This is a genomic window from Lebetimonas sp. JS032, assembly GCF_000523315.1.
In the GTDB taxonomy this organism is placed as follows: domain Bacteria; phylum Campylobacterota; class Campylobacteria; order Campylobacterales; family Nautiliaceae; genus Lebetimonas.
Genome location: NZ_ATHS01000001.1, coordinates 210,001 through 323,859 on the forward strand (window position 1 = coordinate 210,001; position 113,859 = coordinate 323,859).

Sequence of the window (113,859 nt, forward strand, 5' to 3'; positions counted from 1 at the left end):
TTTATACCAATAACGACTTAAATTATTTTCATAATTACTGTTTTTATTACTTGAAAATGGTTGATATTTATCATCTTTTAAAGCAAGCGATTGTGTAAAACGAATATATTTTATTAAATTATCGACAGCAAGATTAAATTTATCCGGAGTTAAATTAAAAGAAACAGAAGATATAATAATTCCTATTATAATTATGACAATCAGAAGTTCAATAAGGGTAAAAGAAGGAGTTAAACTCCTGTTATTTAATTTCTTCGGCTTTTTCAACCTGGTAAAGAATATCATCCCACGGATGTCTGTACATTGGCATTTGTAATCTTTTTTCATCAAGGACATGACCGATAAATCCGATACTTCTTCCAAGAATAAAGAATGCATTCAAAGTCCCGCTTTCAATAAATTCGTTAATTTCTTCTTCAGTATATCCTAATGCTCTCCACATGTCAACCATTAAGATACCGATCGTTCCGTCAACATTTAAAATTAAGTTTTCTTTTTTGGAAGTTGTTTCTTTTTCTACTTCCAAAGCAAAATCAAGAAGCGGTGTTGCAGGGAAAAATTCGGCTGCATATTTTTTAAGACCTTCCACTCTTTTATCAGGGTTTCTTACAGATTTAATTCTATGCCCAATTCCTGGAATTGGAATACCCTGTTTTTTCATATAATTTACAAATTCTTTAGGATTCATTGAATTGTCATATGCATATTTGAAATATTTTGCTGCTCCGTCAATTGCACCACCAAATCTTGGTCCAATTGTAAGAAGACCTGTTACAAGTGATTCAACAACGCTTTTTCCAGCCCTTGCTGTAACTTTGGCATTATGCGCACCACTTACGGCAGGACCGTGGTCTGCTACTGTTTTAATGACAGTTTCTATAAAATTAGTGGCCCATTTAGGATATCTTTTTTTGAACCAAAGAAGTGAAATAACATCACCTATGCTGTAACCTGTATCAGGAGTAGCCACAGAACTAATAGGAATACCTGCATAAACAGCTTCTTCTCCCCTATCGTCACTGATTGTACAAACAAAATTTCTTGGTTTTCTAATTTTTCCTGCAGCAAGAGCTTTTGAATAATCTTCAGGAACAGGCGGAACATTAGGTTCTTTAATTTCTTCAATAACACCTTTTCCTTTTAATTCTTCATATACACCTTTTATTACAAGAGGTAAATCGTTAAAGTTATCTGGAACGTGAATTCCAGCCTCTTTCATTGCTCTGTTTTTAGCTTCAGCAGTTTCAGCCTGGGCATTTGCACTGGCTCCGGCATGTCCAAATTGTACCCCACTGCTGAAATATTTTGCAATAGTACCTATACACCATCCGATAACCGGTTTAGTAATTTTGCCTTCTTTTATTGCTTCGATTACTTTATATTCTTCTCTCCCACCTACTTCACCAAGTAATATCATATATTTAACTTGAGGATTTTTTTCCATTCTAAGTAAATGGTCGATAAACACGCTTCCTACGAATCTGTCACCACCTATAGCAACACCTTCGGCAATTCCGTCTGCATTTAGAGCTATAATATTTGAAAGTTCATTAAATAAACCACCACTTCTTGTTACTAGTCCGGCACTTCCAGGTCTGTGAAGTTTAGATTTTACAATATTTTCAATGGTTCCACCGATATTTGCAACTTTAAAAGCTCCAGGAACAATAGCACCTACAGTCGCAGGCCCTATTATTATTACACCTTTTTCTCTTGCTTTTTTATTCATAAGCCTTGCAAGTCTTTCCGGAATTCCCTCTGCAGTAATCATTATTACCCTGAATTGATTCATATCAAGAGCTTCATTTGTTACATCATAAGCAGTTCTAAATGAACCAAAATTAAGCAAAACATCTGCATTTGAATGATTTTTCACAGCTTCAGCAGTAGTTCTGTAAACAGGAATCATTACTTCATCTGTTCCAAAAAAGAATTTCTCAAATTTATTAGAACTTGTTGGAGCCACAATAGCCGCAACAGACGGTTTTTCCCTTTTAATTACATAATCATAATCAAGCATTCTTTGAATTGCTGATTTATTGTTATTCCAAAATATTGCCTGTGTATCCCTTGTAAATAGTGCATTACTCATTATTCAGCTCCTTTTTTGTCATCTTCAAGTGCCATTCTAACAATATCTGTAATATGTGTTTCAGGTCCGAAAACTTTAATTGGAAGTCCAAGTTTTTCAGCCGCCGCTTTTATATCTTTAAGACCTTTTTCATAATTCGGTCCGCCTCTTCTTACATAAATTCTGACACCTACATCTTTCATTTTATCTGCATATTTGTTAAATGCCTGGATAATACCTGTAAATGTTTTGGCTACATCTGTAAAGTTTGCAATAGCTCCACCAATTATTAAAATTTTATCTCTACCCTGAGGATCTTTTTCTCTTGTCATTAAATCAAGAACAGTCTCAGTATAAAATCTTGTTTCATCAGTAGTAGGACCACCTGAATATTCACCGTAATTTGCTAATTCATTAACTCCACCGGCCAAATCTGCAATAGTATCCGCATAAACCACTGAAGCTCCTCCGCCTGCAACAAGTGTCCAAATTCTTCCCATCGGATTTAAAATAGTAAGTTTTAATGAAGCACCGCTTTTTGCATCTGCTTCGGCTATTGCTTTTTCCTCAGGAGATTTTTCAGGCATACCAAATGGCGTAGGAAATTCAATATTCCCCCATTTATCTTTCATTAAAAATCCAGCTGTATCGTCCAATCTTGCGACTAAATCTAAAATATAAATATTATTTCCTTGCAATACTAACGGATTTATTTCTAAATACGCAAAGTTTAAATCTCTAAAGAATTTATAAAACTGCTCAGCAAAAGTTACAAATCTTTCTTTGTTTTCTTCCGGAATGTCAGCCGGAATATTTGCCCTTATTAAATGCTCTAAATTTGCTTCATCCATATCTATCGGGATTTTAATTTCAGTAACTTTATCCCAGTTTTCTTCTACTTCCATTCCTCCGTGGGCACTTAAATACAACACATCATGGTAGGCATCTAACGTGGTAGCAGCTATATAATATTCTTCATCTTCAGTGTGCGGTGTAAAAGGTTCAACTATAAAATGGGTAAGTCTTCCTTTTTGCCCACTAAGCAAAGTTACATCGTGAGAAGCTTTTTCATCTATCCATTTAGCCGCATCTTCAAGGGTAACATCTCCCGGTTTATTAACTTTAAATAAAACTAAATTGTTTTTGCCTCTCTTACCAAAAAGCATATCAGGTTTTGCAACTAAAGGTTTTTCATTTAACCATGAATATTCTTCTTTTTTGGCCAATTCTCTTAACTCGTCTCCACTGGTAACCAATACACTTTCAAACGGATAATATAATCCGCTGAAATACTTTTCCCAATTTTGTTTAAAAAGTTTTTTTCCGTCATATTCACGAATAGGTTTTTGAGCCATTAATACTCCTTGAATTTTATTTTAAAAATTGTATCATTTATAAAAAATATTTGTGTTTAAATAATATATATTGAAATATTTTTCTTAAATAGTGTTTAATTTTGAAACATTTATTTTTAAAATTATCTTATTTTTGTGAAAAATCGAAACGCTGTTTTTATTTTTACTGTAAATCAATTTATATTTATCACCTTTTTTAATACCGTAAAACTCCAAAATTTCAGATAATTTTTCATTATTGCAGCTCATACTATATATTTTTTCTTTTTTTAAAATTTCAGCCAGATTTTTGGGGAAATAAAAGCTGTAGCTTAATTTTTTTGCTGGCGTATATTTATTAAAAAACAAAGATATATCAAGCATTATTAAAGATGTAAATAAAACAACAAATAATATTTTATAAAATGTTCTGAATCGTGGAAGTCTGACTTTATAAGATTTTAAAAAAACATTTACCATATTGACAACAAATCCTAACGTATATGGTGCATAATCGTCTATTTTTATTTTCTGTCTGAAAGATAAAATCAGAGAAACAAAAAAAGCCGTTGCGGAAATAAAATATATTAAATCTTTTTTATAAAAAATATTTTTATATAATGCATACAAAAAATAGACAAATATAAAAGGCGAAAAAATTAAAAAATATGTACCGAATAGATCTAAAAAATAACCTTTCGGTCTGCCGTGTATTTTATATTCAAAGTAATTTGCATTAAAAGCCAATAAAATCAGACTAAAAATAAGCAGTTTTGTATCTCTTTTATAAATAGAATAAAAAATGAGCGCCAGATATAATGAAATTAAACTTTTGTCAACAAAAACATACAAAATCAACAGGATATAAGAAAAATTTCTGAATTTTTCATAACTGTAAATGAATAACAGACTTAAAAAAATCAAATACACAGATTTATTGACTATCACAGAAGATATTATCATTCCCGGAATTAACATAAAAATATAAGTTGTATAAATTATTTCTCTTTTTGTTTTCAATTTTAATTTTGCTATATTATAAAAAATAACAACACTCAAAAATCCTGTAAATAATGAAGGAAAACGCAACGCATAATCGTTTTTCCCAAATAAATCAGAAGAGAGATGTAAAATGTTTTTTAAAAAAGGAAAATGATTAATACTGTCTATTTCAACAAAAGAAAATGATAAAAATTCAACGCTGTATAAAAACAAAAAAAGATAAAAAATTATAATGGGCAGAAATTTCATAATTTAAGAAAATTGTTGATTATTTCTTTTCCGTGTTCACTCATAATCGATTCCGGATGATACTGAACTCCGAAAATTGGTTTATTTTTTACCCTCAGAGACATTACTTCATTATCATCAAGAGAATAAGACGTAGGTATAATAAATTCCGGCAGAGTTTTTTCATCCACCACAAGTGAATGGTATCTCGTAACCCTAAATTTTTCGGGAATATTCTCATATATATCATCATATAAAGTTATTTCAATATCGCTTGTTTTTCCATGCATTAGATTTTTAGCCCTTATTATTTTTGCTCCAAACGCATATGCAATTGACTGATGCCCGAGACATACACCAAGAATCGGTTTATCTATTTTCTTTATAACTTCCACACTGACTCCGGCTTCTTTTGGAGTCGAAGGGCCCGGGGAAATGATTATTTTTTCCGGATTTAATTTTTTAATTTCTTCTATATTCATTTCATCGTTTCTGATTATCTTCAAATTGGCCCCTAATTCCAGACAATACTGAACTATATTGTAAGTAAAAGAATCATAATTATCAATCATTAATATCATTAACAGCCTTTTTTAAGAAATTTTATCAAAATTTATCGTTATATTTTTCATTTATCTTTTTTTTAAATTCATTAATTTCTTTTTGTAAATTTTCAAAATTTTTAATAAGTTTTTTTCCGTAATCTGTCAAATATGTTCCTCCTCCGCCTTTTCCTCCACTTTGTTTTTCCACTACTTCTTTTTTAGATAAAGAATTAATGATATCTATTGCATCCCAAGCCGCCTTATAACTCATTTTCATCTCTTTTGCGGCTTTTGAAATAGAACCGTATTTATCAATTAATTTTAATAATCTTATCCTCCCTTTTCCCAAAAAACTTTTATTTTTTTTATCTATCCAGTAATTTATTTTTATTTCCATTTTTTTACTTTTTTAAAAATTATAACAAATTTGATAAAATTTCTTAAAAAAGGCTGTTAATGAAAGAAAAATTATTTAGTGAGAGTTTTTTAACGCTTGAAACAACTCCGCCTAAATTACCGACAATTGATCCTATGATAGAAAAATTAAAACATACAGAGGCATATAAATATGTAGACGGATTTACCACAACAGACTGCCCTTTAAGCAGACTAAAATACAATTCAATTATAGCAGCTTTTAAAATTCAGCAAACTTTTAATAAAAAAGTTATTGCAACAATGAGCATGAGAGACAGAAACATTATAGCGCTTCAAAGCGATTTACTTGGGGCAAACGATTTAAATGTTACAAATATTTTGGCACTAACAGGCGACCCGGCCAAAATGTCGGATCAACCCAACGCAAAAGCGGTTGTGGAAGGAAGCAGTATAAAACTTCTTGAAATAATAAGGGCATTTAACAGCGGAATGGATTATGCGGGTAAAGAATTTAAAATAAAGCCAAAACCTGTAAATCCTTTTGCAGTAAGCAATTCATATGCAAAAAATTTCATTTCAATAGAAAAAAAAATTTATAAAAAAGTTAAACATTATGCTTTGGGAATAATTACCCAGCCTGTTTATGACATGGAAATTGCTAATAAATTACTTGAAATAAGAGATAAAATAAGAAATGAATTTAATGATGAAAGAGCAAAATTTGATATCGTTTTCGGTTTTTTTCCTATAACAAAATTAAAAACTGCCCAGTTTTTGCATTCTCATGTTCCAGGCATTTATGTGCCTGATTCTTGGATAGAAAAATTAATAAAAGCACATAACATCAGCGAAGATGAAGAATATAAAGTTGGACTGGAACTCAGCAGAAATTTATTTAAAAATTTAAGGAAAAAACATCCAAAAATTCATATTATGACCGCAAACAGGTTTGAGATAGTAAAAGAGCTTTTTTAAAAAGCTCTTGAATATGACAACACATAAATATTTGAATAAGAATCCCCATTATCATCAAATTTATCTCTTTCAAATGAAACTTTAATATTATTAACTTTTTTGAAATTGTAATTTATATCTATTCCATAACCATTTTTATATTCGTCTCCGGTATTATAAACAACAAAACCATCATTTGCGATTTTATAGGCAAATTTACCAAATGTAGTTTTTAATGTTGTTGTCCAAGGACCTTTAAAATTTTGTAATTTCAAATCAAAGTTATTGTAATTTTTTTTAGGTGCAATACCATCTTTTGAAATATGAATATTATTATATTTTCCTTCCACGTAAAAACTACCAATATTTGAATAGTAATTACCAAAATTAAACCCTACTTTTGGAGTAATTTGTTTAACATTAAAATCTTTATAATCAGAAAAATAATAATCAACTCCAATATTATATTGTAAATATTTGTAATAATCAATTCCTCCAAAAAGTACTTTATTATAATGATATTTATCATACTGTTTCACCCAAAAATTATGCACTCCTGCATTAAATAACCAATTACTTTTATAATAAAAATTAATTTTTAATGTTAAATCTTTTTGTAACCAGTCTGGAATATTGTTTTTATAATCAATATTTAAATATTCCCCATCAATTTCAAATTTCACAGGCCATTTATAATAGCTATAATAAATTCCTCCTAATTTTGCTTTATCTTTTGATGTAGAACCGCTATAATTAATATAATTTCCATATGGCATAACAACAGATGAATTATATGCAAAACTTAAAACTGCAACACTTGATAAAAAAAGTATTTTTTTCATTTTTGCTCCTTTATTTTATTTTATAACCTAAATTTTTTTTATTTATAATATCAATACCTTTTTTTCTCAGGTTTGAAATTATAACTTTTATTGAATCAATATTTTCTATATAATCACAATTTTCAATCAATTCAATTTTTGAAATGTATCTGTTTTTATTGCTTAATAAAAAATCAATAATTTCTGTTTCAGCTTTTGTTAACTCTATTAAAATGTTTTTATGATATAAATGTTTTGTTTTAAAATTATAAATAAACTTTCCAAATTTTATTACCTCTTTTTTTGAAATTTTATTTCTTAAATATTTAAGTCTTAAAATAATTTTTTCATATTCACTGTATAAATAACAAAAATCACCAATATACAGAGCTTTTTTATAATATAATTCATCACATACATAATTTAAAAAAATTATATATCCATTATAAAAATTTTTTATTTTTTCAATTTCCCTGTAATTTGAAAAATCAGCTAAAATAACATCATAATGTTTAAAATTTACCTCATTGAAAAATGTTTCATTATCATAAACTTGTTTAAAATTAAATTCATTTGTTTCAAAAAAAGAATAATTCAATATATTCATTTTAAATATTTTTTTGCAATTATATTATTGGGATCTAAAATAATTACATTTTTAAATATCTCTTTTGCTTTTTGTTTATCCAACATTTCATATATTAACCCAAGTTGTGTTAAAAACAATACATTTGTTGGATAGAGTGTTAACATTTTATTTGCAACAGACAAAGATGATTTAAAATCTTTCTTATAATATAAAGCATTTGCCAAATAATAATTTGCATAAAAGTTATAATAATCTTTTTTTATTATAAGCTCTGAATATTCAATTGTTTTATCATATTTTCCCATATATAAATAAACTCTTGCTAAACCTAAAAGCGGTTCAATAGAATAAGGTAATATTAATGAGGCTTTTGTATAATGCTTTATTGAATTATTATAATTTTTATTTAAAAAAAAGAGATATCCTAGTCTTAAATTTAAAGTGTATCCATTAGGATATTTTTTATATAAAGGAATTAATACTTTTATAGCATCTTTATAATCCCCCATTTTTTCATAATTATAAGATTTATAATAAATATCTTTTATATTTAAAGCAAATAGATTTAAACTAACTATTATTAACATAATCCATTTTTTCATAAACTCTCCTTAACTCAAAATTTTTACTCTTAATCTTTTCAAAACCTTTTTCATAAAATGAAAAATAAACTTCACCAAAAGAAGACTTTACACACAAATTTTCTTTAAAATAACTATCTTTTTTTAAGAAAAATTTAAAATTAAATGGTAACAAAAATTCAATTAAAATTAATTTAAATTTATTAAGCCTTATGTCTATCGGTAATATATCTTCATAATTTATATTTTTATTAATAAGAGGAATTTTTGGAACTAATTTAAAAATTTCCTTAAGATATGAATCTTTTCCATCATACACATAAAAATAAAACAGTTTACCCTGCATATAAAAAAACAGTTTGTTTTTACCATCAAACAGGTAAAATTCCCCTTTGTCATTCATTTTTACAGTAAATTCAATTATATTTCCGTTATTATCTTTAAATTTGTAGATATCATCTAAAATAAAATTAAACCTTAATTTCATAGACTTATCTAAAATCGTAGCTTCTATTTCATCATCTTTTTTAGGCAGAGAATAAAAATAGAGTTTGTTATTTTTTATATAATCAAAAAATTTAAAAGGTAATGTTTCACTTCCTAAAACTCCGTACTTTTGAACCTGAATATGTATGTGAGGTTCTGGGGAATAACCGCTGTTTCCACATTTTCCTATAATATCTCCAACTTTCACATAATCTCCGACATTAACTTTTGCAGAATACTGCATTAAATGGGATATTTCTACAAAAAAACCTAAATCACTTTTTATAATTACATAATTCCCCCAATTATTAACCCTATCTACCTCTCCAATGATGTTGTCTTTTAAATCATCTCTTTTGGCAACAACATATCCATTAACAGGAGATAAAACATCTTGAGAAAAAGCAAAATAATCTTCTAAAAAAAGACCATCATTTCTATAGGATTTTCCGTTTTTTTTAATTACAAAATCATATGCGTATTTCCATTTCCCTTTATGGGTCCATTCCCCATCAAATGCCTGATAAACGCTCCATTTTCCTGAAAATGGCAAATGAATTTTAATATCGTTGCCTCCAAACCTGAATGTAGAACTCAAAAAAGAAATTAAAGATTTTTCAGGTGTCCCTTTTATTGAATAATTAAAATAAACATACCCTACACTATATAAAAGCAAAATCACCATTATTGTTATAAAATTAAAAGGAAGTGTATAAACCGGAAGTGAATATAACTGAAAAAATACTTGCATAGCATCAACAACAACAACTGAAACAATAACAGACAAAATTGCAATAAGATAATTTTTAAATGTTGGAAGTAAAAAAACACCCCCTATAGCCATTGCAATTAATATAAAATTAAAATTATATGCAGAATTTAATGCTTCATATTTATTTACAAAAAAAGAATGGAAAATAACTCCTGCATAAAAACCGATTATTGAAAGAAAAAATAAAATTCTAGAATAAATTAAAATTAATAAACTTATAACTACACCAGCCGCTTCAAAAGGTAAAAAAAATATTGTCCCCATAGAAATGAAATATTCTTTTAAAAAAGGAAAATTAACATCAAAAACAGGCGTATGGTTTAAAATATTATTAACAAGTGTTGTATATTTAAAGCTCGCTAAATAAAAAAACATACTCACTATTGCAAAAGGAAAAGAAAGAATAGGAAGTGAATATTTTATAAAAATTCTATTTAAAGAAAAAGAAATTAAAAAAGTCAGTATTGATAATATAAACGTCAATAAAATAGTGGCAATACTTACATCAAAATAAAATCCAACCCCCATTCCAACAAGCAAAGAGTTGTATAAATAAAAACCATATTTAATATATTCTTCTCTTATATTAATTAATTCTGCAAAAATTATAGTAGAAATAATGGCAACTAATCCTAATATACCTACACTTGGCAGTAAAAAAGAAAGAAAAAACAATATTACTGCTGCTTTTACATCTCTTAAAAAGAGAATAGAGATATAAGGCTTAAATAATATTTTTAAATCCATTTTTTTCCTATTTTAAATAATCCGGAATAATCTCTTTTTCAACAACATAATCCAAATCATCAGCTTTTCTTATTAAATGAATATTAGAATTCTTGTCTATAAGTACAACTCTTGGACGATATCTGATAAATTGCATTGACTGAGTGTAATTATATGCACCAACCGGCCAAATACTTAACACACTTCCTCTTTCAAGTGGAGGCAACATTATATTTTCCGCTATTACATCTATATTCATACAAAGAGGACCGTTAATTTGGCTTGGTTCATTTAAACCTTCATATCTTTTATCAAGAGCTATATCAAAATTATACCAAAATGCTGTATATAGTAAATTTACTCCAGCATCAACAATATAACTTTTTTTGCCATCAGGCATTCTTTTACTTGCAAAAACAGAAGTTAATAAATAACCTGCTTCATCAATTAATGCTCTTCCAGTTTCTAAATAAAGTTTTGGAAGTTTTTTTTCATTAAATTCATAAATTGCGTTTGTAATGGCTTCTGCATACTCATCTGCACTTGGTACAATTACTTCTGGAGACTGATATACTCCTTTTAGTCTATTTCTACTTGCAAATCCTCCTCCAATGTCAATATATTCAATTTCATAACCAAAATCATTTTCAACTTTTTGTTTTAAATTCATAAGTTTTCTAACTTCATTGGCATAAGCATTTGCACTTAACATAAATGTTCCTATGTGAGCATGAAGACCAATTAAATAAAGTTTTTTTCCTTTATATATTCTTTTTATTGCTTCATATGCTTCACCATTGTCTATATTAAATCCAAATCTTGACCATTGAGGATAAATCCCAGTATCCATATTACATCTTATAGCCACAGGAATATTAATTCCAAGTTCATCTGCAATATCTTCTAAATCATTTATTTCATACAAATGGTCTATATGAATTTTAGCACCCTCTTTAACAGCAACTCTTAAAGCCTCTTTTGGCTTATATGGGCCGTTAAAAATAATATCTTTCCCTTCAATCCCGTTTCTTCTTGCTTTTTGATATTCAAACTCACTTACAACTTCAGCCTTACTTCCAAGTTTATGATAAATTTTACATATTGCATCTAAATAATTAGTTTTATAACTCCACCAAAACTCAACTTCTGGATATCTACTCGAAAAAGCTTCTTTAAACTCTAAATATTTATCTTCAATAACCCTCTGACTAAAAACAAATAGTGGTGAGCCAAATTTTTCAACTAAATCCCTAACTTTTACTCCATCTATTTCACTTCTTATTTTTTGAGATTTAAGAGGTGAACCATATTTACTTGCAAGTGCAAAATCAACTCTGTTTATTGTCGGTTTTTCATAATTCATTTTTTTCTCCTTAAAGTTCTTTTTTATTCATAAGTGTTAAAAATTTATTAAAATCTACACTCTTTTCTTCCACATATCTTATATACATTTTTTCAAGAGGATATTCCAAATTTTGTTTAACATTTTTACCATTTATTAATTCTATTAATATCTGAGGAAGATTAACTCCTAAATCAGTAGCAAAATACACCCATGCAGGAAATCTTGGATTTATCTCAATTAAGTAAATTTCATTTTCAAAAACCATTGCTTCAAGTTCAAAAGCCCCTCTCCAGTTTTTAGAAAATTCTATTGCCAAATTTAAAAGTTTTTCATTTTTAATACTAACAGCACTCCAAACTTTCCCTAAATCTGTTGTGGTTAATTTTTTAATAGCAACCCCGCCTTTGAGTTCATAGTTACTAATTCCTACATAATTAATTTCAATTCCGTTAATGACTTCCTGTGCCAAAAGAGGAAATCCCCATTCATTTGAAATTTTGTAAAAATATTCAATTGCCTCATCCAAATTATAAGCCTTATAGGCTTTGTAATAATTTCCTTTAACCATTACAGGAAAACCTAATTCTTTTGTAGCTATAATTAAATCATCAAGAGATAAAATTTTAATAGTTTTAGGATGTTTAACACCAAGTTTTTTACAAAATTCGCTAAGTTTTGATTTATCTCTCATTTCAAACTGTTTAAGGGTTGGTAAAAATGTTTTTAATCCCAATTCTTCAATGTTTTTCTGATATTTAATATATAAAGGTAGTTCAGCATCTAAGTTTGGTATTAAAACATTAATATCAGATTTTTCCTTAATATATCTGATTCTGTTTTCAAACTCTTCATAACCAAGAGTTGGATAAGGCATTAAATAAACTTTTTCAAATAAATCCTGATAAACTCCCGGCTCATTTGGGTCATAACTTAAGCCAATTAATTTATATTTATCTTTTAAACTTTTGGCAACTCCTATACCAGGAGCTGGATTGTCAGTGTTATTTAATCCACTAATTGCTATTTTCATTGATTAGCCCATAAATTTTTAATTTTTGAAAAAAATCATTAACATCAATATAAACTTCTCTCCAATCTTTATTAGTTTCAGATGAAATAATAGATATTATTTCATCTTTATTTTTACCTTCTTTAATTAGCTCAATAATTCTTTTTGCTGTATCATTTAACTGAAAGGTAATACCAAGAGATGGAATAAATCCCATATTATTTTCATCAATAACCATTTCATTTATCAACATAACAACTCCTTAATTTTTTAAAATGATAAAAAAGAAAGGTAAATGGAAAGTTAATGAAGAAAAAAGAAAATTATTGGTGATAATTAGGAGCTTCTTTTGTAATAGTTACATCATGCACATGTGATTCTTTAAGACCGGCACTTGTAATTTCCACAAATTCAGCCCTTTCCCAGAAAGTCGGTATATTTTTTGCACCGCAGTATCCCATAGAAGACCTAAGACCACCAATCAACTGGTGAATTACATCGGCAATTTTCCCTCTGTATGGAACCATACCTTCAATTCCTTCAGGAACCAACTTATCAGCCGCTGTTCCCTCCTGAAAATATCTGTCATTGCTTCCTTTTTGCATAGCACCGATACTTCCCATACCTCTGTATGCTTTATACTGTCTTCCCTGATACATAATAGTTTCACCTGGACTTTCTTCCGTACCTGCGAGTAAGCTTCCAATCATTACACAGCTTGCACCGACTGCCAAGGCTTTTGCGATATCTCCCGAATATTTAATACCTCCGTCCGCTATTACAGGTACATCAAATTCTGCCGCAGCAGCCGCACATTCATCAATCGCACTGATTTGAGGAACCCCTACGCCTGCGACTATCCTTGTTGTACATATACTTCCCGGACCTATTCCTACTTTTACACCGTCGGCCCCCGCTGCAATTAAATCTCTTGTTGCCCCTGCCGTAGCTACATTCCCGGCCACCACATCAACATCAAATCTTTTTTTGATATCACTAACCAAATCTAAAATACCCTGAGAATGACCGTGGGCCGAATCTACAACGATTACATCAACGCCGGCTCCTACAAGCGCGGCGGCTCTTTCAATTCCATTTCCGACCCCAACCGCAGCAGCCACTCTTAATCTTCCATATTTATCTTTGTTTGCATTTGGATAATCTTTTTTCTTTTGGATATCTTTAATGGTAATAAGCCCTTTTAAATAACCGTCTTCATCCACAATAGGAAGTTTTTCAATTTTATTTTTATGCAGGATTTGTTCTGCTTGCTCTAATGTTATTCCCTCTCTTGCGGTAATTAACGGCATAGGAGTCATAAGATCTTTTACCAATCTATTATAATTTTGTTCAAATCTAAGGTCTCTGTTTGTAAGAATACCGAGCAGTTTATCATTTTTATCAACCACAGGCACGCCAGAAATTTTATATGTTGCCATAATTTCAAGAGCTTTGGCAATAGTGTCTTCAGGGTAAACTTTGACAGGGTCTATTATAATACCGCTTTCACTTTTTTTAACTTTAATTATTTCTTTCGCCTGAGTCTCAATATCCATATTTTTATGAATTACCCCTATTCCTCCAAGTCTAGCCAATGCAATTGCGGCTCTTGCTTCTGTAACAGTATCCATCGCAGCAGAAACAATAGGAATATTTAAAGATACATTTCTTGTAAATCTTGTTTTTAAATTCACTTCTTTAGGCAAAACATTAGAATACTGTGGGACTAAAAGTACATCTTCAAAAGTCAGAGCTTTATATTTTATTCTCATTTACTATCCTTTACAATGTTTTCAACAATTTTTGCACCGTCAAAAAGAGTCTGCTCGTCAAAATGTTTAGCAATTAGTTGCATACCGATCGGCATATTGTCTTTATCTTTTGCAATTGGAAGTGATATAGCAGGAACGCCTGCCAGATTCACGCTTATTGTATAAATATCGCTTAAATACATTTCAAGCGGGTCTTTTTTAGAATTAAATTCAAATGCCGTTGTCGGTGTGACAGGTATCAAAACCAAATCAGCCTCGCTGAATAATTTGTCATATTCGTTTTTAATGATATGTCTTACTTTTTGGGCTTTTAGATAATAAGCGTCATAATATCCGCTTGAAAGAACGAATGTTCCGAGCATGATTCTTCTTTTTACTTCTTCTCCAAACTGTGCTCTTGTCAATTTGTAAGTCTGTTTTAAATCTTTTCCTTCAATTCTGTTTCCGTATCTCATACCGTCAAATCTCGCAAGATTTGAGCTTGCTTCGGCCGTTGCCACTACATAATAAGTTGCCACATCTATTTTGGAATTCATCAGACTCTTATGAATAATTGTATGACCTTCTTTTTCAAGAGTGTTTATTACATCAAAAATAGCTTTCTTTATCTCTTCGCTTGCTTCATCTATATAATTATCAATTACCGCTATTTTTAATTTTCTGTTTTCATTAAATTCTATTTTTTTATTCTCAACTGGTGCACTCGTAGAATCATGTTTGTCATACCCGGCAATAATATTGTATAAAATTGCGGCATCTTCAACATTTTGTGTAATCGGCCCGATTTGGTCAAGACTGCTTGAAAAAGCCGTGAGCCCGTATCTGCTAACTCTTCCGTAAGTAGGCTTCATGCCCACAACCCCACAAAATGCGGCAGGCTGACGAATTGAACCTCCGGTATCACTTCCAAGAGCGGCAATTGCAAGATTGGCACCGACTACTGCGGCACTTCCCCCGCTGCTTCCGCCAGGAACCCTGTTTGGATTATTGGGATTTAATGTTTTTCCGTAAGTGCTTGTTTCTGTAGAACTTCCCATTGCAAATTCATCCATATTTGTTTTACCAAAAGGACTTAGTCCGTTATTTAGCATTTTTTCAATTACTGTTGCATTATAAGGGGCCACATAACCTTTTAAAATTTTAGACGCACACGTAATTTCCCAGCCTTTTACGTTTATATTGTCTTTTATTGCAACAGGAATTCCGTCTCCCAATTCATTTAAATCAGTACCTAAAAACTGTTCAATATACCCACCGAGCTCTTTTTTTTCTTTCGCTTTTTTCCTTATATCTTTTTTAATTTCCTTTATCTCTTCTTTAGGTAATGTTAAAGCTTCTTTCAGTGTTATCATTTATTCTCCTTTAAATTTTTAAGCCACAAATATATTAAATAACTCCCTACCGCCAAAAAAATTGCAGTTAAAGCAACAAGCCATGAAGGAACAGGTTTATCCATTTATAACCTTATTGCATCTAACACAAAGCCCGCCTTCTTCTTTTGCTAAATATCTCCAGCATCTTGGGCATTTATGCAGAGGAGATTTTTTAATTTTTATAACAAACTGCTCATCTTTTGTATGAAATTCGCCAAATTCCTCTCCTTCTATTTCATCACCAATCATACTAACAACAAAAAAATCAGCCATTTCTTCATTTATTAATTCCACATAATTCGTTTCAATGGCAAGTTCAAGAGTATCTTTTATAACTTTTTCTTTTTTAAGTTTATCAACAAGTTCAAAAAATCTTCTTCTTATTTCGAGAATTTCATCACTTATAGGATTTTCCACATCTGCCAAAGGGGTATATACAAAATCAAATACATCCTTTGCGTCTTCTTTTATAACATTAGGTGCATGCTCAACCGCTTCATCCATTGTATATGTAAGAACAGGTGCCAAAATAGAAACAAGACCTCTTGCTATTAAAGCCATAGCACTCTGGGAATTTCTTCTTTTAGGAGAATCTTTAGCCTCACAATAGAGTCTGTCTTTACAAACATCAAGATATATTGCGCTAAGCTCGGTAACTATAAAATTATTTAAAATATTAAGAGCTTTCGAAAAATCATATTTGTTAAACAGATATATAACCTCATCAAACACATTTTTAGCCCTGTTTAATATCCATTTATCTATATTTGAGGGAGCACTTAGATTTATTTCTTCCAAATCATTAACATTGGCAAGTAAAAATCTTATTGTATTTCTCAGCTTTCTGTATTGTTCAGAAACCTGTTTTAATATATTTTCCCCAAGTTTTATATCTCCGCTGTAATCACTGCTCGCAACCCATAACCTCAGGATTTCGGTTCCGTATTTTTTGGCAACTTCACTAGGTGCAACAACATTCCCTTTTGATTTGCTCATTTTTTCACCGTTTTCATCAACAGTAAATCCGTGTGTTAAAATTGATTTATACGGTGCTTTATTTTCAACTGCGGTTGAAACAAGCAATGAACTTTGGAACCAGCCCCTGTGCTGGTCGCTTCCTTCAAGATACATACTCGCCGGATAATTACCAGCATCGTATCTGCCTGATTTAAGCACTGCAAACCATGTAGAGCCGCTGTCAAACCAAACATCCAAAATATCATCTATTTTTTCAAGTTTAGGCGCCATTTCTTTTTTATTTTCAGGTAAAAGTTCCTCTATGCTCATTTCATACCAGGCATCGGCACCTTTTACTTTAAAAATACTATAAATATTTTCAATAATTTCATCGTCTATTATTAGCTCACCTGTTTCTTTATTTCTAAAAAACGCAATTGGCACTCCCCAGTCTCTTTGTCGTGAAATACACCAGTCAGGTCTGTTGCTGAGCATTGATGTTAATCTGTTTTTACCGGTTTTTGGGGTAAATTCAATATTTTCAATTTCTTTTAGGGCTTTGTTTCTTAGTGTATTACCTTCGTAAGTCTTATCCATTGCTATAAAAAACTGTTTTGTCGCCCTGAAAATAACAGGATTGTGACATCTCCAGCAATGAGGATAAGAGTGGGTAAATTTAGAGGATTTTATTAAATTCTCACCAAGCAGTTCCAAAATTTTTTCATTTGCCTCGAATATATGCATTCCTACAAATTCGCTTGATTTATCTCCCAAAAGTTTTTCAGTTTCTAAAGTTTTTGAATATTTACCTTCACTGTCAACCGGCTGTAATATATCCGAATATCCGTATTTTAACCATACTTTATAATCTTCTTCCCCGTGCCCCGGAGCCGTATGAACGCAGCCTGTTCCGCCGTCCATTGTCACATGTTCTCCGAGTAAAATCACAGAAGTTCTGTTGTTTAAGGGATTTATTGCTTTTAAACCTTCAAGTTCTTTCGAATCAAATTCTTTTACAATATCCCCTCTTACAACATCTTCACTTCTTAATGTCTCATAAAGAGGTTTGGCGACTATAAAATCATCGCTTGTCAAAACATATTTAACTTCAGGAGAAAGAGCTATTCCCATATTTGCCGGAAGTGTCCAAGGTGTTGTTGTCCAGATTATTATTTTGGCATGTTTAGTTCCAAGAGTTTTGTTTGCCTCTTTGCTTAGAGGAAATGTAACATAAATGGAATAATCTTGCTTTTCTTCATATTCGACCTCAGCTTCAGCAAGTGCTGTTTCATCATGCATACACCAAAAAACAGGCTTGCTTCTTTCTACTAAAAGCCCTTTTTTTGCTATTTCGCTTAATGCTTTATAAATATCTGCTTCAAAAGCAAAATCCATCGTCTTATAAGGATTTTCCCAATCTCCTATAACACCGAGAGCCTTAAATTCTTCTTTTTGTATTTCTATAAATTTGGCGGCATGAGTCCGGCAAAGTTCCCTTATTTTTGTTTTAGGAAGATTTTCTTTTTTTGCCCTTCCGATTTTCTTTTCAACCTGCTGCTCAATAGGAAGGCCGTGACAGTCCCAACCGGGTACATATCTTATATCAAAACCCTGAAAATAATAAAATTTATTGATTATATCTTTTAGAATTTTATTTAAAGCATGCCCTATATGAATATGACCGTTTGCATAAGGGGGACCGTCATGAAGATTAAATCTTTCATTGCCTTGTCTGTTTTGTTTCATTTTTTCATAAACATTTTCACTAAACCATTTTTTATATCTTTTTGGTTCGTTTTGAGGTAAATTTCCGCGCATGGGAAATGTAGTCTTGGGCAAAAGAAGAGTTTCTTTATAATCCATTAAAGTTTCCTTTTTTTGCGAAGTATTATACCATAAATGTTAAGTGAAAAATGAAAAGTGCAAAATGAAAAATAAATTATCTACAATTTTTCACTTTTAATCTTTAACTTTCCATTTTATTCAATATGCGAAACAAATTTCACAATAGTAGGATCAGGCAGAAAAAAATAATCTTTATCATCATAATCAAACTGGGAGATAATATCCCTTATTATATTAATTCTTGCTCTTTTTTTATCATTTGCATCAACTATAACCCATGGTGCATAAGGAGTTGAGCTTGCGGCAAACATATCATCTTTTAATTTTTGATATTCATCATAATGCTCATAACTTTTCCAGTCAAGTGTTGAGAGTTTCCATTTTTTTAGCGGATCCGTTTCACGTGATTTTAATCTTTTATACATTTCCTCCTTGCTGATGTTTAAATAATATTTAAAAAATTTTATTCCATCATCTACTATAAGTTCTTCAAATCTCGGACACTGACGGATAAATCTTAAATATTCCTCATGAGTACAAAATCCGAAAATAACTTCAACCCCTGCCCTGTTGTACCAGCTTCTATTAAAAAATACCATTTCTCCACCGGCCGGAAAATGAGGTACATATCTCTGAAAATACCATTCACTCTTTTCTTTATTGCTTGGTTTATCAAGAGCCACGCTTCTGGCAAACCTTGGATTTAAATGTTCAAGTATTCTTTTTATTGTTCCGTCTTTTCCCGCGGTATCCATTCCTTCAAAAACTATTAGCATTCTTTTTTGATGTTTTTGAATCCATGTCTGAAGTTTTACAAGCTCTATTTGAAGATTTAAAAGTTCTTTTTCATAAAATTTATCCTTCAATTTTCCGTTTTTTTTAAACACTTTCTCTTTAGGCAAGGTATATTCAGGCAAATTGTTTTTTTTCATTTTTTTCTCCTTTTTGATACAATATCTTAATTATAACAAAAGGATAAACAATGGAAGTTTTTTTCGTGGGAAAAGCATGGAAATTTAAAAAAAATCTAAGAGATGAACTTTTAAAAAAAATTGATTATGACAAACTTACGTTTTTAGATAAATTCGATATTAATTTTAAGCCCCAAAAAGAAACAATAATTGTCACAGATGAAAATTCTTATCCTCTTGTAGCCAAAATATTTGCAAACCTTACAAATCAAAATTTAGTGGTAAAAGATAATTTTTTGGTTCCTGAAATGGCAAAATATTCTAAAAATTCCTTCTTAATTGATTTTTATTATCAAATAAATATAATATTATTAAAAGACCAAATACCTGAAATTTTAATAATATCCCCGGAATATGAAGAAATAAACATATTTAATCTGGATATAGAGAGTGCGAAACTGCTGTTGGAGCCTGTTTTTAACGCCTATAAAATAAACCCCGTTATTTTCGAAGAAGCGGGAATAATAAAAATTTACACCGAACCTATTGATTTTAATATAAAAAAGGAAATTTTAAGCACTGTTCCGTATACTGTTTTCGGAAATATATTCGAGCATATTGTAAACAATCTGCCTCCTAAAAAAATAACATTCGCAGAAAGCTGTACAGGAGGGCTTATTGCAAGCACTCTAACAAAAATTTCAGGAAGCAGCAACTGTTTTGACGGAAGCGTTGTGACTTATGCAAACAGAATAAAACACGAATGGCTTGGGGTTGAAGAGCTGACACTTGAAAAATACGGCGCTGTAAGCGAACAAACAGTAAAAGAAATGCTCCTCGGGGCACTTGAAATTTCTAAGGCGGATTATGCCCTGGCCGTTAGCGGAATAGCCGGACCTACAGGAGGGACGCCTCAAAAACCAGTGGGAACTGTATATATAGGCGTGGCAAACAAAAAAGAACTTAAAGTAGAACTTTTACACCTCAAAGGTGACAGAAATTATAATCAGTATCTGGCAATGATGAATGCAATAAGACTTTTTATTACATTTAGCGGCCTTTATAGTAAAATTTCATAAAAAGGCAATTAATGGATTCAATTGAAAGAGTAAAAAAAGCAATAGAAGAAATTCAAAAAGGCAATATCATTATAATGATTGATGATGAAGACAGGGAAAATGAAGGGGATTTGGTATATGCTGGAGTATTTTCAACTCCCCAAAAAGTAAATTTTCTGGCAAGCAAGGCCAAAGGTTTAATCTGTGTATCTTTAACAAAAGAAATAGCTGATAATCTTGATTTAACCCCCATGGTTCCGCAAAATAAAGAGAATTTTTCAACAGCCTTTACAATAAGCGTGGATGCAAAAGAAACCAAAACTGGAATCAGTGCATATGAAAGAGATATGACTATAAAAAAATTAAGCTCACCTGTTTCAAAACCAGACGATTTTGTGCGCCCGGGGCATATTTTCCCGTTAATTGCAAAAGACGGAGGGGTACTAGTCAGAACCGGCCATACAGAAGGAAGTGTAGATATTTGCCGTCTGGCCGGGGTTTACCCCGTAGCGGTAATTTGTGAGATAATGAAAGAAGACGGAACAATGGCCAGAAGAGGAGATTTGAAAGAATTTGCTAAAAAGCACAATTTAACAATAGTATATATTTCAGATATTGTAGAATACAGACTACAGTTTGAAAGTTTGGTTAATATTGAAAAAAAAGAAAAAATAACTATTCAAGGTGTTGATTTTGAAAAAATAACTTTTATTGACCATTTAGGCAATAGACATTATGTACTAGCAAACAATCCAAAAGAAACTACAAATGTAAAATTTTATCCTGTTATGAACAATGTAGATTTTATTTTAAATGAAAAACTTATAGATGAATATAATAAAATATTAGATTATATTAAATATAATTCTGGTGTTATTGTTTTTATCAATTCAAATTCAAATGATAAAAATAAAGAGTTCGGAATAGGGGCTCAAATACTCAAAAACCTTGGAATAAAAAATTTAAATCTGTTTTCACACAAAAAAAGCGAATTTAATTCTTTGAAAGGATTCGGCTTAGAAATAAACAAATATCTGGAAATAAAATGAAAGCGGTAGTTTTGATGAATATGGGAGGGGCAAGAAGTGAAAAAGAACTTAAAGAATTTTTATTTAATATGTTTATGGATAAAAGAATAATAAACTCGCCTTTGAGATATTTTCTTGCGCCCCTTATTTCAAATATAAGATATAAAAAAGTATGGAAAAATTATGAAAAAATCGGCGGCAGCAGAATTTATAAAATTACTGAACAAATATCTAAAAAACTTAAAAACAGCAGTTTTGATGTTTTGTATTCCATGCGATACACAAAACCAAATTTAAAAGATTTAGATTTACAAAAATATGAAGAAATTATCTTTTTACCACTTTATCCACACTACTCTTTTACAACATACCAAAGTAGTGTTGATGAAATAAAAGAGCTTAATTTAAAAATTCCATATAAAATAATAAAACCTTTTTATAAAAATGAAAAATTTAATGAAATAATTAAAGCAAATATTTTAAATTCAATTGATAATCCTAAAAATTGGAATTTAATATTTTCAGCCCACGGACTTCCAAAAAGTATCATAAAAAAAGGTGATTCATACGAAAAAGAAGTAAATGAGCATGTAAATATTTTAAAAAAATTATTACCTGAATTTAAATCTATAAACTTAGCATATCAGTCAAGATTCGGACCGAGTGAATGGCTAAAACCTTATTTACACGAAAAGCTTAAAAAATATAAAAATGAAAATGTTTTAATTTATCCCATTTCATTTATGATAGACAATTCAGAAACAGATTTAGAACTTAAAATTGAGTATAAATACCTTGCAGAAGAAATTGGTATAAAAAATTATAAAGTGGTTGAATGCCCAAATGATAATGAAAACACAATAAATTTTTTAAAGGAATTAATTAATGAAAGCAATAATTCAAAGAGTTAATTATTCTGCCGTTTTTGTTGAAAATAAATTAATTAGTGAAATAAATAAAGGACTAAATGTTTTAATCGGATTTGAATCAACCGATACAGAAGAAAATATTTATAAAATGGCAAAAAAAATTGCAACCTTAAGAATATTTGAAAATTTTTCAAAAAGCATTTTAGATATTGACGGAGAAATACTTTTAATTCCAAACTTTACCATAGCCGGAGTTACCAAAAAAGGGACAAAACCCAATTTTCAATATGCTATGAAAAAAGAATTGGCACAGCAATTTTATGATAAAATGTTAAATGAATTGAATAATTACTGCACCTGTAAAAGCGGTAAATTCGGAGCCGAAATGAATGTAATAATAAATAATGAAGGACCTGTAAGTTTAATATTGGAGATATAAAATGAAAAAAATTGCTTTTATGTTTTTTGCTGTTTTTGCGTTTTCATATAATTTAAAACAGTTTACAACATGCAAGAATGTAAAAAATCTCACACCTGTTGAAATAACCGATGTATTTACCACAAAAGATAAAAAAGTTTTTGCATTTGCAAAATTTACAAATATAGAGGAGAATAGACTGATAGATTTTGTATGGGAAAAAAATGTTAATGACATATGGAAGCTGTATGCCGATATACAACTTCCTATATACAAAGGCCTAAGATGGAGAACATATTCAAACATAAAAATCAGACCTTTTTTTACAGGTAATTGGAGAGTAAGTATTTATGACGGTAACAATATAATTGCCATTAAAGAATTTAAAATTGTTAATGAAGTTAATGAAACAAATTCCGCTCAACAACATTAATCCATAATGTAAAAATTAATGCATTAATTAAATATACGGGGGAAGAGAACAAATTTTTTACTACAAAAAAGCCAAAAGGCAAATAGCTACACAGCCTCCTGATTAAGGGTACTTTTTATTTCATATTATTTAATCAGTTTTAAATTTAAAATTAGGCACTGAGTAAATTATGCTTTTTATATTAAATAATAAAAAATATATACTAATTACAGTGACAGACACTTAATTTTAAAATAAAAAAAGCAGAGGATTATTCAACCTCTGCATCTATTACGTCGTCGTCCCCGCCTTTATTTTGTTGTTGATTCTGTTGTGCTCCACCTTGAGCCTGTCCGCTTGCCGCCATATTCTGAGCCGCTTTTTGCAACTGGGCTTCAAGCTCAGCTTTTAAGCTGTCAATTTTTGCTTTGTCTTCGCTTTGTGCCTGAATAAGTTCTTTTGCTTCTTTGATTTTAGCTTCAAGTGCACTTATGTCACCAAGTTTATCTTTATTGTCTTTTATGAATTTTTCAGCCTGATATGCAACAGCGTCAAGTTCATTTCTTGCTTTTATAGCTTCAATTCTTGCTTTTTCTTTTTTATTTGCTTCTTCAGCTTCTCTAATCATTCTTTGAATTTCTTCTTCATTTAAAGTTGAACTTCCTGTAATTGTAATTTTTTGTTCTTTTCCGCTTGTTTTGTCTTTTGCGCTAACATTCAATACACCGTTTGCGTCTATATCAAATGTAACTTCTATTTGCGGCACACCTCTTGGTGCTGGCGGAATTCCTTCAAGATTGAATTGTCCAAGTGATTTATTGTCTTTTGCAAGTTCTGCCTCACCTTGCAATACATGAATAGTAACCGCTGTCTGGTTATCTTCAGCTGTGCTGAAAATTTGTGATTTTCTAACAGGTATTGTTGTACCTTTTTCAATAATTTTTGTCATTACCCCACCGAGTGTTTCAATACCAAGACTTAACGGTGTAACGTCAAGTAACAATACATCTTTTACTTCGCCTTTAAGAACTCCTCCCTGAATTGCCGCACCAAGTGCAACCACTTCATCAGGGTTTACAGATTTATTAAGTTTTTTACCGTTAAAATATTCGCTTACCAGTTGTTGGACTTTTGGAATTCTTGTACTTCCTCCAACCATTACAATTTCATTGATTTCGTTTTTGCTGAGTCCTGCATCGTTTAACGCAGTATCAATATGTTTTAATGTTTCAGCCAACAAATCGTCAATCATCGCTTCAAATTTTGCTCTTGTCAGTTTTTTAACCAAATGTTTTGGCCCTGTCTGATCTGCTGTAATAAACGGTAAATTTATTTCAGTTTCTTCTTTACTTGATAATTCTTTTTTAGCATTTTCCGCTGCATCTTTTAACCTTTGAAGAGCCATTTTATCATTGCTTAAATCAATTCCGCTCTCTGCTTTAAATTCGCTAATCAACCATTCCATAATTCTTTGGTCAAAATCATCACCACCCAAAAATGCGTTACCGTCTGTTGAAAGTACCTGGAATGTGCCATCGCCGATTTCAAGCACTGTTACGTCAAATGTACCCCCTCCAAGGTCATATACAAGAATTTTTTCTTCACCTTTTTTGTCAAGTCCATAGGCAAGCGCCGCAGCTGTAGGTTCGTTGATAATTCTCAACACATTAAGTCCTGCAATTTTTCCAGCTTCTTGAGTCGCTTTTCTTTGTGAGTCATTAAAGTATGCAGGTACTGTAATTACAGCTTCTGTTACTTCTTCTCCAAAGAATTCTTCTGCGTCTTTTTTAAGTTTCATTAAAATTTTTGCACTAATTTCTTGCGGAGTATATACTTTTCCGTCCACTTCCACCGCACAAGCTCCGTTTTTATCCACAATTTTATATTGAACGTGTTTTTTAGCTTCCTGGGCTTTTGGCTCATTACACATCATACCCATAATTCTTTTTACTGAATAAATGGTTCTTTCCGGATTTGTAATTGCCTGTCTTTTGGCAGGTTCACCCACCAACACTTCGCCTTTGTCTGTAAAAGCCACTACTGATGGGGTTGTGTTTCTACCTTCTTTATTTGGTATAATTTTTGCATCTTTTCCGTCATAGTATGCCATTGCTGAGTTTGTTGTACCTAAATCTATTCCTATTACTTTTGCCATTTTTCCCTCCTTAAGATTTTTTATTTATTGTAACCATTGATGGTCTTATAAGTCTGTCTTTTAATTTATAACCTTTTTGATAAATATCCACTATTGCACCGTCTTCATGCTCTTCACTTTGAACATGCTGAATCGCCTGATGAATTTCAGGATTAAATTCATCATGCTCAACAGGCTCTATTCCGTGGTTTTTAAATGTATCAAGCATTTTTTTAAGTGTTAGCTCCACGCCTTCGACAAGTTTATCGAAAGCTTCTTCTTTATTTTCTATATCACCGGCATGAACAATTGCAAGCTCGAGCGAATCAACTACCGGCAGTAAATCTTTTGCAAATTTTTCATATGCATATTCTATCAGTGCATCTGTTTCTTTTTTAATGATTTTTTTATCGTTTTCACATTTTGCATAAGCCCTGAGTGCTTCATCGAGCTTTTGCTTTAATTCTTCATTTTCTTTTCTCAAAGCTTCCACATCAATTTGCTGCTTTTCATTTTGTTCTTGGTTTTTTTGATTATTTTTTTCATTTTCCATTTTTAACTTTTCATTTTTGTTCATCAGCCCCTCCTTCACTGAACAGGTTCAAAAAATTTGAATATATATCGCCTATCAATATATATTCATACCATTTGTCTTCAACTTTTTTCAAATCTTTATATATAAGTATGCTGTTCATAAAATTTAAACCTTTTCGAATTTTTTCAAATTCGAAATTTATAAAAGGTTTAATATCAATTATTTGAGAAAATTCAAATAATCTTTTTTGATTATAACATAAATATTCATATACAGAATCAATTTTTTTAATTAATTCAGTTAAATTTAAATGATACAAATATGATTCAATCTGAGTGATATATACACCCTCAAGTGATTTTAAAAAATTAAAGATATTTTCATCATATTTAAATATCAGTTCGTTTTTTTCAAATTCAAGAATTATAAATTTATGATATTTATAAACCTTTTTTAGCAACTCATTTTCAAAGATCTTAGCCGTAAAATAAAGATTATTAAACTCTATTTTTTCTTCCAGCTTGTTAAAATCCGGATCAAATTCCTCAAAATATTCTCTCCAAAAAGCTTTTAAGGCTTTTTGGGAAGGTTTGGAACCGCTTGCCAAATGCTCTTTTTCTATCAATCCTGATTCTTTTAATTTCTGCAAATAGCTTCTTATACTAGAAGCTGAAAAAGGCAAATTTGCTTTTTCTTTCAGTTTAGTTGAGCTTATTGGAGATTCCTCTTTTAAATAATTTTTTATTAACTCCTCTAAAACTAACTCAACCTTATTTTTCATTTTGTCACTCTTTATGTTTAATTGACAGTATTATTATACAAAATAAATTTTATATTGTCAAGTTTTTTATATAAAATATTTAGGAAAATTTAGTCTATTTTACTCAATTTTCTCATAAAATCTAATTATTGACAAAAACATCGCGGTTACGGCAGGTCCTATTATGATGCCCCAAAGCCCGAAAGATGAAAGCCCGGCAAGAATAGAAAAGAATATAAGGAGTGAATTTACTTCAAATTCCCCTTTAAACAATTTTTTTACATTATCTATAATTATCGGTTTTATAAATGTATCCGCTATAACGGAAATCATAGCCACAGAATATATTGCAACTATTAACGCTCCCTCACTGTTTCCCTGAGCATATAAATATAAACTTACAGGCCCCCACATCAAAATACCGCCTACAACAGGAATAAGTGATGCAAAAGCATACATAACTGTAAAAAATATAAAGTTAAGCCCGTATATACTTACAATAAATCCGAACAATACACCCTCTAATAATGCCGTTAAAACAGTGGAATAAAAAACTATACTCATAACTTCGCTTGTTCCGAAAAATATTTTTTCAAGCTTTTCATTTTCAAGAGGTATTATCTTTTGTAAAAACAAAAGTGTTTCTTTTCCGTATAAAACGGCAAAAAAGAAAAATATAACTATCAAAAACGCATCTTTTAAAAACACGGCGCTTTTTGCTGTAATTGTTCCTACAAAAGGCATAATGGTATTATAAATTTGAGTAATATGCTCCGGATTAATATAAGTTTTTACTTCATCTTGCATAAATGATGGAAGATAATGAATAAGATTCTGAGCTTTAGTCAAAATATCTTTTATTTCATTTATATCTATTTGGGTTATAACACTTCCCGCTTTGAAAATAAAATATAAAATAGGCCCGAAAATCAAAAAAGCAAAAATAAATGTAACTATTGTACTTACTAAATATTTATTTTTAATTTTTAATGAAATAAAATATATAACTTTTCCAAAAGCCACAGCCATAAGAGAAGCTATTGCAATATCAAGTAAATACGGTTTATATGTGAGATATACAAAATAACCTATAATTAATGTAAGAATTCCCAAAATTTTCATTTTTCCCCCTAAAATAGACTGCAAGGCGTAAAATTTAAAATTTCATATGTTTTTCTTGTTGCAATTCTGCCTTTTGGCGTTTTTTCTATAAATCCGTTTGCAATTAAAAAAGGTTCAATTACCTCTTCTATTGTATCCGCATCTTCACTTAAAGCCGCAGAGATAGTTGAAAGTCCCAGAGGTTTTTTAGCCTCGGCCAGCAAACTTAAAAATCTGATATCAAGTTCGTCAAATCCGTATTCGTTAATTCCCAAAGCGTCAAGTGCAAAATCGGCAATATTTTTATCTATTGTTTTTTTATTTTCCACTTCGGCAAAATCTCTTACCCTTTTAAGCAGCCTTAAGGCAATTCTCGGGGTTCCCCGCGAACGTTTGGCTATTTCAACTGCGGCATCGTTATTTATACCGATATTCAGTTTTTTACTTGCAAGTTTAACAATAAGGCTTAATTCTTCAACATTGTAAAAATTAAGTCTGAAGCTCATTCCAAACCTGTCCCTTAAAGGATTACTCAGCATTCCGGCTCTTGTAGTGGCCCCGATAAGAGTAAATTTTGCGACATCAATTTTAATGCTTTGAGCCGCAGGTCCGCTTCCTATTACAATATCAAGCCTGAAATCTTCCATGGCTGAATATAAAACTTCTTCGATTGTAGATTTTAATCTGTGAATTTCATCTATAAACAGAATGTCACCGTCTTCAAGATTAGTTAAAATTGCCGCCAAATCTCCACTTTTTTCAAGCATTGGAGCGGCTATTGTTTTAATACTCGAATTCATTTCGTTTGCAATAATATTGGCCAAAGTTGTTTTACCAAGTCCGGGAGGGCCGAAAAAAAGAATATGATCAACCGTTTCGCTTCTTTTTTTAGCCGCTTCAATAAAAACTTTTAAATTTTTTTTAATCTGTTCCTGACCTATATATTCATCAAAATTTTTAGGTCTTAATGATTTTTCGTATGTTTCTTCAAAACTTACTTTTTCTATTTCGACTATTCTCATTAATAAATCTCTTCAACGCCCGGAAATCTGGAATTTTTAACATCATCTACATATTTTTTGACAGCAACTCTAACCATCTCAGCCCCGTTTAAATAACGTCTTACAAATTTAGGTTTAAAGCTTTCAAAAAATCCAAGCATATCAGACCAGACTAAAACCTGGCCGGTCGTATATCTCCCTGCGCCTATTCCAATTGTAGGAATTTTTATTATCTCAGTTATTTCTTTTGCGACTTCTTCTTTTACTCCTTCGATTACAAGCATAACCGCACCAGCCTCTTCTATTGCTTTGGCATCTTCAAGCAGCTTTTGGCGGGAAATTTCGTCTTTTCCCTTTACTTTATACCCACCTTCACTTCTGCTAAACTGAGGCATTAAACCTATATGCCCCACCACAGCTATGGCGTTATTTGTCAATAATTTAACGGTATCCGCTTTTTCAGCTCCACCTTCAAGTTTAACGGCATCCGCTTTTGTCTCTTTATAAACCCTTATTGCGTTTTCAAGCGCTTTATTGGGTGTAGAATAACTTCCAAATGGCATATCGCATACAATAAAAGCTTTTTTTGCCCCGTTGCACACGGCTTTGGTATGATATATCATCTGCTCCATTGTAGCTGTCAATGTATCGTTTTCTCCCATAAAAGACATATTTAAACTGTCTCCCACCAAAATAATATCTGCAATATCATCAAAAATTTTTGCAAAAAGAGCATCATAAGCGGTAATCATAGTAAGTTTTTCTTTTTTTTGTAATTTTGAAATAGTATTTTTCATTACCTGCCTTTTGATATAATTTCATATAATTATATCACAAAGGAAAAGAATGAAAAAACTCATAGCATATATAACCTGCGCTTATCCGGATAAAAATTTCACCATTGATTTAATAAACTCTTTAAAAGAAAACGGGGTGGATGGAATTGAACTCGGCATTCCCTTTTCAGACCCCGTAGCTGACGGTCCAATAATTCAGGAAGCTGATAAAAGGGCATTGGAAAACGGTTTTAAAATGGACGATTTGTTTGAAGTAGGTGAAAAAACAGGAAATAAAATAGATACCTATTGGATGGGATATTTTAATAATTTTTATCATAAAGGTTATGATTTTATGGTAAAAAAAGCAAAAGAGGCAAATATCAAAGGTTTTATCATTCCGGACCTGCCGTTCGAAGAAGCACAATATTATGAGAGTAAATTCCCTTTAATTTCCTTTGTGGCACCAACCGATTCTAAAGAAAGAATCAAAAAAATTCTTAAAAACCCAAAAGAATTTATATATCTCGTGGCATATGCCGGAATTACAGGTGCCGCAAAACAGGAAGATTTAAAAGAAATTATTGAATACATAAAAAACATCACTTCAACCCCTTTATTTATAGGGTTCGGTGTTAATGAAAAAACAGCCAAAGAAAAAGCAAAAGGCGTTGACGGGGTAATTGTAGGAAGCGCTTTTATAAAAATTCTTTTAGACGATTCGCTTAAAAACAGTGAAAAAATAAAAAACATTTCAAAAACGGCAAAAAATATAAAAGAAATAATTAATTCCTGAGCGTTTGTCTTACTTTTTAGTTATAATACTTTTATTAAATTAAAACTTAAACTTTTCTTAAAAAGGACTTGATTTTTTAAGGAAAAATTGATATAATTTTACTGTCAGCCGCAGTAAATGTAAGTTGAAAATGAAAAATTAAAGTGCAAAATGAAATGTTTTATAATATATTTTTAACTTTACACTTTTAACTTATAACTTATTTTTACTGGGGCTGACACGGATTTCGACGTGGGTAGAAAGCCCTAAGCTGCACGCGTGCCTGAGTAAGCACTAAAACGGCTCATTAAAAATAAACGCAGTAAATAACACAAATTATAGCCCAGCAGTAGCAAGAGCTGCTGCCTAATCATTAATTCGGGCGCCTTCGTCCGGTGAGGTTTGCCACAGCCTCGGACGAAGAGTAAAGTGTGGATAGAAATAAAGGCTTCGGATGCGGCCTTTATTTCGAAACTTTAGCATCCCTCTTTCCAAAAAGGCTTTGTTTGTTGGGCCTTGGAAAGAAGTAAAACCAATAAACTAAGCGTGTAGGCGCTTGGGGTACTCTACTGGCGGACTGGGGTTCGATTCCCCACAGCTCCACCAAAAGTTCAAGTTCTTGGATTTTTGATGGAGCTGGCATACCGGGAGGCTGCCCAAAAGGAGGAAAGTCCGGGCTGCGGCAAGGCAGGAGTCAGCCTAACAGGCTGCCGCCGAAAGGCGAGGGAAAGTGCCACAGAAATCAAACCGCCGATGGGGTTAATCCCACAGGCAAGGGTGAAAAGGTGAGGTAAGAGCTCACCGGGAATGTAGCAATACATTCCGCCGGTAAACCCACTCCGCAGCAAGAAGGGATGGTAAAGCCTTGCATATTTACCCTTCGCTCAAGCGGCACTGCAAAGTGTGCGCAAAGATAAATAGCCTCCAAAACAGAACCCGGCTTACAGGTATGCCTAAAGCTCTATATTCTTAAGATTTCTTTGCTCGGTTAAATTAAATATAACTTCTTCACTGAAAAGTTCATTACAGTTGGGACATCTTTTGGAATAAAGAGGAAAAGTTTTTTTACAGTTTTTACAAACATACTCAAATTCCAAAGTGGCAAAATCTTTTGGAAGATAATTTAAAACTTTAATTTCAAAAGGTGTAAATTCAGTAATTTTCCATTTACCGTTTTCTTTAAATTTTTTTGGTATATCACTCCTGTAAAAAATTAAATCAAAAAAATTATAAATCTCTTTATCATCAATTAATTCATAGGCTTTTTTAGGATTTGTTTGTAATAAATATGAAATATATTCCCTTTTAATAAAAGGATATTTTTTATAAACATCATCTATATTTTTAAATTCTTTGCAAAATTCTTTACAGCTTCCAAGTTTAAGATAATTCAAAACTGCGTTTGCTTTTTCTTTTTCCAGATTGACACCAAGTTCTTCAAATATTTCTATAATATCTACCGTTTCTTTATAATTGCCGAGTTTTTCGTCTATTATTAAAAGAGTTTTAAGCGTTTCTTTATCCCTTGGCCTGATTTGAAGAATCTGATATGCAACGGTTTTTGCTTTTTCCAAAAAACCGGCTTTTACATAAAGAGCTGTTATTTCTTTTAATATTTCAACACTTTTTACATTTTTATTTATCCACAGATAAATTTTTAACGCTTTTTCATAATCCCCCTCTTTTTTATAAGCACGGGCAAGCAAAATAAGCGCTTCAACAGAAGAATAATCAAGTTTAACATTTTCAATTTCCAAATATTCAAAATCTTTTAAAAAATTATGAAGTTTCTGTTCTTTTAAATATTCCCTAAACCTTCCGATGGCTATAGTTATTAGAGAGCTTAAAAGTATAATTATTATAAATAAAATAATCTGAAACAGAGGGTCACGCATATTTAATCCTTAAATAAATGAAAAATTAAAAATGTAAAGTTAAAAATTATCTTCAATTATACATTATTTTATTATAATTCCATTATGATAAAAAACGAATCGATAGAAAATTTAAAAAGTATCATAGATATTGTAGATGTTATAGGAAATTATATCCAGTTAAAAAAAGAAGGAAGCAACTATAAAGCCCTTTGTCCTTTTCATTCGGAAAAAACCCCTTCATTCGTAGTAAGTCCCGCCAAACAGATATACCACTGTTTCGGATGCGGTGCAAGCGGCGATGCCATAAAATTCGTAATGGATATGGAAAAACTCTCTTATCCGGAAGCTATAGAAAAACTTGCAAGTATGTACAATTTTAAACTTGATTACACATCATCAAAATCGTTTATAAAAATTGACATTTTAGAATCGGTTAATAATTATTACATTTCAAATTTATATAAAAACAAAACAGCTCTTGAATATCTAAAAGAAAGAGGCTTAAAAGATTCAACCATAGAAAAATTTTCCCTCGGATTCGCACCCGATTCAACAACACAGATAAAATATTTTAAAAACGCCAAATTAGATTTTAAGGCTTTAAATGAACTTGGCGTTCTTGTAAACAACGAATATCCTCGTCTGATTGAGAGAATAACATTCCCCATTTTTTCTTCAAGCAATAAAATAATAGCTTTCGGGGGAAGAACCATAACAAATCATCCCGCAAAATATATAAACTTTACAAACACAAAAATTTTTAACAAATCAAAAATACTTTACGGGCTTAATTTTGCAAGGGAACATATTTTAAGAAAAAAAGAAATAATAATAGTGGAAGGATATATGGATGTGATAATGCTGCATCAGGCGGGATATGAAAATGCAGTTGCAACGCTTGGAACGGCACTTACCTTGGAACATCTTCCGATTTTAAAAAAATTAAATGCAAAAACAAATATTTTATATGACAGCGACAGTGCAGGAATTAATGCGGCTTTGAAAGCGGCCAAAATGCTTTATAGAGAATTTTTCGAGGGAAAGGTTATTTTGCTTGAAGGGGGCAAAGACCCTGCCGATATTGTTAAAAACGGCGAAAATTTAGAAAATTATATAAATAAAAGTATAAATTTTAAAGATTTTATAATTGAAAACACTATACAAAAATATGATATAAAAAATGCCGTTCAAAAACAAAAATGTCTTAATGAATTAAAAGAATATATAATAAAATTACCGGAAATTTTAAAAGAAGATTTTATCTTAACAACATCCCAGCTGTTACAAATAAACCAGAGACTTTTTTATATAAAAACAAACAAAAAACCTGAAAACCAAAATAAAAAACTGGATATAGCAGAAGCAAGCATTATAAAAACACTCTATGAAAACCCCGGTATAATGGATGAAATTGTTGAATATTTAAGCGTAGACGTTTTTAAAACCCACAAAAATGAATTGCAGCTTGTATATGCCGAAGATTTCAAAAATCCAGATTTGCTCGATATAGTTTTAAGAGATGAAGTTAAAATTCTTTCTTTCGAAGCGTTAAAAAATCAAATCAGAAAACTTTTAATTCCTTATTATCAGGAAAAAGTTCTAAAAATAAAATCAGATAAAAACTTAACCCCAAATGAAAAAATGCATAAATTAAAAATTTTTAATTTAAAACTTCAGCAACTTAAAAAAGGAGAGCTTGTTGAAAGCGATAGCACTCTTTAGCGGGGGGCTTGATTCAGCCCTTGCTATAAAACTTATTCAAAAACAAAACATTACGGTAGAAGCACTTTATATTGATATAGGATTTGAAACAAACAAAGAAAAAATTGAATTTTTAAAAAGGGCTTCTGAAAAATTAAATGTAAAATTACATATTGAAGACATAAAAGACGAATATATCAAAAATATACTTTTTTCCCCTAAATACGGATATGGCAAAAATCTTAACCCGTGTATCGACTGCCATGCGAATATGATTAAAGTTGCTAAAAATATTATGGAAAAAATAGATGCAAAATTTATAATAAACGGTGAAGTGGTTGGGCAAAGGCCTATGAGCCAGAGACTTCCTGCAATGAATGCTGTTACAAACCTTTCAGGTGCAAAAGGGCTTATTTTAAGACCGCTAAGTGCAAAATTACTGCCTCCTACCATTGCTGAAATAAAAGGATGGGTTGAGAGGGAAAAACTTTTGGGTATAAGTGGCAGGGAAAGGAGAGTGCAGCTTGAACTTGCTAAAAAATACAATATCGAGGATTTTATAGAATCTCCTGGCGGCGGATGCCTGCTTACCGATGCAAATTTTTCAAAAAGAGTTATTGACTTAAAAAACAGTCTTGGATTTAGCTCAAAAGAAATAGATATTTTAAAAGTAGGAAGACATTTTAACATAAACGGATATAAAATAATTATATCAAGAAACAAAGACGAAAATCCTGTACTTAAAAACTACAAAGGAGACTTGTTCGAAATAATGACATGCAATAATTTCCCTGGCCCTGTCGGTCTTATCCAAAAAAACACATCCCAGGATATAAAACAGCTTGCAAGTGATATGATGGTAAGTTATACAAAATTTGAAAAAGGAGAAATATTAATAGGGAACAAAAAATATCTTGGAGAAAAAAAAGATAAAAAAGAGTTTTCTAAGTATATAATTTGATTTTTATTAATTTTTCATTTTACATTTTACACTACTCACTACTCACCACTCACCACTCACTATTTTATGTATCCTTTTTTATAAAGCCAGGTATAAATTTTACTTACAATATCTCCCGCAGCTGAGCCTCCGTGCCCCCCGTGTTCTATTAAAACTGTTACCACAAACTGCGGTTTTCTGTAAGGTCCGTAAGTGCTCAGCCATGCATGAGAACGTTTAAAATAAGCAAGTTCGTCTTCTCTTTTTCTTTTTTTAACAGCCTGGGGGATAGAATAAACCTGTGCCGTACCTGTTTTCCCTGCTATTTGAAAAGGGGTATGAATATGTCTTGTGGCTGTTCCCCCCGGGGAATTACAAACTTCCCACATTCCTTTTCTTATTATCCATAAACTTCTTTTTTCTTTTTTACTTAAAACATCTTTTAAAACCGGCTTTTTAATATTATTGTCTATTTTTTCAACCAAAAAAGGTTTTGGCAATTTTCCACTTGCAATCAAAGCGGTATTTACAGCAACTTGCAAAGGAGTGGCCAAAAAATATCCCTGCCCTATAACAGCATTTAATGTTTCCCCTATAAACCACGGTTGGTGATATTTATTTACCTTCCATTTTTTATCTGGAACAATACCTGTTTTTTCATTAGGCAAGTCAATTCCCGTTTTTTTGCCAAATCCCATTTTTTTAAGATTTTTGGACAAATAGTCTATTCCTATTTTTAAACCGAGCTGATAATAATATGTATCGACACTTCTTTTTATCGCTTTTATCAAATCTGTTTTTCCATGGCCTGAAGGCTTCCAGTCTCTGAATTTTCTTCCCCCTATTTCAATATACCCGGGACATTCTATTTTTTTCCACGGATTCCATTTCCCGCTTGCGGCAGCAATTAACCCTTCAGCGGGTTTGACAATGGAACCCGGAGGATAAAGACCGCTAACGGGTTTATTTAAAAGGGGATTATATATGTCAAATAAAAGTTTATTCCATTTATCTACACTTATGCCTTTTACAAAAAGATTGTCATCATACGAAGGATATGAAACAAGTGCCAAAATTTCTCCGTTTGTTTTCATTACCACAACCGCAGCACCTCGTTTATGTTCTTTTTTTAATAAATTGTAAATAAACGTTTGCAGATTTGTATCTATACTTAAAGTAATATTATGAGTAACAGGTTTTTTGACACTCAGTGTTTTTAATATTATGTTTCTTGCGTTTACAATAACTTTTTTTTCTCCCGCCTCTCCTTGCAAAATATTGTCATAATATTTTTCCACTCCTCTTTTACCGCTGATTTGGGTAAGTGATATCACAGTGTTGTTTTTTAAATCGTTAATATTTGCACGGGAAACATATCCCAAAACATTAGCCAAAATTTCCTTATACGGATATTCCCTTAAGTAACTTGGCAAAATATAAAAATCCTCGTCTATTGACAAAAAAGGCTCTATTTTATAAATAGTGTTTTCATCCATATATTCAAGAATCGTCACAGGTTTGTGATTATATAAAGAATCATACATTTTATATGTTTTAATAAGCTTTGTTTCATTAATATCCGGAACAAGCTGTTTTAAAAAATCAATTTTTTCTTTTAATATATTTTCTTTTAAATGCGGTTTTAAAGCAATATCGAATCTTAATTTATTAAAAGCTACCGGCTTATTGAATCTGTCAAAAATAATTCCCCTTACAGGCGGCAGCAATATAGTTTTTTCTTTGTTTTCCTTTGCAAGTTTATTATATTTGCAATAAGAAAGAATGCTTAAATCATAAATCCTGTATATAAGAATTAAAAAAAACAGAAAAATAAATGTTATAACGATTTTGCTTCGCACTTAAAAACCTTGATTAATAAAATATCAAATGAATAATTGAACAGCATATACATTAACAAAACATATATATTTACAGACTGAACAAAATAGATAAATAAAAAAATATACACAATTAAGACAAATACAACATCCTGATATTCAGGATTAATATAATCTATAATTTTATTTACTAAAAAAAACTTCAAAAAAAGATAAATAAATAATAAATAATAAATATTTACATTATGAATAATTGAAAAAAAGCCTATATAAACCACTCCTAAAATCCATTCGTCACAAAATAAAAAAAATCCTATCAATATAGGAAAAAAAGGCAAAAGAGCACTAAAAGAATTTATAAAAAATATTAAAATTATTTTTATAAATGTGTTAAAAGTGCTGTTTCGTTGCAATTCGGAAAAAATTTGCATTTTATACAATCCGCCCATATTTTTTTATCCGGTATAGATTCTTTCGGTATTTCCACAAAACCGAGTTTTTCAAAAAATTCTTTTTTGTAAGTAAGCACCAAAACTTCTTTTAATCCTAAGCTTTTAGCTTCTTTTAATAAAGTGTTTACTATTTCTTTACCGATTCCTTTTCCCTGATAATTCTTTTTTACCCCGAGTGAACGAATTTCCCCCAAAAAAGGGGAAAAAATATGAAGTGCGCCTACACCTACGGGTTTTTTCCCATCGTAAGCGACAACATAAGAACGGATATTTGTAGCAACTTCGTCATCATCTCTTTTTAAGATTATACCCTCGTCTACATATTCTTTTACAACTTCCTGAATATCTTTTATATTTTTTAACTTCGGTTTTACTAATTTAATATCTTTTAATTTTTCATTTTTCATTTTTCATTTTCCATTTTATAATTTCCCCATAAAATCTGATTAATTTTTTCTTTTACTTTGTCAAACCCTCTTTTTTTTATATTGGACACCAAAAGAGCATTTGGATAATCTTTTTTAAGTTTTGAAATTTCGCTTTGTTTTAGTTTGTCTATTTTTGTAAAAACAGTAATTATCTGCTGGTCTGGTCTTATAAATGAGTTTAAATAATTATCTACATTTTCATCTATTTCAAGATTCGGATGTCTTGCGTCCCTTAAATGGATAAAAAGTTTTATATTAAATCTGTTTTTTAAAAATTGATCCAGATTTTTACCCCACTCCTTTTTTAGCGATTTGGAAACTTTTGCATAACCGAATCCGGGTAAATCAATTAAAATAAATTTTTTATCATCATCTTCAATTTCAAAAAAATTAATAAGCTGAGTTTTTCCGGGTGTTGAAGATATTTTTGCTATTTTCTGGTTTAAAAAAGCATTTAAAAAACTGCTTTTGCCTACATTACTCCTCCCAAGAAGCGCTATTTCAAGCATACTCGGCTCAATCGCCTCTTTTATACTCGGGGCCGATTTTAAAAATTTCACTTTCATTTTTTAACCTTTATAATAATTACCGCAGGTTTGTTTACACCTTTTACAACCGCTTTTTTTGAAAATTTATTCAATTTTATATATCCGCCTTTTACGCTCTCATTAGTTTCTGTTTTCTTTACAAAAGCATTACCTTTTAAAATAATATCCCCGGAATTTACTTTATAATCCAAATAATCGCAGTATCCTTTATAAGTGGTGTTTTTATCCAGATTCAAAATAAATTTAACCCTCCCCAAAGCGACTAATTCTTTTAAAGATTTGTCTTTATTTAAATAAACTTTTATTTCATCGGCCAAAATATTGTCAATACCTTTTGTGGCGTTTACATCCCCTTTAAAATCCGAATAAAATTTATCAGGATAATAATTAAATGTTTTGCTTACAATTTTCAAATCATCCGCATGTAAAAAAACCAGCATTAAAAAAATTATTAATTTTTTCATTTTTTAACCTTTATATAATAAATTATATTTTTAGCATAAATATTCTTATTTCTGTCTATTTTAAAATATTTTCCTTTTCCTTTTGCTTTACCGGACGTGAAATTAAAATCATTTCCACTCAATGCTTTTTTTGCTTCATAATAAATTACATTTTTGGAATGCAGGATATAATCACTGTTTTTATAAGTCGCATTTTTAGCTTTAATAACATTATTGTTTTTTAAAGCCCATTTCGCAAAATATTTTTCTTGTTTTACTATATCATTGGCATAAAGGTTATTGAATTCATAATAATTTTTAAAAATATTCAATTTTTTAAAAGTTCCGTTGATTTCCAAAACAAAATTATATTTTTTAAATGTTCCGTTAGCAACCTCGATTAAAGGCAGTGTATTATTGTTTTTATGTTTAACACTTTTATATGTTTTCGTAGACATAAAAACGGGAAACAACATTATAAATAATATAAGAAAAAAAAATATTATTTTTGCCATAATTCTAAAAATTTATTATATAAATTTTCTTCTTTTAACAAAATTTCAATCATTTCCGCAACGGCTCCTTCTCCGCCTTTTTTATTTAAAGGATAATTTACATATTCATAAATAAAAGATGAAGCGTCATAAGGGGCAAATGTTCTTTTTACAAGCTTTAACATAGAAAAGTCGTTCATATCATCACCTATAACCGCCACTTCATCCAATGTTATTCCAAAATGATCTGTTATTCTTTTAAGCTCATCCGCTTTATTTCTTATACCCTGCCTTACGATTGTAATATCAAGTTCTTTTGCCCTTCTTTCAACAATTTTAGAAACCCTGCCGGTGATAATCGCACTTTTTTTACCCAAAGCGTTCCACGATTTTATCATCAACCCGTCTTTGGTATTAAATGACTTTATTTCATCCCCGCTTTCACTGTAATATATTTTCCCGTCCGTCAAAGTCCCGTCAACATCAAGCACTATCAATTCAATCATATATTTACCTTTAATTTTTCACTTTAAACTTGGCTTTTGGCAACTCACTACTCACTACTCACAACTCACCACTCACTTATATAACCCCTTTTGTAGAAGGCACTCCGCTTTCTCTAAACTCAAGAGCCCTTCTAAGAGCCAGGGCAAAAGCTTTAAAAGCCGATTCGACTATATGATGTTTATTCGTTCCTCTTTTATAAATTATATGTGCACTTATTTTAAAATTAAATACCAAAGATTTAAAAAATTCTTCCACAAGTTCTAAATCAAAATCTTTTATTGCTCCGTCTATTGGCATTTCATAAACCAAATAAGGTCTGCCTGAAATATCCATAGCAACCTCAACTGCGGCTTCATCAAGAATTGCCACGGAATTTGAAAATCTTTCAATATTGTTAATCGGAAAAACTTCTTTATTTAAAGCCTGCCCTAAAACAATTCCGACATCTTCGACACTGTGGTGATAATCCACAAAAATATCACCTTCGCAGAAAATATTCATATCTATTCCGCTGTGTTTTGAGAAGGCTTCAAGCATATGGTCAAAAAAACCTATCCCCGTGGAAATTTCAGATTTTCCGCTCCCGTTTATGTTAACACTGATTTCTATATTTGTCTCTTTTGTTTTTCTTTTTATTTCAGTCATCTAATCTCCTACAATAAATCCGTTGATATTATTTTGAAGCTTAAATTTTTTGGCTTCGTTGTAACTTTCAAATCCGGTAATAAAAACTTTGTTTAAACCGTTTATAGTTTTAATAACCGTATTATAACCTAAATTTTTATATTTTTTAGCTGTAATTTCAGCCCCCTCATACCTTTGAAAAGCACCGATTTGAATCATATATCCGTTTACATAATCTTTTCCTTTAAAACCGACAACTTCCACTCTTACAGGTGCGGTTCCTGTAGCATCTATTCCGATTTTTTTGGCTGCCGCATAACTTAAATCTATAATTCTTCCTTTTACGAAAGGGCCTCTGTCGTTTATCCTTACAATTACACTTCTGCCGTTGTTTAAATTTGTAACTTTTACCATTGTGTTCATAGGAAGTGTTTTATGGGCTGCGCTATATTCATACATATTGTAAATTTCACCGTCACTTGTATATTTTCCGTGAAAATTAGGTCCGTACCAGCTTGCTGTCCCCGTTTGTGTCCATCCGATTGGAACATGTTTTTTTGGAATATAAACATTACCGTTTACGGCATAAGCTTTTTGAGTCGCCTTTTTAGCCCCGGGTGTCGGATAAACCACTGTTTCATATTCTTTTTCGCTGCAACCCGTAAAAATAAGCAAAATTATCCCTATTAAAAACACTGTTTTTTTCATTTAAACTCCTGAGGAATTTTTAACACTTCTCCTATTCTTATTAAAGAAGATTTCAAATTGTTAATTTTTTTAATTTTATTAAAACTCACGCCGTATTTTCTGGCAATTTTTCTTAAAGAATCGCCTTTTTTAACCTTATAACTGACAAACACGGAATTTAAAGGGATTACAAGCTTCTGACCTATATGCAAAAATTTTCCTATTTTATTAAAATCCCTGATAAGTCTTATTTTAGTATCAAATCTTTTTGCTATTTTACCTAATGTATCCCCTTTTTTTATTTTATACACAAAAAAATGTTTTTTAGGATTAAAATGCAGCTTAAAATATGCAAGCTTTTCATAAGGAATATAAATATAATATTTATAAGGGGGTGTAAAAATATAATTCAGATGATAATTATGTTCCCTTAAATCTTTTAAAGAAACATGTAAAAGTCTGCTTACATATATAAGGCTTGTTCCGGGAGGCACTTCAACCTTTTCCCACGAAGCCGTTACCCCGCTGTTTAAAAGATAAGAATTCGAATATTTAATAAATTCATCACTGTTAAACAAAAAAGACATTGCCAGGATTTTTAAAATATATTTTCTTGTTTCTTTAGGGAGATACTGCCTTTTTAAACCTCTTTGATACTTTAACAGTCCGTTCAGACTTAAAGGCTCTTTTTTTAATTTCAAATAAAGTTTATGAAGAGGGGCATAAGCATATCTTCCGTGTCTTTGATAATTTTTAATTATTTTTCTGTATTTTTTAATTGTTTTATCTCTTTTACATTTTTTCCCCAGTTTTTTACACAGTTTATCCACTTTTGCCCTTACCACGGCCTCTACAATTCTGGCTTCCCCGGCATTATAAGCCATAACGGCCAGATACCATTTGCCAAAAAATTTATGCAAATTTTTCAAATATTTAATTGCCGCTTTTGTGGATTTTACAGCATCTTTTCTTTCATCGACATATTCGTTGATTCTGAGTCCGAATCTTTTGGCGGTAACGGGCATAAACTGCCAAAGTCCTATGGCTCTTTTATTTGACTTTGCGTCTATATTCAAGTAACTTTCTGCAAATGCGACAGAAATAAGCTCTTTTGGAATTTTGGAGGATATTATCTGATTTCTTATAAGAGGCAGATAATCATATCCGTTTTCCAAAAGATTTAAAAAATAGCTTTTTTTCCTTTTTGAATAAATTTTATATAAATAATTTAATTTTTTATTGTTTATAAAACTGTTTTCAATATCCAAACTGTTTAATATTTGAATATTTTTATTAGTATATAAATCTCCATACAAAAAAACGGCTATTATAATAATTAAAAATTTTTTCATAATTTAAAAATCCTTTTAGCATTATTGGTTGTAATATTTTCAACCTCTTCAGGACTGAGATTCCAGAGTTCACTGATTTTATCCCTTACATAAACAGTATACATAGGTTCGTTTCTTTTACCTCTAAACGGATGAGGTGTGAGATATGGGGCATCTGTTTCTATAACCACTTTTTCTTTTGGAATTTTTGGAAACACATTTACAAGTTTTTTAGCATTTTTAAATGTAATAACCCCGCCTATTCCGTAATAAAACCTATCAGAAAATCTTAAAAGCTGCTCAGCCGCGTTAAAACAGTGAAAAACCCCCTTTATTTCAGGGTTATTTTCAATAATCTCTTGGGTATCACTTGTTGCATCTCTTACATGAACAATTATAGGTTTGTCATATTCCTTTGCAATATCAATTTGTGCCTGAAACATTTCTCTTTGTTTTAGACGCTGCTGTTCATCTTTTACCCAATAATAATCAAGTCCTATTTCCCCCACCGCAACGCATTTTGGATGATTTATATGTTCAAGCAGCAGTTTTTCTTCATATTTATCTATATCAACAGGATGTATCCCGACGGCAAAATAAATTTCATAATATTTCTCGGCTAAATCAACAGCCCTTGGTAAATCTTTAGGATCTGCCGCCGGAATTATAAATTTTTTAACCCCTGCTTCCTCTGCTCTTTTAATTACTTCATCAATATCATTTATAAATTTTTCATTATCCAAATGAGTATGTGTATCTATTATCATACTGCTTCCTTTTGTAACATTATCTTATAAAAAAGTATATATAGTTGTAAAGAATAGTAACTTTTAACTATAATTGTACAAAAAAAGGAGATTAAATGGCAAATAGACCAACTTTTACAAGAGAGGAAGCCTTAGAATACCATGCAAAACCGGTCCCTGGTAAAATTGCAATAGAAGTTACAAAACCTGTTAAAGATTCAAAAGACCTTTCAATCGCATATACCCCGGGAGTTGCTATTCCATGTCTTGAAATAGATAAAGATGAAAACCTGGCATACGAATATACCAATAAAGCAAACCTTGTAGCGGTAATTTCTGATTCTACTGCGGTTTTAGGGCTTGGAACATTAAAACCGGTTGCAGGTAAACCTGTAATGGAAGGGAAATCAGTATTATTTAAAAAATTTGCTTTTGTTGACGCATTCGATATAGAACTTCAGGTTCACGACATTGACGAAATTGTTAATGTAAGCTGGGCAATGGCGCCAACATTCGGAGGAATAAATCTTGAGGATATTAAAGCTCCAAAATGTTTTGATATAGAAAAAAAACTTCAGGAAAAATGCGATATTCCAATCTTTCACGATGACCAACACGGAACAGCAATCATTTCAGGTGCGGCTATAATTAACGGAGCAAAACTTACAGGCAAAAAATTAGAAGAGCTCAGAGTAGTAATTATAGGTGCAGGTGCCGCCGGACTTGCCGCTGCTGAAATGTATACGGCTCTCGGAATTAAAAACATAGTTCTTGTTGATTCAAGAGGTGCAATTACCACAAGAAGAACCGATTTAAATAAATATAAAGAGCCTTGGGCTGTTGATGAAGATATAGTTACACTTGCAGATGCCTTAAAAGGCGCAGATGTGGTGGTTGGGAACTCTGCTGCAAACTGTATTTCTCAGGAAATGGTAAAAACTCTAAATCCAAACGCCATGCTTTTTGTTATGGCAAATCCAGACCCTGAAATCAAACCCGAACTTGCACTGGAAGTCAGAGATGATTTAATCATAGGAACAGGAAGAAGCGATTATCCAAACCAGATAAACAATGTTTTGGGATTCCCTTACATATTCAGGGGTGCGCTTGACACACACGCAAAAGCGGTAAATATGGAAATGAAAATTGCAGCCTGTCATGCTTTGGCCAATCTAGCTCAAAAGAAAGTTCCTCAATATGTAAAAGATGCATATAACGGAGCTGATTTGAAATTTGGCAAAAGTTATATCCTTCCTAAACCGTTTGACAGAAGGGTATTTGTTGACGAATCTGTAGCAGTTGCAAGAGCGGCACTCGAAACCGGCGTTGCAAGAATAAAAGTTGACAATATAGACAAATGGGTAGAAGGATATAAAAACCACCTAATTAATATGCTAAAAGAAAAAGAAGGAATCGATTACTACGCCGAATAATTCTTTTTCCCCTTCTTTTAAAACCTATAAAGATGAATTAAAAATAACTTCAAAGAAAAAAATGACAGCTCAATGCTTCATTTTGCTAAAGCACCACTCAAATTTTGCTAAAAATTGCAAACAGCTACGCAGCCCTTACGGGTTGAGTGCAATTTTTTTAACGCAAAATTTTCGTTAAATTACACAACGCTATCATTTTTTTTCTTTTTCGTTAAATAATTTAATCTTCTTTTGATATAATTTATAAAAAAGGTTTTTTTATGCTAAAAATTGGTATTGTTACAATGAGCGACAGGGCAAGTGCCGGAATATATGAAGACAAAAGCGGAAAAGAAATAGAAAAATTTTTAAATGAAAATATACAAAATGAATTTGAAATTATTTACAGACTGATTCCCGACGAGTTTAATGAAATTGTTAACACTTTAAAAGAATTAATTTCCCTTAAATGCTCTTTAATTTTGACAACAGGAGGCACGGGGCCCTCACCAAGGGACGTAACACCGGAAGCAACAAAAGAAGTAATAGAAAAAGAACTGCCGGGATTTGGGGAACTTATGAGAATGCATTCATTAAAATATGTACCGACTTCAATTTTGGCCAGGGGAATTGCAGGGGTTGTCAAAAACACATTTATTTTAAATCTTCCGGGAAGCCCAAAAGCGATAAAAGAAAATTTAGAAGCGGTATGGGCGGCAATTCCGTATGCCGTTGATTTAATCGGAGGTGATTATATTGAAAGTAAAAGTGCTTTCAGACCCAAAAAAAAATCATAAAAGTGCTTCAATTTTATTTTCAAGGTCTTTAATCTTTTTCTTAAGCTGCTCATTCTCTATTCTGTATTGGGAATTTCTGTTTTTTACAGCTTTTAAATCACTTTTTAACTTATTAATTTCATCTTCAAGCAAAGACAGATTTCCAAGGGCCCTTTGAAGCTGAATCTGATATTTTTTTATCAGTAATTCCGCTTCTGAAAGATTTTCTTCCAATAATTTTTCGTTTTCATTAGTTTTTTCCCACAAATGTTTATAATAAAACATTTTAAATATTAAAAATAAAATAACTAAAATTGTAATTGATAAAAAAATCCAGTTAAATATCAATTTTTTTTACCCTTCTTTCGTGTCTTCCGCCTTCAAATTCATGGGTCAGCCAAGCTTCGAGAATAGATTCCGCTACACCCAAACCTACAATCCTGGCACCGAAACATAGAATATTGGCATCATTATGGCGTTTTGCCATTTCAGCCGTATAATAATCATGACAAAGAGCGGCTCTAATACCTTTATGTTTATTTGCAGCCAGACTCATTCCAATTCCGCTGCCACAGATAAGTATCCCTTTTGTTCCGGGATTAGCCAAAACCGCTTCGGCTACTTTATGCGCATAATCAGGATAATCCACGCTTTCTTTTGAATAACACCCCAAATCCTCTACATCTATTCCTTTTTTTTGCAGATACTCTATTACAAAAGGTTTTATTTCAAATCCCGCATGGTCTGTTCCGATAAAATACTTCATATACTTCCTTTTTGATAAAATTATAACAAAAAAGGAATAAAATGAAACTCGGAGTAAATATAGACCATATTGCAACATTAAGAGAAGCCAGAAAAATAAACGAACCGGACCCACTAATGGCTCTTGAAATTTTAAAAGAAGCGGGAGCCGACCAGGTTACAACCCATTTAAGGGAAGACAGGCGCCATATTAACGATTTTGATGCTAAAAGAATAATTGAAAGCAGTTTTTTACCGGTTAATATGGAATGCAGTATTAATGAAGAAATTATAGATATAATATGCTCTTTAAAACCCCACAGAGCGACAATAGTGCCTGAAAAAAGAGAAGAGGTTACAACGGAAGGCGGACTTGATCTGTTTAAAAATGAAAAAAGAATAATTAATGCCATAGAAAAATTACATAAAAATGATATTGAAGTTTCCCTTTTTATAGACCCGGATTTTGAACAGATTAAAAAAGCAAAAAATTTAAATGCCCAAATGATAGAATTTCACACAGGAAGATATGCAAATTTACATTTGGCGCTTTTTAGCAACTTAAATCATACACCTAATAAAGTTTTTGAACAAATGGATAGAATTACACTAAAAAAAGAATTAGACCTTGAACTTGATTTAATAAAAGACGCTTCAAAATTAGCAAAAGATTTGGATTTGGAAGTGGCCGCAGGGCACGGACTTAATTATCAGAATGTAAAAGAAATTGCAGATATTCCCGAAATAACCGAACTGAATATAGGTCACAGCATTATCGCCAATTCCATTTTTATGGGATTAAAAGAAGCCATTATTAAAATGAAAGAAATTATTTCATAAAAACTCCTTTTCATACCATCTGCTGAAAAGATATAAACTCCATAAATGCTGTTTATATCTCTTATGGCCTGTTTTTATAATTTCTTTTAAATATTCTTCGTTAAAAATTTTATTTTTTCTATTTATATCAACAATTTTTTTCAGTTCGTTTTCTTCTTTTAACCACTCCAGAAAAGGAAAAGCAAATCCCTTTTTTCTTCTGTTAACAATTTCTCCGGGCAGATATTTTTGGGCTATTTCTTTTATAATCCATTTTTCACTTCCTCTTAAATTTTCTTCTAAAGAAAACACAAAATTCACCAAGTCCCTGTCTAAAAAAGGGCTTCTTGTCTCTATAGTATTACTCATAAACATTTTATCAAGTTTATTTAGTAAAACTTCTCCAATCCATACTTTCAAATCAAAATAGGTAAAATCAAAACTGCCCCACCCTTTTAAAAACCGTTTATAATCAACCTCTTTTGCCCTGACTTTCAAGACCCTGTTTATCTGCCTTTGAAAAAAAGTTTCGTTTATTCCCCTGAAAACATCTTCATTTGCAAAAAACCGCCTGAAAACCTCCCACTCTTTTATATCTTCATAATGCCTCTCAAGATATTTTTTAAGCCATTTTTTATTGGGCAGATATGCGTTTAAAAAACCTTCATATTCTTTATATCTTCTGTAGCCCAAAAACAGCTCGTCACTCCCCTCACCGCTTAAAACAACTTTTAGCGGGATATGTTTTGCAAGAAACCTTGCGGCAAAAAAACTACTGTCAGCAATCGGCTCGTCCATATAAAAAAGAGTTTTTTCAAAATTTTCAAAAAAATTATTTTTAGTAAAATTCACTTCAAAATGCTCTGAATTAATATGCTTTGCCGCAATTTTTGCATAATTTCTTTCATCATAATTATCATATCCATCATAACCGACGGAAAAAGTTTTAAGCTTTTGGAATTTAGAAGTAATTGCCCCGATAAGACTGCTGTCCACCCCTCCGCTGAGAAGCGAACCAATTTCAACATCCCCCTGAAGCCTTTTTTTTATGCTTTTAATAAGCAATTTTTCAACTTCTGTACAAACATTTTCCTTTTTCCATTTTCCATCGTGGCCGCTTTTCAAGCAGCCAGATGAGCAAGGCTCATTTTCCACTCTTTCAAAGTCGTACCATATTTTTATTTCTCCGTCATAATAACAACCCGCCGGAAGTTTATAAATTTCCTGATATATTGTATTGGGAGCGATGGAAGAATTGTATGCAAGATACTCAGCCAATGCATTAAAATTTAATTTCTTCCCTGTAAAAGGCAATATTGCTTTAATTTCACTTGCAAAAATACCTGTTTTTGTAAAATAAAGAGGCTTTTTACCAAATTCGTCTCTAAATAAAAAAAGCTTTTTGTCATAAACTGCAATTGCAAACATACCCTCAATTTTTTTCACAAAATCCACTCCAAATTTTTCCCAAAGCTTTGCAATTACTTCTATTTCAGTTTTTACATTTAAATTATATTTTTTTATTAAATTTTTATAATTATAAATTTCGCCGTTAAATACAAAAATCCTGTTTTCTACTTTTAAAGGCTGCATATTGATATTTACATTTTCAATTGCCAAACGGTTAAATCCGAAAACACCGCTTCTGAATTCAACAATATTTTGAAAATCCCTGCCTCTGTGAATCATCAAATCAAGGGCTTTCTTTACTTTTTTTAAATCATAACTGCCTATTATCCCAAATATTGCACACAAAATATTCCTTTTTTGATAGAATTCTAACAAAAAGGAAAGAAATGAAAGAAGTTTTCAAATATACCTTTATAACATTTGCGCAGTGGCAAAAATTATTATTTGTTATTTTGATTGTATCAATTTTTACGCTCATTGAAGCATATCCCGTAATCAGTATTATCGGATTTATTTTAGAAAAAATAATATATTTAAGTATAGGCGGTTTTTTAATTTATCTTGTAAACAACACAAAAAATACAGACGAATATTTCCATAATTTAAAAATTCAGCCGATAAGCAGTTTTTTATTCCATTTTATCCCTACCGCAATCGGAATTTTAACAGGTAATTTTATCATTATTTCTTTTTGGGCTTTTTTATTTGTAATAATTTTACAATTCAGCGGGAGCATGTATCTAATGGCAGATCCGCATTCATTTTTAATAAATCTTGAAAACGCTTCTTTCATTGCTCAGATTATGCTTGGAATTTATTTAATTTATTTACTTTTTTTCAGTTATATTTTTCTCGGTAAAATAGGGGAAGCTTTGAATAAAAGTGATTTTAAAGGCTCTTTTATTTCCATAATAAGTTCTTTAGTAGATTTTAGATTTTGGATAAGAACATTCAATTTCAGATATTTTATAATTTATCTTATCTGGTCTGTAAGTATTTTAATAATTTATTCAATTCTTTCATTTGCTTATTTATTTTATATTTTTCCTACAATTGCATTAAATCCAAATATAAGTTTATTAGTAATTCCTATTTTTGTAGGAATCACCACATTTATTAGCTATTTTACGTTTTTCTGTGCCCATTTCAGTTTTGTTACTACAAAGATTAATTGGCATTAACTAAAAAAATATAACGAAAAAGTAAAAAAATGACAGCGTTGCGGAATTTAGTGAAAATTTTGCGTTTAAAAAATTGCATTCAACCCGTCAGGGCGCTTGCGTTTGCAATTTTTAGCAAAATTTAAGTGGTGCTTTAGCAAAATGAAGCATTGAGCTGTCATATTTTTATCTTTAAAGTTATTTTAAAAATAATTTTTTTAATCAGTACAGATTAATTATTAAATTTTTTTTTATAAAAAATCAGGTAAGCAAATGTTACTGCAGGTACGACACTTAAGCCAAAAAGAAAACTTAATACATCAAATCTGTTTGATTTGCTTAAATATAAAAATCCTGCAACCAAAAAAACATATCCTAAAATCCTGATGATATTCATTCCGCCTTTAAAATTAAGTAAAATTGCCTCATACCATTTTAATCTGTTTTTTTTATATTTTTTAACTTCAATCTCTTCTTCATCGTCCATATTATGCGGGTCTTCATATTTTTTTAAAATATCCTCTCCTACATTGCCGTTTTGAAGATTATGCTTAACCATTCCGGCATAACCGAGAAAACTTCCTAAAATTATAAGTGAAGTCGAAAAAAAGGCAATCTGGGTATTATACAGCCAAAGCAAATTATTTTCCAAAAAACAAAAAACAATAATCCCCACATCCACTGCAAAAAGGATTTTAAAAACATTAAAAAATTCTTTCATACATACGCCTTATAAAATTTTACTCCGCCAACCCAAATTTCTTCAAGCATATTTTCTTTAATCAAATCATTAAAAATTTTTAAAGTATGCTCATCCAAAATATTTTTTACATCACTTTCACTAAAAGGTCTTTTTTTAAGTGTTTCAATAAGTTCTTCTTTTGTCAGATTTTCTATTTTATAATTAATTTTATCTCTTGTTGGAATAAAAATATTTTGATTTTTAATATTTTCTGCAAGTTCAAAAAGTTTCTCTATACTTACACCCTCAACATTATAAGCAGGGGGTCTGTCTATTGTGGATATATCTACCCTATCCGGCTTAATATTCGCCAAAACTTTGTTTAATTTTTTAAATTCCTCATCTTTGTCATTTATACCTTTTACCACCAAAATTTCTATAATCAGTTCACTTTTGTAAATTTTCCTAAATTCAATAATTCCTTTTATAATCTCTTGAATATCGATACCTTTGGCTGGTCTGTCAATTTTTTTGAAAATATTTGGGCTTACGGCATCAAGGGAAAGTTTTACAATATCAAGTTTTTTTAAGGAATTTTGAGTTTCTTTTTTCATAATGGTGGAAGAATTACTTAAAATTAAAAGTTTTTTATTTAATGTTTTTAATTTACCGATAAGTTCATCTAAATAAGGATAAAGAGTGGGTTCACCGTTACTTGTAACAGTCAATACATCAAACTGGTATTTTTGTACTGCATCTTTTACTTCATTAAAAATATCATCTACTTTTGGAGGATTGTCATAATTATTAACCGGTTTAGCCGGAGATAATTCACAGTATATGCAGTCAAAATTACATCTTTTTTTATCAGGGCTTAAATCAATTCCAAGGCTCATACCAAAACGGCGGGAGGCCACAGGGCCGAATATATATTTCATATTTCACTTCCATTTTTCATTATACATTTTTCATTATACATTTTTTTAATGAGCTCCTTTATGCATATAATAAAGTGCAAGGGCTAACGCTAAAATACTGCCGGCAAGATAAAGCATTTCAAGGGGTGTTGAAAAATTCATATGAATTACTTTTTTAAAAAAGCTTACAATCAACACCATTACGACAACTTTTCCGAGTTTGTCTTTAAGCTCATCTAAACTGTGAATTGCAAGAATTTTACTTCCTGTTTCACTTCCTTCTGCATCATCAATTTTGGAAATAAAAAGTTCATATAGCCCAAATGAGAATAAAAGCATCACCACCGCAATCAAATACAAATCAACAGCACCTATAAGCCCTCCTATAAGCAGTGAATGGAAATTTTGGGGATGATAATGCGCAAAAAAGAATTTATAAGTCACAACCACCATATCCCAGACATCATAACTCGCAACCGCAAATAAAGCTATTGCACCGAACATTCCAAAAATTACCGCCAGTATTACTATTATCCGGCTGTTCCAAAGGGTACTTTCAAAAACTGCTTCAATTAAATTTCTTTTTTCCATTATTTCTCCATTTCTATCCATTTTTTTGCAATTCTCACGGCGTTTGTTGCAGCACCAACCCTTAACTGATCTGCAACATTAAAGAAATGAAGAATATTATCATCATATAAATCTTTTCTGATTCTTCCCACATACACATAATCGGTATCCGTAGCAATTACAGGCATAGGATATTCATTTTTTTCGGGATTGTCTATTACCTTTACATCTTCAAAATTTGCCAAAACTTCCCTTGCCTTTTCAACAGACACTTCTTTTTCACAATAAATACTAATGGATTCACTATGGCTTCTAAGAACCGGAACCCTCACGCAGGTTGCAGCCACTTTAATATCAGAATGTAATATTTTATTGGTTTCATTTACCATTTTCATCTCTTCTCTCGTAAAACCGTTATCCATAAATTTATCTATATGGGGAATTACATTAAGTGCAATCTGATATTGAAAAACTTCCCTTTCTTCCACTTTTTTATCCAATTTGAAATTAAAAACCGCCCTCATCTGTTCCAGCAGCTCTTCCATACCTTTTTTACCGGCACCGCTTACAGCCTGATAAGTGGCCACATCCACCCTATTTATATTAAATTCTTTATGCAGCGGTGCAAGAGAAATCACCATTTGAATAGTCGAACAGTTGGGATTGGCGATAATTCCTGTTTTTTTCCATAATGCAATATCCCCGGAATTCACCTCAGGTACAACCAAAGGAACATCCGGATTCATCCTGAAATAACTGGTATTGTCTATTACAACAGCCCCCGCTTCGGCTGCACACGGTGCAAATTTTGCACTCACACTCCCTCCCGCAGAAAAAAAAGCAATGTCAATTTCTTCTTCTTTGAATACATCACAGGTTAATTCTTTTACTTTTAATACATCACCTTTAAATTCAACCTCTTTTCCAACACTTCTTGCACTTGCAAGGGGAACAAGCTTTTTTACAGGTATTTCATATTCTTCTATAGCCCTTAACAACTCTTCTCCCACCGCTCCTGTCGCTCCTACTACTGCTACGTTAAACATTAATTCTCCTTATAATAAAAATAAATTTTCTTTTTTTATAACTTTTTCGCTTAAAATTGCCGCTCTTTCAATTATATTGATAAGCTCCCTTATATTTCCTCTGAATTCATAATTCAAAAGAGCTTCTTTTGCCTCATCGCTCAAATTTTTTTCTTCCAAACCGTATTCATTAATTGTTTTTTTAAGTATATCTTTTGCAATTGGAATTATATCTTTTTTTCTCTCTCTAAGCGGTGGGATTTTGACAGGAATTGTAGCAAGCCTGTAATATAAATCTTCCCTGAATTTATTGTTTTTTATCATTTCATCAATATTTTGATTTGTAGCACTTATTATTCTTACATCAATTTTAGTCGGTTTTGTGCTTCCAAGCCTGTTTATTTCTTTTTCCTGAAGCACCCTAAGGAGTTTTGCCTGAAGATTAAAAGGCATTTCAGCTATTTCATCTAAAAAAAGTGTCCCGCCCTGGGCCAGTTCAAAAAGTCCCGGTTTTGAAGCGGTAGCATCTGTAAAAGCCCCTTTTTCGTATCCGAAAAGCTCACTTTCTATTAAATTTTCAGGAATTGCACTCATATTAATTGCAATAAATTTACCGCTCCTGCCGCTGTTTTCGTGAATAAATTTAGCAAATTCCTCTTTTCCGACCCCGCTTTCGCCAAGAAGCATTACACTGGCCATTGTAGGCGCCACTTTTTTAGATATATTTAAAACTTCTTTTGTTTTTTCATCTTCGGCAATAAAAGATGGTTTAACCGCAGCTTTTTTACCTTTTGTTTTAGTTACAACTTTTTGGTTTCTCTCAATTGCCGCAATTAAATCCTCGATTTCAAAAGGCTTTGTCAAAAAATCCTTAACCCCGAGCCTTAATGCCTCAATCGCCCTGTTTAACGTGGCGTTTCCCGTAATTAAAATTACTTCATATTTACCGTTTAATTCTTTTGCAAAGTCAATACCATCCATTTTAGGCATTGTAATATCAGAAATAATTAAATCTATTGAATCATTCAATTTTTTAAGTGCGTCAATAGCATTTCTAAATTCAACGACTTCATATCCTTCGGATTTAAGTGCAAGTGAGAGAGATTTTCTCATATTTATATCATCTTCAACAACAGCTATTTTCACTTAAAAACCTTTTTTTAATTTTTATAAATTATAAGGAAAAATTAAAAGGTAGTCAAATGAAATTAAATAAACAGGATAAGAAGTTTACTTTTTTAATATACTCATTTTTTTAAAGAGAAGTATAAAAAAGTTTAACTGTTAACCAAACCTCTTCTTAATCTGTCTCCACGGCAGCATGTCCAAGATTATACGGAATTTGTGCCCGATAGTGATTTGGTGACATATTAAACCATTTTTTGAATGCCCTTGAAAAAACACTAATCTCCGTATAACCCAGGTACAGAGCGATTGTGGCAATATCAAGACTAAAATTGTGCAGGTAATGCAAAGCAAGTTTTTTGCGCACCGATTCAAGAAGTTTTGTATAAGAGTACCCTTCTTTTTTAAGATTATTTTGCAGAGTTCTAACAGAAACTGATAACTTTTTAGCTATAAACTCTATACTTATCCCATTATTTCCAATATGTATCAGAATCTGTTTTTCAGTCCGTGTATGCCAAGAGTTATCGTAAAGGTCTTCAATTATTTTCTTTGCCTGCTGTTCAAAATATTTTACCATCCCTTCATTTGGAGTTTGCAGCTCAACACAAAGCTTCTCTTTTGAAAACACAAGGGCATTTTCATAGGCATTAAATATTAACTTTTTTCCAAAAAGCCGATGATACTCTTCCGGTTCTTCTATCTCATTATGTTGAAAATAGGCATATTCCGGTTCAATATTCACTGCCGAAAGTTGTCTTATAAGGCTAATTACGGCAGCAAGATGAATTTCACTTTGATACCGGTTTAAAGCAACTAAAGGATTATTATAAAGATGAATGGCCAGTTTGTAACCTTTTTTAGTTTCTGTAAGAATAAACTCAAGGTTTTTACCTACTAAATGTGAATAATAACAAAGTTTTTCAAGCATTTCACTTACGGTTGCGGTATTGCTGAGCATATATCCAAGCAGTCCTAAAGATTGTGGGGAAGAAGCTTCTCCAAGATGAAGCGCTAAAAAAGGGTCATCACAAAGTTGTGAAGCCTTTTGAAAAAGAAAACGCAATTTAGAGCTTTTTATATATGAATGTTCCTTTGTAAAAATCTTCCGATCAATTCCCACAGCTTTTAATAAAAAATTGATGTCTATTTTATAATGTTTTTCTAACATTAATAAAACATATTGCAGAGTAATTACTGAAACATGTTCCAATTTTATCCTTTTTTTTCGCAATTTATCAAAAATATTTCTTTTTTTGTATATATAATTATACTGAATTTATTGGATAATAAGTGTAAAAAAGGATTGAAAATGGATAAAAAACCGAGAATAGATGAAAGATATACCAGCTTTGCCAATATAGATTGCTTTACTAATGCATGCAATGTTATCGGACACATGTTAAGAATCACAAAACAGCCGAATATGATGAATGCATACTGGGAAAAATATATTCCGCAAATTCCGGAAGCATATTTTAAACCTGAAAATAAAAATTTACAAAAAGAGGATGTTTTATATTTTGTATGTTCTAAGAAATTTTATCTTGAAGAGCTGTTTGAAGATGCCGAAGATGAAGCTGCACTTGCTGCATTAAGTGTTTGCGAATTAGAATGTTGTTAATACAACACCTATGATAAGATTTTTATAAAGTAACATTTGTTCTTTCAATCTTTAAATGCCTCTTTTACAATTTCAATACTTCACATAATAAGGGGATCAGGATTTTACTTTTTCTTGACATTAAATTCCAAGGGCTTAACGCAAGTTTATCTAATTTTGCTTTAAGACTTAACGACCTTGAAAACAGAGCTTTTGATATAGTTTGCAAGTATTTAGAAATAAATAACGATATAACAATAACATACCCTAAAACTTTCAGCATAATCGACACGCAAAAAGAAATAACGGTATTACAAGAAATGAAAGAACTTGTAAATTCTCCGACTTATTTTAAACTTAAAGCAATGCAAATAATAAGCAACGATTTAAACACTATTGACCCGGCAGATTTTGCGATTATTGCAAGTGAAGTGGAAGACAGTTTTAAGGAAACTTAAGCGGTTTCTGCTATTCTTTTGTTAAGATTATTTAAAATAATTTCTTTCAATTTCTTTAAAAATAGTTTATCACTCCCTTGACTTTTATCTTTTTCTATAATCTTTAATGCTTTTTTATCAAGTTCTATAACTTCTTTTTTGTTTTCAAAAGGAATTAATGCCTCTCTATCAGCTAAAAATAGATGTCCTTCTCCAAAATCACTCTCCCAAGTTTTTATATCTATCTTGTAACTTTTTAAAAGCTCTTTTAATTTTTTCATTTATTTTTCCTTTTCTAATTTCTCCGCCTACTTCTTTATGTAATTCTTCAAAACTTTTCTCATCAGGCTTAATTTTATAACTTGTCATAATTTCACCATTTTCATTAAAAACAACAACCCAATTATCTTTTTTATTATAGCACAAATTATCCCAACTGTTCTTATGAATTGCTAAAATATATGTATCCGCTTCAATTATACAATCTAACGTTTTCAAAATATAATCTTCTTCATTTGTAATATGTCCTAAATTTTTTCTTTTTACTATATGATTTTTAAATTTCTCTTTACTCATCCATAATTTATAAAAATCTTTTTTAACATTTTTTATTAATTCCACTCTTTTTAAAATTTTATTTTCAATTTCCAATTCTCTTCTTTTTTCAAAATTATATTTCCTATTGCTAAATAAATCCGCATATTTCCTTATCGGATACTTCGGTCTGATAGTATTAAAAATCTTTTCAATATCTTCGCCCTGCTTAAACCTGTTCAGCATATCGTAAGTGCCGAGTATTTCTCTCTGCTCTCTTTCGTCAAACTCATTCATTGTATCCTGCACGGTTTGTTTCCAGCTTTTCCTTTTGCCTGTAACTTTGCCGTAATACGGGGCATAAATACATCTGCAGTGAGGATGCAACGGTGTAGTCCTCATTTCCGCTTTTGGAACTATCCCACGACCAAATCCCATATTTAAATTTGCATAAAAATCACATATATCCGTTTTTGGATACTAAATGTTCACTATTTCAATACTCCAATTGTATCGGTTTAATCTGATTATATAGCGCTTGAGCTATTAATTATTTTAGAATTTCAATACTCCAATTGTATCGGTTTAATAATCCTAAATACCATTCTTTATAACTTCTTGTGTATATTTCAATACTCCAATTGTATCGGTTTAATGCTATTAGACTTTTTAACTTTTAATTCTGGTATGGCGATTTCAATACTCCAATTGTATCGGTTTAATACGAAAATTTAGAAAAAATAACAGATACTAATAAAACATTTCAATACTCCAATTGTATCGGTTTAATGTTTTGCGGTAATTGAATATCTTAGTTTTGAATTATATTTCAATACTCCAATTGTATCGGTTTAATGTTTTGCGGTAATTGAATATCTTAGTTTTGAATTATATTTCAATACTCCAATTGTATCGGTTTAATTTCTTCAAATTCTTCCAGCACATTTATTGCACTATATTTCAATACTCCAATTGTATCGGTTTAATAATTGCAAAAACTCAAATTTTTTAATTTTTACAAAAATTTCAATACTCCAATTGTATCGGTTTAATCGTTTCGATTACCTCATCATCGCTTTTTTTAAATTATTTCAATACTCCAATTGTATCGGTTTAATAAATATGAGCTTGGAAGATTTGCGATAAATGGCATAAATATTTCAATACTCCAATTGTATCGGTTTAATTTTGCGATTTTATGCAAGACATTTAGTAAGCAGTGAAATTTCAATACTCCAATTGTATCGGTTTAATCTTAATCCATCTTTTTATTATTTGTTATTTAGTGGATTTCAATACTCCAATTGTATCGGTTTAATCATAACTGCTCCTTTGATTGTTTTAAAAATTAAAAAATTTCAATACTCCAATTGTATCGGTTTAATATAATATACTTTATACTTTTTATTAGAATATAGTTATTTCAATACTCCAATTGTATCGGTTTAATATTGTTACATTCAAGTCTTTATTTGTTTTTTCAAATTTCAATACTCCAATTGTATCGGTTTAATAAAGCAGGTGTGTATACACGTAAAGAGATAACAGTAATATTTCAATACTCCAATTGTATCGGTTTAATTCTCCACCTAAATCATAGATTTTAGATGGAGAATTCTTATTTCAATACTCCAATTGTATCGGTTTAATCTTCGATTTTTGCATCAAGTAAAGATGCAATTTCTTCTTTATTTCAATACTCCAATTGTATCGGTTTAATTATGAAAGAGTATGTTTATGCGTATGACTTTGAGTATATTTCAATACTCCAATTGTATCGGTTTAATAAATAAGTGAAGAAGTAGCAAATTATCTTAAAAATAATCTATTTCAATACTCCAATTGTATCGGTTTAATTGGATTTTTAAGTTTTATGTTTTTAAATTCAGCAGTTTTATTTCAATACTCCAATTGTATCGGTTTAATAACAGAGAAAAGGTTTATAAGTGCCTTTTAGAAAAATTTCAATACTCCAATTGTATCGGTTTAATACTTTAACTCTATTCATACCCTAACTCCCTTAAAATATTTCAATACTCCAATTGTATCGGTTTAATGTACCATCATTCCTTGTAGTTGGGTCTATATCTTTATTTCAATACTCCAATTGTATCGGTTTAATATTAAACAAAATTTCAATACTCCAATTGTATCGGTTTAATAATTTCAATACTCCAATTGTATCGGTTTAATAGTTTCAATACTCCAATTGTATCGGTTTAATAGTATTTCAATACTCCAATTGTATCGGTTTAATCTTCTTATTTCAATACTCCAATTGTATCGGTTTAATATAGATTTCAATACTCCAATTGTATCGGTTTAATGCATCAAATTTCGGGCTTTTTGAAAAGTAATATCCCGAAAATTGGGGTTTTTCCAACCAAATTCAAAAAAAAATTAAATTTTCAAAAATCTTTTTCTAATTACGATTTTATCGATATTTGAGAATATTGTCAAGAAAAAAAGGTTGGAAATCAGATAAAAAGATTATTCTCTTTTTTACCAATTGTATCTTCTAAAAAGCTCTCTTTATTTTTAAGTTTTATTAAAGTTATAAAATCAAGTTCTTCATCTATGACTTTTTTAAGTTCTTTTTGAAGTTTAATTAAATTACTCGGCGATATTTCACCTCTGAAAACAGATTTTTGATGATGATTTAGATATTTTTTGCAGATTTTAAAAACCTTATGCACCCTTCTTTTTCCGGCTTCACTCTCTTCATCAGCAATATCATACATCAAAAAAACATAATTAACTTTATAATCTTTTTTCATCTCTTTTCCTTCAAGCTAAAAGGTTTAAATGGTTTATTTTGAATTAAAAATTTAATAAGTTTGTACCCATCAAGCTTAATAGCACTGTTGTAACTCACCATTCTTTTAAGTGTTTTATGTTTAAATTTTTCATTTAGTCTTTCCTCAAAAGCACTTATAAAAATTTTTTTGCCTTCTTCATTTAAAAGGGCATAATTAAATTTTTTATCAAAATGTTTTTCAACTCTCAGTTTTTTTCTGTTTACCAAATCAAAAATACTTCTAAAAACAATCACGGGCTTAAATGCTTCGCTTAAATCAAGGCTCAGACTAAACCTGCTTTCACTCGGAGTATGCAGAAAGCTAATAGACTGGTCTAAATGTGTCTTATAAATTGCACTTACTGTTTTAGTATAAAGCAGGGTATTGCCAAAAGAAATCAAAGCATTCATAGGATTATCAGGCGGTCTTTTAACCCTTTTATTAAACAAAAATTCCTCAGGCAAAAAATATTTGAAACTATCATAAAACCCAGCCCATATATTTCCTTCGATAAATAAAAGTTTATTGATATTATCCACTTTTTCAATAAACCTTGGAATATTCTCTCTTAAATATCTCAAAAATTCTTGAAGTTCATTTTTACCGTGCCTGAAATAGTGATACAAAACTTCATATATATTTTCACTAATCCCTAAAACAATCGCTTTTGCAATAATTAATCTTTCATTTTCATATGCTTTAACCTGTTTAATAGTCAAATTTCCACTAATATACTTTTCTTTTGGATAAAAACTCCCACTGTAATTTCCAAAATAATTAAAAAAATGCAAAACTATCCCAGCCCTACTGCAAAAATCCAAAAATTTTGAATTAAGACTTACTTCATTCATAAAATATATTTCCCTTACCGCCTCAACAGGAATATATTTCCACCCCTTTTCATTTCTAAAAGCAATTGAATTATCTTTTCTTTTAATTTCACCCATTGAAAAAATATATTTTGTTTTCATCCTATCCCTCACAAAAAACAAAATTCATAATAAGCACATTTTTTGCATTTACTCTCAAACACAGGCTCAGGCATAGGTAAACTCAGCAGATTTTCAATCTCTTTTATTATTTCTAAAAGCCTTTTTTCATTTTCATCGTTAAGTTCTATTTCAATTCTTTTTTTGTTTTGTTTTCTCTTTTCAAAAACTTCAAGCTTGCCTTTTTTTATAATTCCTTTTTGTTTAAGTCTGTATAAATAAAAAAGCAATTGCCATTTTGCCGCTTCCAAATCAGAATCACTCTTTTTTACTTCAATTACATAATCTTTTGTGATTTTATCTACTTTTATATTTTCGAAACTAACTTCATTTACTTTTGTTTCATCTATTTCGTGCAAAACCTTACCAATTCTAACATCTTCGCTGTTATCTTCAAGATTTATTTTATTATAAAAAAGCCAAAGTTTAGTTTTGCAGATAAAGTAGTATGAGATTAGCGTTCCCGTGAGGTCTACCAAAACAACCCTTCAACCCTATCTTTAACAAACTCAACTATTTTTAAACTACCAGTATCTTTGTCAAAAAATTCATTTGTGGATAGATAAATACCAAGTGCGTTTTCAAAATTTTCTTTTATCGTTGAAATAACTATATCTTTATCACTATCTTTCCAATAGTAAAAATTTTGATTGACCGTATATAAACTTACATTTTTCTTAATTTTTGAATATTTGCTTTCAATCTCTTTCATATTTTTTTTTTTATTTCTCTTTTTCGTTTATCTAATTCCACTAATTTTTCCCATAATTTTTTAGCTTTATCATCTAAAGGTATGAAAAAACTAAAACTAAGCGGTGATTCTTGAATAAGTTTAAAATTTTCATCAATATTTTTAAAATTTAATTCATTTAAATCTTTATCTATTATTTTATTATTGGGTTGTGAGTTATAGTATTTATCCAAAATTTTTTGTTCATATACATCTTTTTCATTAATCTTTTTGTATTTATCAAGTATATTTATAGTTTGTTTAATATCAAATTGATTGTATATTTTATAACCTTCAAACTCTTTATTATTAATAAATCTTGCAATTTTGATTATATCAGCTTTTCCAATCTCTTGTTTCTCTCCACTTCTATTTCTTCTTCCCATTGATTGAATAATCAAATCAAGTGGTGCTAATTCTTCAAAGCCATCTTCTAAAGATATATCAACACCTGCTTGAATTAATTGGGTTGCTACAACAATTTGTTTTATACCATTTTTTGAGTTTTGTTTTATTTTTTTGATAATAGATTTTCTAACAATTGGTGCAACAGCACTTGTGAGTAAAAATATGTTATTTTTAGCATAATTACTATCTATTTTCATAAGATATTCATATATATCATTTGCAATATTTACAGTATTTACCCTAAAAAGTAACTCTTTATTTGTTTTAAGTTTTTGATCTATTTTTTCATATAAGCTATCTTGTGAATATGTTTTTGAAATATCTATATTTATTTCATATCTGTTGAAAAAGTTATCTATCTCTTTTTGTTCTAATATCTCGTTTATTTCTTTAAATGTATAGCTATCTTTTAAAATCTCTTTTTTAATATTTGGAAAAGTAGCACTTGCGACAATAATTTTACAATTAAAAATTTCGCTCATAAATTTTAAAAATTTAGTAATTGTATACATATGTTTTAGTGGGATTAATTGAACCTCATCTATTAGAATAACACTATTGATAAATTGGTGAAATCTTTTTAAGAGAGCATTTTTTCTTTTAAAAATTCCATAAAATAGCTGGTGAAAAGATGTAACTATAAAATTACTTTCTAATGTATCTAATAAAAATTGTTTTTTATCTATATCATATTCATCACTACTATTGTCATTTATTTCAAATTCTCCACTTAATGAATGCTTTTCTAAAAATAATCTATTATCATTTGTATCAAATCCCATAAAATTTAAAAGTTCTTTTAAGATAGAAGCATTCTGCTCTATCAATGTGATAAATGGGAGTAAATAAAAAACTCTTTTATTTTTATCTTTTTCTTGTATCATCATAGCAAGCTTATAAAGCAAAAGTGTTTTTCCTGCTCCTGTTGGAAGTTTTATAAAAAATATTTTATTAGAGCTAATATTTTTATTTTCAAACTCTTTTATTAAACTTTTGTAAATTTTTTCTCTAATATTATCAAGTGGAGTTTTATTTTTATTTTTGAAATAATTGCTTTTAAATTTTTCAACTTTATTAGAATCTATTCTCAATTCATCAAAAGTTTTTAAAATGTTATCTCTAAAAATTGCATCTTCTTTGTCTGCATAAATGAGTAATGAAAAAAGCACCATAAAAATAAAAATATCATTATCTTTATAATCCTTAAACCTAAAAAAATATGGGTCTATATAATCAATATCTTCCATAAAAACTCTATTTTTATATTCATTTAGAAATTTTTCAAACTTTTCTGTGATATTTTCTAATTTTAAAAGTTTATAGTAGATACTATCTACTTCTTTACTATTTTTCTTTATACCTTTAAAAATTTCTAAAATTTTTTCTAATTCATCAACTTTTTGCATCTCTTCTGAATTATCTAAATTAAGATGATGATACCTAATAGCCATAAATACAAATGAAGCTAATCTTTCATCAAGTTGAAATTCATTAATAGCAACAAAATATCCAAAAAATGCAGAAATTAAACCATGTTCAGAAAGCTTTTTTTCTTTTATGCTTAAATTATCCTTTTTTAATTTATTTTGAAAATATATAGAAGTTTTTCCAAAATCATGACAATAACAAGCTATTTTTAACAATTGTTTAAACTCATCTTTTGAAATATTTAATAGTTTAAAATTAATATCAAGTTCATCAAATTTTTTTTTAGCTTTTTTATAAACTTCTCTTAAGTGAACTATCAATTTTCTATCTGGTTCAGTATGAGAAATCAAACTAAAAGAATTGATAGAGTCTATCTTTTTCATCTTTATACAATTTTCCTTTTAATTTATCTTTATTTGTAATTTCTATTACATAATCACCAACAAAACTTATTATCTCTTTTGTTCTTGGCAAACTTCTATCTTGGTTAAAATAAACAGGAATTAATTCATTATAAAATGTTACCGGTTTGTTAATTTTAAATTTGATAAAATCCTTTTCAAATGAAGTATATAAGTTATTATTGATATTTTTTGCTAATTCAACATCAAATTTTTCACTAAACTCAATTTTTGCAAACAAAGATTGTAAGCCAAGATATGGATTATAAACAAATCTATTATTTTTTAACCTATCAATTAATTCCTTTTTTATTTTATCATCATCAATAATTAAAAATATTTTCCATTCCATATCTTTTAAAAATTCAAATCTTGTTGGACTCCTCTGTCCTCTTTGGGGAGGATTTCTTAATGGATTTTCATTAAAAGTAAATTTTGCACTTTTCCCTTGCATTAAATTAATTCCAATCAGATCTTTTTTAATTTTTGGGGTCAATAATTTTACTGAATACAAAAATTTTTCAAATGGTAATTTTTCTATATATTCATTTTTACCCCACCCCATTATAGCCCCAATCATTCCTAAAATTGCAGTTTTAGGCGGTATTACAAATGATTGAGGCTGAGAGTTTGCAAAAGGCTTTTTAAAAAGTGCATAATCACCATTTAAATTAAAACTAATTACCTCTTTTATCATTTTAAAGCTCACTTATAGTTTTACCTTGAATAGCAAAATATTTTATTTTATCTTTTAGTTCATTATCAACTTTTAAAAAATCTTTTTCAAAAGAAAATGTATCAATGTAAATTTTTACATTTTCTATCAAATCTTTTGAGTTATTTAAAAATTTGATAAGTTCATCAAAATTTAAATCATCTTTCATATCGTCAAATTCTCTATATTTAAATTTTTTTTCATTTTTTAACTTTATAGAATACTCAATATCAGGGATTTTATAGTAATCATCATTGTATTCTATCTCAATCAAAAGCCTTGATTGTTGAGAGTTTTTTGAACGAGTATTTTTATTGTTTATTTCATTCCAAAGTGCTATTTTCATCTTTTTCAAATCTTCTTCTTTGACTTTATTTTCTATACCAGTAGTTGGGTTAAAATAGCCTACACAAGAAAAAAGCCCATAAGGAAGATAACTATATGTTGCTATTGCTCCTTGTGCATTTCCTTCACTACTTACCATTATTGATGTGTTTTGAGTTATTGGCAGGTAAACTTTATTTAGAGTTCTGTTAAACATTTTAAATTGAACTGCACCTGTTGCTTGAGTATTATATTCATCATTTTTTCCAGCAACTACAACACCAAACAATCTTACATCTATACATTTTTCTTTTAGTTGTTCTAAATTTTTTACGATATCAAATTCTTCTGTTTTTTTACTTTTCTTTACAACTTCCATTTTTTCAGATGATAATTCCACTGCTCTTGAACCAGTTGTTTTTTTGCCACTTTTATCAGAATAAAAAACTGTTTCATCTTCGTAATTATTATCAATGAAGTCACGAATATATCTTTTTAACCTTACATCAGATACTAAAGCAGTTTGAGTATCTTCATCATATCTTTGTTCACCTGTAAATGGATCTCCATTTGGAATACAATCTTTTGCATCATATAAAAACAAAAATTCTCTTTTATTTAGTTTTCTAATATCACTCATTATTTTCTCCTTCATTTTGTGGATTTGAATCTTGTTCAGATTTTACATTATTATATAACTCATTTCCTAAAAATAGCCCAAATATAAATTCATCTTTATTAAAAGTTACATTAGTTAAATGAATCATTTGCATTGTTGCTAATTTTATATTTATACTTTGCAATCCTTCATATTCATGAAATTTTGTTTTTGCAAAAATTTCGTTCATAAATGCTTCTACTGAATTTAGATTATTTCTTTCAATTCTTTTACCAACAAAAGATAAAATTTTTTTATCATAACCGTTAATTGACCAACTAAGTATTTGTAAACTTAGCCCAACACAAACTCCAAGTTTCATAGATGGTGAATCTTTTACTAAATTTGCATTATTTAAAAAGTAGGTTAGTTTTTCTTCATAAGTTTGACCAACAAAAAAATCTATGCTTTTTTCATCATTGTTCATTTTGATTTCTCCTTTATTTATTTCATTAATCCAGTTCAAAAACAACAAATGTTTAATTACTGTGCCATAATAGTATTTGTCTTTACTGTCCTCAGATTTGCTAATGCTATATTGCATATTTTCATTCATAACAATCATTAATCTATTTATATCTATTTTATCACCCAAAGCGATTTTTCTAAAAAGTGAGGTTCTAAATTTTTTATTTGAATCTTTATAAAAAATATTATAAATATGCTGTTGCCACTTAATATTTAATGTTTTATTAAATTTTGTTTTATAAGAATCTTTTAATTTTTCAAATAATTTTATTTTTAACACTAATTGTGAAGGAATAATATCTTTTACAAACTCTATTATTTCCTTACCACCCCCAGTTTTTGCAGGTTCCCAGAAATAAAAATTCAATAAAATATCAAAACGATTTGGATTTGAAATATTTTTATCTATTAAATTTATTAATCCATCTAAATTTGATTTAGACTCTTTTATATCATTTTGAAAACTTTTTAATACATTATCATTTAAACTAGTAGCAGTAATATAACTATATAACCCCATAAAATAAAAGTTGTTATGTGTTTCTAAAAAAGTTCTTCCAATCATAAAGTCTATATAAGCTTCTTTTGACAACAAAAAGAGATTTTCGTCATCTTTAAGATTGTATTTCACATTATTTTTATCAGTAGAAAATGGATAATAAAACCCCCCACTTGGATAAGCCTTTGCTTTTTTATTTGTATATATGTTGCAATTTGAAGAGTTTTTCTTTTTTATTAATTTTGCAGAATTGTTAAATTCAATATTTTCAAAAACTTTAAATAAAAGGCTATGTTTATAAAAATACATTTGTTTGTTATTTTTCTGTATAGTTATAATTATAGGAATTTTTTTACATAGCTCGTTTATTGTTTTAGTTTCTATTTTACCTTTTAATTCTGATTTTATTTTTAATTTCGCTAAATTGGCTAATTCATCTATTTTATCAATATTAGACAAAATAGCCTTAAAATATTTTGTTATTCTTGGATAAAATGGTATCTTATTATCAATTAACATTTTTATAATTTCTGGATAAATTATTCTATCAGCATCTTTTTTAGAAACTTTTTTCCCTTTAAAGTAATTTTTTTTGATTTCTTCATATACTTTATGGTATTTTGTTTCCATAACTAAAAAATTAATAATTTGTTCTAATGTTTTTTCCTTATTCTCGTATATAAACGAGCTTGGAAAAATATATAAAATATTGCTTTTTTTACCTCTATGAACACCATATTTTAAATATAATTCATTTCCCAATTTATCATAATCTTTATCTTCAGATAAATGTCTAATTTTGCTTTTTTCATCATTATATTTAAAATCTTTACCATTCCATTCTAAAATAATTTCTACATAATATTCAGGTAAACCTTTAAAAGTAAATACTGAGCCTAGTCTATTAGATACTCTTCCAATATCTATTATTTCTTTAATCATAATACACCTTTACAAAATAACTTTAAAAGTTTATCATAAACTTTTATCCCCATTTCAAAAATCCCCCTCCAACTGCACTGTTTTTGTGCCCTAAACCTGTGCCAAGAGCCGTGAAAGCCAGCTTTTGGAAGACTTCGTCACTTCTTGGTACAATATAAAACTTCCAGCCGAAAAATTTAAGCCCTTTATAAAAAAATGTCTGGGGTTTATTGTTTTTTATTTGAATATATTCCATGAAATTATTTTCAGGTTTTAATTTTTCATTAAAGACCATTTCGTATTTTCTTATTAAATTATCCTGAAGGGCACTCATTAAATTTATTAAATCCCCGTTTTTTTGAAAAGTCCAAAAGTCTCCGTTTTTCATAACTACAAAAACAGGATTAAGTGAGAGCATATAATTTATCTTTTTATATTTTATTTTTTTAAATTCAACACCTTTAACTTTAAAAATATTGTCTTCATATAAAAACAGTGAATTTAAAACCTTTTTAGCCAAGTTTTCATCGAAAGAGCGGAAATAAATATTTCCTTTTTCAAAAAATCCTTTAGCGTCAGCTTTTCCGAGATTTGAAAAAACATAATTTTTAGGCTCATTATTTTTATGTCTTTCAAAACCTGAACTAATCAAAGAAGTGGCAATAAGTTTTGAAACAGCCTCGGGTGATTTTTGAAAGTGTATAGGGGTTTTTAAATTTACATTTATTTTTAACTCAAAAAATTTCATTATTCTTCTTTCAAATAAAAATAAGCAGTTCCGTTATTTATAATGATATCAAATCTTTTAGGAGGAAAAGTAAGTTTTAAATAATTATTTTTTGAATATATATAACTTAGATTTAAAATTATTTTATCTTTTTCTTTTTTACATAATTTTAAAGCATCTGTTTCATCTGATTTAATGGAAAAAATCAGTTTTTTGGGCGAATTTGAAAAAGTTAAAGCTTTTGAACAGTTAAGAGTATACTTTTTTACAGTTGCATTATTTGAAACTAATTGAAAAGAAAGATAATAATCGGCAAAAAGAAAAAGGGGGAAACTAATTATTATTAATAAATTTATTCCACATCCTTACATCAAGTTTTAAATTCATAGTTACATAATAAATCCCGTCTTCAAATTTTTCCGCCTGAATATCGGCTCCTCTAATTACACCTTCAACGTAAGTATTGACATCTGAATTTTTAAGCATTAAATCTTTTACAGTTTCTTTTGCATTTACTTTTACACCATACATTTTTTCTGCAAGCTGTCTGTATGCATCCGCAATTGCCGCGCGTCTTGCCAAAATTTTAGCCTGGGCGGCATTTAGGGCATCAACTGGGGCAACACCTTCACCAGTTACATAAAGAGTGAGTATGTCACTTTTTTTTGATTCGGGTTTATTCAGAATAATATTTTCATTATATTCTTTATTTACTGCAACTTTTTTAGAAACCGGCTCTGTGTTTTTATTTGTCACCTGTGTACCTGCACATCCTATAAACAATAATGACACTGCAAGAATGATTTTTTTAATCATTTTTAACCTTTTTGTTTTCAAAATCGGAAAAAAAAGAAAAAACTTTAATTATTTTCTTCTTCTATTTCATCAGTTTCACTTGGAGTTTTGGCAATACTGACTACTTTATCCCCACTGTCGAGTTTTACTATTCTTACGCCCTGGGTATTTTTACCTGTTTTGGATATTGAATCTATACTGACCCTGATCATTTTACCGCTGCTTGTTAAAACCATCAAATCATGATTTTCTTCTGTGGCCACCACACCTACCAAATCACCTGTTTTGTTGGTAAGCTTCATAGCAATTACGCCTTTTCCGCCTCTGTTGGTTAATCTGTAAAGGTTGGCTTCGCTTCTTTTACCAAAGCCTTTTTCACTTACGCTTAAAATTTCCTGATTCTCATCTTTAAGAGCAAGGGCGCCTACCACCTCATCGCCTTGAATTTTAAAGGTAATACCTTTAACCCCTCTGGCCCCTCTCCCCATTTCCCTTACAGTATCCACAGGAAATCTTATGGCCTGTCCTTTCTTTGTAACAATAAAGAGCTCTTTATCCTCAGGCTCTACAATTGTAGCTGTTACAAGTTCGTCATTTTCATCTATCGTAATTGCCCTGACTCCTGTACTTCTTACATTTTTAAATTCATTTAAATTTGTTCTTTTAACAATTCCGTTTTTTGTAAAAAATGCCAAAGATCTGTTTTCATCAAAATCGCTTGTTCTGATAATAGTCTGAATCTGTTCGTCTTTGTCAAGGTTAATTAAATTAACTATTGCTTTACCTTTGCTGGTTCTGCTTCCTTCAGGAATTTTATAAACTTTCAGCCAGTGAAGCTGACCTTTGTTGGTAATAATCATCAATGTATCATGCGCATTGGCGACATAAAAATCCTCTATAAAATCATCCTCGTATGTTGTAAGCGCTTTTTTGCCTTTACCGCCTCTGTTTTGTCTTTCATATATTTTAAGAGGAACCCTTTTTACATAACCTCTGTGAGTTATAGTTAACACCATTTCTTCATTTGGAATTAAATCTTCTATATCTATTTCATCATAATCGTCTACAATATCGGTTAGTCTTGGGGTAGGATATTTTTTCTTAATTTCAAGAAGTTCGTCTTTAATGACACCGTTTAAAACTTCTTCGCTTTTTAAAATCGAATTTAAATATTCAATTTTTTCCATTAACTCTTTATACTCTTTTTCAAGTCTTTCAATTTCAAGAGAAGTCAGGCGGGAGAGTTTCATATCAAGAATCGCCTGGGCCTGGATTTCACTGAGTTCGAATCTGTCTATTAAATTAGCTTTTGCTTCTTTTGTATCGGCAGATTTTTTGATTAATTCTACAACTTCATCTATATTAGCGAGTGCAATTCTAAGCCCTTCTAATATATGAGCCCTTCTTTTGGCTTCTTCAAGTTCATAAATTGTTCTTCTGATAACAACAGTTTTTCTGTGTTTTATAAAAATATCAAGAAGTTCAAAAAGGTTAAAAAGTTTTGGCTGTTTGTCATAAATTCCAAGCATATTCACGCCAAAACTGACCTGCATTTGTGTATGCTTATAAAGATTATTTAAAATAATTTCGCTCATTGCGTCTTTTTTAAGCTCTATTACAACCCTGATTCCCTCTCTGTCGCTTTCATCTCTTACTTCACTTATTCCGTCAAGCACCTTATCTTTAACCAAATCACTGATTTTTTCTATCAGTTTTGCTTTATTCACCTGATAAGGAAGTTCGTCAATTACTATTACTTCTTTATTTCCTTTATGTTCAATATGATGTTTTGCCCTTATTTTAATAGAGCCCCTTCCTGTTTTGTAGGCCTCTATTATTCCACTCTTACCGAAAATTGTGCCTCCTGTAGGAAAATCCGGACCTTTTACAAATTTCAAAATATCCTCAAGTTTTGCATTTTTATTATCTATCATATAAATCAATGCGTCAATTAATTCACTTAAATTATGCGGAGGAATATTTGTAGCCATACCGACGGCAATACCACTGCTGCCGTTTACCAAGAGATTTGGAAACCTGGCGGGTAAAACAACAGGTTCTTTTTCACTGCCGTCATAATTCGGAATAAAATCAACGGTATCTTTATCTATATCTTTAAGAAGCTCTTCGGCTATTTTGGTAAGCCTCGCTTCTGTATATCTCATAGCGGCGGCGTTGTCACCGTCAATACTACCGAAGTTACCCTGCCCGTCAATCAAAGGCATTCTCATAGAAAAAGGCTGGGCCATTCTTACAAGCGCTTCATATACGGCACTATCACCGTGGGGATGATATTTACCTATTACATCCCCGACTATTCTTGCAGATTTTTTATATAGAGAACTGGCACTGATACCCATTTTATACATTGCATACAGTATTCTTCTGTGAACCGGCTTTAAACCGTCCCTTACATCAGGCAAAGCCCTTCCCACAATCACACTCATTGAATATTCTAAATAACTTTTTGCAAGGGTTTCTTCAATACTTACAGGAATTATCTGCATTTAAATCCTTTTTTAATTAATATTATACCAAAAAAGACGCAGAAATTAAGGAAAGTAAAATCTTTAAAGACTGACAAAATTATTTTTGCAAATCATTATTTTTATAAAATTTAAGACAAATCAGCCAGTACTATACTCAAATATACATTCACCCCATATTGGGATAAAACCTCTTTTGCCTCATTCAGGGTAGTGCCGGTTGTTTTTATATCATCGACCAAAATGACATCTATATTTTTAGGCCCTGAATATTTAAAATTTCTTGGATTTTTTAATCTAAATTCAAGAGACTCTCCAGCATATTTAACATTATTTGCGGAATGTAAAGAGTTAAACAAAGGAGTTAAAAATTTATTTTTCATTGATCTTGCAAGTATTGCCGTATGGGAAAAACCTTTTTTTATCTTGTCATCAACAGGAATTACAAAAAATTTTTCATTAATGTTTTGTGCAAAAATTTTAAATGAATTTTCGGCCAGAATTTTAAAAACCCTGTCTCCGAATCTGTGATATTTGTATTTGACAAGCCATTCAATTTCGTCATATCTGTAAAAACTTACGGTATTGTTTTTTATTTTTATATCGGGCTTTAAATATTTTTTCTGGCATTCTTTGCAGATAATTTCAAAACTGAAATTATTGCAGATTATACATTTAAAAATCTTTGTCCTTCGGTTTGTGTTTAAAAAGCAAATACAGAGCAATTGCTGCACCTATACTAAAAACACCACCGCCTGCAAGAACCAGATTGTCATTGCCCGCCGTGGTTCCGCCCATAATCATACCGACAGCCACAAACATTATAAGTGCTGCGCTTACCCCCATTTTTTCTCCGGTTGTCAGTTTTCTGTTTTGTAAATCGTGCATTAATTTCCTTTAAAATGAATCATATAATTATAATTGAGCAAATCTTCTTTACTTTCACATTCTGTAATTGAAATATATTCTCCCGAATTATAAAAAAAAGAATACTGGTCAAACTCTTTTGCAATATTCAGTGCGTCGTCTTTTTCTATATCATAAACTATAAAAGAATATTCGCCGTGATCAAACAGCTCCCCCACACTCGAAAAATATTCATATCCAAATGTTTTCAATATAACTTCAAGTTCGGTATTTTTCAAAAAATTTAAAAAATCGTTTAAAATAAGACCTTTGGGATTATGAGCAGTTATTATTGCAAATTTTCTTTTTAAGACATCATAATCATCGGGAATAAACTGAAAAGAAAGCCACCCTCTCCCACTGATTGAATTAATTAAAAATTTTGTATATTTTAAATAATCTTTATATTTTTTTTTAAAATCAAGAACTATTTCTTCATCAACCATTAAAGCATCTTCCGCTTCGTCATAAATACATTTTCCTTTATAATCGCCTATTCCAATAACATTAAAACGCATTTTTGCCTCTTTTGGTTTTTTTCCATTTTACACAATTTTTTTTATTTAATCAATATGTTATAATACAAATTAACAATAATAAAACGGAGTTTGGAATGAAAAAATTTTTATTCATACTGTTATTGATTTTTTTTAGCGGATGTTCTATCAAACAGGCATTAAAACACGACCCTTTTTATGAAAAAACACTAAAATATACCCAAAGAGCCCAAATATTAATTCTCTAGAGACAAAATCGTTAATTGATGCGGTTTATTTAAATAACTTGTATAAAAATAAATTCGAAAACCCCGCTTTTTTAATAGGAATTTATAATGATTTTGATAATCAGTTAACAAACCAGGAATTTTCAATTTGTTTAAACGGACAAAAGCCTGTTAAAATTTCCTCCAAAATACCTAAATTTATTTTATATAAAAATTTCCCTTTTTACAATTCCTGGATGAGTTATTATTTAGTAAAATTCCCAGATACAGGCAAACCTTATATTTTAGAATATAAAAGCAAAGACTGGGGAGAGGTTAAGCTCATTTTTTAAGTAGTTTATGCAAAGTTAAATTTTTATCTCCGAAAATATGGGAATAAATAATATAATTGGTTATAACTTTTTTCCCATATTCTCTTGATTCATCTAAAGGAATTAATTCCATACTCAAAAAAGGCTCATATTTCCCCCTGTATTTAAAATTTGGAATTACTTTTCTCTTTACAAATCCTATTCCTCCGTTATAAGCATAGGCAACCATTAAAGGGTCTTTAAGTTTTGAAAAAAGCCATTTCAAATGTTTTACCCCTAATATTATATTTTCTCTGCAATTAAACTGCCTGAAAACATCTCCTTTCATAGCTCTTACCAAAAACGGCATTATCTGCATAGTCCCGAGTGCGTAGCTTCTGCTTACACTTGAAGGAATAAACCTGCTCTCCTGCCTGGCTATTGCATAAACAAACGATTTAAAACTTATGTTTTTATCATTATAAATATCGGGTGTTATAAATATATTAATTTTATAATTAAAAGCCTTGTCCAAAACCAAGGCCTTTAAAGCAAGCGTTTCATTATTGTCAAGTTTTCTGGCAAAAGCAAACAAATCTTTTGACCTTTTAAAATCATCAAAAAATTTTAAAATATCCCAGGGGTTACTTTCATTGTACTCAGGGGATTTTACAGAATTATAAATAATTTTATTTTTTATGAAAAATTTTTTATTCGCCTCTTCATATGCAAAAAGTGTATAAAAATCTATTCTTGTCCTTTTAAGCAGGGCGTTAAAATATTTTTTTTCATTTGTTAAACGCCACAGCCAGAAATCTGTTTTTGAATTTTTCGACATGCTTTGTAAGATATTTAGTGCCAATTTCTCTTTATTGCATTTCATAGCATTTAAAAAAAGCCACCATTTGGATTTTTTGTCCAAATTCTTATAATTAATTTTTAAAAGAGAATCGGAAAGTTTCGGTAAATTGTTTAAAACAACACTTTTTACAAACATATAAAAATAACTGTCTTCAAAAATAGAAAAATTATTTATATACTGATCAATTCTTTTGTCCGGAAAATTCAAAATAAAATAATAGCCCAGATTCCTGTTTTTGAAAATTTTGGAAAAATCATCATCAATAAAGCATTTTATGGCTTCTTTTACTTTGCCATTTGCAAGTTTAGTATACAAATTAATTAATGTTTTTTTATCAAGCGTTGAAATTGTTTTTAGGGTTAACCCTCCGCCCTGAATACAGGAAACATCCACATCGTTTAAATATTCTTTTTTTACATTTATACATTTATAAATGTTTTCAAAAAGTTTATCTTTTTGAGCCAATATTTTTAAATGTAAAAAAGGCTTTGGTTTATAAAGGGAATTATATGCTTTATAAGCCAAAACAGTGGAATTTGTCTCTTTCATAAATTCCGTAAGATAAAAATCCCGTACATAACTTTTTGGATGTGCAAGTATATTTGATAGATTCAGCGAAAAAAGAAAAAGAGGAATAAATAAAATAATTATCATAAGCTCATAATTATATTATTAATAAGTATCTGCAAAAATTCCAAAGCCAATATTAAAACAATCGGTGCAATATCAAACCCTCCGAAACGAGTAGGGATATAACGTCTAATCCATCTGTAAACAGGCTCCGTTACATTCCACAAAAACTGAACAATCGGATTGTAAGGATTTGGCTGCACCCAGGTTATCAAAGCGGCAATAATCACGACCCATACATATATGCTTATTATTAAATTAATAAACTGCAAAATCGATATTAAAATAGCATTCATTTTATCTCCTCTTTATTATTTCTTTAAGATACTGCAACATTGCTGTATATAAATCTTTTATTTCCGCCCCGTGTTTTTCATTTATTAAAAGTTCCCTCAAAGGCATAAAAAGTTTTTTACCTTTAAGAGATGTGTTTTTCATAACTCTTTTTTTAAAATCATCATAACTCTCTTCCAATTCATTTTCTAAAATCTCTTTTTTTAATATTTCTCTTTGCTGTTTAAACTCTTCATCTTCGCTTTTTTCAAAAATCTTATTAAATTTTTCTTTTATCTCTTTTAAAGTAGAACTTTCGTCTCTTAAAATCTCAAGCAGATTTTCATAAATTTTATTTACTTTAAAAAGTTTAAATAAATCAGTTAATTTTTTCAAATGCTGCTGATTTATAAATTTAAGTTTTTCTATATCAAATTTAGCAGGTGCACGGGAAATTTTTGTTAAATCAAAAAATTTCACAGCCTCTTCAAGGGTAAATATTTCTTTTTCGAAACTGTTTCCAAGCAATATCAGGTAATTGGCAATGGCTTCGGGTAAAAAGCCTTCGTCAAGCAGCCATTTTACACTGCTTGCATTATCGCGTTTGCTCATTTTTTTGCCCTCAGCATTTAAAATAATAGGCAAATGCGCATATTCTATTTTTTTATCATATCCGATTAAATGTCTTATATGAATCTGTTTTGGTGTATTGCTTAAATGGTCTTCCCCCCTGATAACGAGAGTTATATCATAAATCATATCGTCAATTGCACAGGCGAAATTGTATGTAGGGGTTTTATCGGCCCTGAGGATAATAAAACTGTCGACTTCAAACGGGGAAAATTCCATCTCTCCTTTTATTAAATCTTTAAATTTTATATTTTTATCGGGCTTTTTAATTCTTACAACATATTTTTTATTTTCTTTTATATATTTTTGGAGTGTTTTTTCATCTAAATATTCGCATTTACCGGAATATCTGTAAGGTCTTTTTTCGATTTTTGCCTTTTCTCTTTCAAAATTAATATCAGCTTCCGTGCAAAAACAGGCAAACGCTTTTTTTTCTTTTAAAAGTCTGTTTGCCATTTCCCCATGCAGATGAAAATTTCCGGACTGATAAACAACCTGGTCATATTTTATTCCAAAAAGATTTAGAATATCTAGTATTTCTTTATCTTTTCCCTCGATATTTCTTTCTTTGTCCGTATCCTCAATTCTTACAAGATATTTTTCTTTTCTCTGTTTTGCAACTATATAATTAAAAATGGCAACCCTTAGGTTTCCAATATGCATATCCCCTGTTGGACTCGGCGCAAATCTTAACATTTATTTCCTTTAAAAAAATTTAAATACGGCTAAAACAATCATAATGATAAATACAAAATAGTTAATCCAGTATAAAATATTATAAGAATTATATGTAAATTTTTTCTTTTTTATTAAAAAATAAAATAAAATTATATTTTCTATCATAACTGCTATAAAAAATGTAAGTTTCACATGCAGCCAAACACCGGTTTTTGCCGCCGCCGGGTTTAATAAAATCAGTTTTGTCCCGTCAAATAAAACCAGCAACATAAAAACAAGGCTCAAAACACCAAAAAAAAATTTATCTTTTAAATCATTTTGTAAAGATTTGATAAACTGCAGAAAAAAGACTCCGTAACTAAAAAATAAGATTATATGCATACCATAAATCCAAAAATACATTTTTTAACCTTTTTGATGGAAATTATAACAAAAATTAAAACAAAAAACTCAAATATTTAGTGTCTGATACTTTTTTAAATTTTAATTAATAAAAGCCCGAAAGGGCTGAGAATTATTTATGATATCTGCCGGCTTCTGTACCGTTTACCTTAACCACTATAAAGTCTCCGTCTATATCAAATTCCACTTTGTCACCATCTTTAACTTTGCCTTCAAGAATAAGTTCTGCCAATGTATCTTCTATAACTTCAGCCATTGCCCTTTTAAGAGGTCTTGCACCGAATACCGGGTCAAATCCGACATCCGCAATAAAATCTTTTGCGCTTTCGCTTAAGATTAATTCAATATCCCTGTTAGCAAGTCTTGTTGTAATTTTTCTTAAAAGTATTTCAACAATCTGTTTAACCTGTTCTTTTCCTAAAGGATTAAATACAACCACATCATCAAGCCTGTTTAAAAATTCAGGTTTCATCCTTCTTTTTAGTTCCGCCCAAACAGCTTCTTTTCTGGCCTGAGCATCTTTTATTTCCATAATAATATCGCTTGCAATATTACTTGTTAGAATAATTATTGTGTTTTTAAAATCAACCGTCACACCTTTATTGTCTGTAAGCCTTCCGTCATCAAGCACCTGCAAAAGAATGTTAAACACGTCCGGATGTGCTTTTTCAATCTCATCAAACAATACCACACTGTAAGGTTTTCTTCTCACAGCTTCGGTTAACTGGCCGCCTTCTTCATATCCCACATATCCAGGCGCGGCACCGATTAGTTTTGATACAGAAATTTTATCCATATATTCGCTCATATCAAATCTTATCATTGCCTTTTCATCATCAAACAAAAATCTTGCTAATGTTTTTGCTGTTTCTGTTTTACCAACTCCTGTCGGTCCTAAGAACATAAAGCTGCCTATCGGTCTGTTTGGATCGCCAAGCCCGGCTTTATTTCTCTTAATTGCCCTTGCAACAGCTTTAATAGCCTCATCCTGTCCGACAACCCATTTTTTAAGCTCGTCTTCAATATGCAATATTTTTTCAAGTTCGCTTTGAAGCATTTTATTTACAGGAATTGCAGTCCATTTGCTTACAACATCGGCAACCGCTTCTTCATCTACAGCATTTTTAAGAAGAGTTCCCTCTTTTTGCATTTCTTCCCATTTTTTCTCAAGTTCTTCCACTTTTTTTCTGAGTTCTACAATTTTTCCGTATTCAATTTCGGCAGCTTTTGTAAAATCACCTTCTCTTTTTGCAATTTCAGCCTGGGTTTTTAGTTTTTCAATTTCTTCTTTTGTTTCGGCAATAGATTTTAATACTCTTTTTTCTTCTTCAAATTTACTTTCAAGTTTTCTTTTTTCTTCTTCAAGGTTTGCAAGTTCTTTTTCTATTTCATTTAATCTTTTTTCTATTTTTTCTTTATTTACGCTGCTTTCAAGCTCAAGCTGCAAAGCTTCTTTTTCCACCATAATCTGCTCAATTTCTCTTTTTATTTTGGCAAGTTCAAACGGTTCGCTTTCTATTTGCATTCTAATCTCAGCTGCAGCTTCGTCAATTGCGTCAATTGCCTTATCTGGTAAAAACCTGTCACTTATATATCTGTCGGTAAGTTTTGCCGCCGCAACCAAAGCTTCGTCTTTAATCAATACCTGATGGTGGGCTTCTAATCTTTCTTTAAGACCTCTTAAAATTCTGATTGCCTCATTTACACTCGGCTCATCGACCATTACAGGCTGGAATCTTCTTTGAAGCGCAGCATCTTTTTCAAAATATTTCCTGTATTCTTTCAAAGTTGTCGCACCTATGGTTCTTAACTCTCCTCTTGCAAGTGCCGGTTTTAAAATATTTGCCGCGTCCATACTTCCTTCGCTTGCACCTGCCCCCACAATTGTATGAATTTCATCTATAAATAAAATTACATCTGGATTTGCTTTTACTTCATCAACAACCGCTTTTAGCCTGTCTTCAAATTCACCTCTGTATTTTGCCCCTGCAATTAATGCCGTCATATCAAGCGCAATCAATCTTCTGTTTTGTAAACTTGTAGGCACTTCCTTTTTTACAATTCTCTGGGCCAGACCTTCGACCAGTGCCGTTTTACCGACACCAGGTTCACCGAGCAATATAGGATTATTTTTTGTTTTTCTGATTAAAATCTGCATCATTCTGTTTATTTCTTCGTCTCTTCCGATTACCGGGTCAAGTTCACCCGCCCTTGCTTTTGCCGTTAAGTCAATTCCATATTTGTTTAATGAATCAAGATTTTCATCCGCACTTTTACTCTCAATCTTTTTCTCTCCTCTTATTGCTTCAAGTGTTTTTTTAAGTTCCATTAAATCTACAAATTTACCAAGTGTATCTTTAAATGAATCAATATTTGCAATAAGCCATGTGTCAACAGCTATATATTTATCCCCAAATCTTGTGGCAAGCGCTTCGGAGTTTTGCAGACTTTGGATTAATTCTCTTCCTATTTTAATAGATTCTTTTGTAATATTGTCTACCTTTGGGAGTCTGTCAACAGCGCTTTTTAATTCAAGTTCTATTGCCGTTTTATCCACCCCCATTTTATTGAATGCCTGGTTAAGCACTGTATTTGTATTTGTTACAAGCCCCCATACCACATGCAACGGATGCACTTCAGGGTTTTTATTATGAAGCGCCAGACTTAGCCCGCTTTCAATTGATTCCATCATCTGATTTGTTAATTTTTCGAATAATTTTTCCATTATCTTCCTCCTTAAAGTTTTAGTTAATGTTATTATATCAAATTGAGTGCGTTTATGTCAAGTTTTTAATGCATTTTTTTATAAATTTTTTAATCTACTCACAACTCACTACTCACTATTTTCACTACTCACTATTTTCACTACTCACTATTTTCACTACTTACTATTTTATGCCATTGAAATTTATTTCCAATTATAATAGAATTTCATAAAAAAGGAATTTTTTAATGAAAAAATTAATCTTAGCCGTTTTTATGGTGGTTTCATTATTTGCAGAAACCAAAGAAACTCGTCTCGCAGCTTACGAAAAATTTGTAAAAGTGGTAAATATTATAGAGGCATATTATGTGGATGAACTTAATACAACCACTATAATTAATAAAGCACTAAAAGGTCTTTTACCAAATCTTGACCCACATTCGAGCTATCTTGACAAAAAGGCTTATCAGGAATTAAAAGTTCAGACAACAGGCGAATTCGGAGGCTTAGGAATTGTAATAGGCATAAAAAACGGTGTTTTAACAGTTATATCACCAATTGATGACACCCCGGCATATAAAGCGGGACTAAAAGCCGGAGACATTATTTTAAAAATAAACGGCAAAGCAACACTTGATTTGACACTTGACGAAGATGTCAATTTATTAAGAGGAAAACCTGGTACAAAAGTAACTCTTACAGTCGTAAGAAAAGGAAAAACATTTGATGTAACAATTACAAGGGCAATTATTAAAATCAAATCGGTTAAAGCTTATGCTCTGCAAAATTATCCTTCCATCGAATATATAAGAATCAGCAGCTTTGATAAAAATGTTGTAAGTTCTCTTAAAAAAATCCTTCTAAATCTTAAAAAATACCATAAAAAAGGTATTATAATTGATTTAAGAAACAATCCGGGCGGACTTTTGAACCAGGCTGTGGGCACGCTCGATTTATTTATCGACAAAGGCGTTTTAGTTTCACAAAAAGGAAGGGTCCCAAGTGAAAATCAGGTATTTTATGCACACTCAAGCGGAACATACAAAAACATTCCTATCGTTGTACTCGTTAACGGGGGAAGCGCAAGTGCAAGTGAAATAGTGAGCGGGGCACTGCAAGACAAAAAAAGAGCAGTTATAGTGGGAGAAACCACTTTTGGAAAAGGAAGCGTTCAGGCGATTATTCCTGTTAATAAAAATGAAGCGGTAAGATTAACGGTAGCTAAATATTATCTTCCGAGCGGAAGAACCATTCAGGCAAAAGGAGTTATACCGGATATTATAGTTCACCCTGCAAAAATAGAAAAAGTTAATGAAAACAAAGAAGGTTTAATTAAAGAATCCGAACTTAAAAACCATTTAAGAGCTGAACTAAATAAAACTAAACCTAAAAAAACAAAATATAATCAAAAAATTAAAAAAACAGACAATGATTTACAACTGATTACAGGGGCGAATATTTTAAAAGCACTGATAATTGCGAATCAAAAATAAGGAGAATAAATGCAACTTTTATATGAAGGAAAAGCAAAAAGAATATACAAAGCGCAAAATCCGGATGAAGTAATATGTGAATTTAAAGATTCCCTGACAGCTTTTAACGGTGTAAAAGCGGCAAGCGAGAGTGGAAAAGGAGAATTAAACTGTGCCATTACCACACTGATTTTTGAAGCTTTACAAAAAGAAGGAATACCGACACATCTGATAAAACAGATAGACAACACTAAACTGCTTGTTAAAAAAGTCGATATAATTCCAATAGAAGTGGTACTCAGGAACATTGCGGCAGGAAGCCTGTCTAAAAGGCTTGGACTTAAAGAAGGTAAAAAACTGCCTTTTACCATAATAGAATTTTATTATAAAAATGACGAATTAAACGATCCTTTAATAAATGACGACCATGCAATGATTTTAAATTTGGTAGATAATAGAAAAGAACTTGACATATTAAGAGAATACGGCAGAAAAATAAATGAATTCTTAACCGGATTTTTCGATAAAATCGGGCTTATTTTAGTTGATTTTAAAGTGGAATTCGGCAAAGACAAAAACGGAAATATTATTTTGGCTGATGAAATAACACCCGACAGCTGCAGATTATGGGATAAAAAAACAGGTAAAAAAATGGATAAAGATTTATTTAGATTCGATTTGGGAGATATTAAAGAGGCATACAGTGAAATATTGGAAAGATTAAAGGAAGCAAAATGAAAATAGCCATAAATGTTCATTTAAAAAAAGGGGTGCTCGACCCTCAGGGAAAAGCTGTAAAGCATGCTCTTGAAACGCTCGGCTTTAATAATGTGGAAGACGTAAGGGTCGGAAAACAGATTTTACTAAACATAAATACAGATAACAAAGAAAAAGCAATAGAGGAAGCTAAAAAAATGGCGGATGAGCTGTTGGCAAACCCTGTTATAGAAAATTATGAAATTGAGGTTAAATAATGTTAGTGGGGGTCGTTGTATTTCCGGGTACCAATTGTGACAGAGACACCAAATGGGCTTTTGAAAAAATAGGAGCCAAGGCTGAATTCATCTGGCATACCGATAAATTAAAAAATTATGATTTGGTAATACTCCCCGGGGGATTCAGCTATGGAGATTATTTAAGAAGTGGGGCAATTGCAAGATTTTCCCCTATAATGAATGATGTAACAGAGTATGCAAAAAAAGGCGGCTTTGTTCTTGGAATTTGTAACGGTTTTCAAATTTTACTTGAATCACATTTACTCCCTGGTGCCATGACAAGAAATGAGAATTTGCATTTTATTTCCAAATTTCACCATTTAAAAATAACAAACAATGAAAATAAATTTTTACAAAATTTTGAAGCCGGAGATATTATAAATATTCCTATAGCACATGCGGAAGGCAATTATAAAGTGGATAGCGAGACTCTAAAAAAAATGTATGATAAAGGGCAGGTAATATTAAAATACTGTGATAAAGACGGAAAAGAATTAAATCCAAACGGAAGCGACGACTCCATAGCCGGTATATGTAACGAAAATAAAAACGTATTCGGACTTATGCCCCATCCGGAAAGGGCGATGGAAAGTATTTTGGGAGGAAATAACGGTATAAAAATGCTTGAAGGATTCTTAAAATGAAAAAATTATTACTTTTTTTACTTATACCGGTTTTTATTTTAGCGTATAGAATTGATATTCAAAAATGGAATAAATTTTCCACATTTTACGGATTTTTAAAACAAAACAGCCTTCCATATTCAATTTATTATAATTTACCGGCAAAGCTTAAAAGATATGTAAGAAATATTGCAAAAAACGAAACAATTTTTATATTAAGGGAAAACAACAACTTTAAAGAAGCCCTGATTCCAATAAATTCACAAAAGCAGCTGCAAATCATAAAAAACAACAACAAATACTTTACCAAAATTATTCCTATAATTTACAATACAGAAGAAAAAGAAGTTCAGGTTACAATAAACAGTTATTTAAGTTATGATTTGTATAAAGCCACTCATTTAAGCATTTTAACCAATAAAATAATTAATATTTTTAATGACAGGATAAATTTTAGAACACTTCCAAAAGGAACAACAATTTCAATAATTTACGATGAAAAGAAAAGGTTTTCCGAAATCAGGGATGTAAAAATTATTTTTGCACAGATTAAAAACAGATTTTACAGCGTTAACGCATTTTTAAATCCTATTGATAACAGATATTATGATGAAAAAGGAAGAAGTCTTAGGGGAATGTTTTTAAAAGCCCCTTTAAGATATACCAGAATTTCTTCACCTTTTGGAATGAGGTTTCATCCTATTTTACATAAATGGAGAATGCATGACGGTGTTGATTTTGTAAATAAAATAGGAACACCAATCCACTCTGTAGCCGACGGTAAAATAATTTACAAAGGATGGATCAGGGGATATGGCAGAAGCGTTGAAATAAGACATAAAAACGGATATATGACTTTATATGCGCACCTTCACGGATGGCCAAAAGGAATATATGTAGGTAAATGGGTCAAACAGGGAACAGTTATAGGGTATCTTGGAAACAGCGGACTCTCAACCGGCCCCCATTTACATTTTGGCGTTATGCACAATGGAAAATGGATTAACCCCTTAAAATTAAAAAACAATGTAAAAATCACCCTTTACGGAAAAAAGAGAAGAAGATTTTTTGCTTATATTAAACAGTTTACAAAAGAAAACAATATTAATATTGCTCTAAAATGAGAATAATCTTTTTTTTATTTTCTTTTTTATTTTTATATGCAGGCAATTTAATAATTACGTACCCCAATTTACAAAAATTTTATTATAAAAACCAGATTATTAATTTAAAGGCCAAACTCATCACTTCAAATATAAATGATTTGAATTTTTCTTTAAATAAAGGGGAAATAAATTACACAAAGCCTAATCCTTATGTTTATTTATTAAATTTAAGATATAAAAACGACGGAAACAATACATTGTTTATTACATCCGGCGATGTTAACAAAAGCATAAATCTAAGTTCATTATATAAAACAAAAGCCGTTGAAAATATTCCAAAATTTTGTAATGTAACAGCACAAAATTTAAAGATAATAAATCCTATTTCCACCAATATAAACAATAAAATTTTATTATCATTTACTATTAAAACAAAAAATGCAAATTTAGAAGATTTTAAATTAACAAATGATGAAAATCTTACTGTGATTAATAAAAACGAAGCCGCCTATTTTACCTATTTACCAAAAAACACCAAAAATTTTATTTTTTATTATTTTAATACCGATATTCAAAATTATAAAAAAATATCTATACCAATAATTTTAAAAGAAAAAACAATAAGTACACAAACAGATATTAATCCGGAAGAAAAAACGTTTTTTACCCCTGTAAACATTCTTATTTTAGTTATAATTGCATTTTTTATATTAATTTTCTTAATTTATCAAAAAATTTTATTATTGATAATTCCGATTATTTTATCAATTTACCTGATTATCTCCATTTTTCCAAAAGGAGAAAAGGTATTAAAAAAAGATTCCAAAGTCAGAATTTTACCGACACAAAATTCAACGGTTTTTTATTCGCCTATAGTGGATACAAAAGTTGAAATTTTAAATATCAAAAAAAATTACACAAAAATAAAAATCGACGGTAAAACAGGATGGGTAAAAAATGAAAATCTTAAATAGTATTATCTCTTATTTAAAATTAATAAAAGCAGGCATTTGCCTTTTAATTACAGGGGCTTTATGCGGAATCGATCCTAAAAATGAGCTTAAATACCGTAAAAAATGTTCTCACATTCTTACAAATATGATTGCAAAAGAAGTAATTATAGAAGGCGAAATTGACAAAAACGCCAATATATTTTTAGGAAATCATACTCACAATTTGGATATAGCATTATTTGAATCAGTAATTGATGAAAAAACAATATGGATTGCAAAAGCGGAACTTGGCAAAATACCTGTTATTAAATATATGCTTACAAAAACAGATATGATTTTAGTGGACAGAAGCAATAAAGCTTCCACAATCAAAATGATTAGAGAAATAAAAGACAGAATTAAAAGAAATCTTAAAATAGCGGCTTTTCCGGAAGGCACAAGAAATAAAAAAAACCCTAAAAAATTACTGCCATTTAAAAAAGGCCTCAAAGGGGTGGTTGAAAAACTAAATTTAAAAGTTCAGCCGTTTGTAATAATAAATTTACCGTTTGCTTTTAAAAAAAATCCCTTTAGGGTGGAAAAACAGACAATAAAAGTTATCTTTTTACCATCTTTTTATCCAAAAGACAATCCAAACTGGTATGAAGATATGAGAGAAAAAATGCAGGAAATATTAAATAAAGAATATAAAAAATGTTGAATGATAAATGTTAAATGTTAGATAATGAATATTGATGTTGAATTTTAAATTAAAGGAGAGTTATGAAAATTGACACAATGTTAGCTATTGGAATAGGAGGATTTATAGGTGCAATTTTAAGAGCCTATACCGCAGGACTTGTAAACAGCGCTTTTAAACATGATATCCCTTTCGGAACATTAAGCGTTAACTTAATAGGAAGTTTTTTACTCGGAATATTTATAGCATTAATTCAATACGGAGCCATACAAAACGCCCATTTGAAATCACTCCTTACCACAGGGATGATGGGAGCATTTACAACCTTTTCAACATTTGCGGTTGAAAGTTTTTTTCTTATAAAAAACGGCCTTATTTTCGAATCACTTTCATATATTTTACTTAATGTTATCGGAAGTATAATATTGGCAGCCGCAGGATTTAAAGGTATAGAAGCCATCCTTAGATGAAAAATTTTAAATATCTTCTAATTTTTTTATGGTTTTTCTTTTTTATTTATCTTTTTTTTCAGATAATTGAATATATCAAATACAAAAAATGGTTAAAAAAAATTGAAAAAAACCCTCCTCCCAAAAAAATTTTGAATATCTTAAAATCTATTAAATATTATAAATTACTTCCTGAAAATCTAAAAAAAATTATAAATTTTAAAATTCAATGGTTTTTAAAAGAAAAAAAATTTTTCGGTATTTATACAGATATAACCGATGAAATAAAAACAAAAATTGCTTTTTATGCATGTCTGCCCACTGTAGCTTATAAATATTTCTGTTATCCAAATTTAAATTATATTTTTATATATCCCAATACAATCATTTTACACAAAAAAGAAATTGAAAATATCATCTCCAATGAAGAAATATTAATAGAAGGAGAAGCGACAAAAGACGCTGTAATAATAGTATGGGACAAAGCAAAAAAAGAAATTCAGAAATGTCACAGAAACGTAATAATACACGAATTCGCACATGAAATAGATTATAACAACGGAGCTATGGACGGAATACCCCCTTTGGAAGAAAGTAAAATAAAAGAATTTGCAAAAACAATGTTTAAAGAATATGAAAAATTTAAAGAAAACACCATTAAAGGAAGATTTTTGGGAAAATATCATCTTCTTGACAAATATGCCACAACAAACAAAGCAGAATTTTTTGCAGTTATGAGTGAATATTTTTTTGTAAGACCGGCAATTTTAAAAAAACATTTTCCTGATATTTACAAAGAATTGAAAAATTTTTATAAAATAGACACGTATAAAATTTTAGGAGAAAATATTTTTTGCTGAAAAAAATGACTCTAATTAAATGTAGATAATAAAAAAAACTACAAAGATAAAAATAATTAGTTAATTATTTTAAATTATATTATTAATAGAATTTTTATAATATACTTTGATATCAAATTTTAAGTGTCAGTCACTATTAAATACAATTTTTAATCTCCCATTATCCGTTAAATAGTGGCGGAGCCGACGGGACTCGAACCCGCGACCTCCGGCGTGACAGGCCGGCATTCTAACCAGCTAAACTACGGCTCCGTATGATAAAATATATGGTGGTCGCTGCAGGGCTCGAACCTGCGACCCCCAGCTTGTAAGGCTGGTGCTCTCCCAACTGAGCTAAGCGACCCATGGCGTCCCCAACGGGAGTCGAACCCGTGTCGCCGCCGTGAAAGGGCGGTGTCCTAGACCTCTAGACGATGGGGACAATGGTGACCCGTGTTGGATTCGAACCAACGGCCCTCTGCTTAAAAGGCAGATGCTCTACCGACTGAGCTAACGGGTCAATTGCCTTTGTGGACTGAAATTATAAGAAAAATTATACTTTATGTCAATAGAATTTGGCTTATTTTTCATATTTTTATAAAATTATTTATTTATAATAGGGTTTTTAGGAATATTTAAAATATCATTTACACTGTCTTTGTGACACTTCGTACAGGTATTTAATTTTTGATGCTCCGGAATAGGCGTATGAATAAGTTTTTCCCTGCTGTGACACTCAAAACAGTCGGCACCGCATTTATCCATTCCTTTTTGAGGATGGTTTGGATGGCATTTTGTACAGCTTTTTAAAAAATGATGTTCTTTGTAATATCTGTTTTGGGGATTATTTTCCATTTTCTTTAATTTTGGATGACATTCTATACAATCACTGCTGCATGCAAATAAAACAGCTCCTATAAAAAGAATCAATTTCTTCATTTACACTCCTTGTAATCCTTTTTACAGGCTTCTTTTAAGCAATATCGCGGTATTTTTCCGGTTAAAAAGTCCATTAAATTATCAAGACTTATTTGCATTATTCTAAAAAGAGCTTCTTTTGTATAATAAGCCATATGAGGGGTTGCAATAATATTTTCTTTTTTGCTCAAATTCCAATCGGGCAATACATCTGCGGCAATAATACCGTCAAAAGTTTCATAAACTTCTTTTTCAATAATTTCGGCTCTTGCCGGATTTATAATTACACTGCCTTTAAATTTTGAAATATTGTTTTTATTAATCAAATTTTTTGTATTAGGAGTCAAAGGAAGGGCAATAAATAAAAAATCACTATTTTCCAAAACTTCATCAAATGTGCAAAAATTAATACCTAGCTTATCATATATCTCTTTTTTTGTTCTTGAAAAACCGAATATTTCAGCACCAAATCCTCTTGCTATTTTTGCAATTTGTAAACCAATAGTACCTAATCCTAAAATACCTATATTTTTACCCTCAATTTCCGTACCTTTTAAATCTTTATAATTCAAATTGCCGTTTTTCAGCCTGTTTATTGCAATATAAAGTTTTCTATTTGCTTCAAGCAACAGTCCGTAAGCAAATTCCCCTACGGCAGGACCGGCATATCCTCTTACATTACTTACTTTTATTCCCCTTTTATAACATTCAACCAAATCAATATGGTCATATCCTGTTGAGCGGGTTTGTATATATTTTAAATTAGGAAATTCATCCAAAATATTTTTATCAATTTTAGAATGGACAAAAACACTTATCACATCAAAATCATATCTTTTTGCCTCATTGACAGTTTCTTTGTAAAAAAACGCTTCCACATCAATATTTTTTAAATTTTGCTTAAAAAACTCTTTTTCTTCTTCCTTTATTTCAAAAAAAGCTATTTTCATTTCCCATCCTTTTTGAACAGATATTCATATTATAACTCTAAAAATAATTAGTGTCAATAAAAAAATCACTTAAATAACTTGTAAGAATTTAATAAAAAAGAAGAAAATAAAGAAGAAGCTTCTTTTTTTGCAGCCTGTTTTTTTAATCTTTGCTGTTTTTTATAAACTGAAAGTTTTTCCCTTGATTCTTTAGCCCTCGCTTCCAACTCTCCCCATTTTTTTTCCAGCTCTTTAGGATTATCTATTTCTTTTATAAAATAGCCAAGCCCTTCTTCTTTATAAACTACACGTCCCAAAGGAGGCATTCTTTTTTCAGACTGCATAAGAGCTTCATTTACTTTTGGACATACACTTATACAGGCTCCGCAGTAAATACATAAATAAGGATTATAATTGTATTGCTTTTTTCCGCTTTTAACATCTACCACTTCAAATTTAATTGCTCCGGGAGGACAGATATTTTCACATTTATCGCAAAAAATACAGTGCTCTTCATTGTAAATAATTAAACCTCTGTATCCTTTAGGTTCAGGGGAAGGCTCGAACGGATATTTTATTGTTTCTGGTTTTGAGACAAGGTTTTTCATTGATTCAATAAACATTTTTACCATTATTGCTCCTTTATCTTGCCGTACAGCTCATACAAGGATCAAAACTGAGCACAATTGCCTGGGCATCGGAATATTTGGCACCTAAAAACAGCTTTTTTAAAATCGGGATATTTGCATATGTAGGCACTCTTATTCTAACCCTGTCCATTACTTTTTTATTGCTGCCTTTTAAATAATAAAAACACTCACCCCTAGGTGCCTCAACCCTCACCACAGTTTCTCCGTTCGGTCTGCCTTTTACTTTGACTTTATATTCACCTTCAGGCAGGTTATCCAATATGTTTTCACACATTTCAATTGAATTTAAAACCTCATCAAACCTCACCATATTTCTGGCCCACACATCACCCTCTCTTCTTAACTGCATTTTATACCCGACTTCTTCAAAAGGAAGATAATCAAATTCAACCCTTGCATCGGTTTCAAGCCCACTGGCCCTTGCAATAGGACCCGCAATATTATATTTGGCAGCCATTTCTTTGGAAATGACCCCTACCCCTTTTGTTTTAAGACCAAATGTATAATCGCTGTCGTTAAAATCCATTACTTTTAAAACATTTTCTTTTAATTTTTTTAGTTTTTTCTTTGCAAATTCAACTATTTCCAAATCAATATCCCTGCTGACACCACCTATTACCTGATAATCGTACTGAACCCTGTTTCCGGTAATTCTCTCGAGAATATCCATAACATCTTCTCTTGCCCTGAATGTCTGCATAAAGAGATTTTCATAACCCACCACCTCGGCCACATGTCCGTTTGCAAGCATATGTGAATGAATTCTGTCGAGTTCAACTACAAGCATTCTTAAATAATCTATTCTTTTATTAACTTCCACATTCATCAACTTTTCCAATCCATGAACAACCGCCCCTGCATGGGTAATAGAACAAAGACCGCATACCCTTGCCGTAAGATAAGGTAATTGATTATATTCAAATTTTGTAATGGCGGCTTTTTCTATACCTCTGTGAACATATCCTATATGGGCTTCTACTTTCGTAATAATTTCATTTTGGGTTTCAAATAAAAAACTAATCGGCTCTGGCAAAGCTACATGTTGAGAACCAAAAGGAATTACTATTTTTCCCATGAGCTGTCCTTTCTAAGAGGTGCTTTAGGCGCATCAGGTGCAATAAATACACCCTTCGCCGCATTTTCCACATCAAGTCCGAATAAATCTGCAAGTTCCCATTCGCTAAGCCAGGCTGACGGAATAATATTTACAATACTTGGTATTTTTGCATCATAACTAACTTCCGGAATTCTGAAAATTTGAATAATATTTTTTTCTTTATATTTGGAAAAAAGCCAGTCAATCTGCAGTTTTCCGCCTAAATCTGTGGCATTTACGGTTATATAATGCCAGATATTTTCGTCATAAAAATTTTTAATCTCTTCTGTTACATTTTCAAGTGTAACTTCTTTTATTGTAATTTGTGGATTAATCGTCATTATTAACTCCTAATTTCTCATAAATTTCCCCATGATTTCTCATATATTCCTTTTCTTTTGATTTAGTCTGCCAGATTTCAATAGCTTCAACAATTCCGTCAATCAAAGCTTCCGCCCTCGGGGCACATCCGGGAATCCAGACATCAACGGGAATAATATTATCCACCCCGTTTTCAACATGGTAAAAATTTCTAAAAATTCCGCCTCCGTGCGCACATGCGCCCATCGCCACAACTACCTTGGGTTCAGGCATTTCAAGATACAGCCTTCTTAAAACATCTTTGCAGTTTTTTGTAACAGGACCTGTCACCAGTAAAATATCAGCCTGTTTAGGATTTCCTTTATTTAACGCTCCAAATCTTTCAATATCGAATTTCGGGGCAAGAGCCGCTAAAATTTCTATATCGCAGCCGTTACATCCGCCGGTGTTGTAATGTAAAATCCACGGTGATTTTTTTCTGTATTTACCAAATAAACCCATAACTACCTCCATAAAGCTAATAAAATAATATTGAGTGCGGCAAGAGGGATTAAAACAACCCATGAAAATTTAACCATTTTTCTAAAATCAAGTCTTGCAGTGGAATTATCAAGTATATTTACAAATAAAAAAGCAAAAATAACCAGAATTGATCCTAAAATATAATTACTTCCTCCAAATAAAAATACAAAGAAAAACACATAAATATATTCTATCCACTTACCTGTATATATTGCTTCGTAAAAAGGGCCGCTGTATTCTATTTCCGGACCTCCTATAATTTCCTGATGGGCTTCCGCAATATCAAACGGTGATTTTTGAAGCATCATAGGAATAATTAATAAAAATGAGAGAAAAACAAGAGGAAGCTGATAAACAGGGGCTTGAGAATTTAAAATATCTTTAAAATTAAAACTTCCGCTTACTAAATAAAAAGCCACCGCCATTAACACCATAAATGGCTCATAACTTATCATATGCATAAGCTCCCTTAACGCTCCCAGTGCAGAATATGAACTTCTTACACTGCTTGCACCTATTACGAGAGCCAAAACAGCCAAAACATGGAAAAATACAGCTATTAATAAATCATTTCCCAAAAACAGTACAAACAGAGCAAACCATTCTGCCACAAAATACATTATTCCCATTAAAGCGTGAAGAGAATGTATCATCATAGGTTTTTTATCCATAAGTTTTGCAAAATCATAAAACGGCTGCATAAGTGGAGGCCCCATTCTTCCTTGTATTCTGGCTTTAACTTTCCTTTCAATTCCAAAAACAAATCCTCCGATAACAGGAGCCAAAATGGCAAATATTAACCAAATCATAACAAACCTCCTCCGAGAACTACAACTAAAATAAATAAAGCTATTGAAAATGCTATAAGAATATTTTCATATTTTTTAATACATTCAAAATTAAATGTACCTATATACTTTGGAAAAACTTCACCGCAGTTATAAGGATGAACTGTGTCTACCTTAAATTTAACAAGATAAGGCAGGGCGTGAATCAGTGTAAGTATTACCATAGCTCCTAAAATCTGCCAAAAATAAAGCGTGGAATTACCCACATATAAAGTTAAATGATCGGAAGTAACAGCTGCATTCGCCCCTGTTATGCTGTTTGCCACGGGAACGACAAAATCGGCTATAAAAGGCGCAATAAAAAGTCCGAGGGCAAGAAGCCAAAAATAATACCAAATTGATATAAAATTAAATCTTTTAGGAAGCGAAATAAATTTAATATTTGAAATTCCGTGGGTTTTTCTAACGCTGACTCCAAGAACTTTCATATACAATACGCTTAAAAAAGCACTTCCGGCACCTACATATAAAATCAATATCATATAACTCCCGTGACTTAAAAAATTACTTGCTTCCTCAATCATTAACCATTTTCCTATAAAAGTACCAAAAGGCACAAATGTCATATTTAAAAATCCGAAAAATAAAAACATAAGTGTAAGGGGAGCTTTTTCAATCAGTCTTCTCATCTGTTCTATATATTTTATCTGAAACGATTTCTCAAGAATACCGGCTTCAATGAATAAAAATCCTTTTGCAAACGCATGAAAAATAATAAGAATCAAACTTGCAACCACTGCAACCGGAGTACCTACTGCGGCTGAGAGCATCATAAGACCAAGCAGGGATATTGTTGAATAAGCAAGTATTCTCTTAAAATTATTCTGTGTCAGAGCAATTATCGCAGCCACCACAAAAACATATCCTGTGGCTATTATTAACAGTTTTGCCAAAAGTGTCCCTTTGATAATGGGAGAAATTCTTAAAATTAAAAAAGGGGCGATTTTTACCATTGTAGCGGAATGAAGTATTGCACTTACAGGAGTCGGCGCCACCATTGCACCGAGAAGCCATTTATGAAACGGCATCTGGGCACCTTTGACAAGCGCACTGAGAGACAAGAATCCAAGACCCGCCAAAGAAACAGATGCGGGATGATTTAACAAATCACTAAAATGATAAATTCCGTTTACATGAATAAAAATCATCAAAGAAATTAAAATTGCAACACCGCCTATCTGGTTCATCCATAAAGCCAAAACAGCATTATTAGTGGCTTCCTCATCTTTTCTGAAACCTATTAAAATAAATGAAGCAAGTGTGGTTGTTTCAAACAGGGCAAAAAACCATTCAATATTATTAACGCTTACAGCAAAATTCATAACACCCAAAAACCATATTATAATAGCCACAAATTTATGTTTTTCTTTTTCGTCATATTCCATATATTTTGTGGCATATATAGCAATAGGAACACCGACCAAAGCAACAATAAAATAAAATAATTTTGTTAAATTATCCACAAAAATATCAGGAGTGTCTGAATAATTTTTCATTAATAATACAATTATTAAAAAAAGAATTTGAATTATTGCCAAAGATGTTACCAAAAAGGATTTTTTGACAATCCCCTGGTATAAAAAATATCCCAAAAGTCCGAAATCATATATACCGATAAGATAATCCAGGAATTCGGGGGTTGAAATCAGAGAATATGCATGGTTGATATAAGCAAGAAATGCAAATATAATAAGCAGAGGTAATGTCAGAAATGTTAAAAAATTTGTTACTTTGCCATTTTTGGCATAAAAAATAAAAAACGCCAGAATCCAGGGAGTAACTATATTAAAAAAGACTATCCAACCCATTATAGCTCCTTGAAATTAAATTAAAATAAATTATACCTAAATGAACACTCATTTACAAGAAATATAAAAAAATTTTATATTTTATATTTCCTTTTATAACGGCTAAGCATACTTATATTTCCTTTTAATCCTCCCTGATGAATATATAAAATATTGTTTAAATTATAATATTCAACACTTTCCCATCCTATCGGGTCGTATAACAAATCAAACTCAATCCCAGCATTTTTAAGCTCATTCCATATTTCAAATAAGTTTTTATAAAGTTTTCCAAAATGGTATTTTTTCCTCGGAGATAAAATTGTAGGTATTTTTCCTCCTCCGAGCATACAAAACTGTTTTTTTAAATACTTTTCATCTCCGACACACGGCAGAGTTAAAACCTCTACATCCAGATGTTTTGCCAAAAAATATGCCGTGGTTCCTGTGCCGCTTGGCAAAAAAACTTTTAAATTATTTTTTTTTGCGTATTCGTTTATTTCATCAGCCAGTATTTTAATACCCTCTTCACTTTCCCTGATTCTTCCGCCCTCTTCTATAATCAACGTGTTTTTATCTTTTAAATTCAAAACGTATTCTCTTAACGCATCACCCCTTAAATTTATTTCAATTATTTTTGCGTCGTTTTTCAGACTTTCCAAATAGTTTCCTTCAGGATTTTGCTTTAAATATGCCGGAATATGATTTGTAAAATAGATAAATTCCCAGCCTTTGATTTTGCATAAACGGCTAAGGGAGGCAAAAGCGTTTGACTGATTAGAACCGAAAGATATTACCCTTTTAATTTCAGGAAACTCATTTTTATAAAAATAATAAAATTTTCTTGCCTTATTACCCTCAAACGGCCTAAGTAAATCGTCCCTTTTTATATGAAAAAATTTACCTCTAAATTCAAAAGGCGTTATTGGAGAGTTTTGCATAAAATATCCTTTTTGATACAATTTTACAAAAAGATGAATATGAAACCAAGAATAGCTATATTTGGAAGCAACGGATATATTGGTAAAAAATTAACAAGAGCTTTGTATAACCTTGATTATCAGTTAGTTCTTTTTTCAAGAAACAAAAGAAATTTAGAATATATAAACCACTCTCCTGTATTTAACGGATATAAACCAAATATCTGCATTGTAGAACAGATTATTTCGGCTTCTTATTACAAAGAACTGGTTGAAAATTTAAAAGGCGTTGATATTGCCTATTATTTAATCCATTCTCTTAGTGAGACAAAACAGGATTACAGAAAAAAAGATAATGATTTAGCTTCAATTGTTGCATGTGCGGCAAAAGAAGCCGGGGTAAAACAGATTATATACCTCGGGGGCTTCGGGGAAAGAGACAATCCAAACACTTCAAAACATCTAATTTCAAGACAGGATACTGGTAATTTTTTAAGAAAATATCACCCAAACGTTACGGAAATCAGAGCCGGAATTATTGTAGGGGCGGGATCTATGAGTTTTGAGCTTATAAGAAGCGCTGCTGAAATTTTACCGGCAATTCCATATTTTAAAAACGAAGGAAAATGTCAAATTACATTTGCGGATGACGTAATTGAGGCTTTAATAAAAGTTTTGGATAATTCCAAATATTACAATAAAATTATAGAGGTTGCTTCGGATGAAATTTTATCCTATTCAGAAATGGTAAAAAGATACGCCAAAGAGATTTTAAATAAAAATATAAAAACAATAAAACTTCCTAAATTCTTAGAAGACAAACTGCTTAAAAATTTTGAATTAATTTCATTTATTCTCTCAAGAATAAGCGGAATTGAAAAGCATTTTATAAAACCCCTGGTTGAAAGCCTCTATTCTAATGCATTAGTTAAAGAAAAATCCGATATTATTCCAAATCCAACCGATTTTTCAACGGCAATAAGACTTGCAAGTGAAAGAAGAAATAAAGGCGAGCTTGAATGTATGTGGAATACACCTTATGAATATTCCGTATTCAATATATTCAAAATGAAACAGTTTTCAACCGCACTTAAAAATCATAAACTCTTAACAGAAGTGGTAAGCAATGTAATCCCAAAAGAAAAAGTTAAAAAAGTCTTTTATAATTTAAAAAGCCTCAGTTACAAAAACTGCGGATATTTTTCCCCCCAATGGATGTGGAAAGTAAGGGCTTTTATTGATAGATTACTTGGCGGCAGGGGTCTTGGTGTCAGAATGATAAAACCTGAAAGGTTAAAAGTAGGTGATAAATTTGATTTTTGGGTAGTAACAGCACTAAAAGACACACCAACACATAAATTAATAAGATTTAAATCAACTATGAAAATGCCAGGTGTTGGTTGGCTTCAAGGGGAAATTAAAAAAATTGATGAAGAACATTTCAAATTTTCTCTAACAGCCTATTTCTTACCAACAAGTGCTTATTCATATATTTACTGGTACTTTTTCTTCTTTGTACATAAATATATATTTGATGAAATGTATAAAAATCTGCTTGAGAGAGATTGTAAAGAGCTTAAATAGCTCTTAGGTCTTTATAAGCTTTAATTACTCTTTCTTTCATAGATTTTTCGCCCTCTCTTAACCATTTTCTCGGGTCATAATATTTTTTGTTAGGTTTATCGTCACCTTCAGGATTACCCACTTGAGACTGTAAGTAATCGTGATATTTTTCAATATATGCTTTTACTCCAGACCAGAACGCCCATTGGGTATCTGTATCTATATTCATTTTTACAACACCATAATCTATTGCTTCATGTATTTTACTTAGTTCGCTTCCGCTTCCTCCGTGGAACACAAACCTGATTGGTTTATCTGCATCAAGATTAAATTTTTCTTTTACATATTCCTGAGAATTTTTAAGAATAACCGGTTCTAACTTAACATGTCCCGGTTTATAAACACCGTGAACATTTCCAAAACTTGCCGCAATTGTGAAAAGGTCACTTATTTCACTTAATTCTTTATAAGCATAGGCAACATCTTCAGGCTGAGTGTAGAGTCTGGAATTTTCAATTCCGCTATTATCAACCCCGTCTTCTTCCCCGCCTGTCACACCTAATTCAATTTCAAGCATAATATCAAGTGCGCTTAATTTTTTTAGATATTCTTTAGATGTTGCAACATTTTCTTCAAGCGGTTCTTCGCTAAGATCTAGCATATGAGAACTAAAAAGCGCTTTTCCGTATTTTTCAAAATGCTCTTTATTTGCTTCTATTAGTCCGTCAATCCAAGGAAGAAGCTTTCTTGCCGCGTGGTCTGTATGTAAAATCACTCTGATTCCATAAGATTGCGCAAGAGTGCGAATATGTTTTGCCCCTGCTATTGCTCCAAGCACTGCGGCTTTTTGCCCTTCGTTATCAAGCCCTTTACCTGCAAAAAAATGCGCACCGCCGTTACTGAACTGAATAATTATAGGCATATTGACGTCTTTTGCCGCTTCCATTACCGCATTAACAGAATTTGTCCCTACAACATTAATAGCGGGAAGGGCAAAACCTTTATCCTTGCATATATCAAGCAATTTTGCAGCTTCGCTTCCACTTAAAACACCAGGTTTAAATTCACTAAACATTGTACCCCTCCTTTATTTTTGTGGAATTGAATATTTAACTTTATAACTTGCTTTTAATTTTTGAAGTTCTTTTTGAAGTTTAACTCTTTTTAAATAGCCGATTATTTGGGCTTTAACTTTATCAAAAGGAATATAAGCATTATTATTTTTATCTTCCACTAAAATTACATGCCATCCAAATCTTGTATGAACCGGTTTTAAAGTGATTTGTCCCGGTTTGAGGCTTTTTACAGCTTCGGCAAAAGGAGCAACCATCTGTTTTGGATTAAACCATCCAAGTTCACCGCCGTTTACTTTGGTAGGCCCGGTTGAGTATTTTTTGGCAAGCTCAGCAAATTTTTCTTCAAGAGCTTTTCCTTTAAGCCCTTTTAATTCATTAATTAATTTTTCAGCGGTTTTTTCATCTTTTACCAAAATATGTCTTGCTTTAACTTTTGGTGTTGTTTTAAAATAAATATCTTTATTTTTTTCATAAAAATTTTTAGCTTCCGAATCGCTTATTTTTATAGCATCCAATTTACTTTTTAGCCAAAATTCTATTGCCATTTTCTTCTCAAGAGCTTTAAACTGAGGCAGTTTTTCAACTTTTTTCGCTTTAGGATATAATTCAAGAGTCTCAATATACTGATTAACAAACTGTTTAACATGCTGAGCCGGAAGGTCTTGAAGCCTTATTCTTTTATCCCCTGTAATTCCCTGCAAATAAATATTTATATCTTTTACTGTTATTTTCTTACCGTTAAGAGTTGCTAATACGGTTGAGTTTTTAAGACCTTTGATAGGTGCTCCCTGAAGTCCGGCCCCCATCATACCTTTACCCTGCATTCCGGGAAATGCCATTAATGCACCTGCAACCAAACCAATACTAATTAATTTTTTCATAATAAATTCTCCTTAATTTTTTTATTTAAAATTTAGCATTTATCATTTAGCATTATACTATTTTATGCCATATTGTGTATAACATCCTGCACATCATCAAGTTCTTCCAAAGCATCAATAAGATTTTCCACTTTTTCAGCCGTTTCGTCATCTACATCGCTTTCATTTGTTGCAACAAGTTGGACATTGCTTTCAAGTATTTCAATTCCGTCTATTTCATTTACCGCTTCCAAAACAGCGTTAAAATCTTCTGGGGCGGTTTCTATAACCAAAATATCTTCCATTTCTTTAATATCTTCTGCCCCTGATTCGATTGCCTTTTCCATAACTTCATCATCCCTGTCACTTCTGTTAACCACAATTACACCTTTTTTTTCAAACATCCATGCAACGCTTCCACTTGTTCCAAGCGTACCCCCGGCTTTTTTAAAAGCATGCCTGATTGCAGCCACGGTTCTGTTTTTATTATCTGTAAGACATTCAACCATAATGGCCACACCGCCCGGTCCGTAACCTTCATAAGTAACTTCGCTTAAAGTTACGCCGTCAAGATTACCTGTGGCTTTGTCAATAGCCCTTTGAATATTGCTCATAGGCATTGCATCCGCCCTCGCCCTGTCTATCGCCAGTCTTAAAGCGGGGTTATGCTCAGGATTACCCCCTCCGCTTCTTGCCGCTGTCATAATCGCTCTTACGTGTTTAGTAAAAATTTTGCTTTTTTTAGCATCCTCTTTTGCTTTAACATGTTTTACTTTTGACCATTTATTATGTCCAGCCATTATACTCCTTTACTAAAATATTTGTTATTATACTATAAAAAAAAGGGATTATATGGTACTGAGAACACCTGAAGAGCTTGAAGAGATAAAAAAAAGATTTTTAAAAAAATATAAAGGAAGCAAAACAGAGCTTGTTTATCATAACGATTATGAACTGTTGGTTGATATTATCCTTTCCGCACAATGTACAGATAAAAGAGTCAATATGATAACACCCGCTTTATTTAAAAAATACCCCGATATAAAAAGCCTTGCCGATGCCAAACTTGAAGATGTAAAAGAAATAATAAAATCCTGCTCGTTTTTTAATAACAAAGCCAAAAATTTAATAGCAATGGCAAAAAAAGTAAAAGAAGAATACGGAGGGGTTATTCCGCATGACCACTCCAAATTGATAAAACTACCGGGAGTCGGAAACAAAACGGCAAATGTTTTTTTAATAGAACTTGACAATGAAAACAGAATGGCGGTGGACACCCATGTTTTCAGAGTTGTACACAGGTTAGGAATTACAGATGCAAAAACGGTAAAAGAGACAGAAAAAGATTTAGTTAAAGCTTTTAAAACCGATTTAAACGAGCTTCATCAGGCTTTCGTATTATTCGGAAGGTATTTATGCACGGCAAAAAACCCAAAATGTGAAAAATGTTTTGTAACAGATTTTTGTGTCAGTAAAGACAATTTTAAAGCAAGATGATTATTTTTGGGCACTGACTCAATAACGGAAAAGTAAAAATATGACAGCGTAGTGGAATTTAGAGAAAATTTTGCGTTAAAAAAATTGCACCGAGCCCTTAGGGCCTGCGTAGCTGTTTGCAATTTTTAGCAAAATTTGAGCTCTGCGTCAAAATGGAGCTCTGAGCTGTAATATTTTTATCTTTGTAGTTATTTTTAGCATTTAGTTAATGCCTATTTTTCAAAAACCAAAATCAGTTTTTCCGCCTCTTCGCTTCCGTAAAGCGAAATCGGAATTATATCTTTGGGTTTTAAATTTGTATTTTTTTCCAAATCTTCCACACTGTAATAATATTGGGTTATATAATTTTGTTCTTTTTTATAACAGCTGTCCTTTTTTTCAAAAAGTGTAATTTCTGTAATTAATTTATTTTCTTCAAATTCAGAATATAAAACACCGAATTTATCATCACTTTCAGCTTTTAAAGTACCGACAGCCAAATCCTCCATGGCGTAAAATGTATTGATATCAAAAATGAAATATTTTTCTATTTTTTTTTCGACACATTCAAAAAATCTTTTTAATTCATCTTCTTTTAAATAATTGACAACATCAAAAACGGCTGAAGCTGAATGATAAGTTTTATCTAATTTACAGATATCAACCGCCTCACACTCACACCCTTTTTTTACCGCCTTTTTAACCTGTGCTTTGCTTAAATCAATCCCTTTTGCATTAATGCCGTTTTCTTTGGCCAATAAACAAAAATCCCCTCCCCCGCATCCTATATCCAAAATTTCATTTATTCCGAGGTCTTTAAAAATATCAATAAATTTAGTCCACAAAATCAGTGCCGCTTCTTTATCTAAAAACAGCTCTTCAACTTTGGAATAAAGTTCAAGCGCCATATATTTCCTTTACTCTTTCAACCAAATCCAAAATCTCTTTTTTCTTTTCGATAAAAGAATTTTTATTGGCAATCAGTCTTGCAGACGAATACATTATAATTTCTTTTTCTTCCATTCCGTTTTCCCTTAAAGTACCACCGGTTTGGACAATATCAACTATTACATCGCTAAGCCCTACAAGAGGTGCCAATTCGATAGAACCGTTAAGTTTGATAATTTTAGCGGGAATTCCTTTTTGGTTAAAATAATTTTTTGCAATATTTACAAGTTTACTTGCCACAATAATTTGTGTTTTATTTTTATAACTCTCATCCCCTTTTATTCCGGCAACTGAAACCCTGCATTTTCCAAGCCCCAAATCAAAAAGTTCCAATACATCCGAATCTAATTCTGTTATTACATCATATCCGACCACTCCTATATCTGCGGCCTGTTTTTCAACATATGTTGCAACATCCCAGTTTCTTACATTCATAAATTTAAATCCGCTTTTTTCAAAAACCAGTTTTCTGTTTTCAAATTCAAATTTTTCGTTAAAAATACTCTTAAAAATATCCAAAACTTCCTCGGCAATTCTGCCTTTTGGCAATGCTATTTTCATTTATTACCTTTATTTTTCATTTTTCTTCTCCATTTTCAATTATTACTTTTTTCATTCCCCTAAAAACCAAATCCTTAATATAAATTCCGTTTATGAATTCGGATAAATATTTACCGTCTCCCCCTGTTAAATAAACCGGGTTTATATTATATTTTTCCACAATGCATTTAATACTTCCAATACTTCCGCACCATAAGGCTTCTTCGGTGGAAGAAGGAAAATTCGCAGGTTTTATCAAATTTTTATTTAACTTATCTGAAATTGTAACAAAAGCTTTTTTATATGCAAAAATTCCCGGGAAAATCACTCCCCCCAAGTGTCTGCCATTTTTCATAAAATCAACTGTTACAGCACTTCCGGCATCTATTACAGTTCCGGTTTTGATACTTAAAGAGGCCATTATTCTATCAATTCCCAGATTTTTATAATCAGTGTCAAATTTTACATAATTTTTTAGATTTACGGCTTTTGGATTTAAATTTAAAAATTCTTTTTCTTTTGTCTCATTTACACTTATATAATAGATTTTACCATCAAATTTTTTAGACTCTTTTAAATCATATATTTTCCCTTTATCCCATATGTGATAATGAGTATTACCTATATCAGCCAATATCCATTTTCCATTTTCCATTTTCCATTTTCCATTATTCATTTCACAACTCACAACTCACTACTCACTATTAATTATTTTCCACTCTTTCATTCTTTCTTTTACTTTAGAACAGATCGGAGAATGTAAAATTAAAATCTTTTTTTTATATCTAAAATTAATTTCCGGCAAAAAATTTATCAACTCTTCATAATCTTTATTTAAAAACCTGCTTTTTTTCATTATTTCAAAAATCACACAATATTCATTTTTTAAATTGACCCCGAAATAAGCATTAATTTTTTTTCTTGTATTTAAATCAATTTTTTGTAGTTTTTTACAGATTATTTTATTTTTTCTCAAGATATCCACAATGTTTTTCATTCACAACTCACTTTATTCTATTTCTTCCAACGGATGATATTTTAACACTGTATCTTTAAGATTTTCTTTTTGAATATGTGTGTATATCTGGGTGGTGTTAAGAGAGGCGTGGCCGAGCAGTTCCTGAACAACCCTTAAATCCGCCCCGCCCAACACAAGTGCTGTGGCAAATGAATGTCTGAGTACATGAGGAGATACATTCAGATATTTTTTGGTAATGTTAAATGCGGATATTCTGCTTAATTTATCACAGTTTTTATTTACAAAAACAAATTCATTGACGCAGGGTCTTTTATGTAAATATTCATTAAGTGTATTTAAAGCAGCATCCGCTATTGGCACTATCCTTTGTTTTTCACCTTTTGCCATTTCTACTTTTACCCAGCCGCCTTCTATATCACCTGTTTTTATATTTAAAGCTTCGCTTATTCTAAGCCCAGTGGCATACAAAAACAAAATCAAAGCCCTGTCTCTGAGCTCAAACCATGAAGATTGGGAATTTATATGCGATATTGAATTTAAAATTTCTTCTTTATTCAAAAATTTAGGAAGGGTTTTTGGGAGTTTGGCCTGTTTTATTTTAAATTTTTCATCAACAAAATTTCTTTTATATGCAAAATCAAAAAAAGAGTTAATAGCACTTAATTTTCTGTTTAAACTTCTTTTATTTTCAATTTCAGATAAAAACCTAATTACATCGCCGCTTTCAGCCTCAATAATTGGCTTTTTAATAAATTCTTCAAACTGCATTAAATCTCTTTTATAAGCATCATAGGTGTTTTTACTCACACCTTTATTTATCAAAAGATATTCTAAAAAAGCTTCAAGATATCTACTCAATAAAAAACACCTTGTTTTTATTATAAATCTTACAGTTTTGAATTTTTAAAGGAGAATCTGTATCAAAATCACCTTCATACACTTTATAATTTAAATTTTCATCTATTTCGATTAAATAATCTTCATGCTCAACCGTATAAATTTTACCCCTGCATACGCCTGGAAGTGAAAAAGAAGCATATGGAAGTTTGATTTCTTTAATTTTTTTAAGATTTAAATCCAATTTTACTATTCTGCCGTCTATTGTAAAAACATATAAATAATTTCCCAAATTTATTACATATTTTATATCGTCGTTGTAATGAATTAAAAAATTTGGATTAAATAAAGTTAAATTATGAGGGGTAGCCATAAACAGTTTGTCATTTACTATTTTAAGATAAATTACATTATCGTTAATATTTTTTTGTGAAACAATCAAGTTTCTAATAAAACGTTTTTTAGTCAAATCCACAACAGCCACATTTCCGCTGAGAAGCGGGAACAAAACCAAATCATTATAAAAAACCGGGCTTGCATGTATGTATCTGGCTTCAATCATTCCGTCATCTGAATTTTTAAATACAAGAGCCTTTTTATCCAAATCATAAATACCGTATTCGTTATCTTCAAACACTACCGCAATTAGAGCGCCTTTTTTAGTGGCTGAATATATAAGCTGAGGCATTTTAATTACTCTTTTTTGAGAAATTATTAACAGTTTATCCCCGTTTACGGCCAAATCGTCGTTTATTTTTACAAAACTTCCCAAACTTTTATTGTTTTCATCAAAATATTCTTTTTTTTCTTTAAAAAAACCTTTTGTTTTTACAAACGTTAAATGTTTATATGTGTATTCGGCCAGTTTTTTATCCTGGGTATTTATATTTAAATTTTTATTATATACTTTTTCGGGTTCAAAATGTTTTGTTGAACAGCCCGCAAAAATTAAAGCCGCTAATAGTAAATATTTTTTCATTTTATTATCCCGTAATGTAAAAGATATTTTGCAATATCAGCAAATTTTGAATTTGGTTTGATATCATTGCTTATTTCAAGCGCTCTTTTTCTGTTTCCCTTTGCCAGATATGCCCTGATTAAAGCAACCCTTACGGCATCTTTTAAAACTTTATAATCGGGATTTAATAAATAATTCTCCAAGGTCTTAATATCCCCTTTTAGCATAGCCGTTTTATATGCCGCAAATTCTTTAAGTTCGGGGGTTGAAATTTTATTAAGATTTTTACCTTCCCTTAAAAGATAAAGTTCATAGAGTTTTTTATTTTCCTTCAATGTTTCAAGTGCTTTTTTATTATCAGGGTTAACAATAAGTTCATCAAAAGCATTGTTTGTTTTAATAAGCTCCTGGGTTTTAATATAATTGTAAGAAGCCTGCCAGATTACATAAACAATTAAAATTACCGCAGCAATAATTAAATGTTTTTTATATTTTTTTATAAATTTTTCAAGTTTAAAAACCTGAACCAATAACTGCTCGTCCTGTTTTAACTGCTCTTTTATTTCCATTATTTACCTTTTTTATGAAATTTTAACAAATATTCGTCTATTTGCTTTAAAATATTTTGGTTTAATTCCAAATTCATTTGAATAACTTTCAGATTAAAACCGAATTGTTTCAATTTTACATAATCTTTTTTTGTAGTAACTATTTTTTTATCTTTAAACTCGTTTATATCTTTATTCTTAAAGCAGTAATGGTCGGGAAAAAATTTGTATTCTTTTACATCAACATATTTTAAAAGTCTTTTTGGATTTGATATAGCTGAAATTAGAACATCCCCGTTCACTTTTTCAACATTTCTTTTAAAATCGATATTTTCTTTTAAAATAATATCCGCAAATTTAAGTGCAACTCTTGGATATCTGTATCCTCCTGCCGGCAAAACAAAAGGATTTTTTAATTTTTTATCTATTACAATATTTAATTTTTCAAAAGGTTTGTCAAATCCGTCATCCAGAATGACAACTTCGGCCCCTATTTTTTTAGCTTTTTCAATTGCCTTTTTCCTCTCTTCACTCACTATAACGGCGGCTTTTGTGGAAGTAGCTATTTCCATCGCCTCATCTCCGCTAATTTCAACAGGAACAAGTATTTCATTAAAATCTTTAACTATAACCAATCCGCTTGAGAGTCTTTTATATCCCCTTAAAATCACAGCGACTTTTTTTTCTTTCAAATAATTTGCTATTGCTATCGTTATCGGGGTTTTTCCGCTGCCTCCCACAATTATATTACCCACCGAAATAACGGGTATACCCATATCTGTATATTTTCTGGGAAATTTAAAATGTGCTATTATCATATAAAGAAATGAAACTGGTAAAAGAGAAACGATTACCGGCCAATGATACCATTTTGGTTCATAATACATTTCTTCGAAAAAAGTAAAAATTCTCATATTTTTAATAAAATCCATATTTCTTTATTTTCTTTTAATTTAAAAGTATTTGGAAAAATAGATAAATAATATTTTGTTAAATTAATATTTTGCATATCAGGATATAAAGCTAAATATCTTACACTAACATAATCTTTAATTTTTTTACCTAATTCAATAGCATAATAAATTAATATTTCAGATATTTTTTTATTACTTAATTTCTTTATTTTTTTACCTCTATAAGATTTTGCCACAAAAATGTAATCAATACTTATAACAGGTGAATTAGCTACCCTATCAAATGTTAAACCTATTAAACCTGCTTTTTTATTTTCAATTTCTAACACATAAACTGTACTTTTATTTTTATTAGTATCATTAATTAGTTTTTTTAAAAACTCATATTCCCTATTATTAAAAATTTCATCTTTAAAAAAACTTATAAAAGATTTATTTATTTTTTGATATTTAATAAATTTAATTACCATTTATTGTTTTTATACTAAATTTTTTTAGAATTTTATTTTCAAAAGCCGGAGTTTTTTCCCAATATTTTTCTAATAATTCTTCATTTTTTTTAGATAATTTTTTAGGAAGAGAAACCCTTTTTATTTTGCCATTTTCCAATTTATATGCCATTTTTAACCTTTTTTACAAATTATAACATAAATTTATAATCTGACATCTCTTTCATATAAAAAATCATGGCCCACAGTTCTTGATTTAAGTTTTGCAATAATAGGCATTTTTCTTTTAAACTGGTTTTTATAAATTTTGTTTATTACAAATTCCACCAAATCTTTATCAAATTTTTCCAAAAGCTCTTCTTTCGTAGCCCTGTTATCCACAAACTCCATTAAAACAGGGTCAATCTCAGCATATGAATACCCAAGTTCTTTTTCGTCACTCTGGCCTTTCCACAAATCCGCACTCGGAGGTTTATTTATAATAGCTTCAGGCACACCTAAATATTTTGCAAACTCAAAAATTTCCGTTTTATACAAATCCCCTATCGGATTAAGTGCACTTGCCAAATCTCCGTACAATGTTCCATAACCCAGCATTAATTCGCTTTTGTTACTTGTACCGATTACTAATGCCTTAAGTTCGGCACTTTTGTCATATAAAACAGCCATCCTCATTCTTGCAGAAAAATTTCCAAGTCTTACTTTATCATCTATAGGATAGGCATCAAGAAGTGGAGCAATAGATATTATTTCATATTCTATATCAAATTTTTTACATAATGTTTTTGCATCTTCTATACTTGAAGGGGAAGAAAACTGGCTTGGAAGCATAAAAGCTTTGAAATTATCACCTAATGCTTTTTTAGCCAAAACTGCCACAACGGCTGAATCAATCCCGCCGCTAATGCCGCAGATTCCTTTTTTCAATCCTGTTTTCGTTATTTCTTCATAAATAAATTTAACTAAGAAGTTTTCAATCAATTTCCATTTACTGTTTTCCATTTTACATTCTCCATTCTCACTACTCACCACCCCGCCGCTTTGCAAGCGGCCGGGCAGATTTTTCACTATTCACCATTTTCACCATTTATTTAGCTTTCAATATAATTTTTAAGAAGTTTACCTATATTTGGATGGCGCAGTTTTTTAATAGCACTGCTCTCAATCTGCCTGACCCTTTCACGGGTTACATTAAGCGCTTTTCCAATTTCTTCAAGCGTTCTTTCACTTTTATCGGGCATAAGACCGAATCTCATTTTTATAACTTCTCTTTCCCTGTCATTAAGCTGAGAAAGAATTTCATCAATATGTTTTCTCAAATCTTCGTGAACCACTTCTTCATAAGGGTTAATAAAGGTTTTGTCTTCTATAAAATCTCCGAACTTTCCGTCTTCCTCTTCTCCGACCGGAGCTTCAAGGGAAATCGGTTCTTTTGAAATTTTTAGAATCTGTTTTACCTTTTCTATCGGCATTTTCATATCTTTAGAAATAATTTCAAGGGTAGGCTCTTTTCCGTTTTCCTGAACATGTTTTCTGATTATTTTATTAATCTGATTGATGTTTTCTATCATATGGATAGGAATTCTCACAGTTCTAGCCTGATCGGCAATGGCACGTGAAATTGCCTGCCTTATCCACCAGGTTGCATATGTCGAAAATTTATATCCTTTTTCAAATTCAAATTTATCAATGGCTTTCATAAGCCCTATATTTCCTTCCTGAATCAAATCAAGAAAAGGAAGCCCTCTGTTGGTGTATTTTTTGGCAATACTGACAACTAATCTTAAATTAGCCCTGGCCATCTTTTCTTTTGCTTCTATGGCAATTTTTTTACCTCTTTTTAACTGTTCAAGTATTACTTCAAGTTTTTCAGGTTCCATTCCGAATGTATTGTCGCTTGCCTTTTTCGCTTCAACTAATTTTTTTATATCCATATAAATATTAACCATTGTGTGTTCCGGAACCATAGCCGCAATATCCTCTTTGCTAAGAGAAGTGATTTTACTTAATATTTCCCTGTGGAGTTTTCTCAGCTGCTCGTTAAAAAGAGGCAGTCTGTATTCTTTTTTCTTAAGTTCTTTTTCAAAATCTTTATCGCCTTTTAAGGCAGTTTCAACAGTTTTTACTATTTCATTGATAAGTTTGGAAGTATATCCAAGTTCGTTTAATGCGAGTTTTACTTTTTTCTTTTTAAACGTAAGCGTCAAAATTTTCTGAAGCCTTTCAAGCTCATCCATATTGGTGGCGTTTATTACCTGGTCGTATTCGTCTAAAACTTTTTCCCACTCTTTTTTTGCTTTTTCCAGATTTTTAAAAAGTTCGTTTATTCTTTTTTCCCTGATGGATATTTTTTTATTTCTTTTTCCCTCTTTTGTATCTTCGTCTTCAACCTCTTCTTCGTCAACAAAATTTTTAAAAAGTTCTTTTACCCTTCTTTCCCTGTTAAGTAAAGGCTCTTTATATTTTAACACCAAATCAATCAAAAAAGGGATTGAGCATATCGCATCAAGAATTATCTCTTCCCCGAGCTGGATTCTTCTGAAAATTTCCACTTCTTCATCTTTATCCAAAAGCGGAATATGACCCATTTCTCTCAGATACATCCTAACGGGGGAATCGGAACGGCTCCATTCGAGAAGCTCTTTATCTTTTAAGATATCCTCCGCCAGCTCTTCTTTTTTTCTTTCTCTCTCTTCTTCATTTTTTACAACATCTTCAAGATTTTTAAGTTTGGCGACTTCTGCCGCAGTCATTAATTTGATATTGTTTTCTTTCGTTTTTGTCAGAATTTCTTTAGTTTGAGATTTTGTAGGAGTTTTTGGTAAAATACTGACTATCTTTTCATAAGTAATAACGCCTTTTTTGTTTTCTTTAAATAACTTTTCAAGCTCTTTAGGTAATGCCATTAATTTTCTCCTTGAATAATAATCTGTAATTATATAATAAATGAACGGAACGCTATTTGCTTTCATTATACAAAAAAAAGGTTAATCAATGATTAACGGTTATTACGGCGCAACCGGCGGTATGGTTACACAATTTAATCGTCTTAATGTAATATCAAACAACCTGGCAAATATAAACACTTCGGGTTTTAAACAAGACGATATTATAATCGGCGATTATGAAAGAATATTTAATGAAAAAAGAGACAATCTTCCACTTGAAAACAATACAAAAGAAGCGGCAAAATTTTTAAACAGGGCGCTTAATAAAGTTCCTGTTGTTGTAGAAGAATATACCAAATTCGATATAGGCAATCTTCAAAAGACGGGGAATCCTCTTGATTTGGCTCTCAAAGAAAAAAATGCATTTTTTTCAGTAAATACGCCTGATGGGGAAAAACTGACCCGTGCCGGAAATTTTTCACTTGATTCAAACGGATATTTGGTTACAAAAGACGGATTTAAAGTATTAAACAATAAAAATAAACCTATACAGCTTAATACATCATATCCGATTAAAATATGCCAAAACGGCAATATTTACCAAAACAAACAGTTAATCGCCACATTAAAAATAGTAAAAATAAATAATTTAAACACACTCAAAAAAATAGGAAACAATTTATTCGATTTTATTCCGGATACTGCAACAATAGATTCAAAAAACAGTGTTTTACAGGGATTTTTGGAAAAGTCAAATGTAAATCCGGTTAAAGAAATGACAGATTTAATTGATACAAATAGAATGGTTGAAAGCTATCAAAAAATTATGACAACATTTATGGATGATTTAAACCGTGATGCTATTGAAAAACTTGCAAATGTAAGAGGATAAAATTAGTGAGTTGTGAATAGTGAGTAGTGAGTTGTGAGTAGTGAAATTGGAATGATTTTTGCTTTTTAATAAAAAAATTAAGGAATTAATATGCTAAGAAGTCTTTATTCGGCAGCTACGGGAATGTTGGCACAACAAACACAAATAGATGTTGTTTCAAACAATATTTCAAATGTTAATACAATAGGATATAAAAAACAACGGGCCGAATTTGCAGATCTGTTTTATCAGACAATGGAATATGCAGGCACAGCAACTTCAACAGACACCCAGTCACCAACCGGAATAAGCGTAGGGCTTGGGGTCAGACCTACAGCCATCAGTAAGATTTTTACACAGGGAAATTTTAAAGAAACAGGAAATAACCTGGATTTGGCAATCCAGGGAGACGGTTTTTTCCAAATTCAACTGCCTGACGGAAGAATAGCATATACAAGAGACGGAGCTTTTAAACTCGACAAAGACGGGAATATCGTAACAAGCGACGGATATAAATTAATTCCCGGTATTACACTGCCGGCCGACACCGTTCAGGTTTCTGTGGGAACAGACGGAACAGTCAGTATATTGGAAGCAGGACAGACGCAAATGCAGCAAATCGGGCAAATTCAGCTTGCAAAATTTATAAATCCTGCAGGTCTTCATTCACTTGGAAGCAATTTATATATAAACACCTCTGCTTCGGGAGACCCTATTGTTACAACTCCCGGGGAGGACGGCACGGGTGAGATTAGACAGGGATTTTTGGAAATGAGCAATGTCCAGCTGGTCGATGAAATGACAGATTTAATTACAGGACAGAGAGCTTATGACGCCGCTAGTAAAGCGATAGTTACAAGTGATGAAATGCTCCAGACTGTAAATAATCTCAAACGTTAATTTTTTTAAATAATTTTTTCCCCCGCCGTCACAACGGCTGAGAGCCCGAATTTACTTCTTAATTTATAAACCGCCCTGTTTAATTTTTCCATTTTTTTATCTTTTTCATAATCAAACAAATTGCTTGTTTTTTTAAATTTTCCGACACTTAAGGCAATAGAAACAATATAATCCTCTTTATTATCGGCCGTATAAAAAAGAGTGGTCATAATTTCCTTTAACAAAAGTTCATTAAAAATCCTTTCAATATTTATATGGGCTTTTTGGGGCTTTGAATATTTATATTTTATTTTTAAGTAATAAAAAGTGGGATTAAGTCTGTTTTTAGTAATTAAAAAAGACAAATATCTGCATAAAATTTCAACTCTTCTTACAGCTTCGCTCCTATCATAAATCGGATCAAACCTTCTTGAGATACCTATACTTTTTCTATTTTCCCTCTCTTTTACCTCTTCATTATCCCTGCCACAAACTCTGTTATATAAAACTACGCCGTTTTTTCCCCACGAATAAAAATATTTTTTATTGTTTTTTACATCTCCTAAAGTTGTAATTCCTTTTTCTTTCAGTCTTTTTTCTATTCTTTTGCCGATTCCCGGAAATTTCTCTATTGGAACATTTTTAATAAATTTATCAATATTTCTTACTGTTTTTATACCGTATGGTTTTGCGTAATTTGTGGCGAGTTTTGCAATCCATTTGCTTTTTGCCGCACCTATGGAAATCGGAAGTTTAAATTTTTCATAAATTTCTTTTTGAAGATTTTTTAAAAATCCTTCAATTTTTTCATCTTCGATCCAGCCTGCCAAATCCCCGAAAAATTCATCAATGCTATATTGTTCCACTGCCGGAATTTTTCTTTTTAAAAAAAGTTTTAATTTGTATGAAAGCAAATGATAAAGTTTATAATCAGGTAAAATAACCTCTAAATTAGGATAAATGATAAGAGCTTCTTTTAAGGTCATACCTGTTTTTATTCCAAGCTCTCTTGCTTCATAACTTGCAGTAACCACAATCCCCCTAATTTTGCCATTTTCTAAAAAATAGCTTTTATCAGGCTTTTTTTTGCTTATTATAATTTCCGAAGTAAAAGCACCTTTGTTTAAATTATAAACATTTGCTTTTTCACTGAAAATTTCTTTGTCATTTCTTTTTACTACAACGCAGGGTTTATTCAATAAAGTTGAATCAACACTTATGTGGGCCGATACAAAAAAAGCGTCTAAATCAAGGTGTATTTTCATCCTTAATCCTTTAATTTATTTACAAAATATTAACATTTTGATAAAATATACTTCAATAAATTAACAAATTGTTAAGGACTGAAATGGATTTTGAAAAAATAATAGAAAAAATTAAAGATATAATTTCAAATGAAGTGGGAGATAGAAAAGTTTTAAATAAAGATGTGGCAAACGTTCTTGGCATTACACCTGAGAATTTATCCATACTTAAAAAAAGAAATAAAATCCCTTTTAAAGAAATAGCTCTTTTTTGTGCTAAAAGGAAAATTTCAATAAACTGGCTTTTGTTTGACCAGAGCATTGATGCAATAGCAACCGAGACAGAAAAATTCTCTGAGATTAGGTATTTTAAAGATATAAATGCAAGTGCGGGCGGCGGGGCAATAAACTTTGATGAAAATTATGAAATTTTATATATTGACAAAAAAATACTAAATAAAAATTTAGATGCAATAAACGTAATCGGTGATTCAATGGAGCCTACTTTAAAAGACGGCAATATTATATTTATAGACAGAAATGACAAAAACATCATAAACGGGGGAATTTTCGTAATTTCCACAAATGTCGGAGTTTTTGTAAAAAGAATAAATTTAAAAAGCACAGGGGAAATTGAAATCATCTCAGACAATAAAATCTATCCAAAAGAAACTGTAAGTCCTGAGGAGATTAATATTATAGGGAAAGTGGCGGGAAAATTAGAGATTTAAAATCCCGCTTGTTTTTTGAATCATTGGAATAAATTCTTTTTTTTCATATATTTTTGCCCCCATTCGTTGAAGATGGGCACTTGGGACCTGGCAGTCAATAAATTCAATTCCGTTATCTTTTAAAAAATTACAAAAATAAATTAAAGCTAACTTACTTGCATCGGGTTTTATATGAAACATACTCTCACCGCTGAAATATTTATTTATTGCAACCCCGTAAAAACCCCCAACTAATTCCCCCTCATAATAACTTTCAACCGAAAGGGCAAATCCGAGTTCATGTAATTTGGTATAAGCTTCTATAAATGGATCATTTATCCAGGTTCCGCTTTGCTTTCTTTTTACATTTGCACAATTTCTGATTACATCCTCAAATTTTGAATTTATTTTAAATTCCCATTTTGAGCTCCTGAGTTTTTGAGCTAATTTTTTAGTAATTTTTACCTCATCGACTTTTAAAATAAGCCTTTTATTTAATACATACCAGTGAAAAAGCCCGTCCTCATCCTGATACCATGGGAAAAAACCTCTTGAATAACCTTCAAGCAGTCTTTTGGGGTGTAAATCATAACTTGCCCCTACAAATCCTTCATCAAATTTTTCATAAGGGGAAGGAAAAGTGAAATCATCAAGAAGATATAAAGGAGGACATTCCCTAACTTTAATCATATATTTTTAACCTTTATTTTACTTTTTAAATTCATAATTTATAATTCATAATTCAAAACTCACAATTCACAACTCACTATTTTTTAACTTTTAAACTGAATTTATCTTTTATATAATCAAATCTTGCCACTCCTCCGTTTTTAAGCTCCCCAAATAAAATCTCTTCGCTCAAAGGCTCTACTATATTTTCCTCAATCACCCTTGCAAGAGGCCTTGCCCCCATTTTAGGGGAATATCCTTTTTTAGCAAGTGCGGCTTTAGCCCTTTTTGTAAGAGTTAATTTTACTTTTTTGGCATTTAATTTATCCTGAAGCTCATTAATAAACTTATCTACCACCATTAATACATTTTCTTTGCTTAAAGGTTTAAATCTCACTATGGCATCAAGCCTGTTTAAAAATTCAGGTGCAAAAAATCTGTTTATTGCATCTTCTTTAAATTCACTGAATTCCTGCATAAATCCAAGATTATTTCCCTCACCAACACCCAAATTGCTTGTCATTATCAAAACAACATTTCTAAAATCAGCTTTTCTGCCGTCATTATCGCTCAAAGTCGCATTATCCATAACCTGCAAAAGAATCTGCACTATATCAGGATGCGCTTTTTCTATTTCATCCAAAAGTAATACACTGTGAGGGTGTTTTCTTATGGTTTCTGTAAGTATTCCTCCTTTTTCATATCCCACATATCCGGGAGGTGAACCGATTAATTTGGCGACTGAATGCTTTTCCTGATATTCGCTCATATCGAATCTTATAAAATTAATACCGAGTATATTTGCAAGCTGTTTTGCTACTTCTGTTTTACCAACACCTGTAGGTCCTACAAACAGAAAGCTTCCTATCGGTTTATCTTCGCGGGTTAATCCTGCTTTTTTTCTTTTAATTACCTTAACAAGCTCTTTTATAGCCGCCTCTTGTCCGAAAACTTTTGATTTTAAACTGTTTTCGAGATTTTTAAGTTTTTCTATTTCATTACTCGTTGCACTCTCTTTTGGAATATTGGCGATACTGGCGATTATTGTTTCGATATCGTTTTTTGTAATTAATTTTTTGCCCTTTAATTTATATTTTGCACCGGCTTCATCTATTAAATCTATTGCACTGTCGGGGAGATATTTTTCTCTTAAATATTTTTTAGCTAAAATTGCCGCACTTTTTATTGCTTCTTTTGAATATCTAACTTTATGAAACTCCTCATATCTTGATTTTAAACCTTCAAGTATTTTTACTGTGTCTTCAACAGACGGCTCTTTTATATCTATCTTTTGAAATCTTCTGTTTAAGGCTCTGTCTTTTTCAAAATGGTTTTTAAATTCTTCGTAAGTAGTAGCCCCAATGCATCTTATTTCACCTCTTGCAAGTGCCGGTTTAAGAAGATTTGCAACATCCATATTGCTGCCGCCAGCAGCACCCGCACCTACAATCATATGTATTTCATCTATAAACAAAATAGGCTCTTTTTCTTTTTTAAGTTC

General features: G+C 30.8%; 122 protein-coding genes, 4 tRNA genes, 2 other RNA genes and 1 CRISPR repeat array (2 of these 129 cut by a window edge). Of the genes, 32 read left to right on the plus strand and 96 right to left on the minus strand.

What is annotated here, in order from left to right; all coding sequences use genetic code 11:
* The 6 genes from DZ65_RS0101095 to DZ65_RS0101120 form a co-directional block, all read right to left on the minus strand.
* Positions 1-267 carry the start of a prepilin-type N-terminal cleavage/methylation domain-containing protein gene (locus DZ65_RS0101095; RefSeq protein ID WP_162147224.1) on the minus strand. The gene continues 459 nt to the left of window position 1, outside the view, so the window shows 267 of its 726 coding nt (coding positions 1-267); its start codon is at positions 265-267; the stop codon falls past the left edge of the window.
* Entirely contained in the window at positions 242-2,092 is a 1,851-nt protein-coding gene (locus tag DZ65_RS0101100) for a citrate/2-methylcitrate synthase (RefSeq protein ID WP_024790517.1), read from the minus strand. The genes DZ65_RS0101095 and DZ65_RS0101100 overlap by 26 nt, the downstream gene beginning before the upstream one ends.
* Positions 2,092-3,426, minus strand: a complete 1,335-nt coding sequence (locus tag DZ65_RS0101105) for an ATP citrate lyase citrate-binding domain-containing protein (RefSeq protein WP_024789095.1) — start codon at positions 3,424-3,426, stop codon at positions 2,092-2,094. The genes DZ65_RS0101100 and DZ65_RS0101105 overlap by 1 nt, the downstream gene beginning before the upstream one ends.
* Positions 3,427-3,510: 84 nt before the next feature.
* On the minus strand, positions 3,511-4,656 hold the full coding sequence (locus tag DZ65_RS0101110) for a glycosyltransferase family 39 protein (RefSeq protein ID WP_024790518.1): 1,146 nt from the start codon (positions 4,654-4,656) through the stop codon (positions 3,511-3,513).
* Entirely contained in the window at positions 4,653-5,216 is a 564-nt protein-coding gene (locus tag DZ65_RS0101115; RefSeq protein ID WP_024790519.1) for an aminodeoxychorismate/anthranilate synthase component II, read from the minus strand. Before DZ65_RS0101115 ends, DZ65_RS0101110 begins: the two co-directional genes overlap by 4 nt.
* A gap of 25 nt (positions 5,217-5,241) precedes the next feature.
* Complete coding sequence (locus DZ65_RS0101120; protein ID WP_024786864.1) at positions 5,242-5,577, minus strand: winged helix-turn-helix domain-containing protein; 336 nt, start codon at positions 5,575-5,577, stop codon at positions 5,242-5,244.
* A 59-nt stretch (positions 5,578-5,636) separates the two neighbouring features.
* Here DZ65_RS0101120 and DZ65_RS0101125 point away from each other — a divergent pair, with 59 nt between their 5' ends.
* Positions 5,637-6,533 (plus strand): methylenetetrahydrofolate reductase, encoded by an 897-nt coding sequence (locus DZ65_RS0101125; RefSeq protein WP_024790520.1) that lies wholly within the window; start codon positions 5,637-5,639, stop codon positions 6,531-6,533.
* Here the strand turns inward: DZ65_RS0101125 and DZ65_RS0101130 are convergent.
* The 12 genes from DZ65_RS0101130 to ppk2 all read right to left on the minus strand — a co-directional run bounded on the left by DZ65_RS0101130 (position 6,530) and on the right by ppk2 (position 19,720).
* Positions 6,530-7,354: a hypothetical protein gene (locus tag DZ65_RS0101130; RefSeq protein WP_024790521.1), complete on the minus strand. Its 825-nt coding sequence runs from the start codon at positions 7,352-7,354 to the stop codon at positions 6,530-6,532. The genes DZ65_RS0101125 and DZ65_RS0101130 overlap by 4 nt on opposite strands.
* 10 nt (positions 7,355-7,364) lie before the next feature.
* Positions 7,365-7,931: a helix-turn-helix domain-containing protein gene (locus DZ65_RS0101135; protein ID WP_024790522.1), complete on the minus strand. Its 567-nt coding sequence runs from the start codon at positions 7,929-7,931 to the stop codon at positions 7,365-7,367.
* A 5-nt stretch (positions 7,932-7,936) separates the two neighbouring features.
* Entirely contained in the window at positions 7,937-8,524 is a 588-nt protein-coding gene (locus tag DZ65_RS0101140) for a lipopolysaccharide assembly protein LapB (protein ID WP_024786868.1), read from the minus strand.
* Positions 8,493-10,508: an urea transporter gene (locus DZ65_RS0101145; RefSeq protein ID WP_024790523.1), complete on the minus strand. Its 2,016-nt coding sequence runs from the start codon at positions 10,506-10,508 to the stop codon at positions 8,493-8,495. Before DZ65_RS0101145 ends, DZ65_RS0101140 begins: the two co-directional genes overlap by 32 nt.
* Positions 10,509-10,515: 7 nt before the next feature.
* The gene (locus DZ65_RS0101150; RefSeq protein WP_024786869.1) at positions 10,516-11,850 is read right to left on the minus strand and encodes an alanine racemase; all 1,335 of its coding nucleotides are present in this window, start codon (positions 11,848-11,850) and stop codon (positions 10,516-10,518) included.
* 10 nt (positions 11,851-11,860) lie between these two features.
* Entirely contained in the window at positions 11,861-12,862 is a 1,002-nt protein-coding gene (locus DZ65_RS0101155; RefSeq protein WP_024790524.1) for a carboxylate--amine ligase, read from the minus strand.
* On the minus strand, positions 12,846-13,094 hold the full coding sequence (locus DZ65_RS0101160; protein ID WP_024786871.1) for a PqqD family protein: 249 nt from the start codon (positions 13,092-13,094) through the stop codon (positions 12,846-12,848). Before DZ65_RS0101160 ends, DZ65_RS0101155 begins: the two co-directional genes overlap by 17 nt.
* 70 nt (positions 13,095-13,164) lie before the next feature.
* On the minus strand, positions 13,165-14,613 hold the full coding sequence (gene guaB / locus DZ65_RS0101165) for an IMP dehydrogenase (protein WP_024789103.1): 1,449 nt from the start codon (positions 14,611-14,613) through the stop codon (positions 13,165-13,167).
* Positions 14,610-15,965, minus strand: coding sequence for an Asp-tRNA(Asn)/Glu-tRNA(Gln) amidotransferase subunit GatA (gene gatA / locus DZ65_RS0101170; RefSeq protein WP_024789104.1), 1,356 nt, complete (start codon positions 15,963-15,965; stop codon positions 14,610-14,612). The genes guaB and gatA overlap by 4 nt, the downstream gene beginning before the upstream one ends.
* Positions 15,962-16,069, minus strand: coding sequence for a hypothetical protein (locus tag DZ65_RS0101175; RefSeq protein ID WP_024786874.1), 108 nt, complete (start codon positions 16,067-16,069; stop codon positions 15,962-15,964). The genes gatA and DZ65_RS0101175 overlap by 4 nt, the downstream gene beginning before the upstream one ends.
* Entirely contained in the window at positions 16,062-18,806 is a 2,745-nt protein-coding gene (gene ileS, locus DZ65_RS0101180) for an isoleucine--tRNA ligase (RefSeq protein ID WP_024789105.1), read from the minus strand. Before ileS ends, DZ65_RS0101175 begins: the two co-directional genes overlap by 8 nt.
* 116 nt (positions 18,807-18,922) lie before the next feature.
* Entirely contained in the window at positions 18,923-19,720 is a 798-nt protein-coding gene (ppk2, locus tag DZ65_RS0101185) for a polyphosphate kinase 2 (RefSeq protein ID WP_024789106.1), read from the minus strand.
* Between the two features lie 50 nt (positions 19,721-19,770).
* On the opposite strand from ppk2, the gene DZ65_RS0101190 reads away from it, so the two are divergent.
* From DZ65_RS0101190 to DZ65_RS0101210, 5 genes are read left to right on the plus strand one after another with little or no spacing between them, the layout of a single operon-like run.
* A complete protein-coding gene (locus tag DZ65_RS0101190) occupies positions 19,771-20,778 on the plus strand; it encodes a CinA family protein (RefSeq protein WP_024789107.1) in 1,008 nt (335 codons plus the stop codon).
* An 11-nt stretch (positions 20,779-20,789) separates the two neighbouring features.
* Positions 20,790-21,806 carry a bifunctional 3,4-dihydroxy-2-butanone 4-phosphate synthase/GTP cyclohydrolase II gene (locus DZ65_RS0101195; RefSeq protein WP_024790526.1) on the plus strand — a complete coding sequence of 339 codons (1,017 nt, stop codon included), beginning with the start codon at positions 20,790-20,792 and terminating at the stop codon, positions 21,804-21,806.
* Complete coding sequence (hemH, locus tag DZ65_RS0101200; protein ID WP_024789109.1) at positions 21,803-22,696, plus strand: ferrochelatase; 894 nt, start codon at positions 21,803-21,805, stop codon at positions 22,694-22,696. The genes DZ65_RS0101195 and hemH overlap by 4 nt, the downstream gene beginning before the upstream one ends.
* On the plus strand, positions 22,671-23,093 hold the full coding sequence (gene dtd, locus DZ65_RS0101205; RefSeq protein WP_024789110.1) for a D-aminoacyl-tRNA deacylase: 423 nt from the start codon (positions 22,671-22,673) through the stop codon (positions 23,091-23,093). The genes hemH and dtd overlap by 26 nt, the downstream gene beginning before the upstream one ends.
* Before the next feature lies 1 nt (position 23,094).
* Positions 23,095-23,505: a DUF2914 domain-containing protein gene (locus tag DZ65_RS0101210; RefSeq protein ID WP_024789111.1), complete on the plus strand. Its 411-nt coding sequence runs from the start codon at positions 23,095-23,097 to the stop codon at positions 23,503-23,505.
* Between the two features lie 250 nt (positions 23,506-23,755).
* Here DZ65_RS0101210 and dnaK read toward each other — a convergent pair whose 3' ends face one another.
* From dnaK to panB, 6 genes are all read right to left on the minus strand, one after another.
* Complete coding sequence (dnaK, locus tag DZ65_RS0101215) at positions 23,756-25,639, minus strand: molecular chaperone DnaK (RefSeq protein ID WP_024789112.1); 1,884 nt, start codon at positions 25,637-25,639, stop codon at positions 23,756-23,758.
* Positions 25,640-25,649: 10 nt separating this feature from the next.
* Complete coding sequence (locus tag DZ65_RS0101220; protein ID WP_035003027.1) at positions 25,650-26,195, minus strand: nucleotide exchange factor GrpE; 546 nt, start codon at positions 26,193-26,195, stop codon at positions 25,650-25,652.
* Complete coding sequence (locus DZ65_RS0101225) at positions 26,182-26,934, minus strand: hypothetical protein (RefSeq protein ID WP_024789114.1); 753 nt, start codon at positions 26,932-26,934, stop codon at positions 26,182-26,184. The genes DZ65_RS0101220 and DZ65_RS0101225 overlap by 14 nt, the downstream gene beginning before the upstream one ends.
* Positions 26,935-27,033: 99 nt before the next feature.
* Positions 27,034-28,035, minus strand: coding sequence for an AI-2E family transporter (locus tag DZ65_RS0101230; RefSeq protein WP_024789115.1), 1,002 nt, complete (start codon positions 28,033-28,035; stop codon positions 27,034-27,036).
* An 8-nt stretch (positions 28,036-28,043) separates the two neighbouring features.
* On the minus strand, positions 28,044-29,036 hold the full coding sequence (gene ruvB, locus DZ65_RS0101235; RefSeq protein ID WP_024789116.1) for a Holliday junction branch migration DNA helicase RuvB: 993 nt from the start codon (positions 29,034-29,036) through the stop codon (positions 28,044-28,046).
* Positions 29,036-29,812, minus strand: coding sequence for a 3-methyl-2-oxobutanoate hydroxymethyltransferase (gene panB / locus DZ65_RS0101240; RefSeq protein ID WP_024789117.1), 777 nt, complete (start codon positions 29,810-29,812; stop codon positions 29,036-29,038). The genes ruvB and panB overlap by 1 nt, the downstream gene beginning before the upstream one ends.
* 49 nt (positions 29,813-29,861) lie before the next feature.
* On the opposite strand from panB, the gene trpA reads away from it, so the two are divergent.
* From trpA to rnpB, 3 genes are all read left to right on the plus strand, one after another.
* The gene (gene trpA, locus DZ65_RS0101245; protein ID WP_024791115.1) at positions 29,862-30,587 is read left to right on the plus strand and encodes a tryptophan synthase subunit alpha; all 726 of its coding nucleotides are present in this window, start codon (positions 29,862-29,864) and stop codon (positions 30,585-30,587) included.
* Positions 30,588-30,797: 210 nt separating this feature from the next.
* Positions 30,798-31,172: a transfer-messenger RNA gene (ssrA, locus tag DZ65_RS10520) on the plus strand.
* Positions 31,173-31,202: 30 nt separating this feature from the next.
* Positions 31,203-31,526: RNase P RNA component class A (rnpB, locus tag DZ65_RS10460), an RNA gene on the plus strand.
* Here rnpB and DZ65_RS0101255 read toward each other — a convergent pair.
* Complete coding sequence (locus tag DZ65_RS0101255) at positions 31,520-32,461, minus strand: lipopolysaccharide assembly protein LapB (RefSeq protein WP_024786887.1); 942 nt, start codon at positions 32,459-32,461, stop codon at positions 31,520-31,522. The genes rnpB and DZ65_RS0101255 overlap by 7 nt on opposite strands.
* Positions 32,462-32,545: 84 nt before the next feature.
* On the opposite strand from DZ65_RS0101255, the gene dnaG reads away from it, so the two are divergent.
* Positions 32,546-34,165 (plus strand): DNA primase, encoded by a 1,620-nt coding sequence (gene dnaG / locus DZ65_RS0101260; RefSeq protein ID WP_024790528.1) that lies wholly within the window; start codon positions 32,546-32,548, stop codon positions 34,163-34,165.
* Positions 34,143-35,105 (plus strand): argininosuccinate synthase domain-containing protein, encoded by a 963-nt coding sequence (locus DZ65_RS0101265; protein ID WP_024790529.1) that lies wholly within the window; start codon positions 34,143-34,145, stop codon positions 35,103-35,105. The genes dnaG and DZ65_RS0101265 overlap by 23 nt, the downstream gene beginning before the upstream one ends.
* Before the next feature lie 59 nt (positions 35,106-35,164).
* Here DZ65_RS0101265 and mrdA read toward each other — a convergent pair whose 3' ends face one another.
* The 10 genes from mrdA to DZ65_RS0101320 form a co-directional block, all read right to left on the minus strand.
* Positions 35,165-36,943, minus strand: coding sequence for a penicillin-binding protein 2 (gene mrdA, locus DZ65_RS0101270; protein WP_024790530.1), 1,779 nt, complete (start codon positions 36,941-36,943; stop codon positions 35,165-35,167).
* A 358-nt stretch (positions 36,944-37,301) separates the two neighbouring features.
* Positions 37,302-37,781 (minus strand): N-acetyltransferase, encoded by a 480-nt coding sequence (locus tag DZ65_RS0101280; RefSeq protein WP_035906994.1) that lies wholly within the window; start codon positions 37,779-37,781, stop codon positions 37,302-37,304.
* A complete protein-coding gene (gene yihA, locus DZ65_RS0101285; protein ID WP_024790531.1) occupies positions 37,778-38,368 on the minus strand; it encodes a ribosome biogenesis GTP-binding protein YihA/YsxC in 591 nt (196 codons plus the stop codon). The genes DZ65_RS0101280 and yihA overlap by 4 nt, the downstream gene beginning before the upstream one ends.
* On the minus strand, positions 38,365-38,814 hold the full coding sequence (locus DZ65_RS0101290) for an LptA/OstA family protein (RefSeq protein ID WP_024786894.1): 450 nt from the start codon (positions 38,812-38,814) through the stop codon (positions 38,365-38,367). The genes yihA and DZ65_RS0101290 overlap by 4 nt, the downstream gene beginning before the upstream one ends.
* A complete protein-coding gene (locus DZ65_RS0101295) occupies positions 38,811-39,251 on the minus strand; it encodes a hypothetical protein (protein WP_156920205.1) in 441 nt (146 codons plus the stop codon). Before DZ65_RS0101295 ends, DZ65_RS0101290 begins: the two co-directional genes overlap by 4 nt.
* Positions 39,252-39,295: 44 nt before the next feature.
* Complete coding sequence (locus tag DZ65_RS0101300) at positions 39,296-39,793, minus strand: HAD family hydrolase (protein ID WP_024790533.1); 498 nt, start codon at positions 39,791-39,793, stop codon at positions 39,296-39,298.
* A gap of 76 nt (positions 39,794-39,869) precedes the next feature.
* The gene (hisB, locus tag DZ65_RS0101305) at positions 39,870-40,439 is read right to left on the minus strand and encodes an imidazoleglycerol-phosphate dehydratase HisB (protein ID WP_024786897.1); all 570 of its coding nucleotides are present in this window, start codon (positions 40,437-40,439) and stop codon (positions 39,870-39,872) included.
* The gene (locus DZ65_RS11400; protein WP_024790534.1) at positions 40,440-41,126 is read right to left on the minus strand and encodes a septal ring lytic transglycosylase RlpA family protein; all 687 of its coding nucleotides are present in this window, start codon (positions 41,124-41,126) and stop codon (positions 40,440-40,442) included.
* Entirely contained in the window at positions 41,123-42,457 is a 1,335-nt protein-coding gene (locus tag DZ65_RS10295; protein ID WP_024790535.1) for a lytic transglycosylase domain-containing protein, read from the minus strand. The genes DZ65_RS11400 and DZ65_RS10295 overlap by 4 nt, the downstream gene beginning before the upstream one ends.
* Positions 42,454-43,203, minus strand: coding sequence for a TatD family hydrolase (locus DZ65_RS0101320; RefSeq protein WP_024790536.1), 750 nt, complete (start codon positions 43,201-43,203; stop codon positions 42,454-42,456). Before DZ65_RS0101320 ends, DZ65_RS10295 begins: the two co-directional genes overlap by 4 nt.
* A 95-nt stretch (positions 43,204-43,298) precedes the next feature.
* On the opposite strand from DZ65_RS0101320, the gene DZ65_RS0101325 reads away from it, so the two are divergent.
* Positions 43,299-44,615: a malic enzyme-like NAD(P)-binding protein gene (locus DZ65_RS0101325; protein ID WP_024790537.1), complete on the plus strand. Its 1,317-nt coding sequence runs from the start codon at positions 43,299-43,301 to the stop codon at positions 44,613-44,615.
* Positions 44,616-44,875: 260 nt separating this feature from the next.
* Complete coding sequence (mog, locus tag DZ65_RS0101330; protein WP_024790538.1) at positions 44,876-45,391, plus strand: molybdopterin adenylyltransferase; 516 nt, start codon at positions 44,876-44,878, stop codon at positions 45,389-45,391.
* Here mog and DZ65_RS0101335 read toward each other — a convergent pair.
* Together DZ65_RS0101335 and rpiB are read right to left on the minus strand one after the other, a co-directional pair.
* Positions 45,386-45,718: a hypothetical protein gene (locus DZ65_RS0101335; RefSeq protein ID WP_024789134.1), complete on the minus strand. Its 333-nt coding sequence runs from the start codon at positions 45,716-45,718 to the stop codon at positions 45,386-45,388. The two genes, mog and DZ65_RS0101335, sit on opposite strands and share 6 nt — an antisense overlap.
* A complete protein-coding gene (rpiB, locus tag DZ65_RS0101340; protein WP_024790539.1) occupies positions 45,708-46,136 on the minus strand; it encodes a ribose 5-phosphate isomerase B in 429 nt (142 codons plus the stop codon). Before rpiB ends, DZ65_RS0101335 begins: the two co-directional genes overlap by 11 nt.
* Before the next feature lie 41 nt (positions 46,137-46,177).
* Between rpiB and DZ65_RS0101345 the strand changes: the two genes are divergently transcribed.
* Entirely contained in the window at positions 46,178-46,954 is a 777-nt protein-coding gene (locus DZ65_RS0101345; RefSeq protein WP_024786905.1) for a pyridoxine 5'-phosphate synthase, read from the plus strand.
* On the opposite strand, the gene asnB is transcribed toward DZ65_RS0101345, so the two are convergent.
* Positions 46,949-48,688, minus strand: coding sequence for an asparagine synthase (glutamine-hydrolyzing) (gene asnB, locus DZ65_RS0101350; protein WP_024790540.1), 1,740 nt, complete (start codon positions 48,686-48,688; stop codon positions 46,949-46,951). The genes DZ65_RS0101345 and asnB overlap by 6 nt on opposite strands.
* Before the next feature lie 41 nt (positions 48,689-48,729).
* Between asnB and DZ65_RS0101355 the strand changes: the two genes are divergently transcribed.
* Positions 48,730-49,524 (plus strand): hypothetical protein, encoded by a 795-nt coding sequence (locus DZ65_RS0101355; protein ID WP_024786907.1) that lies wholly within the window; start codon positions 48,730-48,732, stop codon positions 49,522-49,524.
* Between the two features lie 211 nt (positions 49,525-49,735).
* Here DZ65_RS0101355 and DZ65_RS0101360 read toward each other — a convergent pair whose 3' ends face one another.
* The 6 genes from DZ65_RS0101360 to DZ65_RS0101380 all read right to left on the minus strand — a co-directional run bounded on the left by DZ65_RS0101360 (position 49,736) and on the right by DZ65_RS0101380 (position 55,035).
* Positions 49,736-50,224, minus strand: a complete 489-nt coding sequence (locus DZ65_RS0101360; RefSeq protein WP_024786908.1) for a hypothetical protein — start codon at positions 50,222-50,224, stop codon at positions 49,736-49,738.
* Positions 50,221-51,123: a radical SAM protein gene (locus tag DZ65_RS0101365; protein ID WP_024786909.1), complete on the minus strand. Its 903-nt coding sequence runs from the start codon at positions 51,121-51,123 to the stop codon at positions 50,221-50,223. Before DZ65_RS0101365 ends, DZ65_RS0101360 begins: the two co-directional genes overlap by 4 nt.
* Before the next feature lie 45 nt (positions 51,124-51,168).
* Entirely contained in the window at positions 51,169-51,693 is a 525-nt protein-coding gene (locus DZ65_RS0101370; protein ID WP_024790541.1) for a YqhA family protein, read from the minus strand.
* Positions 51,693-52,718: an aspartate-semialdehyde dehydrogenase gene (locus DZ65_RS09700; RefSeq protein WP_035908003.1), complete on the minus strand. Its 1,026-nt coding sequence runs from the start codon at positions 52,716-52,718 to the stop codon at positions 51,693-51,695. Before DZ65_RS09700 ends, DZ65_RS0101370 begins: the two co-directional genes overlap by 1 nt.
* Before the next feature lie 9 nt (positions 52,719-52,727).
* Entirely contained in the window at positions 52,728-53,843 is a 1,116-nt protein-coding gene (locus tag DZ65_RS09705; protein WP_035908004.1) for a sigma-54 dependent transcriptional regulator, read from the minus strand.
* 154 nt (positions 53,844-53,997) lie between these two features.
* Positions 53,998-55,035 carry an AraC family transcriptional regulator gene (locus DZ65_RS0101380; RefSeq protein WP_024786913.1) on the minus strand — a complete coding sequence of 346 codons (1,038 nt, stop codon included), beginning with the start codon at positions 55,033-55,035 and terminating at the stop codon, positions 53,998-54,000.
* Positions 55,036-55,134: 99 nt separating this feature from the next.
* Here DZ65_RS0101380 and cowN point away from each other — a divergent pair, with 99 nt between their 5' ends.
* Both cowN and DZ65_RS10670 read left to right on the plus strand, forming a co-directional pair.
* Positions 55,135-55,446: a N(2)-fixation sustaining protein CowN gene (gene cowN / locus DZ65_RS0101385; protein ID WP_024786914.1), complete on the plus strand. Its 312-nt coding sequence runs from the start codon at positions 55,135-55,137 to the stop codon at positions 55,444-55,446.
* Positions 55,447-55,745: 299 nt separating this feature from the next.
* Positions 55,746-55,883, plus strand: a complete 138-nt coding sequence (locus DZ65_RS10670; protein ID WP_156919558.1) for a hypothetical protein — start codon at positions 55,746-55,748, stop codon at positions 55,881-55,883.
* Here DZ65_RS10670 and DZ65_RS0101395 read toward each other — a convergent pair.
* From DZ65_RS0101395 to DZ65_RS0101475, 16 genes are all read right to left on the minus strand, one after another.
* On the minus strand, positions 55,880-56,143 hold the full coding sequence (locus DZ65_RS0101395) for a hypothetical protein (RefSeq protein WP_024790542.1): 264 nt from the start codon (positions 56,141-56,143) through the stop codon (positions 55,880-55,882). The genes DZ65_RS10670 and DZ65_RS0101395 overlap by 4 nt on opposite strands.
* Positions 56,082-56,798 carry a hypothetical protein gene (locus tag DZ65_RS0101400; protein WP_024790543.1) on the minus strand — a complete coding sequence of 239 codons (717 nt, stop codon included), beginning with the start codon at positions 56,796-56,798 and terminating at the stop codon, positions 56,082-56,084. The genes DZ65_RS0101395 and DZ65_RS0101400 overlap by 62 nt, the downstream gene beginning before the upstream one ends.
* Positions 56,799-56,889: 91 nt before the next feature.
* A CRISPR array of direct repeats spans positions 56,890-58,723; the repeat unit is 30 nt; unit sequence ATTTCAATACTCCAATTGTATCGGTTTAAT.
* Between the two features lie 150 nt (positions 58,724-58,873).
* Complete coding sequence (gene cas2 / locus DZ65_RS0101405) at positions 58,874-59,173, minus strand: CRISPR-associated endonuclease Cas2 (RefSeq protein ID WP_024786917.1); 300 nt, start codon at positions 59,171-59,173, stop codon at positions 58,874-58,876.
* A complete protein-coding gene (gene cas1b / locus DZ65_RS0101410) occupies positions 59,170-60,165 on the minus strand; it encodes a type I-B CRISPR-associated endonuclease Cas1b (RefSeq protein WP_024786918.1) in 996 nt (331 codons plus the stop codon). The genes cas2 and cas1b overlap by 4 nt, the downstream gene beginning before the upstream one ends.
* Before the next feature lie 8 nt (positions 60,166-60,173).
* Positions 60,174-60,662, minus strand: a complete 489-nt coding sequence (gene cas4, locus DZ65_RS0101415; protein WP_024786919.1) for a CRISPR-associated protein Cas4 — start codon at positions 60,660-60,662, stop codon at positions 60,174-60,176.
* Positions 60,656-60,895, minus strand: coding sequence for a hypothetical protein (locus tag DZ65_RS0101420; protein WP_024786920.1), 240 nt, complete (start codon positions 60,893-60,895; stop codon positions 60,656-60,658). Before DZ65_RS0101420 ends, cas4 begins: the two co-directional genes overlap by 7 nt.
* A complete protein-coding gene (locus tag DZ65_RS0101425; RefSeq protein ID WP_024791116.1) occupies positions 60,892-63,132 on the minus strand; it encodes a CRISPR-associated helicase/endonuclease Cas3 in 2,241 nt (746 codons plus the stop codon). The genes DZ65_RS0101420 and DZ65_RS0101425 overlap by 4 nt, the downstream gene beginning before the upstream one ends.
* Positions 63,101-63,859: a type I-B CRISPR-associated protein Cas5b gene (cas5b, locus tag DZ65_RS0101430; protein ID WP_024790546.1), complete on the minus strand. Its 759-nt coding sequence runs from the start codon at positions 63,857-63,859 to the stop codon at positions 63,101-63,103. Before cas5b ends, DZ65_RS0101425 begins: the two co-directional genes overlap by 32 nt.
* On the minus strand, positions 63,849-64,829 hold the full coding sequence (gene cas7b / locus DZ65_RS0101435) for a type I-B CRISPR-associated protein Cas7/Csh2 (RefSeq protein WP_024790547.1): 981 nt from the start codon (positions 64,827-64,829) through the stop codon (positions 63,849-63,851). Before cas7b ends, cas5b begins: the two co-directional genes overlap by 11 nt.
* Positions 64,822-66,756 carry a hypothetical protein gene (locus DZ65_RS0101440; RefSeq protein WP_024791117.1) on the minus strand — a complete coding sequence of 645 codons (1,935 nt, stop codon included), beginning with the start codon at positions 66,754-66,756 and terminating at the stop codon, positions 64,822-64,824. The genes cas7b and DZ65_RS0101440 overlap by 8 nt, the downstream gene beginning before the upstream one ends.
* Positions 66,757-66,799: 43 nt before the next feature.
* Complete coding sequence (locus tag DZ65_RS0101445; protein ID WP_024786927.1) at positions 66,800-67,483, minus strand: CRISPR-associated endoribonuclease Cas6; 684 nt, start codon at positions 67,481-67,483, stop codon at positions 66,800-66,802.
* A 312-nt stretch (positions 67,484-67,795) separates the two neighbouring features.
* Positions 67,796-68,278 (minus strand): LPP20 family lipoprotein, encoded by a 483-nt coding sequence (locus DZ65_RS0101455; protein WP_051433534.1) that lies wholly within the window; start codon positions 68,276-68,278, stop codon positions 67,796-67,798.
* 44 nt (positions 68,279-68,322) lie between these two features.
* Complete coding sequence (gyrA, locus tag DZ65_RS0101460; protein WP_024791119.1) at positions 68,323-70,764, minus strand: DNA gyrase subunit A; 2,442 nt, start codon at positions 70,762-70,764, stop codon at positions 68,323-68,325.
* Between the two features lie 110 nt (positions 70,765-70,874).
* A complete protein-coding gene (locus DZ65_RS0101465) occupies positions 70,875-71,468 on the minus strand; it encodes a ComF family protein (protein ID WP_236617331.1) in 594 nt (197 codons plus the stop codon).
* The gene (locus tag DZ65_RS0101470) at positions 71,419-71,631 is read right to left on the minus strand and encodes a hypothetical protein (RefSeq protein WP_024789162.1); all 213 of its coding nucleotides are present in this window, start codon (positions 71,629-71,631) and stop codon (positions 71,419-71,421) included. The genes DZ65_RS0101465 and DZ65_RS0101470 overlap by 50 nt, the downstream gene beginning before the upstream one ends.
* Positions 71,631-72,167, minus strand: coding sequence for a DUF3293 domain-containing protein (locus DZ65_RS0101475; protein ID WP_024791121.1), 537 nt, complete (start codon positions 72,165-72,167; stop codon positions 71,631-71,633). The genes DZ65_RS0101470 and DZ65_RS0101475 overlap by 1 nt, the downstream gene beginning before the upstream one ends.
* Positions 72,168-72,262: 95 nt before the next feature.
* On the opposite strand from DZ65_RS0101475, the gene DZ65_RS11255 reads away from it, so the two are divergent.
* Entirely contained in the window at positions 72,263-72,394 is a 132-nt protein-coding gene (locus tag DZ65_RS11255) for a hypothetical protein (protein WP_255327414.1), read from the plus strand.
* 300 nt (positions 72,395-72,694) lie between these two features.
* On the opposite strand, the gene DZ65_RS0101490 is transcribed toward DZ65_RS11255, so the two are convergent.
* From DZ65_RS0101490 to DZ65_RS11260, 5 genes are all read right to left on the minus strand, one after another.
* Complete coding sequence (locus DZ65_RS0101490) at positions 72,695-74,179, minus strand: transglycosylase SLT domain-containing protein (protein WP_024791123.1); 1,485 nt, start codon at positions 74,177-74,179, stop codon at positions 72,695-72,697.
* Complete coding sequence (locus DZ65_RS0101495; protein ID WP_024786935.1) at positions 74,176-74,451, minus strand: YggT family protein; 276 nt, start codon at positions 74,449-74,451, stop codon at positions 74,176-74,178. Before DZ65_RS0101495 ends, DZ65_RS0101490 begins: the two co-directional genes overlap by 4 nt.
* 1 nt (position 74,452) lies before the next feature.
* The gene (gene gltX, locus DZ65_RS0101500; RefSeq protein WP_024791124.1) at positions 74,453-75,754 is read right to left on the minus strand and encodes a glutamate--tRNA ligase; all 1,302 of its coding nucleotides are present in this window, start codon (positions 75,752-75,754) and stop codon (positions 74,453-74,455) included.
* Between the two features lie 9 nt (positions 75,755-75,763).
* Positions 75,764-76,138: a hypothetical protein gene (locus tag DZ65_RS0101505; protein ID WP_024786937.1), complete on the minus strand. Its 375-nt coding sequence runs from the start codon at positions 76,136-76,138 to the stop codon at positions 75,764-75,766.
* Between the two features lie 112 nt (positions 76,139-76,250).
* Positions 76,251-78,863: an ATP-dependent Clp protease ATP-binding subunit gene (locus DZ65_RS11260; protein ID WP_024786938.1), complete on the minus strand. Its 2,613-nt coding sequence runs from the start codon at positions 78,861-78,863 to the stop codon at positions 76,251-76,253.
* A gap of 227 nt (positions 78,864-79,090) precedes the next feature.
* Between DZ65_RS11260 and DZ65_RS0101515 the strand changes: the two genes are divergently transcribed.
* The 9 genes from DZ65_RS0101515 (at position 79,091) to DZ65_RS0101555 (ending at position 85,979) form a co-directional block, all read left to right on the plus strand.
* Positions 79,091-80,335: a S41 family peptidase gene (locus DZ65_RS0101515; protein WP_024786939.1), complete on the plus strand. Its 1,245-nt coding sequence runs from the start codon at positions 79,091-79,093 to the stop codon at positions 80,333-80,335.
* 9 nt (positions 80,336-80,344) lie between these two features.
* Entirely contained in the window at positions 80,345-81,052 is a 708-nt protein-coding gene (gene purC / locus DZ65_RS0101520) for a phosphoribosylaminoimidazolesuccinocarboxamide synthase (RefSeq protein WP_024790558.1), read from the plus strand.
* The gene (gene purS, locus DZ65_RS0101525) at positions 81,049-81,288 is read left to right on the plus strand and encodes a phosphoribosylformylglycinamidine synthase subunit PurS (RefSeq protein WP_024790559.1); all 240 of its coding nucleotides are present in this window, start codon (positions 81,049-81,051) and stop codon (positions 81,286-81,288) included. Before purC ends, purS begins: the two co-directional genes overlap by 4 nt.
* A complete protein-coding gene (purQ, locus tag DZ65_RS0101530) occupies positions 81,288-81,953 on the plus strand; it encodes a phosphoribosylformylglycinamidine synthase subunit PurQ (RefSeq protein ID WP_024791125.1) in 666 nt (221 codons plus the stop codon). Before purS ends, purQ begins: the two co-directional genes overlap by 1 nt.
* Complete coding sequence (locus DZ65_RS0101535; protein ID WP_024791126.1) at positions 81,950-83,056, plus strand: peptidoglycan DD-metalloendopeptidase family protein; 1,107 nt, start codon at positions 81,950-81,952, stop codon at positions 83,054-83,056. The genes purQ and DZ65_RS0101535 overlap by 4 nt, the downstream gene beginning before the upstream one ends.
* Positions 83,053-84,012 (plus strand): hypothetical protein, encoded by a 960-nt coding sequence (locus DZ65_RS0101540; protein WP_024791127.1) that lies wholly within the window; start codon positions 83,053-83,055, stop codon positions 84,010-84,012. Before DZ65_RS0101535 ends, DZ65_RS0101540 begins: the two co-directional genes overlap by 4 nt.
* On the plus strand, positions 83,996-84,691 hold the full coding sequence (locus DZ65_RS0101545; protein ID WP_024790562.1) for a lysophospholipid acyltransferase family protein: 696 nt from the start codon (positions 83,996-83,998) through the stop codon (positions 84,689-84,691). The genes DZ65_RS0101540 and DZ65_RS0101545 overlap by 17 nt, the downstream gene beginning before the upstream one ends.
* A 62-nt stretch (positions 84,692-84,753) precedes the next feature.
* Positions 84,754-85,140: a fluoride efflux transporter CrcB gene (gene crcB, locus DZ65_RS0101550; protein ID WP_024786945.1), complete on the plus strand. Its 387-nt coding sequence runs from the start codon at positions 84,754-84,756 to the stop codon at positions 85,138-85,140.
* Complete coding sequence (locus tag DZ65_RS0101555; RefSeq protein WP_024791128.1) at positions 85,137-85,979, plus strand: zinc-dependent peptidase; 843 nt, start codon at positions 85,137-85,139, stop codon at positions 85,977-85,979. The genes crcB and DZ65_RS0101555 overlap by 4 nt, the downstream gene beginning before the upstream one ends.
* A gap of 175 nt (positions 85,980-86,154) precedes the next feature.
* On the opposite strand, the gene DZ65_RS0101560 is transcribed toward DZ65_RS0101555, so the two are convergent.
* The 13 genes from DZ65_RS0101560 to DZ65_RS0101620 all read right to left on the minus strand — a co-directional run bounded on the left by DZ65_RS0101560 (position 86,155) and on the right by DZ65_RS0101620 (position 93,970).
* A tRNA-Asp gene (locus DZ65_RS0101560) sits at positions 86,155-86,231 on the minus strand.
* Between the two features lie 15 nt (positions 86,232-86,246).
* A tRNA-Val gene (locus DZ65_RS0101565) sits at positions 86,247-86,322 on the minus strand.
* A gap of 2 nt (positions 86,323-86,324) precedes the next feature.
* Positions 86,325-86,400 (minus strand) — tRNA-Glu (locus tag DZ65_RS0101570).
* Between the two features lie 2 nt (positions 86,401-86,402).
* Positions 86,403-86,478: transfer RNA gene (locus tag DZ65_RS0101575), tRNA-Lys, on the minus strand.
* An 83-nt stretch (positions 86,479-86,561) separates the two neighbouring features.
* Complete coding sequence (locus DZ65_RS0101580) at positions 86,562-86,897, minus strand: hypothetical protein (protein WP_024791129.1); 336 nt, start codon at positions 86,895-86,897, stop codon at positions 86,562-86,564.
* Entirely contained in the window at positions 86,894-87,826 is a 933-nt protein-coding gene (locus DZ65_RS0101585; RefSeq protein ID WP_024790564.1) for an NAD(P)-dependent oxidoreductase, read from the minus strand. Before DZ65_RS0101585 ends, DZ65_RS0101580 begins: the two co-directional genes overlap by 4 nt.
* A 65-nt stretch (positions 87,827-87,891) precedes the next feature.
* A complete protein-coding gene (locus DZ65_RS10300) occupies positions 87,892-88,437 on the minus strand; it encodes a 4Fe-4S dicluster domain-containing protein (RefSeq protein WP_024791130.1) in 546 nt (181 codons plus the stop codon).
* A 10-nt stretch (positions 88,438-88,447) separates the two neighbouring features.
* Entirely contained in the window at positions 88,448-89,530 is a 1,083-nt protein-coding gene (locus DZ65_RS0101595; protein ID WP_024790566.1) for a nickel-dependent hydrogenase large subunit, read from the minus strand.
* Positions 89,518-89,892, minus strand: coding sequence for an NADH-quinone oxidoreductase subunit C (locus tag DZ65_RS0101600; protein WP_035003032.1), 375 nt, complete (start codon positions 89,890-89,892; stop codon positions 89,518-89,520). The genes DZ65_RS0101595 and DZ65_RS0101600 overlap by 13 nt, the downstream gene beginning before the upstream one ends.
* Positions 89,882-90,373, minus strand: coding sequence for an NADH-quinone oxidoreductase subunit B family protein (locus DZ65_RS0101605; RefSeq protein ID WP_024790567.1), 492 nt, complete (start codon positions 90,371-90,373; stop codon positions 89,882-89,884). Before DZ65_RS0101605 ends, DZ65_RS0101600 begins: the two co-directional genes overlap by 11 nt.
* 2 nt (positions 90,374-90,375) lie before the next feature.
* Complete coding sequence (locus DZ65_RS0101610) at positions 90,376-91,203, minus strand: complex I subunit 1 family protein (protein WP_024790568.1); 828 nt, start codon at positions 91,201-91,203, stop codon at positions 90,376-90,378.
* On the minus strand, positions 91,200-93,050 hold the full coding sequence (locus DZ65_RS0101615; protein ID WP_024790569.1) for a proton-conducting transporter membrane subunit: 1,851 nt from the start codon (positions 93,048-93,050) through the stop codon (positions 91,200-91,202). The genes DZ65_RS0101610 and DZ65_RS0101615 overlap by 4 nt, the downstream gene beginning before the upstream one ends.
* A gap of 74 nt (positions 93,051-93,124) precedes the next feature.
* Positions 93,125-93,970: a 1-aminocyclopropane-1-carboxylate deaminase gene (locus DZ65_RS0101620; protein WP_024790570.1), complete on the minus strand. Its 846-nt coding sequence runs from the start codon at positions 93,968-93,970 to the stop codon at positions 93,125-93,127.
* A 39-nt stretch (positions 93,971-94,009) separates the two neighbouring features.
* Here DZ65_RS0101620 and DZ65_RS0101625 point away from each other — a divergent pair, with 39 nt between their 5' ends.
* Positions 94,010-95,533, plus strand: coding sequence for a DUF2867 domain-containing protein (locus tag DZ65_RS0101625; RefSeq protein ID WP_024790571.1), 1,524 nt, complete (start codon positions 94,010-94,012; stop codon positions 95,531-95,533).
* Here DZ65_RS0101625 and fbaA read toward each other — a convergent pair.
* The 3 genes from fbaA to DZ65_RS0101640 form a co-directional block, all read right to left on the minus strand.
* Positions 95,526-96,587 carry a class II fructose-bisphosphate aldolase gene (gene fbaA / locus DZ65_RS0101630; protein ID WP_024786956.1) on the minus strand — a complete coding sequence of 354 codons (1,062 nt, stop codon included), beginning with the start codon at positions 96,585-96,587 and terminating at the stop codon, positions 95,526-95,528. The two genes, DZ65_RS0101625 and fbaA, sit on opposite strands and share 8 nt — an antisense overlap.
* A gap of 12 nt (positions 96,588-96,599) precedes the next feature.
* Entirely contained in the window at positions 96,600-97,469 is an 870-nt protein-coding gene (locus DZ65_RS0101635; protein WP_024786957.1) for a peptidylprolyl isomerase, read from the minus strand.
* Positions 97,470-97,531: 62 nt separating this feature from the next.
* The gene (locus DZ65_RS0101640) at positions 97,532-98,248 is read right to left on the minus strand and encodes a YebC/PmpR family DNA-binding transcriptional regulator (RefSeq protein WP_024789190.1); all 717 of its coding nucleotides are present in this window, start codon (positions 98,246-98,248) and stop codon (positions 97,532-97,534) included.
* 52 nt (positions 98,249-98,300) lie between these two features.
* On the opposite strand from DZ65_RS0101640, the gene nth reads away from it, so the two are divergent.
* Complete coding sequence (nth, locus tag DZ65_RS0101645; protein ID WP_024786959.1) at positions 98,301-98,945, plus strand: endonuclease III; 645 nt, start codon at positions 98,301-98,303, stop codon at positions 98,943-98,945.
* A 212-nt stretch (positions 98,946-99,157) separates the two neighbouring features.
* On the opposite strand, the gene DZ65_RS0101650 is transcribed toward nth, so the two are convergent.
* From DZ65_RS0101650 to rpoD, 12 genes are all read right to left on the minus strand, one after another.
* Positions 99,158-99,832, minus strand: a complete 675-nt coding sequence (locus tag DZ65_RS0101650; protein ID WP_024786960.1) for a class I SAM-dependent methyltransferase — start codon at positions 99,830-99,832, stop codon at positions 99,158-99,160.
* Entirely contained in the window at positions 99,822-100,433 is a 612-nt protein-coding gene (hisG, locus tag DZ65_RS0101655) for an ATP phosphoribosyltransferase (RefSeq protein ID WP_024790572.1), read from the minus strand. Before hisG ends, DZ65_RS0101650 begins: the two co-directional genes overlap by 11 nt.
* A gap of 16 nt (positions 100,434-100,449) precedes the next feature.
* Positions 100,450-101,088, minus strand: a complete 639-nt coding sequence (locus DZ65_RS0101660) for a type III pantothenate kinase (RefSeq protein ID WP_236617332.1) — start codon at positions 101,086-101,088, stop codon at positions 100,450-100,452.
* An 18-nt stretch (positions 101,089-101,106) separates the two neighbouring features.
* Complete coding sequence (locus tag DZ65_RS0101665) at positions 101,107-101,409, minus strand: hypothetical protein (protein WP_024790573.1); 303 nt, start codon at positions 101,407-101,409, stop codon at positions 101,107-101,109.
* A gap of 12 nt (positions 101,410-101,421) precedes the next feature.
* Positions 101,422-102,249 carry a tyrosine-type recombinase/integrase gene (locus DZ65_RS0101670; RefSeq protein ID WP_024786964.1) on the minus strand — a complete coding sequence of 276 codons (828 nt, stop codon included), beginning with the start codon at positions 102,247-102,249 and terminating at the stop codon, positions 101,422-101,424.
* A complete protein-coding gene (locus tag DZ65_RS0101675; protein ID WP_024786965.1) occupies positions 102,242-103,207 on the minus strand; it encodes a hypothetical protein in 966 nt (321 codons plus the stop codon). The genes DZ65_RS0101670 and DZ65_RS0101675 overlap by 8 nt, the downstream gene beginning before the upstream one ends.
* Positions 103,204-103,755, minus strand: a complete 552-nt coding sequence (locus DZ65_RS0101680) for a hypothetical protein (protein ID WP_024790574.1) — start codon at positions 103,753-103,755, stop codon at positions 103,204-103,206. The genes DZ65_RS0101675 and DZ65_RS0101680 overlap by 4 nt, the downstream gene beginning before the upstream one ends.
* A complete protein-coding gene (locus DZ65_RS0101685; protein ID WP_084021906.1) occupies positions 103,755-104,666 on the minus strand; it encodes a tetraacyldisaccharide 4'-kinase in 912 nt (303 codons plus the stop codon). Before DZ65_RS0101685 ends, DZ65_RS0101680 begins: the two co-directional genes overlap by 1 nt.
* Positions 104,645-105,118, minus strand: coding sequence for a GNAT family N-acetyltransferase (locus DZ65_RS0101690; RefSeq protein ID WP_024786967.1), 474 nt, complete (start codon positions 105,116-105,118; stop codon positions 104,645-104,647). Before DZ65_RS0101690 ends, DZ65_RS0101685 begins: the two co-directional genes overlap by 22 nt.
* A complete protein-coding gene (locus DZ65_RS10675) occupies positions 105,108-105,269 on the minus strand; it encodes a hypothetical protein (protein WP_156920206.1) in 162 nt (53 codons plus the stop codon). The genes DZ65_RS0101690 and DZ65_RS10675 overlap by 11 nt, the downstream gene beginning before the upstream one ends.
* A gap of 32 nt (positions 105,270-105,301) precedes the next feature.
* On the minus strand, positions 105,302-106,099 hold the full coding sequence (locus DZ65_RS0101700; RefSeq protein WP_035907309.1) for an NAD+ synthase: 798 nt from the start codon (positions 106,097-106,099) through the stop codon (positions 105,302-105,304).
* 89 nt (positions 106,100-106,188) lie between these two features.
* The gene (gene rpoD, locus DZ65_RS0101705) at positions 106,189-108,003 is read right to left on the minus strand and encodes an RNA polymerase sigma factor RpoD (protein ID WP_024790576.1); all 1,815 of its coding nucleotides are present in this window, start codon (positions 108,001-108,003) and stop codon (positions 106,189-106,191) included.
* A gap of 88 nt (positions 108,004-108,091) precedes the next feature.
* Here rpoD and flgF point away from each other — a divergent pair, with 88 nt between their 5' ends.
* A complete protein-coding gene (flgF, locus tag DZ65_RS0101710) occupies positions 108,092-108,877 on the plus strand; it encodes a flagellar basal-body rod protein FlgF (protein WP_024790577.1) in 786 nt (261 codons plus the stop codon).
* 90 nt (positions 108,878-108,967) lie between these two features.
* Complete coding sequence (gene flgG, locus DZ65_RS0101715; protein WP_024786971.1) at positions 108,968-109,756, plus strand: flagellar basal-body rod protein FlgG; 789 nt, start codon at positions 108,968-108,970, stop codon at positions 109,754-109,756.
* Between the two features lie 5 nt (positions 109,757-109,761).
* Here the strand turns inward: flgG and DZ65_RS0101720 are convergent, their stop codons facing one another.
* A complete protein-coding gene (locus tag DZ65_RS0101720; RefSeq protein WP_024790578.1) occupies positions 109,762-111,000 on the minus strand; it encodes a DNA polymerase in 1,239 nt (412 codons plus the stop codon).
* An 83-nt stretch (positions 111,001-111,083) separates the two neighbouring features.
* Here DZ65_RS0101720 and DZ65_RS0101725 point away from each other — a divergent pair, with 83 nt between their 5' ends.
* Complete coding sequence (locus tag DZ65_RS0101725; protein WP_024790579.1) at positions 111,084-111,710, plus strand: LexA family transcriptional regulator; 627 nt, start codon at positions 111,084-111,086, stop codon at positions 111,708-111,710.
* On the opposite strand, the gene aat is transcribed toward DZ65_RS0101725, so the two are convergent.
* Entirely contained in the window at positions 111,699-112,379 is a 681-nt protein-coding gene (gene aat / locus DZ65_RS0101730) for a leucyl/phenylalanyl-tRNA--protein transferase (protein WP_024791131.1), read from the minus strand. The genes DZ65_RS0101725 and aat overlap by 12 nt on opposite strands.
* 76 nt (positions 112,380-112,455) lie before the next feature.
* Positions 112,456-113,859, minus strand: the 3' portion of a protein-coding gene (locus tag DZ65_RS0101735) for an AAA family ATPase (protein WP_024790581.1). The gene runs 750 nt beyond the window's last position; only the last 1,404 of its 2,154 coding nucleotides appear in the window; its start codon lies beyond the right edge, outside the window; it ends in the stop codon at positions 112,456-112,458.

What these genes read in the sequence shown, in the direction of transcription:
- DZ65_RS0101100 (WP_024790517.1), bottom strand. Translation starts at nt 2,092, where the DNA reads ATGAGTAATGCACTATTTACAAGGGATACACAGGCAATATTTTGGAAT.
- DZ65_RS0101105 (WP_024789095.1), bottom strand. Translation starts at nt 3,426, where the DNA reads ATGGCTCAAAAACCTATTCGTGAATATGACGGAAAAAAACTTTTTAAA.
- DZ65_RS0101110 (WP_024790518.1), bottom strand. Translation starts at nt 4,656, where the DNA reads ATGAAATTTCTGCCCATTATAATTTTTTATCTTTTTTTGTTTTTATAC.
- DZ65_RS0101115 (WP_024790519.1), bottom strand. Translation starts at nt 5,216, where the DNA reads ATGATATTAATGATTGATAATTATGATTCTTTTACTTACAATATAGTT.
- DZ65_RS0101120 (WP_024786864.1), bottom strand. Translation starts at nt 5,577, where the DNA reads ATGGAAATAAAAATAAATTACTGGATAGATAAAAAAAATAAAAGTTTT.
- DZ65_RS0101125 (WP_024790520.1), top strand. Translation starts at nt 5,637, where the DNA reads ATGAAAGAAAAATTATTTAGTGAGAGTTTTTTAACGCTTGAAACAACT.
- DZ65_RS0101130 (WP_024790521.1), bottom strand. Translation starts at nt 7,354, where the DNA reads ATGAAAAAAATACTTTTTTTATCAAGTGTTGCAGTTTTAAGTTTTGCA.
- DZ65_RS0101140 (WP_024786868.1), bottom strand. Translation starts at nt 8,524, where the DNA reads ATGAAAAAATGGATTATGTTAATAATAGTTAGTTTAAATCTATTTGCT.
- DZ65_RS0101145 (WP_024790523.1), bottom strand. Translation starts at nt 10,508, where the DNA reads ATGGATTTAAAAATATTATTTAAGCCTTATATCTCTATTCTCTTTTTA.
- DZ65_RS0101150 (WP_024786869.1), bottom strand. Translation starts at nt 11,850, where the DNA reads ATGAATTATGAAAAACCGACAATAAACAGAGTTGATTTTGCACTTGCA.
- DZ65_RS0101155 (WP_024790524.1), bottom strand. Translation starts at nt 12,862, where the DNA reads ATGAAAATAGCAATTAGTGGATTAAATAACACTGACAATCCAGCTCCT.
- DZ65_RS0101160 (WP_024786871.1), bottom strand. Translation starts at nt 13,094, where the DNA reads ATGTTGATAAATGAAATGGTTATTGATGAAAATAATATGGGATTTATT.
- guaB (WP_024789103.1), bottom strand. Translation starts at nt 14,613, where the DNA reads ATGAGAATAAAATATAAAGCTCTGACTTTTGAAGATGTACTTTTAGTC.
- gatA (WP_024789104.1), bottom strand. Translation starts at nt 15,965, where the DNA reads ATGATAACACTGAAAGAAGCTTTAACATTACCTAAAGAAGAGATAAAG.
- DZ65_RS0101175 (WP_024786874.1), bottom strand. Translation starts at nt 16,069, where the DNA reads ATGGATAAACCTGTTCCTTCATGGCTTGTTGCTTTAACTGCAATTTTT.
- ileS (WP_024789105.1), bottom strand. Translation starts at nt 18,806, where the DNA reads ATGGATTATAAAGAAACTCTTCTTTTGCCCAAGACTACATTTCCCATG.
- ppk2 (WP_024789106.1), bottom strand. Translation starts at nt 19,720, where the DNA reads ATGAAAAAAAACAATTTGCCTGAATATACCTTGCCTAAAGAGAAAGTG.
- DZ65_RS0101190 (WP_024789107.1), top strand. Translation starts at nt 19,771, where the DNA reads ATGGAAGTTTTTTTCGTGGGAAAAGCATGGAAATTTAAAAAAAATCTA.
- DZ65_RS0101195 (WP_024790526.1), top strand. Translation starts at nt 20,790, where the DNA reads ATGGATTCAATTGAAAGAGTAAAAAAAGCAATAGAAGAAATTCAAAAA.
- hemH (WP_024789109.1), top strand. Translation starts at nt 21,803, where the DNA reads ATGAAAGCGGTAGTTTTGATGAATATGGGAGGGGCAAGAAGTGAAAAA.
- dtd (WP_024789110.1), top strand. Translation starts at nt 22,671, where the DNA reads ATGAAAGCAATAATTCAAAGAGTTAATTATTCTGCCGTTTTTGTTGAA.
- DZ65_RS0101210 (WP_024789111.1), top strand. Translation starts at nt 23,095, where the DNA reads ATGAAAAAAATTGCTTTTATGTTTTTTGCTGTTTTTGCGTTTTCATAT.
- dnaK (WP_024789112.1), bottom strand. Translation starts at nt 25,639, where the DNA reads ATGGCAAAAGTAATAGGAATAGATTTAGGTACAACAAACTCAGCAATG.
- DZ65_RS0101220 (WP_035003027.1), bottom strand. Translation starts at nt 26,195, where the DNA reads ATGAACAAAAATGAAAAGTTAAAAATGGAAAATGAAAAAAATAATCAA.
- DZ65_RS0101225 (WP_024789114.1), bottom strand. Translation starts at nt 26,934, where the DNA reads ATGAAAAATAAGGTTGAGTTAGTTTTAGAGGAGTTAATAAAAAATTAT.
- DZ65_RS0101230 (WP_024789115.1), bottom strand. Translation starts at nt 28,035, where the DNA reads ATGAAAATTTTGGGAATTCTTACATTAATTATAGGTTATTTTGTATAT.
- ruvB (WP_024789116.1), bottom strand. Translation starts at nt 29,036, where the DNA reads ATGAGAATAGTCGAAATAGAAAAAGTAAGTTTTGAAGAAACATACGAA.
- panB (WP_024789117.1), bottom strand. Translation starts at nt 29,812, where the DNA reads ATGAAAAATACTATTTCAAAATTACAAAAAAAAGAAAAACTTACTATG.
- trpA (WP_024791115.1), top strand. Translation starts at nt 29,862, where the DNA reads ATGAAAAAACTCATAGCATATATAACCTGCGCTTATCCGGATAAAAAT.
- DZ65_RS0101255 (WP_024786887.1), bottom strand. Translation starts at nt 32,461, where the DNA reads ATGCGTGACCCTCTGTTTCAGATTATTTTATTTATAATAATTATACTT.
- dnaG (WP_024790528.1), top strand. Translation starts at nt 32,546, where the DNA reads ATGATAAAAAACGAATCGATAGAAAATTTAAAAAGTATCATAGATATT.
- DZ65_RS0101280 (WP_035906994.1), bottom strand. Translation starts at nt 37,781, where the DNA reads ATGAAAAATGAAAAATTAAAAGATATTAAATTAGTAAAACCGAAGTTA.
- yihA (WP_024790531.1), bottom strand. Translation starts at nt 38,368, where the DNA reads ATGAAAGTGAAATTTTTAAAATCGGCCCCGAGTATAAAAGAGGCGATT.
- DZ65_RS0101290 (WP_024786894.1), bottom strand. Translation starts at nt 38,814, where the DNA reads ATGAAAAAATTAATAATTTTTTTAATGCTGGTTTTTTTACATGCGGAT.
- DZ65_RS0101295 (WP_156920205.1), bottom strand. Translation starts at nt 39,251, where the DNA reads ATGTCTACGAAAACATATAAAAGTGTTAAACATAAAAACAATAATACA.
- DZ65_RS0101300 (WP_024790533.1), bottom strand. Translation starts at nt 39,793, where the DNA reads ATGATTGAATTGATAGTGCTTGATGTTGACGGGACTTTGACGGACGGG.
- hisB (WP_024786897.1), bottom strand. Translation starts at nt 40,439, where the DNA reads ATGACTGAAATAAAAAGAAAAACAAAAGAGACAAATATAGAAATCAGT.
- DZ65_RS11400 (WP_024790534.1), bottom strand. Translation starts at nt 41,126, where the DNA reads ATGAAAAAAACAGTGTTTTTAATAGGGATAATTTTGCTTATTTTTACG.
- DZ65_RS10295 (WP_024790535.1), bottom strand. Translation starts at nt 42,457, where the DNA reads ATGAAAAAATTTTTAATTATTATAATAGCCGTTTTTTTGTATGGAGAT.
- DZ65_RS0101320 (WP_024790536.1), bottom strand. Translation starts at nt 43,203, where the DNA reads ATGATAATAGATACACATACTCATTTGGATAATGAAAAATTTATAAAT.
- DZ65_RS0101325 (WP_024790537.1), top strand. Translation starts at nt 43,299, where the DNA reads ATGGCAAATAGACCAACTTTTACAAGAGAGGAAGCCTTAGAATACCAT.
- mog (WP_024790538.1), top strand. Translation starts at nt 44,876, where the DNA reads ATGCTAAAAATTGGTATTGTTACAATGAGCGACAGGGCAAGTGCCGGA.
- rpiB (WP_024790539.1), bottom strand. Translation starts at nt 46,136, where the DNA reads ATGAAGTATTTTATCGGAACAGACCATGCGGGATTTGAAATAAAACCT.
- DZ65_RS0101345 (WP_024786905.1), top strand. Translation starts at nt 46,178, where the DNA reads ATGAAACTCGGAGTAAATATAGACCATATTGCAACATTAAGAGAAGCC.
- DZ65_RS0101355 (WP_024786907.1), top strand. Translation starts at nt 48,730, where the DNA reads ATGAAAGAAGTTTTCAAATATACCTTTATAACATTTGCGCAGTGGCAA.
- DZ65_RS0101360 (WP_024786908.1), bottom strand. Translation starts at nt 50,224, where the DNA reads ATGAAAGAATTTTTTAATGTTTTTAAAATCCTTTTTGCAGTGGATGTG.
- DZ65_RS0101365 (WP_024786909.1), bottom strand. Translation starts at nt 51,123, where the DNA reads ATGAAATATATATTCGGCCCTGTGGCCTCCCGCCGTTTTGGTATGAGC.
- DZ65_RS0101370 (WP_024790541.1), bottom strand. Translation starts at nt 51,693, where the DNA reads ATGGAAAAAAGAAATTTAATTGAAGCAGTTTTTGAAAGTACCCTTTGG.
- DZ65_RS09700 (WP_035908003.1), bottom strand. Translation starts at nt 52,718, where the DNA reads ATGTTTAACGTAGCAGTAGTAGGAGCGACAGGAGCGGTGGGAGAAGAG.
- cowN (WP_024786914.1), top strand. Translation starts at nt 55,135, where the DNA reads ATGGATAAAAAACCGAGAATAGATGAAAGATATACCAGCTTTGCCAAT.
- DZ65_RS10670 (WP_156919558.1), top strand. Translation starts at nt 55,746, where the DNA reads ATGAAAGAACTTGTAAATTCTCCGACTTATTTTAAACTTAAAGCAATG.
- DZ65_RS0101395 (WP_024790542.1), bottom strand. Translation starts at nt 56,143, where the DNA reads ATGAAAAAATTAAAAGAGCTTTTAAAAAGTTACAAGATAGATATAAAA.
- DZ65_RS0101400 (WP_024790543.1), bottom strand. Translation starts at nt 56,798, where the DNA reads ATGAGGACTACACCGTTGCATCCTCACTGCAGATGTATTTATGCCCCG.
- cas2 (WP_024786917.1), bottom strand. Translation starts at nt 59,173, where the DNA reads ATGAAAAAAGATTATAAAGTTAATTATGTTTTTTTGATGTATGATATT.
- cas1b (WP_024786918.1), bottom strand. Translation starts at nt 60,165, where the DNA reads ATGAAAACAAAATATATTTTTTCAATGGGTGAAATTAAAAGAAAAGAT.
- DZ65_RS0101420 (WP_024786920.1), bottom strand. Translation starts at nt 60,895, where the DNA reads ATGAAAGAGATTGAAAGCAAATATTCAAAAATTAAGAAAAATGTAAGT.
- DZ65_RS0101425 (WP_024791116.1), bottom strand. Translation starts at nt 63,132, where the DNA reads ATGAAAAAGATAGACTCTATCAATTCTTTTAGTTTGATTTCTCATACT.
- cas7b (WP_024790547.1), bottom strand. Translation starts at nt 64,829, where the DNA reads ATGAGTGATATTAGAAAACTAAATAAAAGAGAATTTTTGTTTTTATAT.
- DZ65_RS0101440 (WP_024791117.1), bottom strand. Translation starts at nt 66,756, where the DNA reads ATGATTAAAGAAATAATAGATATTGGAAGAGTATCTAATAGACTAGGC.
- DZ65_RS0101445 (WP_024786927.1), bottom strand. Translation starts at nt 67,483, where the DNA reads ATGAAATTTTTTGAGTTAAAAATAAATGTAAATTTAAAAACCCCTATA.
- DZ65_RS0101455 (WP_051433534.1), bottom strand. Translation starts at nt 68,278, where the DNA reads ATGATTAAAAAAATCATTCTTGCAGTGTCATTATTGTTTATAGGATGT.
- gyrA (WP_024791119.1), bottom strand. Translation starts at nt 70,764, where the DNA reads ATGCAGATAATTCCTGTAAGTATTGAAGAAACCCTTGCAAAAAGTTAT.
- DZ65_RS0101470 (WP_024789162.1), bottom strand. Translation starts at nt 71,631, where the DNA reads ATGCACGATTTACAAAACAGAAAACTGACAACCGGAGAAAAAATGGGG.
- DZ65_RS0101475 (WP_024791121.1), bottom strand. Translation starts at nt 72,167, where the DNA reads ATGCGTTTTAATGTTATTGGAATAGGCGATTATAAAGGAAAATGTATT.
- DZ65_RS11255 (WP_255327414.1), top strand. Translation starts at nt 72,263, where the DNA reads ATGAAAAAATTTTTATTCATACTGTTATTGATTTTTTTTAGCGGATGT.
- DZ65_RS0101490 (WP_024791123.1), bottom strand. Translation starts at nt 74,179, where the DNA reads ATGATAATTATTTTATTTATTCCTCTTTTTCTTTTTTCGCTGAATCTA.
- DZ65_RS0101495 (WP_024786935.1), bottom strand. Translation starts at nt 74,451, where the DNA reads ATGAATGCTATTTTAATATCGATTTTGCAGTTTATTAATTTAATAATA.
- gltX (WP_024791124.1), bottom strand. Translation starts at nt 75,754, where the DNA reads ATGTTAAGATTTGCGCCGAGTCCAACAGGGGATATGCATATTGGAAAC.
- DZ65_RS0101505 (WP_024786937.1), bottom strand. Translation starts at nt 76,138, where the DNA reads ATGTATTTTTGGATTTATGGTATGCATATAATCTTATTTTTTAGTTAC.
- DZ65_RS11260 (WP_024786938.1), bottom strand. Translation starts at nt 78,863, where the DNA reads ATGGAAAAATTATTCGAAAAATTAACAAATCAGATGATGGAATCAATT.
- DZ65_RS0101515 (WP_024786939.1), top strand. Translation starts at nt 79,091, where the DNA reads ATGAAAAAATTAATCTTAGCCGTTTTTATGGTGGTTTCATTATTTGCA.
- purC (WP_024790558.1), top strand. Translation starts at nt 80,345, where the DNA reads ATGCAACTTTTATATGAAGGAAAAGCAAAAAGAATATACAAAGCGCAA.
- purS (WP_024790559.1), top strand. Translation starts at nt 81,049, where the DNA reads ATGAAAATAGCCATAAATGTTCATTTAAAAAAAGGGGTGCTCGACCCT.
- purQ (WP_024791125.1), top strand. Translation starts at nt 81,288, where the DNA reads ATGTTAGTGGGGGTCGTTGTATTTCCGGGTACCAATTGTGACAGAGAC.
- DZ65_RS0101535 (WP_024791126.1), top strand. Translation starts at nt 81,950, where the DNA reads ATGAAAAAATTATTACTTTTTTTACTTATACCGGTTTTTATTTTAGCG.
- DZ65_RS0101540 (WP_024791127.1), top strand. Translation starts at nt 83,053, where the DNA reads ATGAGAATAATCTTTTTTTTATTTTCTTTTTTATTTTTATATGCAGGC.
- DZ65_RS0101545 (WP_024790562.1), top strand. Translation starts at nt 83,996, where the DNA reads ATGAAAATCTTAAATAGTATTATCTCTTATTTAAAATTAATAAAAGCA.
- crcB (WP_024786945.1), top strand. Translation starts at nt 84,754, where the DNA reads ATGAAAATTGACACAATGTTAGCTATTGGAATAGGAGGATTTATAGGT.
- DZ65_RS0101555 (WP_024791128.1), top strand. Translation starts at nt 85,137, where the DNA reads ATGAAAAATTTTAAATATCTTCTAATTTTTTTATGGTTTTTCTTTTTT.
- DZ65_RS0101580 (WP_024791129.1), bottom strand. Translation starts at nt 86,897, where the DNA reads ATGAAGAAATTGATTCTTTTTATAGGAGCTGTTTTATTTGCATGCAGC.
- DZ65_RS0101585 (WP_024790564.1), bottom strand. Translation starts at nt 87,826, where the DNA reads ATGAAAATAGCTTTTTTTGAAATAAAGGAAGAAGAAAAAGAGTTTTTT.
- DZ65_RS10300 (WP_024791130.1), bottom strand. Translation starts at nt 88,437, where the DNA reads ATGGTAAAAATGTTTATTGAATCAATGAAAAACCTTGTCTCAAAACCA.
- DZ65_RS0101595 (WP_024790566.1), bottom strand. Translation starts at nt 89,530, where the DNA reads ATGGGAAAAATAGTAATTCCTTTTGGTTCTCAACATGTAGCTTTGCCA.
- DZ65_RS0101600 (WP_035003032.1), bottom strand. Translation starts at nt 89,892, where the DNA reads ATGACGATTAATCCACAAATTACAATAAAAGAAGTTACACTTGAAAAT.
- DZ65_RS0101605 (WP_024790567.1), bottom strand. Translation starts at nt 90,373, where the DNA reads ATGGGTTTATTTGGTAAATACAGAAAAAAATCACCGTGGATTTTACAT.
- DZ65_RS0101610 (WP_024790568.1), bottom strand. Translation starts at nt 91,203, where the DNA reads ATGATTTGGTTAATATTTGCCATTTTGGCTCCTGTTATCGGAGGATTT.
- DZ65_RS0101615 (WP_024790569.1), bottom strand. Translation starts at nt 93,050, where the DNA reads ATGGGTTGGATAGTCTTTTTTAATATAGTTACTCCCTGGATTCTGGCG.
- DZ65_RS0101620 (WP_024790570.1), bottom strand. Translation starts at nt 93,970, where the DNA reads ATGCAAAACTCTCCAATAACGCCTTTTGAATTTAGAGGTAAATTTTTT.
- DZ65_RS0101625 (WP_024790571.1), top strand. Translation starts at nt 94,010, where the DNA reads ATGAAACCAAGAATAGCTATATTTGGAAGCAACGGATATATTGGTAAA.
- fbaA (WP_024786956.1), bottom strand. Translation starts at nt 96,587, where the DNA reads ATGTTTAGTGAATTTAAACCTGGTGTTTTAAGTGGAAGCGAAGCTGCA.
- DZ65_RS0101635 (WP_024786957.1), bottom strand. Translation starts at nt 97,469, where the DNA reads ATGAAAAAATTAATTAGTATTGGTTTGGTTGCAGGTGCATTAATGGCA.
- DZ65_RS0101640 (WP_024789190.1), bottom strand. Translation starts at nt 98,248, where the DNA reads ATGGCTGGACATAATAAATGGTCAAAAGTAAAACATGTTAAAGCAAAA.
- nth (WP_024786959.1), top strand. Translation starts at nt 98,301, where the DNA reads ATGGTACTGAGAACACCTGAAGAGCTTGAAGAGATAAAAAAAAGATTT.
- DZ65_RS0101650 (WP_024786960.1), bottom strand. Translation starts at nt 99,832, where the DNA reads ATGGCGCTTGAACTTTATTCCAAAGTTGAAGAGCTGTTTTTAGATAAA.
- hisG (WP_024790572.1), bottom strand. Translation starts at nt 100,433, where the DNA reads ATGAAAATAGCATTGCCAAAAGGCAGAATTGCCGAGGAAGTTTTGGAT.
- DZ65_RS0101660 (WP_236617332.1), bottom strand. Translation starts at nt 101,088, where the DNA reads ATGAATAATGGAAAATGGAAAATGGAAAATGGAAAATGGATATTGGCT.
- DZ65_RS0101665 (WP_024790573.1), bottom strand. Translation starts at nt 101,409, where the DNA reads ATGAAAAACATTGTGGATATCTTGAGAAAAAATAAAATAATCTGTAAA.
- DZ65_RS0101675 (WP_024786965.1), bottom strand. Translation starts at nt 103,207, where the DNA reads ATGAAAAAATATTTACTATTAGCGGCTTTAATTTTTGCGGGCTGTTCA.
- DZ65_RS0101680 (WP_024790574.1), bottom strand. Translation starts at nt 103,755, where the DNA reads ATGGAAATAAAAGAGCAGTTAAAACAGGACGAGCAGTTATTGGTTCAG.
- DZ65_RS0101685 (WP_084021906.1), bottom strand. Translation starts at nt 104,666, where the DNA reads ATGGATTTTATTAAAAATATGAGAATTTTTACTTTTTTCGAAGAAATG.
- DZ65_RS0101690 (WP_024786967.1), bottom strand. Translation starts at nt 105,118, where the DNA reads ATGGTAATTAAATTTATTAAATATCAAAAAATAAATAAATCTTTTATA.
- DZ65_RS10675 (WP_156920206.1), bottom strand. Translation starts at nt 105,269, where the DNA reads ATGGCATATAAATTGGAAAATGGCAAAATAAAAAGGGTTTCTCTTCCT.
- DZ65_RS0101700 (WP_035907309.1), bottom strand. Translation starts at nt 106,099, where the DNA reads ATGGAAAACAGTAAATGGAAATTGATTGAAAACTTCTTAGTTAAATTT.
- rpoD (WP_024790576.1), bottom strand. Translation starts at nt 108,003, where the DNA reads ATGGCATTACCTAAAGAGCTTGAAAAGTTATTTAAAGAAAACAAAAAA.
- flgF (WP_024790577.1), top strand. Translation starts at nt 108,092, where the DNA reads ATGATTAACGGTTATTACGGCGCAACCGGCGGTATGGTTACACAATTT.
- flgG (WP_024786971.1), top strand. Translation starts at nt 108,968, where the DNA reads ATGCTAAGAAGTCTTTATTCGGCAGCTACGGGAATGTTGGCACAACAA.
- DZ65_RS0101720 (WP_024790578.1), bottom strand. Translation starts at nt 111,000, where the DNA reads ATGAAAATACACCTTGATTTAGACGCTTTTTTTGTATCGGCCCACATA.
- DZ65_RS0101725 (WP_024790579.1), top strand. Translation starts at nt 111,084, where the DNA reads ATGGATTTTGAAAAAATAATAGAAAAAATTAAAGATATAATTTCAAAT.
- aat (WP_024791131.1), bottom strand. Translation starts at nt 112,379, where the DNA reads ATGATTAAAGTTAGGGAATGTCCTCCTTTATATCTTCTTGATGATTTC.